The 115,343-nt window shown below is 60.1% G+C and carries 93 protein-coding genes and 14 pseudogenes (2 of these 107 only partly in view); 45 read left to right on the top strand and 62 right to left on the bottom strand.

All coding sequences use genetic code 11. The features are described 5' to 3' along the window. The 3 genes in view from DBIPINDM_RS01490 to DBIPINDM_RS01480 are tightly spaced (at most 10 nt apart) and all read right to left on the bottom strand, a layout consistent with a single transcriptional unit that may run on beyond the window. Positions 1-1,424, bottom strand: partial view of a lyase family protein gene (locus DBIPINDM_RS01490; protein ID WP_258581113.1) — the 5' portion only. The gene continues 1,273 nt to the left of window position 1, outside the view; 1,424 of the gene's 2,697 nt are visible here — the first part of the coding sequence; it begins with the start codon at positions 1,422-1,424; its stop codon lies beyond the left edge, outside the window. Next, the gene (locus DBIPINDM_RS01485) at positions 1,424-2,479 is read right to left on the bottom strand and encodes a cysteine synthase family protein (RefSeq protein WP_258581112.1); all 1,056 of its coding nucleotides are present in this window, start codon (positions 2,477-2,479) and stop codon (positions 1,424-1,426) included. The genes DBIPINDM_RS01490 and DBIPINDM_RS01485 overlap by 1 nt, the downstream gene beginning before the upstream one ends. Positions 2,480-2,489: 10 nt before the next feature. Next, on the bottom strand, positions 2,490-3,437 hold the full coding sequence (locus tag DBIPINDM_RS01480; protein WP_258581111.1) for a hypothetical protein: 948 nt from the start codon (positions 3,435-3,437) through the stop codon (positions 2,490-2,492). A 548-nt stretch (positions 3,438-3,985) separates the two neighbouring features. Between DBIPINDM_RS01480 and DBIPINDM_RS01475 the strand changes: the two are divergent. Next, positions 3,986-4,224 (top strand): annotated as a pseudogene (locus DBIPINDM_RS01475) (recombinase family protein); the annotation flags it as partial. Here the strand turns inward: DBIPINDM_RS01475 and DBIPINDM_RS01470 are convergent. Beyond that, a pseudogene (locus DBIPINDM_RS01470) lies at positions 4,219-4,476 on the bottom strand (DUF4158 domain-containing protein); the annotation flags it as partial. The pseudogenes DBIPINDM_RS01475 and DBIPINDM_RS01470 sit on opposite strands and share 6 nt — an antisense overlap. Before the next feature lie 95 nt (positions 4,477-4,571). Here DBIPINDM_RS01470 and DBIPINDM_RS01465 point away from each other — a divergent pair. Next, on the top strand, positions 4,572-5,555 hold the full coding sequence (locus DBIPINDM_RS01465; protein ID WP_258580676.1) for an IS5 family transposase: 984 nt from the start codon (positions 4,572-4,574) through the stop codon (positions 5,553-5,555). Here the strand turns inward: DBIPINDM_RS01465 and DBIPINDM_RS01460 are convergent. Continuing rightward, positions 5,537-5,818, bottom strand: coding sequence for a hypothetical protein (locus DBIPINDM_RS01460; protein WP_258581110.1), 282 nt, complete (start codon positions 5,816-5,818; stop codon positions 5,537-5,539). The genes DBIPINDM_RS01465 and DBIPINDM_RS01460 overlap by 19 nt on opposite strands. Before the next feature lie 1,367 nt (positions 5,819-7,185). Between DBIPINDM_RS01460 and DBIPINDM_RS01455 the strand changes: the two genes are divergently transcribed. Further along, entirely contained in the window at positions 7,186-10,578 is a 3,393-nt protein-coding gene (locus DBIPINDM_RS01455) for a TM0106 family RecB-like putative nuclease (protein ID WP_258581109.1), read from the top strand. A 338-nt stretch (positions 10,579-10,916) separates the two neighbouring features. On the opposite strand, the gene DBIPINDM_RS01450 is transcribed toward DBIPINDM_RS01455, so the two are convergent. From DBIPINDM_RS01450 to DBIPINDM_RS01440, 3 genes are read right to left on the bottom strand one after another with little or no spacing between them, the layout of a single operon-like run. Then, positions 10,917-11,126, bottom strand: coding sequence for a KTSC domain-containing protein (locus DBIPINDM_RS01450; protein WP_258581108.1), 210 nt, complete (start codon positions 11,124-11,126; stop codon positions 10,917-10,919). After that, positions 11,127-12,935, bottom strand: coding sequence for an ATP-binding protein (locus DBIPINDM_RS01445; RefSeq protein ID WP_258581107.1), 1,809 nt, complete (start codon positions 12,933-12,935; stop codon positions 11,127-11,129). It abuts the gene before it with no gap. Beyond that, positions 12,932-14,005, bottom strand: a complete 1,074-nt coding sequence (locus tag DBIPINDM_RS01440) for an SIR2 family NAD-dependent protein deacylase (RefSeq protein WP_258581106.1) — start codon at positions 14,003-14,005, stop codon at positions 12,932-12,934. The genes DBIPINDM_RS01445 and DBIPINDM_RS01440 overlap by 4 nt, the downstream gene beginning before the upstream one ends. A gap of 581 nt (positions 14,006-14,586) precedes the next feature. On the opposite strand from DBIPINDM_RS01440, the pseudogene DBIPINDM_RS43425 reads away from it, so the two are divergent. Further along, positions 14,587-14,856, top strand: a pseudogene (locus DBIPINDM_RS43425) (5'-nucleotidase); the annotation flags it as partial. Between the two features lie 81 nt (positions 14,857-14,937). Here the strand turns inward: DBIPINDM_RS43425 and DBIPINDM_RS01435 are convergent. Then, entirely contained in the window at positions 14,938-15,216 is a 279-nt protein-coding gene (locus DBIPINDM_RS01435) for a LexA family protein (RefSeq protein ID WP_258581105.1), read from the bottom strand. Positions 15,217-15,258: 42 nt separating this feature from the next. Here DBIPINDM_RS01435 and DBIPINDM_RS01430 point away from each other — a divergent pair, with 42 nt between their 5' ends. The 5 genes from DBIPINDM_RS01430 to DBIPINDM_RS01410 all read left to right on the top strand — a co-directional run bounded on the left by DBIPINDM_RS01430 (position 15,259) and on the right by DBIPINDM_RS01410 (position 19,420). Next, entirely contained in the window at positions 15,259-16,383 is a 1,125-nt protein-coding gene (locus tag DBIPINDM_RS01430) for an IS630 family transposase (RefSeq protein ID WP_258580779.1), read from the top strand. A 64-nt stretch (positions 16,384-16,447) separates the two neighbouring features. Then, positions 16,448-16,786 carry a 5'-nucleotidase gene (locus DBIPINDM_RS01425; protein WP_258581104.1) on the top strand — a complete coding sequence of 113 codons (339 nt, stop codon included), beginning with the start codon at positions 16,448-16,450 and terminating at the stop codon, positions 16,784-16,786. Next, a complete protein-coding gene (locus DBIPINDM_RS01420; protein WP_258581103.1) occupies positions 16,713-17,150 on the top strand; it encodes a 5'-nucleotidase in 438 nt (145 codons plus the stop codon). The genes DBIPINDM_RS01425 and DBIPINDM_RS01420 overlap by 74 nt, the downstream gene beginning before the upstream one ends. 564 nt (positions 17,151-17,714) lie before the next feature. Then, on the top strand, positions 17,715-18,671 hold the full coding sequence (locus DBIPINDM_RS01415; protein ID WP_258581102.1) for a nucleotidyltransferase domain-containing protein: 957 nt from the start codon (positions 17,715-17,717) through the stop codon (positions 18,669-18,671). Then, positions 18,671-19,420 (top strand): sugar phosphate isomerase/epimerase, encoded by a 750-nt coding sequence (locus tag DBIPINDM_RS01410; protein ID WP_258581101.1) that lies wholly within the window; start codon positions 18,671-18,673, stop codon positions 19,418-19,420. Before DBIPINDM_RS01415 ends, DBIPINDM_RS01410 begins: the two co-directional genes overlap by 1 nt. A gap of 129 nt (positions 19,421-19,549) precedes the next feature. Here DBIPINDM_RS01410 and DBIPINDM_RS01405 read toward each other — a convergent pair whose 3' ends face one another. From DBIPINDM_RS01405 to DBIPINDM_RS01390, 4 genes are all read right to left on the bottom strand, one after another. Beyond that, complete coding sequence (locus tag DBIPINDM_RS01405) at positions 19,550-20,626, bottom strand: ThiF family adenylyltransferase (protein WP_258581100.1); 1,077 nt, start codon at positions 20,624-20,626, stop codon at positions 19,550-19,552. 305 nt (positions 20,627-20,931) lie between these two features. Continuing rightward, positions 20,932-21,432, bottom strand: a complete 501-nt coding sequence (locus DBIPINDM_RS01400; RefSeq protein WP_258581099.1) for a hypothetical protein — start codon at positions 21,430-21,432, stop codon at positions 20,932-20,934. Next, positions 21,419-21,916, bottom strand: a complete 498-nt coding sequence (locus tag DBIPINDM_RS01395) for a hypothetical protein (protein WP_258581098.1) — start codon at positions 21,914-21,916, stop codon at positions 21,419-21,421. The genes DBIPINDM_RS01400 and DBIPINDM_RS01395 overlap by 14 nt, the downstream gene beginning before the upstream one ends. A gap of 7 nt (positions 21,917-21,923) precedes the next feature. Continuing rightward, on the bottom strand, positions 21,924-22,451 hold the full coding sequence (locus DBIPINDM_RS01390) for a hypothetical protein (protein WP_258581097.1): 528 nt from the start codon (positions 22,449-22,451) through the stop codon (positions 21,924-21,926). A 152-nt stretch (positions 22,452-22,603) separates the two neighbouring features. Between DBIPINDM_RS01390 and DBIPINDM_RS01385 the strand changes: the two genes are divergently transcribed. From DBIPINDM_RS01385 to DBIPINDM_RS01375, 3 genes are read left to right on the top strand one after another with little or no spacing between them, the layout of a single operon-like run. Continuing rightward, on the top strand, positions 22,604-22,963 hold the full coding sequence (locus DBIPINDM_RS01385; protein ID WP_258581096.1) for a helix-turn-helix domain-containing protein: 360 nt from the start codon (positions 22,604-22,606) through the stop codon (positions 22,961-22,963). Between the two features lie 13 nt (positions 22,964-22,976). Further along, the gene (locus tag DBIPINDM_RS01380) at positions 22,977-23,495 is read left to right on the top strand and encodes an ImmA/IrrE family metallo-endopeptidase (protein ID WP_258581095.1); all 519 of its coding nucleotides are present in this window, start codon (positions 22,977-22,979) and stop codon (positions 23,493-23,495) included. Between the two features lie 7 nt (positions 23,496-23,502). Beyond that, positions 23,503-24,909 carry an exonuclease domain-containing protein gene (locus tag DBIPINDM_RS01375; protein WP_258581094.1) on the top strand — a complete coding sequence of 469 codons (1,407 nt, stop codon included), beginning with the start codon at positions 23,503-23,505 and terminating at the stop codon, positions 24,907-24,909. Between the two features lie 352 nt (positions 24,910-25,261). Here the strand turns inward: DBIPINDM_RS01375 and DBIPINDM_RS01370 are convergent, their stop codons facing one another. The 5 genes from DBIPINDM_RS01370 to DBIPINDM_RS01350 form a co-directional block, all read right to left on the bottom strand. Then, a complete protein-coding gene (locus DBIPINDM_RS01370; RefSeq protein WP_258581093.1) occupies positions 25,262-27,520 on the bottom strand; it encodes a DEAD/DEAH box helicase in 2,259 nt (752 codons plus the stop codon). Further along, a complete protein-coding gene (locus tag DBIPINDM_RS01365) occupies positions 27,501-28,823 on the bottom strand; it encodes an ATP-binding protein (RefSeq protein ID WP_258581092.1) in 1,323 nt (440 codons plus the stop codon). Before DBIPINDM_RS01365 ends, DBIPINDM_RS01370 begins: the two co-directional genes overlap by 20 nt. Further along, entirely contained in the window at positions 28,820-32,623 is a 3,804-nt protein-coding gene (locus DBIPINDM_RS01360) for a TerB N-terminal domain-containing protein (protein WP_258581091.1), read from the bottom strand. Before DBIPINDM_RS01360 ends, DBIPINDM_RS01365 begins: the two co-directional genes overlap by 4 nt. A 200-nt stretch (positions 32,624-32,823) precedes the next feature. Further along, positions 32,824-33,546: an SMC-Scp complex subunit ScpB gene (scpB, locus tag DBIPINDM_RS01355; protein WP_258581090.1), complete on the bottom strand. Its 723-nt coding sequence runs from the start codon at positions 33,544-33,546 to the stop codon at positions 32,824-32,826. 5 nt (positions 33,547-33,551) lie between these two features. Further along, positions 33,552-34,574, bottom strand: coding sequence for a DUF1403 family protein (locus DBIPINDM_RS01350; RefSeq protein WP_258581240.1), 1,023 nt, complete (start codon positions 34,572-34,574; stop codon positions 33,552-33,554). Positions 34,575-34,742: 168 nt separating this feature from the next. Between DBIPINDM_RS01350 and DBIPINDM_RS01345 the strand changes: the two genes are divergently transcribed. The 3 genes from DBIPINDM_RS01345 to DBIPINDM_RS01335 are packed head-to-tail and all read left to right on the top strand — an operon-like array spanning position 34,743 to position 36,528. After that, positions 34,743-35,000, top strand: a complete 258-nt coding sequence (locus tag DBIPINDM_RS01345; protein WP_258581089.1) for a type II toxin-antitoxin system VapB family antitoxin — start codon at positions 34,743-34,745, stop codon at positions 34,998-35,000. Then, a complete protein-coding gene (locus tag DBIPINDM_RS01340) occupies positions 35,000-35,386 on the top strand; it encodes a type II toxin-antitoxin system VapC family toxin (RefSeq protein WP_258581088.1) in 387 nt (128 codons plus the stop codon). Before DBIPINDM_RS01345 ends, DBIPINDM_RS01340 begins: the two co-directional genes overlap by 1 nt. A 2-nt stretch (positions 35,387-35,388) precedes the next feature. After that, positions 35,389-36,528: a site-specific integrase gene (locus tag DBIPINDM_RS01335; RefSeq protein ID WP_258581087.1), complete on the top strand. Its 1,140-nt coding sequence runs from the start codon at positions 35,389-35,391 to the stop codon at positions 36,526-36,528. A gap of 31 nt (positions 36,529-36,559) precedes the next feature. Here DBIPINDM_RS01335 and DBIPINDM_RS01330 read toward each other — a convergent pair whose 3' ends face one another. The 7 genes and pseudogenes from DBIPINDM_RS01330 to DBIPINDM_RS01305 all read right to left on the bottom strand — a co-directional run bounded on the left by DBIPINDM_RS01330 (position 36,560) and on the right by DBIPINDM_RS01305 (position 44,383). Beyond that, complete coding sequence (locus DBIPINDM_RS01330; protein ID WP_258581086.1) at positions 36,560-36,907, bottom strand: helix-turn-helix domain-containing protein; 348 nt, start codon at positions 36,905-36,907, stop codon at positions 36,560-36,562. 271 nt (positions 36,908-37,178) lie between these two features. After that, positions 37,179-38,384, bottom strand: a complete 1,206-nt coding sequence (gene repC, locus DBIPINDM_RS01325; RefSeq protein WP_258581085.1) for a plasmid replication protein RepC — start codon at positions 38,382-38,384, stop codon at positions 37,179-37,181. A gap of 155 nt (positions 38,385-38,539) precedes the next feature. Then, positions 38,540-39,505 carry a plasmid partitioning protein RepB gene (gene repB / locus DBIPINDM_RS01320; RefSeq protein ID WP_258581084.1) on the bottom strand — a complete coding sequence of 322 codons (966 nt, stop codon included), beginning with the start codon at positions 39,503-39,505 and terminating at the stop codon, positions 38,540-38,542. Between the two features lie 74 nt (positions 39,506-39,579). Beyond that, on the bottom strand, positions 39,580-40,782 hold the full coding sequence (gene repA, locus DBIPINDM_RS01315; RefSeq protein ID WP_258581083.1) for a plasmid partitioning protein RepA: 1,203 nt from the start codon (positions 40,780-40,782) through the stop codon (positions 39,580-39,582). Positions 40,783-42,706: 1,924 nt separating this feature from the next. Next, entirely contained in the window at positions 42,707-42,910 is a 204-nt protein-coding gene (locus tag DBIPINDM_RS01310; protein WP_258581082.1) for a helix-turn-helix domain-containing protein, read from the bottom strand. Beyond that, positions 42,889-43,146: an autoinducer binding domain-containing protein gene (locus DBIPINDM_RS43535; protein ID WP_416361693.1), complete on the bottom strand. Its 258-nt coding sequence runs from the start codon at positions 43,144-43,146 to the stop codon at positions 42,889-42,891. The genes DBIPINDM_RS01310 and DBIPINDM_RS43535 overlap by 22 nt, the downstream gene beginning before the upstream one ends. A 117-nt stretch (positions 43,147-43,263) precedes the next feature. Then, a pseudogene (locus DBIPINDM_RS01305) lies at positions 43,264-44,383 on the bottom strand (tyrosine-type recombinase/integrase). A 125-nt stretch (positions 44,384-44,508) separates the two neighbouring features. Between DBIPINDM_RS01305 and DBIPINDM_RS01300 the strand changes: the two are divergent. From DBIPINDM_RS01300 to tnpB, 5 genes are all read left to right on the top strand, one after another. Then, positions 44,509-44,778: a DUF1403 family protein gene (locus DBIPINDM_RS01300; RefSeq protein WP_258581081.1), complete on the top strand. Its 270-nt coding sequence runs from the start codon at positions 44,509-44,511 to the stop codon at positions 44,776-44,778. An 85-nt stretch (positions 44,779-44,863) separates the two neighbouring features. Beyond that, positions 44,864-45,235, top strand: a complete 372-nt coding sequence (locus DBIPINDM_RS01295; RefSeq protein WP_258581080.1) for a DUF1403 family protein — start codon at positions 44,864-44,866, stop codon at positions 45,233-45,235. After that, positions 45,232-45,366, top strand: a complete 135-nt coding sequence (locus DBIPINDM_RS01290) for a DUF1403 family protein (RefSeq protein ID WP_258581079.1) — start codon at positions 45,232-45,234, stop codon at positions 45,364-45,366. Before DBIPINDM_RS01295 ends, DBIPINDM_RS01290 begins: the two co-directional genes overlap by 4 nt. A gap of 32 nt (positions 45,367-45,398) precedes the next feature. Beyond that, positions 45,399-45,863, top strand: a complete 465-nt coding sequence (tnpA, locus tag DBIPINDM_RS01285; protein ID WP_258581239.1) for an IS66-like element accessory protein TnpA — start codon at positions 45,399-45,401, stop codon at positions 45,861-45,863. After that, entirely contained in the window at positions 45,844-46,197 is a 354-nt protein-coding gene (gene tnpB, locus DBIPINDM_RS01280; RefSeq protein ID WP_258580693.1) for an IS66 family insertion sequence element accessory protein TnpB, read from the top strand. The genes tnpA and tnpB overlap by 20 nt, the downstream gene beginning before the upstream one ends. A gap of 415 nt (positions 46,198-46,612) precedes the next feature. Here tnpB and DBIPINDM_RS01275 read toward each other — a convergent pair whose 3' ends face one another. Together DBIPINDM_RS01275 and DBIPINDM_RS01270 are read right to left on the bottom strand one after the other, a co-directional pair. Continuing rightward, positions 46,613-47,821: an IS91 family transposase gene (locus DBIPINDM_RS01275; RefSeq protein WP_258580705.1), complete on the bottom strand. Its 1,209-nt coding sequence runs from the start codon at positions 47,819-47,821 to the stop codon at positions 46,613-46,615. A 10-nt stretch (positions 47,822-47,831) separates the two neighbouring features. Next, positions 47,832-48,692: a site-specific integrase gene (locus tag DBIPINDM_RS01270; protein ID WP_258580706.1), complete on the bottom strand. Its 861-nt coding sequence runs from the start codon at positions 48,690-48,692 to the stop codon at positions 47,832-47,834. Between the two features lie 138 nt (positions 48,693-48,830). On the opposite strand from DBIPINDM_RS01270, the gene tnpC reads away from it, so the two are divergent. After that, on the top strand, positions 48,831-50,369 hold the full coding sequence (gene tnpC / locus DBIPINDM_RS01265; protein WP_258581078.1) for an IS66 family transposase: 1,539 nt from the start codon (positions 48,831-48,833) through the stop codon (positions 50,367-50,369). 100 nt (positions 50,370-50,469) lie between these two features. Then, a pseudogene (locus tag DBIPINDM_RS01260) lies at positions 50,470-50,712 on the top strand (SMC-Scp complex subunit ScpB); the annotation flags it as partial. Positions 50,713-50,794: 82 nt separating this feature from the next. Here the strand turns inward: DBIPINDM_RS01260 and DBIPINDM_RS01255 are convergent. The 4 genes from DBIPINDM_RS01255 to DBIPINDM_RS01240 form a co-directional block, all read right to left on the bottom strand. After that, positions 50,795-51,280 carry a hypothetical protein gene (locus DBIPINDM_RS01255; protein WP_258581077.1) on the bottom strand — a complete coding sequence of 162 codons (486 nt, stop codon included), beginning with the start codon at positions 51,278-51,280 and terminating at the stop codon, positions 50,795-50,797. After that, positions 51,281-53,122, bottom strand: coding sequence for a type II toxin-antitoxin system HipA family toxin (locus DBIPINDM_RS01250; RefSeq protein WP_258581076.1), 1,842 nt, complete (start codon positions 53,120-53,122; stop codon positions 51,281-51,283). 461 nt (positions 53,123-53,583) lie between these two features. Then, a complete protein-coding gene (locus DBIPINDM_RS01245; protein ID WP_258581075.1) occupies positions 53,584-53,949 on the bottom strand; it encodes a response regulator in 366 nt (121 codons plus the stop codon). Positions 53,950-54,040: 91 nt separating this feature from the next. Continuing rightward, the gene (locus DBIPINDM_RS01240) at positions 54,041-54,367 is read right to left on the bottom strand and encodes an ATP-binding protein (protein WP_258581074.1); all 327 of its coding nucleotides are present in this window, start codon (positions 54,365-54,367) and stop codon (positions 54,041-54,043) included. Positions 54,368-54,374: 7 nt separating this feature from the next. Between DBIPINDM_RS01240 and DBIPINDM_RS01235 the strand changes: the two genes are divergently transcribed. Together DBIPINDM_RS01235 and DBIPINDM_RS01230 are read left to right on the top strand one after the other, a co-directional pair. Further along, positions 54,375-54,617, top strand: coding sequence for a hypothetical protein (locus tag DBIPINDM_RS01235; protein WP_258581073.1), 243 nt, complete (start codon positions 54,375-54,377; stop codon positions 54,615-54,617). A gap of 332 nt (positions 54,618-54,949) precedes the next feature. Continuing rightward, the gene (locus DBIPINDM_RS01230; RefSeq protein WP_258581072.1) at positions 54,950-56,107 is read left to right on the top strand and encodes an IS110 family transposase; all 1,158 of its coding nucleotides are present in this window, start codon (positions 54,950-54,952) and stop codon (positions 56,105-56,107) included. 571 nt (positions 56,108-56,678) lie between these two features. Here DBIPINDM_RS01230 and DBIPINDM_RS01225 read toward each other — a convergent pair. Further along, positions 56,679-57,050 carry a hypothetical protein gene (locus tag DBIPINDM_RS01225; protein ID WP_258581071.1) on the bottom strand — a complete coding sequence of 124 codons (372 nt, stop codon included), beginning with the start codon at positions 57,048-57,050 and terminating at the stop codon, positions 56,679-56,681. A 168-nt stretch (positions 57,051-57,218) separates the two neighbouring features. On the opposite strand from DBIPINDM_RS01225, the gene istA reads away from it, so the two are divergent. The 3 genes from istA to DBIPINDM_RS01210 all read left to right on the top strand — a co-directional run bounded on the left by istA (position 57,219) and on the right by DBIPINDM_RS01210 (position 60,036). Beyond that, positions 57,219-58,787 carry an IS21 family transposase gene (istA, locus tag DBIPINDM_RS01220; protein ID WP_258581217.1) on the top strand — a complete coding sequence of 523 codons (1,569 nt, stop codon included), beginning with the start codon at positions 57,219-57,221 and terminating at the stop codon, positions 58,785-58,787. After that, complete coding sequence (istB, locus tag DBIPINDM_RS01215) at positions 58,720-59,454, top strand: IS21-like element helper ATPase IstB (protein WP_258580813.1); 735 nt, start codon at positions 58,720-58,722, stop codon at positions 59,452-59,454. Before istA ends, istB begins: the two co-directional genes overlap by 68 nt. 171 nt (positions 59,455-59,625) lie before the next feature. Beyond that, on the top strand, positions 59,626-60,036 hold the full coding sequence (locus DBIPINDM_RS01210; protein WP_258581070.1) for an MHYT domain-containing protein: 411 nt from the start codon (positions 59,626-59,628) through the stop codon (positions 60,034-60,036). Between the two features lie 313 nt (positions 60,037-60,349). Here the strand turns inward: DBIPINDM_RS01210 and DBIPINDM_RS01205 are convergent, their stop codons facing one another. From DBIPINDM_RS01205 to DBIPINDM_RS01195, 3 genes and pseudogenes are all read right to left on the bottom strand, one after another. Further along, positions 60,350-61,225 carry a PDR/VanB family oxidoreductase gene (locus tag DBIPINDM_RS01205; protein WP_258581069.1) on the bottom strand — a complete coding sequence of 292 codons (876 nt, stop codon included), beginning with the start codon at positions 61,223-61,225 and terminating at the stop codon, positions 60,350-60,352. A 5-nt stretch (positions 61,226-61,230) separates the two neighbouring features. Further along, positions 61,231-61,721: pseudogene (locus DBIPINDM_RS01200) on the bottom strand (MOSC domain-containing protein). Positions 61,722-61,940: 219 nt separating this feature from the next. Beyond that, positions 61,941-63,479 carry a PLP-dependent aminotransferase family protein gene (locus DBIPINDM_RS01195; RefSeq protein ID WP_258581238.1) on the bottom strand — a complete coding sequence of 513 codons (1,539 nt, stop codon included), beginning with the start codon at positions 63,477-63,479 and terminating at the stop codon, positions 61,941-61,943. A gap of 81 nt (positions 63,480-63,560) precedes the next feature. Here DBIPINDM_RS01195 and DBIPINDM_RS01190 point away from each other — a divergent pair. The 3 pseudogenes from DBIPINDM_RS01190 to DBIPINDM_RS01180 form a co-directional block, all read left to right on the top strand. Then, positions 63,561-64,240, top strand: a pseudogene (locus tag DBIPINDM_RS01190) (PLP-dependent transferase); the annotation flags it as partial. Beyond that, a pseudogene (locus tag DBIPINDM_RS01185) lies at positions 64,231-64,710 on the top strand (FMN-binding negative transcriptional regulator); the annotation flags it as partial. The pseudogenes DBIPINDM_RS01190 and DBIPINDM_RS01185, both read left to right, overlap by 10 nt. Before the next feature lie 266 nt (positions 64,711-64,976). Beyond that, a pseudogene (locus DBIPINDM_RS01180) lies at positions 64,977-65,567 on the top strand (IS5 family transposase); the annotation flags it as partial. Between the two features lie 830 nt (positions 65,568-66,397). On the opposite strand, the gene DBIPINDM_RS01175 reads toward DBIPINDM_RS01180, so the two are convergent. Continuing rightward, complete coding sequence (locus DBIPINDM_RS01175; protein ID WP_258581068.1) at positions 66,398-66,724, bottom strand: hypothetical protein; 327 nt, start codon at positions 66,722-66,724, stop codon at positions 66,398-66,400. 1,713 nt (positions 66,725-68,437) lie between these two features. Here DBIPINDM_RS01175 and DBIPINDM_RS01170 point away from each other — a divergent pair. Continuing rightward, positions 68,438-69,814, top strand: coding sequence for an AAA family ATPase (locus tag DBIPINDM_RS01170; protein WP_258581067.1), 1,377 nt, complete (start codon positions 68,438-68,440; stop codon positions 69,812-69,814). A 471-nt stretch (positions 69,815-70,285) separates the two neighbouring features. On the opposite strand, the pseudogene DBIPINDM_RS01165 reads toward DBIPINDM_RS01170, so the two are convergent. Next, positions 70,286-70,629 (bottom strand): annotated as a pseudogene (locus tag DBIPINDM_RS01165) (integrase); the annotation flags it as partial. Between DBIPINDM_RS01165 and DBIPINDM_RS01160 the strand changes: the two are divergent. Then, positions 70,620-70,769: pseudogene (locus DBIPINDM_RS01160) on the top strand (IS256 family transposase); the annotation flags it as partial. The pseudogenes DBIPINDM_RS01165 and DBIPINDM_RS01160 overlap by 10 nt on opposite strands. Before the next feature lie 160 nt (positions 70,770-70,929). On the opposite strand, the gene fdxB (DBIPINDM_RS01155) reads toward DBIPINDM_RS01160, so the two are convergent. From fdxB (DBIPINDM_RS01155) to DBIPINDM_RS01140, 4 genes are all read right to left on the bottom strand, one after another. After that, entirely contained in the window at positions 70,930-71,247 is a 318-nt protein-coding gene (gene fdxB / locus DBIPINDM_RS01155) for a ferredoxin III, nif-specific (protein ID WP_258580975.1), read from the bottom strand. Continuing rightward, positions 71,244-71,939, bottom strand: coding sequence for a NifX-associated nitrogen fixation protein (locus tag DBIPINDM_RS01150; RefSeq protein WP_258580976.1), 696 nt, complete (start codon positions 71,937-71,939; stop codon positions 71,244-71,246). The genes fdxB (DBIPINDM_RS01155) and DBIPINDM_RS01150 overlap by 4 nt, the downstream gene beginning before the upstream one ends. A gap of 362 nt (positions 71,940-72,301) precedes the next feature. Then, complete coding sequence (locus DBIPINDM_RS01145) at positions 72,302-73,459, bottom strand: TlpA disulfide reductase family protein (protein WP_258581066.1); 1,158 nt, start codon at positions 73,457-73,459, stop codon at positions 72,302-72,304. A gap of 425 nt (positions 73,460-73,884) precedes the next feature. Next, positions 73,885-73,950, bottom strand: a complete 66-nt coding sequence (locus DBIPINDM_RS01140; protein ID WP_258581237.1) for a hypothetical protein — start codon at positions 73,948-73,950, stop codon at positions 73,885-73,887. A 1,320-nt stretch (positions 73,951-75,270) separates the two neighbouring features. Between DBIPINDM_RS01140 and DBIPINDM_RS01130 the strand changes: the two genes are divergently transcribed. From DBIPINDM_RS01130 to DBIPINDM_RS01120, 3 genes are all read left to right on the top strand, one after another. Continuing rightward, entirely contained in the window at positions 75,271-76,629 is a 1,359-nt protein-coding gene (locus DBIPINDM_RS01130) for a dicarboxylate/amino acid:cation symporter (RefSeq protein ID WP_258581065.1), read from the top strand. A gap of 253 nt (positions 76,630-76,882) precedes the next feature. Continuing rightward, on the top strand, positions 76,883-77,914 hold the full coding sequence (locus DBIPINDM_RS01125) for a LacI family DNA-binding transcriptional regulator (protein WP_258581064.1): 1,032 nt from the start codon (positions 76,883-76,885) through the stop codon (positions 77,912-77,914). A 166-nt stretch (positions 77,915-78,080) separates the two neighbouring features. Further along, positions 78,081-78,884, top strand: coding sequence for a TIM barrel protein (locus DBIPINDM_RS01120; protein ID WP_183455299.1), 804 nt, complete (start codon positions 78,081-78,083; stop codon positions 78,882-78,884). Positions 78,885-78,934: 50 nt separating this feature from the next. On the opposite strand, the gene DBIPINDM_RS01115 is transcribed toward DBIPINDM_RS01120, so the two are convergent. The 3 genes and pseudogenes from DBIPINDM_RS01115 to DBIPINDM_RS01105 all read right to left on the bottom strand — a co-directional run bounded on the left by DBIPINDM_RS01115 (position 78,935) and on the right by DBIPINDM_RS01105 (position 82,829). After that, positions 78,935-79,852, bottom strand: coding sequence for a LysR family transcriptional regulator (locus DBIPINDM_RS01115; protein WP_258581063.1), 918 nt, complete (start codon positions 79,850-79,852; stop codon positions 78,935-78,937). A gap of 527 nt (positions 79,853-80,379) precedes the next feature. Next, positions 80,380-81,297, bottom strand: coding sequence for a LysR family transcriptional regulator (locus tag DBIPINDM_RS01110; RefSeq protein WP_258581062.1), 918 nt, complete (start codon positions 81,295-81,297; stop codon positions 80,380-80,382). Between the two features lie 258 nt (positions 81,298-81,555). Beyond that, positions 81,556-82,829: pseudogene (locus tag DBIPINDM_RS01105) on the bottom strand (IS256 family transposase). Positions 82,830-83,391: 562 nt separating this feature from the next. Here DBIPINDM_RS01105 and nifA (DBIPINDM_RS01100) point away from each other — a divergent pair. Then, the gene (gene nifA / locus DBIPINDM_RS01100) at positions 83,392-85,212 is read left to right on the top strand and encodes a nif-specific transcriptional activator NifA (RefSeq protein WP_258581235.1); all 1,821 of its coding nucleotides are present in this window, start codon (positions 83,392-83,394) and stop codon (positions 85,210-85,212) included. Between the two features lie 140 nt (positions 85,213-85,352). Here the strand turns inward: nifA (DBIPINDM_RS01100) and DBIPINDM_RS01095 are convergent, their stop codons facing one another. The 17 genes from DBIPINDM_RS01095 to DBIPINDM_RS01015 all read right to left on the bottom strand — a co-directional run bounded on the left by DBIPINDM_RS01095 (position 85,353) and on the right by DBIPINDM_RS01015 (position 102,517). Continuing rightward, positions 85,353-87,257, bottom strand: coding sequence for an ABC transporter ATP-binding protein (locus DBIPINDM_RS01095; protein ID WP_258581061.1), 1,905 nt, complete (start codon positions 87,255-87,257; stop codon positions 85,353-85,355). After that, positions 87,257-89,125 (bottom strand): ABC transporter ATP-binding protein, encoded by a 1,869-nt coding sequence (locus DBIPINDM_RS01090; protein WP_258581060.1) that lies wholly within the window; start codon positions 89,123-89,125, stop codon positions 87,257-87,259. Before DBIPINDM_RS01090 ends, DBIPINDM_RS01095 begins: the two co-directional genes overlap by 1 nt. A gap of 55 nt (positions 89,126-89,180) precedes the next feature. Beyond that, positions 89,181-90,104 (bottom strand): SIR2 family NAD-dependent protein deacylase, encoded by a 924-nt coding sequence (locus DBIPINDM_RS01085; protein WP_258581234.1) that lies wholly within the window; start codon positions 90,102-90,104, stop codon positions 89,181-89,183. Positions 90,105-90,139: 35 nt separating this feature from the next. Beyond that, complete coding sequence (gene nifT / locus DBIPINDM_RS01080; protein ID WP_183455292.1) at positions 90,140-90,352, bottom strand: putative nitrogen fixation protein NifT; 213 nt, start codon at positions 90,350-90,352, stop codon at positions 90,140-90,142. Further along, positions 90,349-90,669, bottom strand: a complete 321-nt coding sequence (locus tag DBIPINDM_RS01075; protein WP_183455454.1) for a nitrogen fixation protein NifZ — start codon at positions 90,667-90,669, stop codon at positions 90,349-90,351. Before DBIPINDM_RS01075 ends, nifT begins: the two co-directional genes overlap by 4 nt. A 68-nt stretch (positions 90,670-90,737) precedes the next feature. Beyond that, positions 90,738-90,932, bottom strand: a complete 195-nt coding sequence (locus DBIPINDM_RS01070; RefSeq protein ID WP_183455291.1) for a 4Fe-4S binding protein — start codon at positions 90,930-90,932, stop codon at positions 90,738-90,740. 30 nt (positions 90,933-90,962) lie between these two features. Further along, the gene (gene nifB / locus DBIPINDM_RS01065; protein WP_258581059.1) at positions 90,963-92,444 is read right to left on the bottom strand and encodes a nitrogenase cofactor biosynthesis protein NifB; all 1,482 of its coding nucleotides are present in this window, start codon (positions 92,442-92,444) and stop codon (positions 90,963-90,965) included. A 239-nt stretch (positions 92,445-92,683) separates the two neighbouring features. Continuing rightward, positions 92,684-94,423 (bottom strand): nif-specific transcriptional activator NifA, encoded by a 1,740-nt coding sequence (gene nifA / locus DBIPINDM_RS01060; protein WP_258581058.1) that lies wholly within the window; start codon positions 94,421-94,423, stop codon positions 92,684-92,686. A gap of 166 nt (positions 94,424-94,589) precedes the next feature. Further along, positions 94,590-94,889, bottom strand: a complete 300-nt coding sequence (locus DBIPINDM_RS01055) for a ferredoxin family protein (protein WP_183455289.1) — start codon at positions 94,887-94,889, stop codon at positions 94,590-94,592. A gap of 11 nt (positions 94,890-94,900) precedes the next feature. After that, positions 94,901-96,208, bottom strand: coding sequence for an FAD-dependent oxidoreductase (locus tag DBIPINDM_RS01050; protein ID WP_258581057.1), 1,308 nt, complete (start codon positions 96,206-96,208; stop codon positions 94,901-94,903). Positions 96,209-96,218: 10 nt separating this feature from the next. Further along, the gene (locus DBIPINDM_RS01045; RefSeq protein ID WP_258581056.1) at positions 96,219-97,328 is read right to left on the bottom strand and encodes an electron transfer flavoprotein subunit alpha/FixB family protein; all 1,110 of its coding nucleotides are present in this window, start codon (positions 97,326-97,328) and stop codon (positions 96,219-96,221) included. A 16-nt stretch (positions 97,329-97,344) separates the two neighbouring features. Continuing rightward, complete coding sequence (locus tag DBIPINDM_RS01040) at positions 97,345-98,196, bottom strand: electron transfer flavoprotein subunit beta/FixA family protein (protein WP_258581055.1); 852 nt, start codon at positions 98,194-98,196, stop codon at positions 97,345-97,347. 184 nt (positions 98,197-98,380) lie between these two features. Further along, the gene (gene nifW, locus DBIPINDM_RS01035; protein ID WP_258581054.1) at positions 98,381-98,761 is read right to left on the bottom strand and encodes a nitrogenase stabilizing/protective protein NifW; all 381 of its coding nucleotides are present in this window, start codon (positions 98,759-98,761) and stop codon (positions 98,381-98,383) included. After that, the gene (locus DBIPINDM_RS01030; protein ID WP_258581053.1) at positions 98,745-98,993 is read right to left on the bottom strand and encodes a hypothetical protein; all 249 of its coding nucleotides are present in this window, start codon (positions 98,991-98,993) and stop codon (positions 98,745-98,747) included. Before DBIPINDM_RS01030 ends, nifW begins: the two co-directional genes overlap by 17 nt. Positions 98,994-98,998: 5 nt before the next feature. After that, positions 98,999-100,225: a homocitrate synthase gene (nifV, locus tag DBIPINDM_RS01025; RefSeq protein WP_258581052.1), complete on the bottom strand. Its 1,227-nt coding sequence runs from the start codon at positions 100,223-100,225 to the stop codon at positions 98,999-99,001. Then, positions 100,222-101,439: a cysteine desulfurase NifS gene (nifS, locus tag DBIPINDM_RS01020; RefSeq protein WP_258581051.1), complete on the bottom strand. Its 1,218-nt coding sequence runs from the start codon at positions 101,437-101,439 to the stop codon at positions 100,222-100,224. The genes nifV and nifS overlap by 4 nt, the downstream gene beginning before the upstream one ends. Before the next feature lie 757 nt (positions 101,440-102,196). After that, a complete protein-coding gene (locus DBIPINDM_RS01015; protein ID WP_183455281.1) occupies positions 102,197-102,517 on the bottom strand; it encodes an iron-sulfur cluster assembly accessory protein in 321 nt (106 codons plus the stop codon). A 718-nt stretch (positions 102,518-103,235) separates the two neighbouring features. Here DBIPINDM_RS01015 and DBIPINDM_RS01010 point away from each other — a divergent pair. Next, a complete protein-coding gene (locus DBIPINDM_RS01010; RefSeq protein ID WP_258581050.1) occupies positions 103,236-104,303 on the top strand; it encodes a hemin-degrading factor in 1,068 nt (355 codons plus the stop codon). Between the two features lie 1,206 nt (positions 104,304-105,509). On the opposite strand, the gene DBIPINDM_RS01005 is transcribed toward DBIPINDM_RS01010, so the two are convergent. Then, positions 105,510-106,727 (bottom strand): MFS transporter, encoded by a 1,218-nt coding sequence (locus DBIPINDM_RS01005; RefSeq protein ID WP_258581049.1) that lies wholly within the window; start codon positions 106,725-106,727, stop codon positions 105,510-105,512. A 616-nt stretch (positions 106,728-107,343) separates the two neighbouring features. Here DBIPINDM_RS01005 and DBIPINDM_RS01000 point away from each other — a divergent pair. From DBIPINDM_RS01000 to fdxB (DBIPINDM_RS00965), 8 genes and pseudogenes are all read left to right on the top strand, one after another. Further along, on the top strand, positions 107,344-107,712 hold the full coding sequence (locus DBIPINDM_RS01000; RefSeq protein ID WP_258581048.1) for a hypothetical protein: 369 nt from the start codon (positions 107,344-107,346) through the stop codon (positions 107,710-107,712). An 11-nt stretch (positions 107,713-107,723) separates the two neighbouring features. Next, positions 107,724-108,284, top strand: coding sequence for a type II toxin-antitoxin system VapC family toxin (locus DBIPINDM_RS00995; RefSeq protein WP_258581047.1), 561 nt, complete (start codon positions 107,724-107,726; stop codon positions 108,282-108,284). A gap of 913 nt (positions 108,285-109,197) precedes the next feature. Continuing rightward, positions 109,198-110,415, top strand: a complete 1,218-nt coding sequence (locus tag DBIPINDM_RS00990; protein WP_258581046.1) for a cytochrome P450 — start codon at positions 109,198-109,200, stop codon at positions 110,413-110,415. A gap of 42 nt (positions 110,416-110,457) precedes the next feature. Further along, positions 110,458-110,703 carry a ferredoxin gene (locus DBIPINDM_RS00985; RefSeq protein WP_183465736.1) on the top strand — a complete coding sequence of 82 codons (246 nt, stop codon included), beginning with the start codon at positions 110,458-110,460 and terminating at the stop codon, positions 110,701-110,703. Positions 110,704-110,866: 163 nt separating this feature from the next. Next, positions 110,867-111,472: a nuclear transport factor 2 family protein gene (locus tag DBIPINDM_RS00980; protein WP_258581045.1), complete on the top strand. Its 606-nt coding sequence runs from the start codon at positions 110,867-110,869 to the stop codon at positions 111,470-111,472. 335 nt (positions 111,473-111,807) lie between these two features. Then, a pseudogene (locus tag DBIPINDM_RS00975) lies at positions 111,808-113,410 on the top strand (SDR family oxidoreductase). 318 nt (positions 113,411-113,728) lie between these two features. Continuing rightward, entirely contained in the window at positions 113,729-114,781 is a 1,053-nt protein-coding gene (locus DBIPINDM_RS00970; protein ID WP_258581044.1) for an LLM class flavin-dependent oxidoreductase, read from the top strand. A 297-nt stretch (positions 114,782-115,078) separates the two neighbouring features. After that, positions 115,079-115,343: pseudogene (fdxB, locus tag DBIPINDM_RS00965) on the top strand (ferredoxin III, nif-specific); its annotated part runs 32 nt beyond the window's last position; the annotation flags it as partial.

Raw genomic sequence — 115,343 nt, 5'->3', positions numbered from 1 at the left:
TGGGTAAGGAGATCGGCAGCGGCAGCCTGGCTGATCAAGCCCTGGTCGGCGAGCATCACCAGATGTGCCTCATCTATGGTCGCTTGGTACTGCAGAAGGCGACCGTCACGGGAGATTTCGATCGGCGGAGCGAGCAACTTCATCGCTTCAGGATGTAGGTGCCACCTGCCCTCGCTTGACCCGGGGTCTTGCTTGTCCGATTCGGCAGCAGCCGTCTCGATATCGATCACAATGGAATCGATCACCCGTTCAGCGCCCGTGGCGGCGGCATTGAGTTCATCAGCGACGCCTATGGCGTAGGCTACCCGGTCTCTGAAGTCGCCATTGATTTGAACTTCCTCCCCCTCAGATTTCAGAAGACCTGCTTCAGGCACTGTAGGCTCTGGGTTTCCAGAAAAGCCCAAGCGTTTGAGCTTTCCGGACGTCTGAGCAAGTCGGAAGCGAATGGCTCCCGCCCTTTCGCTCGCGCGTGGAGGCGTGAACCCTTCTCCCGCGTAGAGTCCAATCACCATGTCAAGGATTGACGTCCCCAGGGCGTGGGAGAGCATGACTGGAATCATCCCTCCAGCCAGCCTGGGGTTAACCTCGATGATGACGGGGCCCGACTCCGCTATCACGAACTCCACATGAGCCGGTCCGAAATTCAGACCCAGAGCCGACACCGCGCCCGCGGCAAAAGAGGCCAATTCCCGGTGAGATGGCTCCGGTAGCGGGGCCGGAAAGTCGTGCCCTACTTCGACAAAGCAGGGAGCCGGCCCCTTGTGCTTGGCAAGAATTCCAAGGCAATGCAGCGTCCCATCGCACGCAATTATCTCTGCAGAATATTCCTTACCCTCGACATATTGCTGGATGAGGATGTCGGGACTGGGCAGATCCACTTGATCGAGCAGTGCGCCCCTTGCGCTCTCAAACGCCTTGATGGCGGCTGTGGCACTATCGCACAACCTCACGCCGCTACTGCCGCTTCCGGACACCGGCTTGACGACCACCGGTAGAGTGGCTTGGGCAAGAATTTTCTCGACGTCTCTGACGGAAGTGGCCAGTCGTGTTTCAGGGATCGCGATTGATTGCCGCTGCAACTCGGCCGCTTGCTTCCATTTGTTCCGGCACGTGGCTATAGCCTCCGGATTCGCCGCTGGTAGCCCCATCGCCATCGCGGCACTAGACGCTGCTTCCACAAAATAATCCGATGACGAGTATATTCCTGCCAGACCGCTTAATTTGGTAGCGACCCCGACGAGTTCGTCCGGACTGCGCGTTTCGGCTTCGATCACTTGCACGACCGAGTCCTTAAGAAACGGATAGCGCGCAGGATTGCGGGTAACGAGGTAGGTTTCAAAGCCTAGGAGGCTGGCCCTCTTCATCAATAATTCGCCGGTGCCAGTCGTGTTGCTTTCCACGAAAAGGAAGCTACCTCTGTTCATCAAACTTCCTCCAAAAGGCTCAGGACAGCTTCCCGGCTTTTCCGCTTCCAATGATATCGATTCCATGGCGGGAGAGCGGTCGCAGGGTGATTTTCGGTTGCCGGAGCGTCCAGCAGAACACCTTCATGTAGACATCCGTGCTGCTTCAGCCACTCGTGGTCGTAAACGGCTTCAACGTAGCGGTGGCCTTCATCGGGGCATATGACGACTACGGTTTCTCCTGGATACTGCCGGGCGCGCCAACGCCCCACGATGTAGCTCGCTCCCGAGGTCGGACCGGCGAATACGGCGTGCCGCTCGTGGAGGGTTCGCGTTGCAGCAAATGCGAGCGGAGCCGAGAGGAGATGCACCTCATCGTAGAGTACATGCTTCACGTTCTCGGGGACAAGACTGTTCCCCAGCCCCCGCAGTTTCCGTTCGCCATCCTGTTGGCCAAAGATGACGCTGTTAAAGGTGTCCACTCCAATCAGGCGCGCGCCAGCGGCTTTTTGGCGGAGGCGCTCTATCGTTCCGCAAGTAGAGCCGCCGGACCCCACAGAACCGACCAAAGTTACGTCGGCGCCCAACATCCCCGATATTTGATCAGCGAAGAGCTTATAGGCTGCGGGGTTATCCGTTGTTTCGTATTGCCGGGGCCAGAAACAGGAGTGGCCCAACTGTTTCATCCTGGCATGTAATGCATCTAGGCGGCTTCTTTGATAACCACCCTCCCTCGCCTTTTCAGTTATGATGCAGACGTCGGCTCCCAAGGAGCGCAACCTGTTTTCAAGGCCTTTGTCCATCACTGGGTCGGTGAAGATTTCAAGCTGGAATCCACGTTCCCGGCAAACTACTGCCAAACCCAGTGCGAAGGTTCCGCTCGAGGTCTCGAGGACTTTCATGCCGTGCGTCAAAGTCCCTCGAGCCAGCGCCTGGTCAATGATGTACTTGGCAGGGAGCAACTTCATGAACGCGAACTGCGCAAGATAGAGATTTGCCTCACACCTAATAATGCTGGGGAGAGCATAGGCATCGGAATATCCGGCGAATGGCGGGCGTTTGCGGATGGCGTCCATTTTGCTTACCTCACCGGCAGCCAGTCATGGTCAGATATATTTTTGGCGAGTTGTCGAGCGGCGACACATGGGCGAGCACGGACCGAAGCTTCCCGGGAAAGTCAGCCGCCATTCGATCAAGCAGGATTCCAATCATTGTGCCGCTGTGCGCGACGATGACCCCGAGAGCGTCGTTGGCCTCGGAAGCTTTCAGCATTGAGTTCAGATGCCCCTTTGGAGCCCGATCCTGATGCAGGAGCGCGCTGGCCGTAGCTATTTTGCCTATCGTGGCCGTGTCACCGCGCGGAATTGCTGAACAGGCCCGGTGGAGTAGTTCCTGATACTCTGCTCTGTGACTGGCGGAGATTTCACCTCGCCGTTGATCATAGTCGACGGTTTCGACCGTCCCTCCTTCATCGATACCAACGATTGCGAGCGGCGGCATTTGCCCAAGGAAGGAGAGAAGGCGACATGCTCGCTGCTGATATGCGACCACTCCTGGGTACATCACCCCGTCGGATGGCTCGATCTCCGCCATTAGCTTCTCGATCAATGATGTCTGGACTCTGCACTTGAAGCAGCAGGCGATTGACCGAGCAGCCGCAACAAGATCCGCCGACGAACTCGCCAGCCCTTTGCCTTCGGGGAGCTCGGATTGCAAAAGGAGGATTCCTCCTGAGGCGCCGATCGCAACCACGAGATTCTCAGCCAATCGTTTTGCTTTGACTTTATGTGACGGATAAACGGTTACGGTTCGTTTGCCTGCAATCGGCATGAAGTGAGCTCGCGCAAAGAGCGCGATGGGCATCGTGACCAAGAAGTGAGGGTCCCAGGGAACGGAGCCGACCGGCAACTGGCCTTGCAGCAACTCGCCGAATGTGCCGCAACAAAGGGCGTCGCTAGAATGAACCCTTGGCTGCTGCCCGTCCCCGGCGATAATCTGGGCCGCATCAGCATCCTCGAACGTCTGGTGATTCATGTATGGCCTCCAAACTTCATCGGCGGCCGCTTCCAGAAGTTCTCTAGTCGACATGGACGCCGCGCTTCCTGGAGGGTCGATAGGATGCGTAGAGTTTTGGATCGCCATATCACTTCCCTCGTCAAGTACATTGAAGAGTGATTGCTGCTACGGGGCGAGACTTAGAACATCGCAGCAACCAGGCCCGCATCTCAGTTCGGATACTTTCAGGTACCTAAGGCGCCAGGTGCCTGACCTCTATAGGGGTGATCCTACCGCTCTCGGCAAATTTTCGGTGCAAAGATTCTGTGAAATAACTTGAAGGATTTGTTATCCCCTGATTATAAAACGCGACCTCGAACGCGATTTTACCACAGCGTTCCGGCGACCTGTGGAAGCGACTGATTACGATAATCCCTCGGTTCACGCCGGGGGCTTTCTGTTGCACATAAATCAAGAAATCCGCAAATTCAGGCAGTATGTTTTGGGCATACCTCTGGCGAACTGCCCGTCGTGTGGTTCGATAAATAGTCATTGACAGTCTAAAACGAACCGCTGACGATCGAACCCTGCAAAACGAACCGCAAGCCCACGCCACCTTTGTCCGGGCATACTTGCGCGCCTCGACCAAGGAACCGGATGCCGGCCGCCTCGTGCCGACCTTGAGGCGTTCGCCAACCAGCACGGCCTGCGGATCGCCGCGACCTACATGGAGAACAAAAGCGGCACCCGCCTCGCCCGCCCCGAGCTGTTCCGCCTGCTGGGTGACTGCCAGCCCTGTGACATCCTGCTGATGGCGCGCGTCGATACCGAGCTGATCCGCAAGATAGTTGATCACAGCCGCAGGTGGCTGCTCGTTGTCCCACAAGAGCCGCCCCGTTTGTCGCATCGTGCAGAGTTGAACGGCGAAGCCCAGCTTGTTCTGCGGTCGCCGGCGGAGTTCGCATTCCAATCTATCTGCCGGGTCCAGTGTAAAGTGACGGATCAGACTATCCTCGTCCGTCGCTATGCCCAGCAGTATCGCCGCTTCCTTTGAACTGACAAGCCGTCTTCTACCCACTCGCCTTCTCCCTCGGCACAGCGTTGGTGCATGGATCCTTTGTCAACGGTTTGGCGATAGGCAGGCAGGATCGAAATCAGCTTGATGCGAGTGCCATGCCGTACAAACACAACGCAGATCGTCGTCATCACGTCGGAAAGATGAAATTCAGGGTGACGAATTGGCGTGACTACGAAGCAGGTCTGCGCCGGCGTGGTAGCCTGACCTTATGGGTAACGCCGGAGGCACTTGCGGGATGGCGCGCTCCGCGACGCAAGACCCGCGGCGGCCAAGCCCGGTATTCCGATCTCGCCATTGAGACAGCGCTGACGCTGGGTTGCGTCTTGGCAATGCGGCTGCGCCAGACCGAGGGATTGCTCCACTCGCTGCTGGATCTCATGGGGCTGAAAGTCCCAGTTCCAGATCATACGACGCTGAGCCGTCGGGCACAGAAGTGGGAGCCATCAGCCCGACGAAACCCGCCGCTGCCGGACGGCCCGCTGCATGTGCTTGTCGATAGCACGGGATTGAAAGTCTACGGCGCCGGGCAATGGCTGGAGCAGAAACATGGCGCCAGATCACGTCGCAACTGGCGCAAGCTGCATCTGGCAGTGGATGCCAAAAGTGGCGCGATCATTGCCCAAAGGCTGACAGATCAGGACACGGATGATCCTTCCCAGGTGGCACCGCTGCTCGATCAGATCGACGGCGAGATCGACCAGTTCACAGCCGACGGAGCCTATGGCGGCAAGCCAACCTATCGGTCTATCCTGCAGCACAGCGCAACCGCGAACATCGTCATTCCACCGCGTTCCACGGCGGTGGAAAGCGGTGATACCGGACCGCCTGGTCAAAGGGACAAGCACATTGCCGCAATCGCAAGCGACGGTCGGCTGAAATGGCAGGCAGCCACCGGCTACGGCAAGCGGGCGCTGAGCGAAACAGCCATCGGACGATACAAGGGGCTGATCGGACGGCGCCTGCGAGCACGCTCTCTTCCGGCTCAACAAACCGAGGTTGCCATCGGTTGCATCGTTCTCAACCGCATGCTGGCATGGGCACGCCCGGAGTCTATCCGGCGTCAAGTCACGCAGGCATAACCAACTACATTAAAGATCGAAATGCGTTCGATTTCATATCCGCGCACCAACGCCATGTAGAGGGCTTCAGGCAGGCCAAAGGCGGGGTGCTCCACCATGGCCGCAAATACTTCGATGACATCGCGGTTGTTGACGCCGCCCCGCGTATCGAATGCGATCAAGTCACACCAGACGCGACCAGTCGCCCAATCAAGGAACCCGATCAGCTTCGCAGTACAAATAGAGCCGTCCGCCCGCGTCAGGTGGATATCGATGGTGCACATCTCCGACGACCAATTCCATCGGGCGCATGCCTTCGATGGAGCGCCTCCCCCGGGGGCGGCTGTCCTCGTAGGCTTTGCGGTTCGCTCGAAACTGGTGGACCTTCCGATAATGAAGCTCCTCCGAAACGAGCGTCCACGGGATCGAACAGGCTTGCTCAAAACTCGCTGCATCGCTGGGGCAGAATCCCCACGACCTGAAGGTCTCTACCAAGAAGTTGCGGGCCAAGACCTTGACGTGTCCCCAAGCTGCGCCGGCCGCAAGAAGGCCTCGGATTTCCTGTTTTAGATCCTCTGCAATCTTTGTCTTGGTGAGAACGTCGAACGGTACCAGAGCATCCCACTGCCGACTGATGACAACACGTTTCTTGCCTTTGTCCGCTCGGCCGTGTCGGCCTCGGGTTGCGATCTGCTTCGAAGGGTTTTGGACCTGCGTTTGAATGGGCCTTAACCGGAGTCGCAACTCCGGTGGGAGGGAAGTCAAACTGACAAGATACTGGTTGCCCGCGTTGCCGCCCTTACCCTGAATGACGCGCACCTCTAGGGAGTGCCCTCGCCAGTTGCCACGCAGGCAGGCCTTCCAAATTGCCTGCCGAGAGATTCCTGCCAACTTGGCGAGCAGGTTGAGTGGCACGAACTCTTTCCTCGACATCGTGCGCTATTTCCTAGCGGCAGAACAGGACCACCGAGTAACAGCTGGAGTTATATCTGTCGTGACAATCACGCCTTGCATCGCCACGCAGCCTGCGAAGGCGCGCCTGAAGGCGCACTGCTGGACCTTGGTCGAAAGGGCTGCTCCGGTTTACCAATCCTGTCGTCTTGAGGTTGACCAATCCGTTGTCGACCGTCAGCGGGTTTACCAATAAGGGCGGCTATATTCTACGCAAATCCAATCACTTAATGCCGATCCAGAATTAACTGTCATTGAGGCCATTGGTAAACCCGATCTTTGGATCGGAAACCCCTACCCTCAGCCGAAAACACTCCTGTTTTCAATCGCATAGGCCACCCACAAGCGACCCGTAATTCCGGACTGGTAAACCCCGTGAAATGCCAAATAATTCCGGACGTCACACCACACTGCCATTTATGCGACTTTCGGAGCACAAATGGCGAATATGCAGCGCAAGAACGCGTAGGCCTATACCATCGGCTCGACCGATACCGTGCCGTTCGCCACTCGTAACGGAAAGCAACGTCAGAAAAGACCTCCGCCAAGCCCGCGGCATGCAAGATCCGGGAAGTTGGCGTCCGAAGTTGTGCAACGGCCTGGCGCGGCCAACAACGGCAGAGAATACCGAAACCGGGCGATGTAGGTGGCGATATCTGCCGAATTGCCGAGCTGCCACCAATCTGCGTAGACTTTGCTGATGCTGAGAATCGGCTCCGAATTACAGTTGAGCGCCTCCGACTTCGTCGGCTACTTGAACTGCGGCCACCTAACTGCGCTTGACCTTCAGGTGGCGGACGGCGCGGTTGAGAAGCCGAAGATCTGGGACCCGCTGCTCGAGATCCTGCAGCAGCGCGGCGCGGCGCACGAGACGGCCTATGTCGATCATCTGCGGGCGGCCGGCCTAACGGTCGCGGTCATTCAGGGCAAGGGCAATGATGACGGCTCAGTGGCCGCCACGATCGAGGCGATGCGCGCCGGCGCGCAGATCATCGTGCAAGCCGCTCTGCGCGCACCGCCCTTCACGGGTCGGGCCGACATCCTCCGGCGCGTCGAGACGCCAAGCGATCTCGGCGCCTGGTCCTATGAAGTCGTCGACACCAAGCTCGCCCGCGAGACCAAGGGCGGGACGGTACTGCAGCTCTGCCTCTATTCTGACCTCGTCGGACAAGTGCAGGGCCTCGTGCCAGAATACGCCTACGTTGTCGCGCCCCTGACAGGCTTCGAGCCAGAGGTCTTTCGGGTCAGCGACTATGCCGCCTACTACCGCAATGTCCGGGAACGCTTCGCCGCGTCCTTGAACGGAAACGGCGGCACCTATCCGGAGCCGGTCGCTCATTGCGATATCTGCCGCTGGCGCGGCCGATGCGACGACCAGCGCCACCAGGACGACCACCTCTCCCTTGTGGCCGGGATCACGGCCGTGCAGCGCAGCGAGCTCGCCGGCCACGACGTGGCCACCATGGCTGCGCTGGCCGAGCTCCCCCTTCCGCTGCCGTGGAAGCCGGAGCGCGGCGCCGCCTCGTCCTACAATCGCATCCGGGAGCAGGCCCGGATCCAGGTCGCCGGGCGCGCGGCCGGGCAGGTGCTCCATGAAGCGCTGCCGATAGACCCGGGCTTTGGCCTGTGCCGCCTGCCGGTGCCGGATGACGGGGACATTTTCTTCGATCTCGAAGGCGACCCCTTCGTCGGCGAAGGCGGCCTCGAATATCTCTTCGGCTATGCCTTCAAGAACGCAGGGGGCGCGCTCACCTACGTCGCCGACTGGTGTCTCACGCAGGCCGATGAAAAGGCGGCCTTTGAGCGCTTTGTCGATTTCGTGATCGAGCGGCGAGCGCACCATCCCGGCATGCACGTTTATCATTACGCGGCCTATGAGGTGGGCGCGCTCAAACGCCTGATGGGGCGCTACGCCACTCGCGAGGAAGAGATCGACACGCTGCTGCGCGGGCAGGTCCTGGTGGATCTCTACGCGGTGGTCCGCCACGCCATCCGCGCCAGCGTCGAGAGCTATTCCATCAAGAAGCTGGAGCCGCTCTACGAATTCATGCGCGCGGTGTCGCTGCCCGATGCCAACTACTCCTTGAGCAGGGTCCAGGCCCGCCTGGAGCTCGGGGATGCAGGCGGCATCAATGCGGATGATCGGGCCGTCGTGGCGGGCTACAACCAAGATGATTGTGTCTCGACGGAGCGGCTTCGGCACTGGCTCGAGGGCCTGCGGACTGGCGCGGTCGCCTCAGGCGTGGAGATTCCCCGGCCTGCTCCGCCTGGAGAGGACGCTCCCCCTGATATTACAGCCTGGCAGGCGCGGATCGATGCAGTCGTGGCCGTGCTGACCGATGGCATTCCGGTGGACTCCGCGGAGCGCAGCGCCGAGCAGCAGGCGCTCTATGTGCTGGCGAACGTGCTCGACTGGCATCGCCGGGAAGAGAAGGCGACCTGGTGGGAATATTTCCGGCTGGCGGCGCTGTCAGCAGACGAGCTGGAGGACGAGCGGGCAGGCATCGCCGGCCTCGAGTTCGTGGATATCGTGGGCGGAACCGCCAAGGCTCCTATCCACCGCTATCGATTTCCCCCGCAGGACGCGGAGTTTCGCGGCGGCGAGGATTTGCGCAGCGTCGGCGGCGAGCGGTTCGGCAAAGTCGAGGCCGTCAACCTGGAACATCGCTTCATCGATATCAAGAAGCGGGGCGACACCGCCGGCTTTCACCCTGAAGCGATCTTCGCCCATACCTACATCGACACGGCCGTCCTGGCCGAGTCCCTGGTGCAAATCGGCGAGTACGCGGCCGGCCATGGCATCGGCGATTCCGGTACCTACAAGGCGGCGCGCGATTTGCTGCTGCGCCGGCCGCCCGATGCCGGTGGCGCGGCGCTTCGCCAGCCGGGCGAGAGCCCGGTCGATGCGGCCTGCCGCCTCGTCCCCGCCTTGCAGGGCGTGCTCGCCATCCAGGGACCGCCTGGCGCGGGCAAGACCCATACTGGCGCGTACTCGATCCTTGCGCTCGTCAGGGCCGACCTTCGCGTCGGGGTGACCGCCAACAGCCACAAGGTCATTCGCAACCTGCTCGCGAAGGCCGCCGAGGAAGCAGCGAAGGAAGACTTCGACCTGCAGTGCCTGCACAAGGTCACGGATGCGGAAGACAATGTCCCGCACCTCACCTTCACCACCAAGAACCCCGAGGCCATCGGCGCCTTTGCAAGCGGCTACCACGTCGTCGGCGGCACGGGGTTCCTGTGGGCCCGGCCCGATGCGGCTGGCCTCGTCGACGTGCTGTTCGTGGATGAGGCCGCGCAGATGTCGCTCGCCAACGTGCTTGCCATATCGCCGGCCGCAGCCAGCCTTGTCCTGCTTGGCGATCCGCAGCAGCTTGAGCAGCCGATGCAGGGCTCGCACCCCGAGGGTACTGAGGTCTCGGCCCTCGACCACCTTCTCGGCGGGCGGCAGACCATCGCAGAGGACGAGGGCCTGTTCCTCGACCAGACCTGGCGCCTCCACCCCGACATCTGCCGTTTCACCTCCGAACTGTTTTACGAAAGCCGCCTCCTTCCCCGTCCCGGTCTCGAGAACCAGACCATCCTGATGGACGGCCCGCTTGGCGGGAGCGGCCTTCGCTATATCGCGGTGCAGCACAGCGGCAACCAGAATTCCAGCCCTGAGGAGGCCGACCGTATCCGCAATATTGTGCTGGGGATACTTGCGTCAGGTGCAGGTTGGCGCGACCGCGAGGGCAATGAGGCGACGCTTACCCTGAACGACATTCTGATTATCGCGCCCTACAACGCGCAGGTCTTCGAAATCCAGGCGCGCCTCCCCGGCGCGAGGGTAGGAACGGTAGACAAGTTCCAGGGGCAGGAGGCGCCCATGGTGATATATTCCGTCACGACGTCCAGCCATGCCGACGCCCCGCGTGGAATGGAGTTCCTCTACAGCGCGAACCGCCTCAATGTGGCCACTTCCCGCGCAAAGGCACTGTGCATTCTCGTGGCCAATCCGGACGTGTTCGAGCCGGAATGTCGGACGCCACGCCAGATGCAGCTAGCCAACGGCTTCTGCCGCTATCTGGAGATGGCCGTTACGGTCGATCCGTAGGTCCTCGCAGCTCCGCGGCAATGTCCGGCCTGTTTCACCGAGAAAGGCGGACAGCTGAGCCGCTCGTGTCCCAGTATCCCACCCACCGAAACAACGTCTGGCCAGATAGAAACTGTCGGTGCGTCTGAAAGGGATGAAGCGGAGCGCGACCCTGAACCGTCCCAGAATCCATGGTCACCGGGCTGGGTCTCGCAGCGTGCTGCGCCTGCGTGCGCTGGGCGATGCTTGGTGCGGATACTCGGCGAGCGACGGCGACATCACCGCCGGGTGCGATCGAGCAACCGACAGTCGTAGCTGATCTCGATAGAAAGCGTAGCCCGATAACAAGGGCTGCTCAATTACATTTTGGCTTCGGGGTATTGTCCCTTGATTTCTGCATTGAAGAAACGACCAAGAGACTCCGCCGTCATCAGGCGCTCGTTCATGAAAGGGGGGACGTTGTAATATTGGTACACGCCGCCGTGTCGGAACTGGACTTCGAGTGTTTCGAGATCTGGATCGTAGCCAACCTCGGCCAAATTCCCCGACGTTACCGATTGCCGTTCCATTTAATTTTCTCCCTCATCGTCGACGACATTTGGCAGCGGTGCCCACCTCGGATCTTGCGCTCGCCAGCATGCAACGAGATCGTCATAGTTCTCCTCGCCCCGCAGTTTCTTCCAACTCTCGGCTACGAGAGGATCCTCACTGTCAGGTCTGCGATGCATGGGTGGCAGCGTCACGCGGCACCGAACTGGCAATCGTGCGGCTTCACCCGTGATGATTGCCTCCCCCGTTCGAAGAACGGACAGGCTGTCCGCGATCCCGCTAAGATTGTCCGGAAGCGCAGCCTGTACTTTGCTGCGGTCAGTCGAATTGGTAAGCCTGAGGGCGACGAAGGTGCCGCACTGTGAGAGTATGGTATCGTCGATTTCGGAGGGCCGTTGACTAACGATCATCGCGCCAATTCCAAATTTTCGTCCCTCTTTGGCAATACGCTGCACCATCTCGCGTGCGGGGTTGTTCGTCTCTCGGCCCAGATAGCGATGCGCCTCCTCCATGACGATGAGCTGCGGGCGTTTGCGGCCGCCCTCCGCACGGTGTCGCCCCCAAAAAAGTGCCTCGTAAATGATTGAGAGGATGGCACCGATGAGTTCAAGGAGGACAGAGCTGGGGATGCCCGACAAGTCGAGCACGGTGATCGCCTTCTCGTGTCCGATCCAACTTTCCACAAGTTCGGGAAGGTCGTTTTCAGTGTGTCCGTTTAACCCCGGCTCCCATTGTCCTGGCTTAAGCAGAAATTCGAATTGCCTGTCCAACAGTCGTGAACGCATGCGGTCGAGCTGCTTCCGAATTCCAAGGACACCAATGTTGTTGAGGTAGGGTGCAGTGTTCGTTGTCGTGTGCGGCTGGTATAAGGGAAGTCGAAGCGATGCCGCATCGCCAGGAGTCACCAGCGCCGGCTGTGTCTTTGTCTGATCAAGCCACGTCTTCACTTCGGGATCGATCAGTTCATGCCAGAGCTGCCGGAGGCTGTAAGGAATGGGGCTGTCGACGGTCATCGAATTAAGATCGACGCCGGCGAGGCCATCCGTTTGTGCAATTGCGCTTTTCGCAGCGAAGATTTTGTCGAGGATCGCGGTTGTCGAGCGGTCATCCAGTTTCCCGCATAGGAAGTCGATCATGTCTGCCGGACGCAAAGCCCAGAACGGAATCACAAGGGGCTTTTCGCCCTCTGCAGGCGCTATGCGAAATACCTCAGCATTGTCTCCAAGGGCTCGCGCATACTCACCGTGAATATCTAGCAGGAGAATCCGTGCGCTTGGAAAGCCCTCACCGCCCGGCATCGAGATTGACCGCAAGAGGCTTGCGACGGTGGTGGATTTTCCGGACCCTGTCGATCCCAGCACCGCACTGTGTCGTGTCACCAACTTGTCGAGGTCTAAACGGACAGGGATGCTCTCAGCGTTGGCTAACCGGCCGACTACGACTTGTCCAGCAAACTCAGCGCCATAGATTTTGGAAAGATCTTCCTCCGTGACAAGGTGAACCTCATCATTCACGTTAGGGTACTGGCTGATGCCGCGTTCGAACGATGCCTCTACGATCTCGCCGACCAGTTGCACGGTGAGCCAGCGCTCACCCCGATCATGCGCGTCGGCAAGAACGGGCGGGGTCGCACTCACGCCAACCTCGGAAATGATCGCATAGAGGTCGTGATAGCCCTGAGGGATGCGGACGAAACTGCCGACCTGACCCACCCGATAGCTTCGTCCGCCGATAATCGCGATGCCGGATGCAACGCCTTCGAATTGACGTACGCTGACTGTAGCTCCCGCGACCGAGCCAACGTGACCGAGGAGTGTGGAGATACTCATGCTGCTGGTGGCACGTGGACAGGTGGCGTTGTGGGAGACGTTGAGAAAGCTTGTATGGATTTTGACGCCGCGAAAAAGCGAGCGAATGGCTCAATGCCACCGAGCGTGAAGTTGCCGTCGGTGTCGAGATAGGTTGAGCGTATCGGCCCCCAGTCCTTGCTTGGGAGTTCCGATGGGGCCTTCCAAGGGCCTCGCATCCCGTTCACTTTTGCCTGATCTCGTGCGTATACACTGAAATTTGGCAACCGCCGCGCGAGGTCACATGCCGAATGCTCTTCTCCGAGATACTTATATTGAAATGCGAAGATGCTTGCGGATGGATTGGCGGCCAACGCCTCATCCAAACGCGCTGCGATATGCGCATCAGCGAAAGAAAAGCCAATCGAGATCAGAAGCGTGTCTGGAGTCAGCAGGAAAGCGCGAAGCCGGTCAAGCAGTGCGGCATACGGCGCCTTCTGCGTCTGGTCGTACTTCAGATGCTCGGGGAAAACGAGATGGCTGGCTGAACTTTGGCCGGTTCGAATGACCTCGCCTTTGTCGCTTGCTCTCCAACCCAGTGATCCATGCAGTTTCCACAACCGGGTCCAGCGCGTCGGCAAGTCGCTACGTGACACCGAAACGGGGTCGAAGAACGGCTCGCGGCCACCCGTGAAACCATCGAAATATGGTGCTCGGACCGATTCGAACGCTTCCTCGAACAGGAGATCGTAGTTGGTTGTAAAAATTTCGATCGGATAATCTCTACTCGTCCCTGTGATCCAATTCACCAGATTAGCATACGCAGATCCGGGCATGGGCAGGCGCACATCGACGATCTTGCCGATCTCGGCGCAGATGGCTTCGCCAAAGGTCGCGAATCCGGGGCCATCAAGGCCGTGAACCTTTGTGGCCCCAATGACTTTGCTCAACGACCTGATGCGCGACAAAATCGTCTCGATATCGTGCTGCGAGAGCTCGGCCTTCAGGCCATCAATCTGCGCCTTGTAGATAGGTTCGAGAATGCCCAGCACCTTGTCAGTGAGCCCTGCCACGGCAGGGATCAGTGGGTACGAGCCGTCCGCCTTTGCCATCCCGGCTGAAGCTCCTGCGCCAACGAGCAAACCAATGCGCTTGCGTCCTTGGGCTATAATCGTTCGAAGCGCGGCCATATACTGGTCGGGATTGTGCACGCTAACTGACAAATTATTCCTCGATCCATGATGGCGGAATTGTTCCAGACTCAGTCCATTATATCCTGACGGACCGCGGGTCATCCCTCCATGGCGGACTTATTTTTACAGTAATTTGTCTCACAGATGACGCAGTGCATATTGCGGTGACTCGATCCAGCATCGCTATTGTTCCGACACGTCACCAATTTTATTGTTTGGCACCTATGGTCATATGCAATCGAAGTCGATAGTCGACGATGAGTTAGCAGCCATAGGCCATAGCGAAACGCACGAACTTTCCGCAAGATTTCTGTAGCTAGGCAGCAAACGGCCCCAAAGAGGGGGTTCGAGAAAGCGTTCGATCTGGAGCCGCTGGTGTTTGTCGCCCGTCGCGTGGTCGAATCCTAAGACGGCACAGTCGGGTTCGATCAGAATTCCAACGGCCAAACTTCGATGCCGTCACGGTCAAATAGCGTAGGTTGTCTGGAAACGTAGGTGACATGAATGAACCCTCTCGAGTTCGCTCCAGATCGCTCAAATATGAATGGGGGCACCGCCAAGGCGAGCCCAGTACTGGTGGAAGGAGTATGGAAACTGGGCAAGTCTCACCTATGACCGAGGACGGCAAGAGTGGCGATCCAGGTGCTGCGCTAAGGGCTAACCCGCTTCGCATCGGAATCTCTACGCGCGCCCTTTTTGACCTGGAGGAGGAGCATCGCGTATTCGAGGAGCATGGCGTCAAGGCTTATGCGGCTATGCAACTCCAACGGGAGGACGTGATCCTCGGCAGGGGTGCGGGCTTTGAAGTAGTCGAGCGGCTACTAGTGTACCGTCGCAGTGATTGTGACGGGTTAGTCTACGCCGAGAATGGGCAGGTCCTGTGGCGGGACGAGCAACTGGATGCTGCGAGCGACACCGGGCTGCTTGTCGATCAAGCCGAGTTGGTTGAGGGTCTTGAGCATCTGATGGACTGACGGTGCGGTGACCCTGAAGTAGCGCTGGAAGTCCGCCTCCGCCGGAGCGCGGCGATTGATCTGCGAATAGGCCCAGATGAAGGCGAGGTACTGGCCTTGTTTGGCGGTGAACCGTACTGTCGGCGCCGGCGTCTTTCGGTCAAGCAATTGATTCATTGTAGATTCACCTAGGCTCTTCCACCAAGAAGGGCTTTGGGAATGAACATACGATATCGGGTCGAACTCAGCCAATCCGAACGAGACGAGCTGCGTGCTTTGGTGAGCGGGGGTAAACTGCCGGTGCGGCGGCTCAAGCGGATGCAGATCCTGCTGGCCGCCGACGCCGGGGTCGCCGACGAGGCCATCGCCATCTCGGTGCAGACCAGCGACTCGACCATCTACCGCACCAAGAAGCGCTTTGTGGAGATCAGCCTGGAGGCCGCCCTCAGTGAAGGGCCGCGTCCGGGGGCGGCTCGCAAACTAAGCGGCAAGCAGGAGGTGCAACTGGTGGCGCTGGCCTGTTCTGATCCGCCGCAGGGATGCGCCCGGTGGACTTTGAAGCTTCTGGCCAACGCCCTGGTCGAAGTGATGGAACACCCGAGCGTCTCACGCGACACCGTCCGCCGGCGGTTGAACGACAACGATCTGAAGCCCTGGCAACAGAAGATGTGGTGCATCGCCAATATCGATGGGGAGTACATCGCCCGCATGGAGGATCTCCTCGATCTCTATGCCGAGCCGCATGATCCCAAGCGACCGGTGGTCTGCTTCGATGAAAGTCCGATCCAGCTCATCGGCGAGGTGCGCGTGCCCATCGTGCCGAAACCCGGAAAGCGATACCGCTACGACTCCGAGTACAAGCGTAACGGCACGGCCAACCTCTTTGTCATGGTCGACGCCAACCGGTCGTGGCGCAGGGTCAAGGTCACCGACCGGCGCGCAAACGAGGACTTCGCCGTCTGCATGCGCGACCTGGTCGACGTGGACTATCCCGGCGCCGACAAGGTCCGCGTCGTGATGGATAACCTATCAACCCACACGGCCTCCGCTGTCTATCAGACCTTTCCAGCAGTCGAGGCGCGTCGGATCTTGCGACGCCTGGAGTTCCACTACACACCCAGGCACGCCAGTTGGCTCAACATCGTCGAGATCGAAATCGGCGTTATGCGCCGCCAATGTCTTGATCGCCGCATCGCTAGCCGCGACCTCCTTGAAACAGAGATCCGGACCTGGGAACGCCGCCGCACCGAAAGTGGCGCCCGCATCCGCTGGATGTTCTCCACACAGCAGGCCCGAGCGAAGATGGCAAAATCCTATCCCACGCCATCTCTCAAAGAGTCATAATCACCGCGACGCGACACTAGCGCTGAACGATCCTGACGCAGTTCCGTACGTTGAAGTGATCCTCTTGTCGCAGAACTCGCCCGACCTCTCCCTCAGGGCCTTCAAATCGATCGATCATTACGAGCTTGTCGTCAAGACGGGCAGTTTTACCAGCGGGCGATCGCTTGCGCCCTTTGTCCCGGCTTGGGGCATCGACCTATTTCTCTCAAATGCGGACGCGGACGTAAAAGGAGCGGTGGACGGCGGAGCAGCAGCTGCACGGCTCGGCTTGGCGCCCAAGGACCGTGCCGAAACGCCTCAGGGCGAGGTCCGGGTCGCGTTCGACGGCGATGCTGTCGTGTTTGGCCCCGAGTCTGACGCCAATCTACAAGGAACAGGGGCTGGACGCCTTCCTAGCTCATGAGACCGCGAATGCGAGCAATCCAATGGCCCGCGGCCCGTTTGGCAATTTTCTTCATAAGCTATCCGCATTGCGCCGGGTTTTTCTTAGTGAGGGCAATGTGAGTAAGGTCCGCATCGCACTTGTCACAGCTCGGAACGCCCCCGCCCACGAACGCGTCATTCGCACGCTGAGAGCATGGGGGACCCCAGCTGACGAGGCACACTTCGTTGGCAGCCGCGACAAGGCACCCATCCTGAAGGCACTCGGTGCTCATATTTTCTTTGACGACCAAGAGAAGCACGTCCTCAGCGCGGCGGCAGTGGTCCCTTCCGGCCATGTTCCCGGACCACATGATCCCGCTACGCCGGTAATCCCGGCCGGTTGACCCTATGGGAACGAGATCGCGTCGCGAGTTGGTGAGCGAACGACTCCGACAGCAGGCGATCTGGGCTTGTGTCGGGCGGAATGGCGGTTTTCGCCTCATGGTCCGTCGTTTCGGTCACCGCTGCCGATGGCCAAAAGCCGACATTGCGGCGAACACTCGCAGCCTCTCGATTGCGCATAGGTCGCCGACACGGGATAAACTCTCTGCCGCCTGACTGCGCGAAGCAGCTCCCCGTCGCGCGATCCTCTGGCGATTGTCTCGTAGAGCCGCTCCGCTCATACGTTCCCAAAAAAGGACCATGATTCTCGTTTCTCGCCAATGTTCTCAACTTGGGCCTAGGCCTTCTCGCGCGGTACGCGATGCTCCTACCGATCTAACCCAAAATCGCCGGGGACATACGAGAGACAAAGTTGCTGGGAAGAGTTACAGGTGAGCGAATGCCGATTCAAAACGAGCAACCCGCATATGCCTATCACCGCGCTAGATCGACTCAGGGGAAACGACGCCTCCCGGTGGAGTCATATCGCCGCCGCCGAACGCCGTAGCGGAGAGCGCTTGGAGGTCTTGGCCCGTATCGCAAACGACCTGCTACCTACCGACGAAGGCAGCTTCGTTGTGTTCGGCTCTCTAGCGCGCGGTGAATATACCGCAGGTAGCGATCTCGACTGGACTGTCCTGATCGACGGGCGCGCCGACTCCTTGCATTTGCAGATCATACACAAGCTTAAGACCGAACTCGAAAAAGCTGGCTTCAAGGTTCCGGGACCAACTGAGGTGTTCGGCGGTCTAATCTTCAGCCATGACCTGGTCCACGCCGTCGGCGGAGACGAAGATACTAACAAGAACATGACCCGGCGTTTACTATTGCTGTTGGAGTCGGCCCCCGTCCATGCTGCGGGAAGCGTCGAGACCCATGCCCGCATCGTGCAGGCTATCCTTAATCGCTACGTCCAGGAGGACGCTAGCTTCATTGGTAGCAACAAGCGTGCTGACAGGATTCCGCGTTTCCTCTTGAACGACGTGGTGCGTTTCTGGCGCACTATGGCAGTCGATTACGCGAACAAGTACCGGGCCCGAGGCGGTCAAAAGTGGGCGCTGCGAAATATAAAGCTACGGATGTCGAGGAAGTTGCTCTTCGTCTCCGGCTTCTTCATGTGCCTATCTTGGGCACTTGAGGACCACGCCCAAAAAAGCGACGATTTCGAGATCCAAGATCTCGTAGATCATCTACTGGCTTGGACCCAACGCTCTCCATTGGTCTCTCTGGCCGGCGTGGTAGAGCGATATGCGCCGGAATTGGCGTCCGACATCTTCGATAGTTACGATTCCTTTCTTGCTGTTCTCGACGATGAGGCCCGTCGGACGAGGCTTGAGAATTTGTCTCCGGACGAAGCGTACGAAGATGAGGTATTCTTGGAAGCGAGGGGCGTGGCGACGAAGTTCGATGACGCACTGACCAAGTTGTTGTTCGAAGCGGACGCCGGCGTTGCCAAGCTGGTAAAAAAGTATGGGGTGTTCTGATGCCGACGATCGGCTTCTCCACGGGAGCAATCGCCCGTGACGATTTCGCGACGGCACTTGATCTGCTGGCACCCACGCGCGCCTCCGCCGTAGAACTCTCCGCGTTGCGAACCGCAGAACTGCAGCCGTTGTTGGCCGCGTTGCCGGGGTTGTTACCCGGGTTGAATAAACGATATCGCTACGTGAGTTTCCACGCTCCCACCAATTTCGACGACGAACGTCCGATGGTTCAGCAACTGAAGACTATCGCGGATATGGGACTGAATGTAGTTGTCCATCCCGATACGATCGGCGACATCCCTATATGGCGGGCGCTAGGGTCGCGTCTCTGTCTGGAAAACATGGATTCTCGCAAACCAGTCGGCCGCACAGCAGAAGAACTACAGCCATTCTTCGACATGCTCCCAGATGCTAAATTGTGCCTGGACATTGCTCACGCCCGCCAAGTCGACTCCTCCATGACCGAAGCGGTGCGTATTCTGCGACGGTTCGGCGGCCGGCTTGCTCAATTCCATGTCAGTGAAATCAACAGCAAAGGTACACATTTTGCGATGTCCTTCGCCGCCAAGCGCGCGTACGAACCCTTCGCAATGGTCTTGTCCCGTACTCCAGTTATCATTGAGTCCATGGTGACGCGGGATGCGATCGTGCGCGAGATAGCCGAGACGGAGAAGCTACTGACCAACCATCGGTATGCCGCCGCCCACACGGCCGATGGCCGGATCAGCCCAATTCAGCCCGCCGAGTGAGCAAATATTGGCGGGCGCGTTGGGATAAACCTGATCGTACGAAACGTGGTGCCGATTTACTTCCGAAATGGCCGCTCTGCGGACCCTCGACACTGGCATCAAGCGAATCACGGTTAAGGCGGGACGTGCTCAATATTTCTGCGCGGGCGCATAGGCCACCGCCGCCAAATCATCCTTCGTATATTTCGACCAGGTCACCGCAAGTCCGCCCGAAAGCTCGCCCAGCCGGACCTTCAGGTTTTGCAAGCATTCGCCCTCATTGAGTACTCGCAGGGTGTCGGCCATAACCAGTGTCGCGGCCAACATACCCACGAAAGGCACAGCGACTGACTTCCCAGCATATCCGATAATGCCACAACGGTCGCGCTTCAGGCGTCGATAGGCAGGGTTTTCTTCAACCGCTTTCAAGATCGCTTCTTCAGCATCTGCTTTCTCGGCGGCCGAAAGCACCGGCCAGATTTCGCCCGCCGCGCGCGCATTCGGCCATGTCCGGAAGCTAATCGAATCGAAGTTAGTCGCGGTGCCGCCGAGCCCGCTATCAACGACACGCCCAAAACTGGCGCCGACGATAAGCTGGCGCGCCTCATTGTTGTCGAAGCCACTGAGCGCAAGTGCTGGTTCGCCATCGAGCCTGCGCGTGTGCTCGTTGAAGCGCCGTTCGACAAGGCGGCTCTTGATGCCGAACCGCTCCAGCCAGTTCGAGCACACCCGAGTCTTAAGCTCGCCGATGTCGCGGCTCCGGAACAGCACACCGGTTTCGGTATTGGCCTTTTCTACCTTGTCGAAGTCCAGCAGATACAGAAGTACATCGGTAGGATCGGCGAAGGGAAGAGTCGCGAGCGCCCACAGATAAGCGTTGCCGAGGTGCCCCAAACCTAGCAACCACGCCTGCTTTGGCAGCGCGGTCACGACTGGCCCGACGGCTTCGGGATTTGCGTGGTCGAGGTCGGGGCGCCACAGCGAAAGACCCACGACGCGTCTTCCAGCCAAAAGGTCGATGCCCGCGAAACCTAGGAAGGTCTCCGAGATGGCTAGGGCGGCAGCGAGAATCGGCGCAAGCGAGCAATGTTCGCGTTCCGCATAGCGACTCAGAACGTGCTGCGGACCCGTTACAGCCGCCCAACCGTCGAACGTCACGCGTGTGGCCGCTCCGTCGTGGGCAGCATTGCCGAAAAGAACAAGCCGACCACCGTCGGTCGGCGTCATGTTGCGCTTTCCAACCTCCGTAGCTAGGGCGAACCCAAGCGTGGCTCTCCCTGGCGCTCCAACCAGGGCCGGCGCGCTCAGGACGGAGTCCGGCGCGTCCACGCGGACAGCGCCCGGAAAGCACCGGGTTGCCAGACGTACCGCGGTCAAGGCAGCCAGTTGAAGCGACCTCGACGCGGCGACATCGTCGCCCAGCTTCATTGTCACCGTGAATCCTCGCCGCCGTGCGAGCACCTTCCCGGGATCATCGCCGTTACGATCTACGAGCAGCTTAGAGATTCGCGAAATGCTTGCCATGTGCGCCCCTACCAAAAGATCAGGCGCAAGCGATCTGATTGACCGCCTCGGTCATGCCGCCGCCACCTGTAGCTGCCCAAATATTCATGTATCCCGACGCCACGCTTTGACCACGGTGCCATGCGCGCGAAGTATGGGAAGATCAGGGCCGTATGGCCGACTTCCGGAATCATGGGATTGCGCTGATCCGTCACACTCTGGCCTGTATTCGCATTGCCGTGGGTGTGGGAGTCGGCGAGCACTTCAAGGCCGCTCTCCCGGCAAATCTTCCAGAGCGCCGCAAGACCGTCGCCGTGGAACATGATGATCCCATTCTGATAAGCGTGCGGGTCCAGTTGGTCGTAGAAAACGACGCGCCCCACGGTTCCCAACTGGCCAGTCCACCGGCCCAGCAGAAACGCGCCGCTCTCACGGCGCCCTTTGCCGCGGAAGCGTAGCCCGAGGACGAGCCACGCCCAGATCCACACGCTGACCCGGATGTGTTTTTCGATCTGTTCACTGGCCGGCATAGTCGTCCCCCGTCAGCAGCAGTTGAAACTCATCGAGGTAGTCGGTGATCGTTTTTCGCTCTGTCCAGGCAAGATGCGCCATCGTGCTGGTCCAATCGGTGTGCGAACTCAAGGTGAAGCGGTCATATGGATGGTAAAAGGCCTTGGACAAACCGGGCTGCCAGTCCGTCCGAAAGACCTTCGCAAAGCGCGATCCCGGTTTTCCCTTTGGGTATTTCGAGGCACCCAGCATGGTCTTTCCGACCGGGTCCCAGAAGGACCCGGTGGGAGAAACCGAGCGATATCCGTCGACATCGATCATGATGTAATAGCGATCCGGCGCACCCGGCCGTTCGGCCGCCTGCAGCCAGAAGCACATATGCGGCCACGACATGCCCTCGGGCAGCACGTCAGCTTCCCCAACGCCCCAACGACCTGCTAGGACGCCGGTGCGAAACCCGGCGTCCTCAAGGTCCATGAGAAATAGCTTCTGATCCGGCGTCATCTCAATCTCACCCCTGAGGCGTTACTTCTTTGATGAGGTCGAACGCCACAGCGCAAACCGGCGCGCTGGTCAGTTCGCCGATATGGGTGTCGCCGCGCGGCTGAGTCGTCGTCCCGGTAATCTGGAGGACGTACTCGGCAGCTGAGGCGGGATCGAGCTTGAACGCCTTACGCACCCATTTCGTCAACGTCGCCACCGTCGTCGACGGCGCGACCTTGCGGTGTTTGGTCTTGGCGCCATAGTGCACCTCGATCTTCACGCGCTTGCAGCGAGTGACGTGGACGTGACGGCGTTTCCCGAGTTCGAGATCCGCCACGGACTTCTTGCGGTCGACGGGCTCGGCCTTGTCCTCGCCGTCCTCGGACTCGAAGTCCTCCAAGACGTCCTCGCTCTCGCCGACGAAAACGAGGCCGTCGGCAAAGTCCTTATCGCCAAGCCCCAGGCGGTCCAGCACATCGGTCAGCTTGTCTGTGTCCTCGACCGAGGCCACGACGGGATTGCGCCCGTTCGCATGTACGAAAATCTCAGATGCCATTTTGGTCTCCTGAAGTCAGCCGCGGATCACGTCGACATCGCCAGAACTACGGCCGATACCATAATTCGTCAATAGCAAACATTTTTAATGTCCGTTTTACAAACCTTGTTTGCGACATTGACAATCTCGCCGCCCGAGAGGTAGAACAAGACATGAACCATGACTGGGTCTATCCAGAAATCGGCGGATTGATTCGCCAGCGGCGCAAACAACTGAAGCTCACGCAGGAACAGCTTGCGCCGCAGGTCGGACTTTCCAGAACGTCGCTTGCCAACATCGAGGGCGGCAAGCAGAAGGTGCTGGTCCATCAGCTTTTCGCTTTCGCATCCGCGCTTGGCATCGAACCGGCAGACCTGCTGCCGAGACCTGCCCGTCATGTCGCCGCCGCCGACGAGGTCAAATTCTCGACGAAGCTTCCGGCGCATCAGCGCGCTCAACTCGCGCAATTGCTAATGGACGAACCAACAACTGCAAAAGGGGGAGAGACCGTTGCCAAGCAGGCTAAGCGCTGACCAACCAGAGAAGATGGCCGCATCCGTACTGCAGCGTTTCAAGTTAGGAGAAACTGCGCCCATACCCGTCGACAGAATTGCCAAGGGCCTCGGCGCCGTCGTGCGCTACTCTGCGCTCGATAATGAGCTGTCGGGCATGATCTTCATTAAGGACGGCACGCCGATCATCGGCGTCAATGCCCTGCATCATATCAACCGTCAGCGCTTCACCATCGCTCACGAATGCGGCCACTTGGAGCTGCATCGCGACCTGCTTTCCAACGAGGTGCACGTGGACAAGGATTTTTCCGTGCCGGTGCTGCTCAACCGCGACAACCAATCATCGCTCGGTACAGAGCCCATTGAAGTTCAAGCGAACCGCTTCGCGGCGGCGCTGCTTGTTCCTCTGCCACTTCTCCAGAAGATTCTTCATGGTCGGCTGGCGTCTGCCGATATCGATGACGAAAGCCCGCTGGATGAGCTGGCACGAAAATTCCGCGTCAGTAAATCGATGATGGAGTACCGACTGAAGAGTGTATCCGCAACGAAGTGAGGGCGGCATGGCATTCGTGTTCTACGACACCGAGACGACCGGCACGAACTGGCCTTACGATCAGATTCTACAGTTTGCTGCCGTCAGGACCGATGCCGATCTGCAGCCGCTTCAGGAAGCCCAATTCCAGAGTCGCATGCTGCCCCACGTCGTACCCAGCCCGGAGGCCATGAAGGTAAACGGGCTGACGCCGGCGCAACTGGTCAACCCGGCGCTGCCTTCGCACTACGAGATGGTCCGCGCCATCCAGGCGACCATGCGCACATGGGGCCCATCGATGTTCATGGGCTTCAACAATATAGGCTTCGACGAGAATTTCCTGCGCGCGGCATTCTATAAAACGCTGCATCGACCATATCTCACCGTCATGGACGGAAATTCCCGCTCCGACATCCTCAAGGTTGCACGCGCCGCTCACCTGATTTCGCCTGGGGCCTTGCGCGTCACCTACAGCGATTACGACACGCCATTGTTCAACCTAGGTGAGCTTGCACGCGCCAATGGCTTCAATCACCCAAATGCCCATGATGCCAGGGCCGACATCGACGCGACCCTTCACCTCGCACGCATCCTGATGAACGAGGCGCCTGACGTCTGGAACAACTTCATGCGTTTCGCTCAGAAATCAACCGTCCTACAATATGTCCTCGATGAGCCCATCTTCGGCATGGCTGAGTTCTACAAGGGCAGGGCATATAGTTGGCTTGTCACGCGGATTGGCGTTTCGACTACCGACAAAAATGTTCACTACGCCTACGATCTTCAGTTCGATCCTGACTACTTGGCCGCCCTCGACGATGATGAACTGACTGACCGACTGGCCAACATGCCCCGTCCGATCAAGAAGCTAAAAGTCAACGGGTGCCCCGTGATCTTCGGGGTCGAGGATGCCCCATCTGGAACCGAAGCGCGTTTTCTGGACGACGCAGAACTTGAACGCCGCGTACGACGATTGCGGGATGATCCGGTGCTCACGGGCCGGCTGGTCGCCGCGCGCGAAGCGTCGCTGCCGGTCTACCCGCCTTCGGCCCATGTCGAGCAGCAGATTTTTGATACATTCACCGGCGACAACGACCTCGCAGTGCTCGAACAGTTTCACGCGGCGCCGTGGGGCCAGCGGCAGGCCATTCTTTCGAGCATCCGGGATGGGCGCCTGCGCGTTTTAGGCGAAGAACTGGTCTATCTGGAAAGTCCCGGCGTGCTCACCAACGACCAACGCGCCCATCACGCGGAGAAGCATCGGCGGCGTGTTCTCGGGTTGGACGGGATGGAGCCTTGGCTGACGATCCCAGCAGCAGTAGAGTTAGCCGAGTCCATGCTTGCCCTGGCAAGCACAGCCGATCAGGCGCATCTACAGATGCATAGGGCACATCTTGTAACTTGGCACGATCGCCTAGCTTCTGTACCAGCGTGATGCTCTGCCTGAACTATTGATCCTCTGAAGATCGCCGTCTGGTGCCCGGCTCTGACATAAGCGGGCGAGGTCCGTCGTCCGCTTTGGGCCAATCCAAGCCCCATGTACATCGAATTGAACGTCCGGAATTCGCGCACTTGTGCAGATGCTGCCAGGCTGCTTTCCGGCCAAACAAGACGCCCATTGTCTGGAGCCCAGCGTCGCCAGTTGGCTCCCAGCCGTAAATCTGCGAGGTGTCGTTTACGGGCCAGCAGCTTCCGTCAGCGCGCCCTCGAATCGGGGTACAGGATTTCGACCACACGGGTTAGTTTCTCCTCCTGTGCTCCGGCAAATGATCGATGCTGAGCGCAGGTTATGCAACTTCATACTTCGTATGATTTCCCAGTGCGTTGGTGGCGATCGGGGGCAAGTCCTTGGCGCTGATTCTCTCCACCATTGTGACCAATGTCATCAAGTGATCGCTCAGGAACGTGTCGAACTTTGCCAATGCCGGTTGCGCCAGTCGAGCAGCAAGTTCTTCTCCGTCTGGCGCCGGCGAACCAGCTATGTCCTGCAGAGTCTCTATGGCTTTCTCGGCCTGGCATTCCTGAAGCTCAATGGCATGACCGAAATGCGATGCTTTGAACTCGCGGGACAGCAGCGCAAGGGTTAGGGTCTGCAGTTTCCTGGTTCCGACCCAAGGGAAAATCAGGACCCCTTCCCCGTGCGCTACGATTGAACGGCGATCCAGCTGCAGGTCCAGGAAAGAACCGCGCGCCTCATCCAGCAGGCGGTTGGCGGCAGGATCGAGATAGGGGTAGGCCTCATCGGATGCGAGAACCGCGCGCATCGTTGCCACCACGTGATCGTGGATGGCCGCCCCCTTGCCACTAAAGTGCGGTGGCTTTCCAGCCCGTGTCGACTTGACCATGATGATACGGGCGCGATCGTCGATTTCGATGACTCGCCAACGGCGCCCGGCAAAAATGATGGTTTCGCCACGTGCCACCGGAGAGCTCAGCGGATAGGTGCCGAGCGTGCGTGCATCGTGAATGATCCGATACTCCCGTTCAGTGGCGAAGACGGCGTAGAATTCGTGCGATTCCGTGATCTTTTCCCCGGTCTCGGCGACCATGAGCAAGCCTTCCGGGGACTGCTCTATCAACTGGTTTTCAGGTGTGGCCATGCACCGAAGCAATTCGGCGAACAGCGTCCTGTCAACAGCTCGGAAGGGGCCGCGCTCGCACAACAGCTTCCAGGCGACCGTCGGACTTACGCCGCCGGTCTGCACGATCAGCGCCATCACTTGATGGAGCAGCGTTGAGAGATGCAGCCCAGCTGGCATTGGCGGCTCACACCATCCCGCTCGCAGGCACTCGACCATCGCGATCGACTGAACCAGATCCAGACGAAGCCGGTCGATTGGGTGTCGTCCCTTGCCAATGGGAGCCTCGATGACGAACATACGCAGCGTTGCGGGCTTTCCGGCCCTGCGGCCGGATCGGCCGAGGCGCTGGCGAAGTGACGCGACCGAAAAACCCGGCCCGATCTGCGCGATTGTCTCAACCTCGCCAATGTCGATTCCGAGTTCCAGGGTGGTGGTCGCGACCGCCGTGGTCGGCCGCGGATCGTCCCGAAGCCGCGCTTCGACCTCCTCGCGCATCGCCCTAGCGAGATTGCCATGATGCGGGAAGAACTCATTTGGAAAGCTCGCTTCGTCGCACATCGAACGCAGCATGTCAGCATAGACCTCGACATTGGCGCGAGATCCGGCAAACAGCAGATTGCTCTGGCCGCGCAGCAGACGAAACAAGTCGGACGCCAGCGCTGCGGGGACAGTCGATTGTTCGAATGGTTCGGTCGGCTTTCCCACCGGATCGCTATCGTCTGTGGTAACCGTGAGATCGCCAGGAGCGGTGCCGTCCAGTAGATAACCCCGGATCTGCAAACGGACCCCGTTTCCCTCGTCCCTGCCTTCCACAATCGTGACACTGGCGCCCTTGCCGGGCCGCAGTGCCTCGGCAGCGAGGCTCATGTCGCCAAGTGTTGCTGAAAGCCCAATTCGATCGATGCTGTCTCGCGCGGTCGCCACCTCGATTCTGTTGAGGATCGACTGCAGCTGCATGCCACGCTCTGTACCGATGAAGGCATGCAACTCATCGATGACCACCGCATCGAGGCGCGAAAACATCTGCGCAACCTCCCCGCCCCTACGGACGAGCAACGCCTCAAGTGATTCCGGAGTGATCAGCACGACACCGGACGGTCGTTTTCGTGCTCGCGTTTTGGCGTCCGCCGACACGTCGCCATGCCACTTGTGCAGGAGCACGCCGCTGCCTTCGCACAGGCTTTCCAGCCGCCGGTGCTGATCGTTGATCAACGCCTTCAACGGGCTCACATAGAGGATGGCGAAGCCATCGGCGCTGCCTGCGTGCTCGGCATACCGGGTCAACAACGGCAGGAAGGCGGCTTCGGTCTTGCCGGCGGCAGTGCGTGCGGAGATTACGACATCGCCGCCCGCGAGGATGACCGGGATAGCTTTTTCCTGGACATCCCGTAGCGACGGCCATTTCCGCTGCCATATCCAGCGCCTGACCGGCTCGGAAAGCGTGTCAAATGCGGAGGGTTGCAAGCTCGTCGTCCGCTCCCCCTTCGACGTCGTCGATGGGCAGGTCGCCTGCACCGCCTCGATCTTCCGCGACGTCCACTGCGCCGAGCATGTCTTTCCAATCTGTGCCGGGGTTTTGCTGGAGGATCGCGAGCAGATCGACGAAGGCTTTCACCGTGTTGCGCGGGGTCCGAAAATAGGCCTCGCCGATCCGGTTGGCGCAATGGTCCATGAAGGCGTGGAGTGCGGCGTCTGGCACGAGCCATTTCTCCTGATCGCCGGCGGCGAAGACGTCGCGTAGCCGCTCCAGGAGATGGTAGAGTTCCTCCGGCGTCAAGTTCGGCAGATTGACCACCGGTCCGGAATAGTCGGCCAGGCCATTGCCGGCAAAACTGTTCCCTGCAAGGCGGGATTGCAAGGCCTCGTAGGAGTAAAGGCCGCGCCGCGTGTCGAGCAGAAATTCTGGTGTGCCGCCCAGAATGAAGCCGATGCCCTGCGTCGTGCCCTGCAGGACATCGTTGAAGACGCGCAGGATCTGCTCGTAGTTCTGTTTGCGGGCCTGGGCACTCTGCAGCTTGTAGAGATTGACGAGTTCGTCGAGGCAGACCAACAGGCCGCCGAAGCCAGCCAGTCTTGTGAAGCGAGCGAGCAATCTCAGGCCATCGTAGAAGGACGCGTCGTCGATGATGGTACGCACGCCCAGATCGCCTCGCGCCTCTGTCTTGGTCGTATATTCGCCGCGCAACCAACGCAGCGCGGCGTCCTGCAAATTGCTGTTTCCTTCCTCGTAACCCCGCGCATAGGCAACGATGACAGTTGCGAAATCATAGCCACCGACCATCTCGCGAAGATCGACAAGGCCTTCCTTGATGGCGTTTTCAATAGTCGTCCCGCTTGAGGACGCGCGTTCCGACGCCTTTTGTATGTAGCTTTCCAGGATATTTCTAAGCGCCCCTCCGTCTGGAGAGGTACGGGTCGCAAGACTGGTGGCGAGCTCGGCATAGAGCGTACGCGCCTGCCCGCCGGTGGCGTGGATGCGGCGATCCGGAGAAAGGTCGGCCTGGCAGACGGCAAGCTTGCGCTGAAGTGCAATTTGCCTGATGAGAAACAGGAAAAAGGTCTTGCCGGCACCATAGGCGCCGATGACGAGACGGATACTCGACCCGCCGTTGCTGATCCGCTCGATGTCCTGGATCAGCGCTTCGATCTCGCGCTGGCGCCCCACCTGAATATGCTGGAGACCGATGCGCGGCACGACACCGGCGCGCAAGGCGCTAATAATGGTGTCTCGATCTCTCGGTTTGATCGGCGGGGGTTTTGTCGTCATGCTGACATTCCTTCGACGGATACGGTAAGCGACGGAGGTTGGGGAGTAGCTTCGGAAAACAGGCTGGGGTTGACGATGACAGGGTCCTCGCCATCCAGGACGAGTTCGTCAAAGCGGTCGAGCGACCAATCGTTTAGTGCTTGCTTCGCCGCGCCCGGCATCAGGTCGGCATTGCGCACCAAACGCTCAAAATCCGAAGCCGTCCAGGTTTCCTGCTCGATCAGTTGCGACAGAAGCCACGCATAGCGTCGCTCCAGTCCATCGAAGCGCGCATCCCCATTGGACGTCTCGATTTCTTCGATCGCGGGCTGAAGCTCGATCGGCGGCTCTGCTTCGTCCACGAAGATATCGGCAAGGACGCTGAAGGTGCTGCGGGTTTCGCGTCGGATCGCTTCGAGACGCGAGATGTCGACGCGCGTCGCAGGCGCGCCAGCGGACGCCGGCGACACCGGAATGCCGGGCGGTTGAATCCCGGCGGGGATAACCAGGGGAAGATCGTCATTTCCGTCGCGCGGCCTGTTCTGCGGCGCGACACTGCCATGCAGTCGCGAATACAGCGAGTTTTCGTCCAGACCCATCTGCCGGAACAGCTTCTCGAGCTGCGACACTTCTCGCGCGTGAAGGGTTCCGTCTGCGGCTGCTACAGCCACCAATTCATCGGCGAGATCTTCGCGGCGGTCCGCTGGCACGTCCCCTATGCGTTTGGTCCAGTCCACAACGCGGCCGGCATCGGCCGCGCAGACCTTGAGCTCGGCTTTGAGGCGGACACGTTCGTCCCTAGACAGACCGGGCGCCTTGTCTATCTTCTCGAAAAGCCTGCGTTCCTCCAGGGGGTGGAGGAGACCGTCGGCGAACGCAATCACCATGCCGAGCATGATTGACAGTTGCATGGGGCGGTAGTGCTGGCCCAGTTCGGGATCGGCTTCAGCTTCGCGCTCCAGGGCAAAGACCATTGCCAGTGCGTCTGGCTTTGCGGACTTCAGAGAAAAGCAAGGGTCGGCGGTGTTGCCATAGCCGAGGGCGGCCAGAATTCCCGACAGTTCCTTCTGCTTGGCCCGCGTGGCAATTTTGCCAGGCTCCATCCCGGCCAGTTGGGCGAGTTGCTGAATGGATACCAGGGCACCATTGCTCACCAGTTCCCGGAGCCGGCTCAACGGCTGACCAGGAAGCTCTTCCGCATTCTTCACGCGCAAACCCAAAGGCAGCTGAGCCACGGCGGCAAGGGTAGGCCTCAGTCCTACCGAACGGCCGAGCATGCGGCTGTAGTCGTCCAGCCGATCGGTGCAGTCATCAAAGATGCGGCGTGCGGCGCCTATCGGTTCGCTGCGATTGGTGATGTCCGGCAGGTCGCCGCCAAAGGGGCGAAGTTCAAGATCGAACGTCCCGCTGCACGCACGGTAGTTGACCCTCAGTTTTCGCACTCCGGCTGCCGCAACGCGCACGCCATTGGGATATTTCTTCTCCACCGCTTCTGCGAACAGTTCTCGCAATACAGTCTGTGCCCGTCGCGCCGGCGTTCGCACCCGCGTCTCAGGATCGGCGATGACGTAAGCCAGCAAAAGATCTGGCTCTATCGCGTCTCCGCTGCGCACCCGCATCCCGAGGGCAACCTTCAGCATTATCGGGATGTCGTAGCTATTTTCCTCGACCTCCAGATGAAGCTTTTCCGGCAACTGAGCCGATTTGAGCTGGTAAGCCGAAAGCAGCTCACCGGCATAGCGCTTGAACGAACCATTCCCTCCGTACACCTGCAACAGCCTACGAACCTCGGCAACGACACCATCGGCGTCGGCTGGGCTTTCCTCCAACATGAGGCGTCGTTCGAGACCGTAGAAATTGAGGAACACGTATCCGATATAGGCGTCGGGATCGGAGCGCGATCCAGCAAGCCAGTCCAGATAGGATTTTCGCGCCCCGGGCGAAATGCGGGAGTAAGACGGCCAGTAGCCCATCGTTTGACCCAGCGGATCGCCGCGAGCGGCCACGGTCAACCTCGGATCGATCAGACAGTTCTCCGCGTCGACTGAACTTCCCTGTCTCGGCAGATGCTCACCTACATAAATCATGCCCCCGCGAATGTTATGGCTTCCGACCGTCGTTTCGGAATTAGCCGGAATCCATTGCGCCTGGCTCGCGGCGGGGCTCGCTCGCACTGGGGGTAGCCGGTCGAACCAGCGCGGCTGGTCCGACACGGCCGTGTTAGGAACAAGAATAGGGCCGCGCTGCGGAATGAAATCCGAAACCTGAGCATTATGCGATGCGAGCGATCCTTCGATTGTTGGCGCTGCGGGGGCGACCTTGGTGTCCTCAATGCTTTGCCAACCCGCTGCTGCGGGAGCGGCTGAAGGATTAGGCGCTGGTTCGGGCGGTCTAAAGGCTCCGCGTTGTCTGATGAAGTCGTGGACAGCTTTATTATGTGCCGCAACAGAAGTCGCAATATCTGATGGTAAGGTTTGTTTCTGTTCGACCGGTTGTTTTCTAACTGCAATATTGGCTGGAACGATCACATCGTTCCGAACCAAGAGGTGCCTGTTGCTTCTGGCCGATTGGTCGAGACTGCTATCAAGTTGGCTGCCCTTGCTTTCGGAACCCGACGGCTGCGTCTGATCCGTTGCGGCCGTAGGTAGAATGAGAACAGGATCGCGGCTTCGAATGGATTCCGCTATCTGAGCAATATGCGATGCGAGCGATCCGTCGCTTGTTGTCGTTACCGGGGTGACCTTGGTAGCCTCTAAGCTTTCCCAACTCGGTTTTGCAGGAGGTGCCGGCAGCCTGGCTGAAGGATTGGCCCCCGATTTTGGCCGTCTGATTGCTCCTCTCTGACGGATGAAATCGTGGACAGCGGCGTTGTGTGCTGCGATTGAAGCCGCAATGTTCGGCGACAGGATCGGCGTTTGTTCGACTGGCTGCCTTCTATCAGCAATGCTGGCTGGCACCACGCGATCGTTCGGAATACGCAGGCGGTGCCTGCTACTTCTGATCGACCGGTCGAGACCGTGATCAGGTTCGCTGCTCTTACTTCCGGACCGTGCTGGAACCGGGTCCGCGCCCGGTTTTCTTCGCCGTCTCCGCAAGAAGAAGAACGCGGTTGCGACCGCTAGCAGGCCCAAATAGATCAAACGCGGTGTGGGGGTGGTTGGCGCCTCGCCGACCTTATTGGGCTCGGGCTCCAAACGATCGGATTTGGCTGACGCCCCCTCAGTGTGCGCCGCCAAAGGCGGCGCCTGGTGGACATCGCCATCAGCTTGCCGGGCTTCACCGTGACCTGTCTGTGGAGTTGTCTTCGTTGGAACACCAGGCTTCTTTAAGAGCGACGGGGGCGAGTGCGTGGCTATGGGCGTCAACGGGCCACGCGTCACCTGGGGTTGCGGAAAAAGTGCGGCTGACGTCGCTTCGTCCAAAGTACCGGTCTGAGGAAGATTGTTCGCTTTCTGGAAAGCCTTGAGCGCACTGATGGACCGACGTCCCCAAATTCCATCCGCGGTCCCGAGATCGTACCCATGGTCGGCAAGCGCTTGTTGAATCTGCCGAGCGGAATGTTGAGATTCCTGTGAAGTTGCGGGGTCTGTGACGCTCAATGCTGTCGCCAAGGCGACCATCACAGTCCAAGAAAATGGCAACCTCATCCCTTTTGCCCCGCCGTCCCAGTTTAAGCATAGCTGGGATGAGTTCTTTTGAGAACTCGCGCTAACACATTTCCTCTGAATGAGGGGACGTTCAACAGCAGAAACTGCCGATCTCCTTTGATTGCACTCTTCCCCCTCGAACTCGTCCTCGTTCAGCACGGACAGGATCTCCATTCACAATAGCCGATCTGCGATGACAACGATGGGCCCTAAGGGAGGCCCAAACGAGGCCGGCCTGAATTTCGACCCATGTCCGAAATATGCCGCAAATTTCGGACAATGCGCCACCTGTCGGGCTGCCCACTGCTTATCCCCGATCAATCTCTTGATCAGGTACAAGCAGACGTAGCGGTCGTTCCGTCGTCTGTGTCCAGCTATTCGTCGGTCTCGACTTCAACGGCCTCCTGGAGGCCGGCAAAGTCCGGCATGATATCGCCCGCCAACAGCTTCTCCTTCGACAGCAGTCCGGCATCCTCGAGCGCTTCGAAATCCGGGAGGTCGCGCAGCGTGTCGAGCCCGAACTCCAGCAGGAATTCTTTTGTCGTAACGTAGGTGTAGGGCGCGCCCGGTGTTGGGCTGCGCGGGCCCGAAGCGATCAGCTTCGCGCCGCGAAGATGGCCGATCAGGTCGCGCGAAATCTCCTTGCCGAAGAACGACGACAGTTCTCCGCGGGTGATCGGTTGGAAGTAGCCGATGCACATCAGCACCAGCACGTCCGACTGCGTCAGCTCTGCCGCGCGCTCGTTACCGCCGACCGCGGCGCGGATGGCATCGGCATAGGCCGGCCGAGTCAGGTGCTTCCAGCCACCGGCAACGGCGACCACGTCGTAAGGGCGGCCACGCAGCTCCTCGCGAATGTCATCGATCAAAAGGTCAACGCTGCAGCTTTTCCCGACGATCCGCGCCAGTGTCTCGCGGCCGACCGGCTCGCTGGCGGCAAAAATCGTCGCCTCGACCCGATGCATCCATTCGCGCCAGCGCGCCTCCGGCGGCAGGTGATCCAGCTCCCGGTCAAACAGCTGGTCAGCTGATCGCCGTTCGCCTGATCGACGGTCATCTGACCGGCTCCCTCCTCGTCTGCGCGCTGCCTCCGCCATCGTCGTCAGAGTCCGTAGATGCGGAAGGTTGGCCGGCCGGACAGCTCGCGCACGGCGCCGAGCTCAACCAGCCGGTCGAACAGGCGGCGCAATCCGCGATCGCTCATGCCAGCGATCTTTTCGGATGCGACGATCGCGTCGTCGGACAAGAGCTTTTCGACAACAGCGTCCGCCGCCTTGGCCCTGAGTTTCGGGGCAACGGCAAGCAGTTTTGCCGCGCGACGCTCGAGCTCGGCGGAAAGATCAATGGCGCGCAGCGCAGCCCGCGCCTGCGCGGCAAGCAGACTTTTGGCACGCTCAGGATCTGTATCAATGCCTGTCGCTACAGAGCTGGCTGCCGATCGACGCGGGCGAGCGCTTGTGCCCAAGGCTGCCTCGGCGCCCAGCAGCGGCACCGCGTGTACCCAACCCAGCCGCTGCGCAAGCAGGGCGTCGGCGAGCCAGGCTCCAAGAGTGCGCCCAAAGCCGTGGCGTTCGGCGGTCGCTATGGCGCCGGTCATCATTCCCACCGTCGCGTCACTGGCGGCGAGTTGGCGAAGATCGTCCGTCAGGTTGCTGACCACCTCGTCGTCGCCGGCGTAGCCGAACTCCTCCAGCACCGCGACAAGGCTCTTCTCCTTCAGCAGGTTTTCCGCCGGCCGGGCTGCCAGCCGGCGCCAGCCGAGCAGCAAAAGCCCGGCGGGACCGACGGACAAAAAATCGCCCGGTCGCGTGAGCAGCACGGCGTCGCGCAGCGCGCCTTCATCCTCGACACGGCCGGCCTGCTTCGCCGTTGCCGCGGCGGCCGAAAGCGCCAGGCGCTGCCGCCAGGCGCCGGCCCACCGCTCTTGCCGGCGGACTATAGCATCGAGCGTGCCGATGGCGGCGCCGGCGACGAGCGCCACGTCCTCAACATCTTTTCCCGCAAGGCGTTGCGCATCCGGGATGGCCCGGCGCAGCCAGGCCGGCACCGTTGCCATCGGCGCGGTCGAAGGGGCGCCGGCAAGCGTGGCGTGGTGGCGAGGAGAGGGTTTGGGACGCAGAATCATCGAAAGCACGATGAATCATGGCGGCGCTTTTGGCAACAGAAATGGACAAAAAGCGCTGTGCCTGTCGCACAATAAAAACGAACGATAATGTTGCATTATCGTTCATTATTGACATCTCTGCCGACCACAGGTAGAAACTGACGCAAAGGTAGACTTTTGGAGCCTGTCGTGTCCCTCAATATCAAAAATCCGGCAACCGTCGCGCTGGCCGACGAGCTCGCGCGCCGCCAGGGTATCAGCAAGACGGCGGCTATTCATCAGGCCTTGAGCGAGCGCCTGCATCGCATGGGTTTCGGTGACACTGCGCAGGAGCGCCTGCTCGCGGAGCTGCGCTCAATCCGGGAGAGACTGGCGCGGTTGCCTGAACGGGATAATCGCACTGACGAGGAGATCATCGGCTACGACGAACACGGAATTCCCAACTGATGGTGATCGACACTTCAGCCATTGTGGCGATCCTGCGTAGCGAACCCGAGGCAGCAAGGCTTGAACAAGCCCTTGTCTCCGATCCAATCCGTCTGGTTCCGGCGACTTGTGTGCTCGAAGCACGCATGGTGCTGGTCAGCAGGCGCGGCGAACACGCATTGGCGGAGATCGATCTCTGGCTTCACAAGATCGGGGCCAACATCATTCCCGTTGATTCCGAATTGGTTGATCTGGCCACCCAAGCTTGGCTCTCCTACGGCAAGGGCCGTCATCCTGCCGCCTTGAACTTTGCCGATTGCTTCTCCTACGCTTTGGCAAAGCGTGCCGATGAGCCGCTGCTTTTCATCGGCAAGGACTTCTCCCAGACGGATATCGAGGCGGCATAAGGATGGCTGACGAAGGTCAAGTTTCAGCAGCTACTTCCGAAGAGAGCGATCTTCCCGACATCATCGATGTGGTCATGGAGATGGGACGCGCACCGGAGGAACCGTCAACCGAAGCCCCCTCCCCACCCCTTCCGGCCGTCGCCAATCCCCGCCTGCCGGCACATCTCGACGCGCTCGCCGAGCGCGCTCGCGATTACGTCGAGGCGGCAAGCTCAGCCAACACCCGGCGCGCCTACGCCGCCGACTGGAAGCATTTTTGCGCCTGGGCGCGCCGCCAGCATCTCGATGTGTTGCCGCCCGATCCGCAGCTCGTCGGCCTTTCCATTACGGCCTGCGCGTCCGGTAAGGTAACGGGCGATAAGAAGCCGAACGCCGTTTCGACAATCGAGCGACGTCTCTCTTCGCTGACCTGGAATTTTTCTCAGCGTGGCCAGCCGCTGGACAGAAAGGACCGGCATATCGCCACCGTGCTGGCCGGCATTCGCAACAGCCACGCCTCCCCGCCCCGGCAGAAAGAAGCCATTCTGCCGGAAGACCTGATCGCCATGCTCGAGACCCTTGACCGCGGCGCGCTGCGCGGCCTGCGCGACCGCGCCATGCTGCTTCTGGGCTTCGCCGGCGGGCTGCGGCGCTCGGAAATCGTCGGCCTGGACTTTTCGCGCGATCAGACCGAGGAGTCTTCGGGTTGGGTCGAGATTTTGGACAAAGGAATTTTGGTCAACATACGCGGCAAAACTGGCTGGCGCGAGGTGGAGATCGGCCGCGGTTCCGCGGATGCCACATGTCCGGTAGTCGCTCTGCAGACCTGGCTGAAACTGGCGCGGATTGGCCATGGCCCTTTGTTTCGGCGCGTCACCGGTCAAGGCAAGGCCGTTGGCGCCGAGCGCCTCAACCCCCAGGAGGTCGCGCGGCTGGTCAAGCGCGCTGCACTGGCTGCCGGTGTTCGCGGCGACCTGGCCGAAGGGGAGCGTGGGGCAAAATTCTCGGGGCATTCGCTGCGCGCCGGCCTTGCCTCCTCGGCCGAGGTCGATGAGCGCTATGTGCAGAAACAACTCGGCCATGCCTCCGCCGAAATGACCCGCCGCTATCAGCGCCGGCGCGACCGTTTTCGTGTTAATCTCACCAAGGCATCAGGACTGTAAACGGCGATAAAACCCCTCCCCTGCCCAATTTTCAGTGAGGCGCCGCGGCGGTTTGAATTTCCTCGGCAGACTTGTCGATTGACAGAGCCCGCAAGACGGCTTCGGGCTCTTTCTCCATGATCCGACGCAAGGTTCGAGCAGCACCACTGGGTTGCCGCTTTCCTTGCTCCCATTTTTTGTAGCCGGAAGGACTTGTACCGTGCACAGTCGCCATTTCATCCTGAGTGAGGTCAAGCTGCTTGCGGATTGCCTTCGCATCAACTGTGCCGACATCAACAGCGCTCACGCGAACGCCGGGAACATTCTTGCCCTGCGCATGAGCCAATGCTTCAGACATGGCCTGGATCAGATCCGCACCGAATTTCGTCATCTCGCTCATGTCCTGCTCCTGTTTGCAGCCTTGATCGCCTTTGCAAATGCTGCAACCGCCTTAGCCTCTTCCGGCTTCAAATCCGTCTTTTCGTTCTTGCCGTCGGCCAAAAGGGCATAAATCGGGGCATCGTCACTGTACCAATAGCAGATCCCCCGCGCTCCGCCCCGCTATGTACAGAAGCAGTTCGGCCACATGTCGACAAATTGGTATTCTATCGACATGATTAAACGACGTGTCGATGCCCACGACATATGCACAATCGTGGATGACCCCCATACTATCCGGTCATCCTTGCTATCGAGCCATTGGCCTTCAGCGCCGCCATGAGCATCGGTCCGACAGAAAACTGCCCTCCCCTCGCCTTTTCGGTCAGCACCCGCAGATAGCCGCCTGCCGAGTTGATATGTTGCGCTCTTTGCAGGATGCAGGCGATCACGATCGCGGCAACTTCCTGGCCCATCACATGGCAGGCCTCCTCATACGCTGAGGGCGAAACGCCAAGGTACCCCCGCACCTGGGCAGCGGTCATCATCAAGTCGCGCCAATTTCCGATCCCGTTGACGGCATAGTCCGCAATTTCGGGGCACGCTCTCAGCACAAGTCCTATCGGGTAGCCTTTCGGTTTCTCGGCCGAAACAGATGTTGGCTCGACCGCCGCCCTGCTTTTTTCGAAAGCCGGTTCAAATACAAAAGTGGAGTCTGTGTTTGAATCAGATTGCTGCCGCTCATTTTGGGACTCATTGCCGCTAGGATTCCTGGACTTTGTGAAGCTTTCCAGCATCCTGTCCACTTCATCGTGCAATGCGGTCAGCTCCGCAACGAAGCCCTCCAGGTCAGATAGGCCGGCTCGGCGGGGAATGGCCCCCACGATGGTTCGGAAACGCCTCCAGATGGCTCCCCAGTCGCCAGGAACGGCCTCCTCGATCGCAGCCTCGACAAGCTTATGGATGTCACGGCGATGGAGCGTGACCCGCTCACGCATCAATTTCAGCGCCCTAGAGTCGGCGCGGACCTGCTCGGCCGCCAGCTGAAACTCCGCGGCCCGTGTCAAAAGGGGCGCCAACGAGAACCCGAACGCTTCCACGACAGCCCCGCCCTGCCCCTTGCGAGCGAACCTTTTGCCATTGGGGCTATCGCGGCGGATGATCAGACCGCAATTGACCAACTCCGCCAAGTTCCTGCGCAATGTGGAATCGGCCATGCCGTGTGCGCGCAACGACAGCTGAGCGTTCGACGGAAAGACCATCAGGCCGTTTTCCTCGCTGATCTGGTCGTCTGGGTAGAACGTCAACAGGCCGCTCAGCACCGCCAGCGCGCGGTCTCCCACGCCGAGAGCCGACTTTCCCTCACAGAGCCAACGATAGACCTGCCACTTCTCGACGAGAGATCCTTTCGGGATCTCCCGCGATGCCGTATTCGCTTGCACCAGGGCAAGCGTCATCGGCCGCCGCCCGAAGGGCGTCGTCGCGTACCCACTCTTCATTTCCCTCACCTTTCAATCAGGCAAAAGAACTCTGCTCGCCGAAACGGCGCCACGACTCTTGACAGTGATTCGGGGAAGTGCGATTCTCAGCTTGCTAGAGACATGAGAAGGGCTTCCGCGACGGTGACGTTCGGGGGCCTTTTTCTTTTGCGGTTTTAGTCTCCTGCTTTCTTCGCAATTTCCGATTCCCGAAAAGCCTCGAAAAGCTCGTCGAGCTTGCCGGCAATGAATGCGCCGAAGGGTGATGCTTCCTTGGATTTCAAGGCAAGCGTAAACACTTTTCCAGTGTCGGTGATGTTGGCCCGGACCGATTTGTCCCGGGGGATCCACGACTTTTGCTGAGACTTTGATGGCGCCGGCGGGCGTTTCACCGGGCCACTCAGATAGTCGAAGAGATGGGCGAAACGGCCATCACTCCCCGGTTGGGCAAAATCCGCGCTTTCCACATACTCTGTCGCCCTGGCTGCAGCCCCAGGATGCTCCAACAGTTTGGCAAGTTGCCACCAGCGATCCCGGCCAACGCCCTTGGCGGCGCCGACTGCCAGAATGACCTGCTCAGGAATGCTGCTGGTAACGGAGCGCATCTTCGAGAAGGTCGTATCATCGAGTGCAAGAGCCGACTTCACCGTATCCGGCGAATGGCCCCGCTTGAGAATGCGCTCCGCGAAAAGCGTCCGCTCGATGAAGGACAAATCAGACCTGGCAGCATTCTCTTGACCCTGGGCGATGACATGGTCCTCATCGCCCATCTTCTTGACGACAGCACGGACAGGCCTGCCCAGTTGGCGGGCGACCCTGACGCGCCTGTGGCCAAAGACGGTCTGAAACCGACCGGAAATCTCCGGATGAGGTCTGACCAGTACAGGGGAATCCTGTCCTCGGTCACGAATCGCCACCAGCAACTCCTGAAAGGCCTCATCGTCACCGGCCATGCGGTCAGAGACGAATGACGTGTCGACCAATGCCGGATCGAGATCGACGACAGAACTCTTCGAGAGCTCCTCGAACGACTGTATAATCGACCGTGATGCGCCGCGAACGGCATACCCCGATACATCCTGGTTATTCGCGACTCCAGTCGCTGGGCCCATAACACTGCCGAATATGTCCTTGCGCGCCATTCAATCGCTCCCATTCTCGGTTAGTCGACTGATTTCACGAGCAAACTTGTCATTTTTTACTGCCGTAAAAGCCGTCATGACCGTCCCCATGCGCGATGGACTAATGTCGCGATCTCCGAGTTCACCGCGTCCAGCGATTCGAGCGCCCGGTCGTAGGTTGAACGGGTAAAAGACGATTTCTCCACCTCGTAGAGCGTCTGTTTCGTCAGGCCCGCGTCCGAAATCGCCGTCGACTTGAGCATCGGATTTTCGAGGATCTGGCCAGCAAGCATCGATTGCATGAAGCCGACCATCTGCGCCTGCGGAATGTCTGTCGGTTCGTAGCGCGTGATCAGATAGCGAAACCAATCCAGCTGTATCGATGCGCCGGCCGCTTTGATGGTCTTCAAGATGCCGCCGAGCATCAGCAGAAACTGGCTCATCGACATCAAGTCGAGCATCTGCGGGTGAACGGTGATGAGAACGGATGTCGCCGCCGACATCGCCGTCAAGGTGAGATAGCCAAGCTGCGGCGGGCAATCGACGACGACGACGTCATAACGGCTGTCTACTTCTGACAGCGCCTTTGCGATCCTGGTGAAAAACTGGCGGCCGGCATTGGACGATTTGTCCTGCATGGCGAGCGGCGTGTCGTACTCATACTCCTGCAGCTCAAGATTGGCCGGAATGATATCCAGGCCAGGGAAATTCGTCGGCACGATCACCTCGGAGATCGGCTTGCGCTCATCATCGTAGCGGATCGCCTCATACAGAGAGAGGTTGCGATCGAGTTCCGGCTGAAAGCCATGGAGCGCGGAGAGCGAGGCTTGCGGGTCGAGATCGATTGCAAGGACACGGTGACCGGTCAGCGCCAGGTGCTGGGCGAGGTGGGCGGCGGTCGTTGTCTTGCCGCTTCCGCCCTTGAAGTTGACGACAGCAACCACCTGGAGCTTGTCGCCGGGCTTGCGGTGGGGGACGTACTTTTTCACCTCGGTCCGGCCGTGGCGGTCAAGGAAATGGCGCAGCTCAAGCATTTGCTCGGCCGTGTAAGATCGCCGGCCGGAGGGGACTTGATCGGGCAGCGGCCCTTTGCCCTCAAGATGAAGGCGCTTCAAATTGTTTTGCGACACACCAAGATAGTGGGCCACCTCAGCCATCGAAAAAGAGCGTAGCGTCTTCGTCGCGTTAGGTGGGAACTTCTCCATGCGTAGCTGGTTGAGGCGTCGCGATATCTCGGCACCCTGCTCGAGAATTTTGTCATCGAACTCAAAGCGTGGTAGCCGCATGGCGATGTTCATTCTCGTCGGAACCTGAATTGGCGCTTTTTGCGATGAAACTATTCAACAACCGCCATTAAGCTCCGATTCGGCCAACCCCCGCAAGAAGTTTTAGGTTAAGAGAATGTTAACGATGCGGGTCGGCCCCTTTGCTGCCGGTTGACGCTGGTATAACATAATCCGTACCCATTAGCCGAAACTAGGAGGTTTCCGCTCTCCCATCTAAATGTATGTTTTCTCTGCCATAAGGATCAGTTTTTACGGCAGTAAATCACGGTCGTCAGCAGCCAAAGATTGCAGATGCCGGCTGCGCAGGGCAGTGCGTTTGGTTCCCGCCGGCGAGACCGGGGAGGGACAATCTGGCCATGTGAGACAGAGGCAAGGGCCGCCCGTCGAAGGGGAGGCAGGTGAGCAATGGTCGAAGGTCCAAGCTCAATTGGGCCGATTGGCTCCAAGCAAGTCGCGGGGCGGCGTGGATGGAGCAACTGTCGGCCCCCATTATCTTGTTCGAGAAATCAAGCAGCCGTGTCGATAGCGGATGTCGGTGGCGTCGTGCGGGTGCATGAGTGTCTCGCATTCGTATGCTTGATAATCCCTTCCTCGGCGCCCAAAGGATAGAGGGCGTATAAACCGCAATCCAGCGCGCGTCACCAACGTTGGACAACCTTCGCGCGGGGGATGGAGGAAATTCGCCCCCGTCGTGGCGGTGAACGGGACAGCCGCAGGAGCGTTCTCTAATTGCGGGCCCGGGGTCAACCGTTCTCTAGCCTTGCCGATGTCCGGAACGTGCACAGCGTCTGGATCGAGGTGCAGCGCGACCAGGTCGGCAGGGTGACCTTCACGCAGCTCCTCGGCGGCCAGCTTACGGTGCTGAAGTGTCCACAGAACCTAAATAGCCGCTCACGCCCTTCATTCGCGGATCGTTCTAGCAACACGTCGATCGCCAGATAAAATTCCTACTGGCCCTTGGACGAATGACCTGCCTCCTGCCGGTTTCAGCGTTCTCTTCGTGGTCGAACAGTGCTCGCCACAGCATGGCATCGGACGCTGCGGCTCCCAATGTCAGCAACGCAGTCCGCTCCGATGGAAGGGCTGCATAGCTCCTGGCGGGTTTGCCGCTGCTCGTCCCGGCAAGGGACAAGATTACCGTCGAGCGACGGATTTCTTCGGGTTCACCTCCATCTTCATGCGACTGCCTCCGCTTCAGCGGCCGACCATCGGAAGGATACGGAAAGCAAAGGCCTAGCCACTTTCCTCCATCTCGATTCTGGACTCGCCTGCCAGCCTGACGCATTCTTCGGAGGGGCGTTGGGGCGGGTAGTTTAAGCAAGCGACGAAGGCTTGGCGTTCAATAGCTGGGACTAAAAGGGGGGCAGGTGGCGCAGATCGTGGCGGTCGCATGTATAAATCACCTTCAGACTGCTCGCGTGTCGATGTTCACCTTATTTGATCAAGGATCGCCTATGCGAGAATTGCCAAAGAATATCGATGCCGACCTTGTAATCGAGATTAGTCAATTGCTCGATGATCATCTCCTTTGGTTCCGGTTCCGGTCTATCAACTCACCGTGCGGTTCGCCAGCGGGTCAAGACTGGTTTGCCCGATCGGTCCATTGAAGAGTTGATCGTCGAGATGGCTACGACACGCTTGCTGGCAATGGCTTTTGATCTGCCAGGCGAGGGAAATGTTGTGGCCCTCCCGGTGAGACGATAAGACGGAGGCTATGCCTACCCAGGGCGCCTCAGAGAGAGAGAGAGCTGGTCCAGTGCTTTTCGGCGACAATCAATCAAGATTGGCAATCCTTGGTCGCGCCAGCTGGTAGCCTTGACCATTTTGTCTCCAAATGACGAATGTTTCCATGATTCGGTGGCATAGGCACCCATCACCAGAACGTCTGTCTTCTAGCTCACACTTCCCGAGAAGCCACCGCGGTCTGCAATCGAGCTTAGATCCAATTGTGCTTTATCGCGATGTCGAGGGCCTGGTAGGTAGTCATGACGTTGAGCTTCCGACGGATGTTCGGCAGTTGGAACTCGACCGCCCGTCTTCTGACATTGCCAAGTGCTGCGATATCGCCGTTGGTCTTGCCCTGCAGGAGCCATGCGAGGCATTCCAGCTGATAGCTCGTCAGTGGGAGGGGGCTGCGCATATCAACCCGTCGTCGCTGCGGCTCTGTAGGTAGCCATCGATGAAGGCACCAAGTGTCAGAACGGAATACCCGTCCGCTACCATCGCGGGGTCGGGTTTCCGCTCACGGGACGGGAAGGTAAAGAGGGCACGCCTTCCGGACCCGTCGAAGATCGGGATCGACATCTCCGAACGGATGCCAAACTTTCGGGCTTCGCCACAGAACGTTGGGTGAGACCTTCTTGCTGGAACGGGCAAACCTTGCTCCGACCAGGCGTAGGCTCCGCGTCTCGGGGAGATTAGCGAGGCCGCTGTCGCCCTTAACTCCCGATGTCAACTGAAACGCTAAGTAGAAATCTCGCCCTAGGGGGCCGTTCAAAGCCCGGAAGCCTTGGTGAGGTTGGTGCGGAACCGCTCACGCCGGCGCTGATATTTGCGGGTCATCTCGGCCGAGGCGTGGCCGAGTTACTTCCGCACGTAGCGCTTCTCGATCTCAGCCGAAGAGGCGAGACCTGCTCGCAGCGAGTGTCCGGCGAACAACAGCGCGCTCCGCTTCCGGAAGATCGGCGCGGACGCCACCGGCGAGCGCCGTTTGCTTGACCAGGCGGGCGATTGCTTGTTGGACAACCGCTCGACGTCGACGGTCTCGTTGTCCTTGAAGATGCGGCGGAAAAGCGGGCCTCGCGCAATGCGGCCCAGCCTGATCCAGGTCTCCAGCGCCACCACGGGGCAAGACAAATCGCTGGAGCCGCTGCCCACCTCGACCTCGCGCCAGCCGGTCTTCCCACGCAGCGTCACCAGCACGCCCTTGTCCGGAAAAATCTCGATCCAGCCGGCGCCGTCACTCTTGTCGTCTCGCACGACGTCGAGGCCGACGATTTCGGAGCGGCGCAGGCCGCCGGCGAAGCCCAGGAGCAAAATAGCGCGGTCGCGCAGGCCGCGCAAATTATGGCCGAGCGTCGCGATCATCGCCAGGAGATCGTCGCCGAGCACGGCTTCTTTCTGCCGCGGTGGCTTTGCGTGTTTTCTGCGAATGCCGGCAAGCACCATGGCGATATGCCGATCGGATCGATCGAGCGCAAAACCGCGCTGGGTAAAGTTCCAGGCGTGGCCGGACAGGCGGCGTTCAATTGTGGCGACCGAAAGGGGTAGCAAGCCCCGGTGGGCCTCACCGGCGGCGCTGCCTGAGGCACAGGCGCTGATATAGAGGCCGATTGTTTGTACCTCTGGGGGCAGGGGCTCGAAACCGTTGCGCCGGCACCAGGCTGAAAAATGCCGCCAATCCTTAGTAGGCGGTTTTGGTGTTTTCGGAGCGGGCGGCCCTGGCGTAGCCTGTTGCCGTCTCGACGAGCGCTTCGAGATTCGCCGGCGCCCACGGGGTGGTGGGTGGGGCCCCCATTTCCAGCACCAGATCGACGATATCGGGAAGATCGCCATCCGGATGGTCGGCGGGCGAGAGGTCGATTTTGGCGGGTTTCGATGGGGAATCTTCCATGATTTGGCACGCTAGCGCCATACGTCCGATAACAACATTATCGTTCGTAACAGTTGCACGACAGGCGCGGCGGTTTCTGCTAAAGTACGCTGCCAAAAGCGCCGCGCCGATTCATGCTCTCGGCGATGATTCTCCGCCCGAAATTGATCCGCCATCACCCGCTTGTCACCGCGAGCTCGGGCCCGGTTGCGCCGGTCGCTCCGGTGCCGGCCTGGCTGCGCGCCGCGGCGGCCGCTCCGCAATCGCTTGAAGATGCCGCTTTTGCCGCCGCCGCGGCGGCGGAAGCGGCAAAACGCGCCGGCCGCATGGAAGACGCAGCGGCGTTGCGCGACGCACTGCTGCTCACCCGCCCCGGCGATAATTTCGGGCCCGCCGGCCGCATGCTGCTGATCTAGCGCAGGCTGGCCTCGCGTCCGGTCGCGACTTTGGTTGGCGAAGCGGCGCTGGGCGAGATAGGCGCGGATCTGGGGAGTTTCCTCGATGAGGACACGGCAGGGCGTCTCGGCGATGAAATCAAAGGGCTTGCTGGCGCACACGCGAACGCGGTCGGCGTGGCCGCCGATGTCATCGCGACGCTCGAGCGCCTACCCGCCACCGCCGACAGCCAGCGATCGGTTGTCGCCAGCGGACCAACGGCAAGCGCAGCCGGCATCGCGCCAAGCCATTTTTGGCGCCTATGCGCGGGCGGCGCTGCAGGCGGTGGATCTTGCCGCCGAGCTCGGCCGCCGCGCCGATCATCTGCTGGCTGTTGCGCCAAAATTGCAGGCAAAAGGTGCGGACGCGGTGATCGAGACGCTTCTCGGCGATGACGCCGTCGTCGCCTCGCGCGGTGATACAACAAGACCGGCATGAGCGATCGCGGGTTACGCCGGCTGTTCGACCGGCTGCTCGAGTTTGGCGCCGTGCGCGAACTGTCGGGCCGCCCGACCTTCGTAAGCGCGAATTTCTCCGCACCTTTTTCCATTGAGCGTGTTTTGGCATGAAGTGTCCACTTAACGGAGGTGGACACCAAGTGATTGAGGACGATGAACAGAAACTGCTGGTGAGGCGGATTTTGCGCAACGGCCGCCGGCGGTACGACCCGGCGTCGAAAGAGCGGCTAGTTGCGGCCTGCCTTGAGCCTGGCGTGTCGGTATCGCGACTTGCGCTTGAATATGGGATCAATGCCAACCTTCTTCGGAAATGGATAAAGACGACCAAAGACGCCGGTGCTTTGCCGCCACCTGCACCGTCTGCGTTCATTCCAGTTCAAGTCACCGCTGCGGACCACAGCCTGCCTATGCAGAGCAATTCGGTGGACAGGCCTGCTGCGCGTGGTGAAGAGCGGCTGTCGAAGTCGGAAAGCATGGGCTCATTGCCACTCCCAGCCAAGGTGAGCGCGTCTTTGCCGAACGGCGTGAAGCTGGTGCTGGAATGCGGTGATGTAGACGCGTTGACGGCGATCATTGGAGCTCTGGGCCATGTTCAGACTGGGCGCTGATCTCAACGTCTACCTGCACCGCGAGCCGATCGATTTTAGGGCCGGCATCAACAGCCTTGCGGTCCTGGTTCAGGAGGTGATGGAGCTTGACCCATTTGCGCCTGCGGTCTTTGCATTTTGCAATCGCCGCCGCGACCGGATGAAACTCTTGTTCTTCGACCGGTCCGGCTTCGTGCTGGTTCTGAAGCGGCTGACCGAAGACAGGTTCCGATGGCCACGCCGGGAGACGGCGGTGGTTACGCTGACGACCGAGCAGCTCCATTGGATTCTCGACGGCATCGACATCGATGCAATGGTGCGCCATCCGGTGCGGCAATATCAGGTTGCGGGCTGACGGCTCCCGAATTGTGCGGTTGACGCGTCGGTGCGGTTCAGATTCAAAACTACGATGAATCTGGAGGGTTCTGTGTGGTCGCGGGCGCGATTGGGCGGGCACGCATGGGTCGCGACTACATTGAAGCCTGATTGAACTGAACCGCGGGATGGCGGGCGGGGCTATGGGGATTTAGGGGTCGACAGTGTGTCCGAGGCGCCGGAGCGGGCTCGCCGATCGCTCTGGGGCAGTCGCCCGTCGTCGCGATGCAGGACCATCTGCGACGCGAGAGACGGCGCCATTGGGTCGTTGACGCTGAGGTGCAGCGTTGCTGGCGATAGCCAGGCTGCGACTTTGACTAGCGGCGCGCAAAGGCCCGGCGGCGACTGTAGCAGACGCCGGGATGGACGGTGCGAGCGTGTCGGTGCGCGGCGTGTCATGAGGTGTCTGGCCAGGTCTGGGCCTTGCGCGGGATCGGGCCGAGCGAGGCCATGGCGCCGCCGCAGCCCGGACAGATGTCCAGGGAGCGCCCTGTGAGACAGCGGTAACGCTGGCGATAGTCGGCGGTCGGGTCCGGCGTCGGCGGCGTGGGCGCCGCCAGAAGAAGACGGCACTGGGCGAGCTTGGCGACGCGGTGGCCGTTGGCGAAGAGGCCGTAGTGGCGGATGCGATGGAATCCGTCTGGAAGAGCGTGCAGCAGGAAGCGCCGGATGAACTCGTCGGCGCTTAAGGTCATGAGCTTGTGCTTGGACTTGTCGTGGTGGCGATAGTCCTTCCAGCGGAAGCTGACCTTTCCCTGGTCCAGGCTCACGAGGCGGCTGTTGGCGATGGCGACGCGATGGGTGTAGCGGCCCAGATAGGCGAGGACCTGTTCGGGACCGCCGAACGGGGGCTTGGCGTAGACGACCCATTCGATCCGCTTCAGTCCAGCCAGTTGGGCGCAGAAAGTGGCAGGGTCGGCCAGGCTGGCGAGATCGCTGAAGAAGCGAAGCTGGCCGGCGTCGAAGGCGTCCTGCAGGTGCTCCAGGAATAGCCGCCTGAACAGGCGCGACAGAACCCGCACGGGCAGGAAAAATCCCGGCCGGCAGGCGATCCATCGCCGGTCCCCGGCCGTCGCCGGGGCAGGCTCGAGCGACAGGCCGCCGCCCGGCACGACGCAGTGGACATGCGGATGATGGTGGAGATTTTGACCCCAAGTATGAAGCACGGCGACCACGCCGATCTCGGCGCCCAGATGCCTGGGATCGGCCGCCGCCGCCCTCAAGGCTTCGGATGCGGCCTTGAACAGGATCGCATAGACCGCCGCCTTGTTCTGGAAGGCGATCTCAGCGATCTGGGCCGGGACGGTGAAGACCACGTGGAAGTATGGGACCGGCAGCAGCTCAGCCTGCCGCTCGGCCAGCCACTGGGCGCGGGCTAGGCCCTGGCACTTAGGGCAGTGGCGGTTGCGGCAGGAGTTATAGGCTTGCCGCACGAGGCCGCAGTCGGTGCAGTGTTCGGCGTGACCACCCAGGGCCGCGGTCCGGCACGCCTCCACCGCGGCCATGACCCGGCGCTCGACACGCCCGAGATGGCCGGCATGGTCGCGGCGATAATCATCCCCGTGACGGTGGAATACATCCGCCACTTCCAGATCCGGGCGCATGGCGCGCGGCTCAGCCGGGCGGCGTGATCTCCATGTGGAGTTGGTCAAAAGGACTGGCGGTCCGGCCGATCACTGCCGTTGAGACCTGGGCGTACAGTGTCGTCGTCGCCAGGCTGCGATGGCCCAGCAGCACCTGAATGATCCTTATGTCCGTGCCGGCTTCCAAAAGGTGGGTGGCGAAGCTGTGACGAAGGGTGTGCACCGTCACCCGCTTCTCAACGCCCAGGAACTCGCAGGCTGCTCGACAGGCGATCCCCAAGGTCTGCGGGTGGATCGGGCCGCGGCCATCGCGCCGGGGAAACAGCCATCGCCCCGGCTTGGTCAACCGCCAATAGACGCGCAAAATCTCCAGCAGCTGCGGCGACAGCATCACATAGCGGTCCTTGCCGCCCTTGCCCTGCTCGATGCGAATGACCATCCGGCTGCTATCGATGTCGCTCACCCGCAGACACGCCGCCTCCGCGGCGCGTAAGCCCGCCGCATAGGTGGTCATCAGAGCGACCCGGTTCCTCGTCCCCTTCACGGCCTGCAGAAAGCCGACCACCTCATCGGCGCTCAGCACGACCGGCAACTTGCGCGGCGTCCGGGCGTAAGCGATCCGCTCAGGCAGATCAGATCGACCCAGCGTCACGCCGTAGAAGAAACGCAAGGCGCAAACGGTCTGGTTCAACGCGCCCCACGAGACCCTTCGGCCCACCAAGTGGGCCTGATAGGCGCGCACCTCTTCGTATCCCAATTGATCGGGTGATCGTCCAAAAAATCGACTGAACTTCGCCACGTGATGCACGTAGGATCGCTGGGTCTCCGGTGACAAATTGCGGATCGTCAGATCTTCAATCATCCGCTGACGCAGAGGGCTTATCTGGGCCATCTGGGGTTCTCCTGTCTGGAAGGTTGGCTCGACACCAAATCTTCTCAGACAGGGGCCTCCTCAGGCCAGACCCGCGCGTCAGCTACCGCGGCAGCGGTTTAGTTCAATCGACCTGGCGAACCGACTGTTGAGGAGTTGATGGCGCGCATTGCTGTGCTGCAGGCGGAGAACCGTCAGCTCGCAGAACGCGTGGTTAAGCTCGAGGAAGAGTTGGCGCTGGCGCGCTCACATCGTTTTGCGCCCAAGAGCGAAAAGCACGTTGATCGCCTTTTCAATGAAGCCGAACAGGTTGCCGATGAAGACGACGCCGGCAGCGAAGATGGCAATGTGGTCGACCTGCCGGACACCGGCTTTCCGTCCACCGAAAAAAAGCCGGAGGGAAAGAAGCGTGGCCGCAAGGCCCTGCCGGAACACCTGCCGCGCGAGCGCGTCGAGTATGACCTTCCCGAAGATCAGAAGGCCTGTCCTTGCTGTCGTCACCGGATGCACCACATGGGCGAGGCCATTACCGAGCAGCTTCATATCGAGGTGAAGGCGAAGGTCCTGCAGAATGTGCGCTTCAAGTATGCCTGCCGCCATTGCGACCGTACCGGCATCAATACGCCGGTCGTGATCGCGCCGATGCCCGCGCAGCCCTTGCCGGGCAGCATCGCCACGGCCTCGACACTGGCATTTGCTCTTGTTCACAAGTACGTCGACGGCACGCCGCTCTACCGCTTGAGCCAGGCATTCGAGCGAGCCGGCGTGCCCGTCAGCCGCGGCGCTCTGGGGCATTGGGTGATCGGATCGAGCGAGAAGCATCTCTCCCGCATCTATGACGCACTGAAGCTGCGGCTCAGGTCTCAAGCACTCATCCATGGCGACGAGACCACCGTCCAGGTCCTGAAGGAAAAGGACAGGGAGGCCACCAGCACATCATTTATGTGGGCATACCGGAGCGGCGAAGAGAGTAACGAGCCGATCGTGCTGCTCGATTATCAACCGGGTCGCGGCCAGATTTATCCGCAGGCCTTCCTCGGCGATTACCGCGGCATACTGATGAGCGATGGCTATACCGCATGGCGCACGCTGGCAGGGGCCACCCATGTGGGATGCATGGCCCATTCCAGACGTCGCTTCGTCGATGCCCTCAAGGCAAGAAAGAAGGGGGGCGGTCCGCCGGAGCAGGCGCTCAAGTTCTTCGAGCAGCTCTACCGGGTTGAAGGCCAAGTTCGGAACGAAAAGCCGGACAAGGGCGAAACACAAGCCGATTGCATTCGCCGCTTTCGCCAGCAACACAGCGTTCCCATCCTCAATGCTCTCAAGGCATGGCTCGACGACATCGCGCCGAAGGTCTTGCCCGATAGCAAGATCGGCGACGCCGTGTCCTACACTCTGAACCAGTGGGAGTACCTGACGCGATACACAGAAGACGGCAGGATGCCGATCGACAACAACCTCCTCGAACGCGATATCAGAATCTTTGCCACCGGCAGAAAATCCTGGCTGTTCAGCGATACCGTGGATGGAGCCAGGGCCAGCGCCGTCATATACAGCCTGATGCTGACCTGCCGCGCCTGTGGCGTCGAGCCCTTGGCCTACTTGCGCTACGTCCTCAGCGAATTGCCGCAGCGCGCCACAGACGCCGACATCACCGACCTGCTGCCCTTCAACTTCGCCAAAACCGCCGCTGCATGATCCGATGCAGCCGTCTGACAGCGACCCCGTCAAACGGGCCGCGTCAACGCGCATGGAAATGAGCGCTTACCGACCTTCCGCATCTACGGATTGTGATCGAATGGTGGAACCGACACGACGCACACGAGAAAAAAGAGATGTCCAGCGAATGCTGGTCGTCCGCGAGTTGGATCATCTGCTGGCGGAGGTTCGCTGGCGCGAGTGGATGCATCGCGTCGAGGCGACCATTTTTGCCGCCAGCGAACCCGTTTCGCGTGAGGCTCTTGCGCGCATCGTCAGCAAGAGCTGCAATCTCGATCTGATCATCGATGACATCCGCGAGGAACTGCGTGGCCGCCCCTATGTCGGACTACGCATCCCTTGGGTTCCTTGCGCAAAGCGATTTCGGACGCGATCAGTAGGACGGGTCGCGCCGCTGCCAGCCATCAGATCGCCTGCTCCGCCGCTCGCAATTCGGGCGTAACATCCATGACGCCGGGTATGTCACAGACAGTCGCGCAGCATGAACCTCCAGCCTTTGACGCTATCGACGTACGTCGCGGTTCGACGACTTCGTACGGAATGATGGCTGCCCTGGTGACACGGAACTTGCCATCGAGCAGGACAGCCGCGAGCCGGTCAAAAGGTCTGTCGGGGAGTCGGCGGATAAATCCGAGCTGACGGGAACCGCCCAGTGTTTCAAGCTTGCGGCACTTTATCTGATAGCGCACCCCCTCGGTATCGATGGCGTCAGCATCGGCGGAAGAATTGCTGTTGAGGGTCCACCCGAAGGCTCTGGAGAATAGGAGCTCTCCGTAGTCGCCGGTTGGATTGTTGGCACTGCGCACGATCTTACGACGCCGCAGCTCTGCCAACAAATCGCCGTGCAGTTCAAGGAGGGCAGAGACCGGCGCGTCGGTGAGATCGATCATCTACGCAAACCCTTCGATACGTTCGCGGACAATCGCGCGCATTTGCTCCGCCATCTTCGCGCCTTGAGACCCGTCTGATAGAGGCGATGGCAATTCTAGGTGATCGAGTGCGTGCGAAAGAGCGGCGACAAGATCGTCAATTGCGTTGTCTGCTTCGGCAGCCTTGAGGCCTGCAGTGCTGGCGAACGTCTTGAAGTCGGCGCGGCGCAGACGATCGTCCTTGCCGTTCAGTTTGAGCGCCATCCGGTCTCTTTCGAGACGTGGAAACACGCGGGTCGTGACAGCATCGTAGAGCGGTGCCATGCGAACCGAGCTGAATTGCGCGCTGCCCGGCTCTGCGATCTTGAGGAGCGCCATGTTCTTAAGATGCATGTCGCCATCGGCGATCAGCCAGGCGAACAGGGATCGCTTCAGCACAAGCAGAACATCCTCTTCCGGGGCGGTTGATAGAGGTCTCAGAGCCCGCGCGATGCGCTCCATCGTGCCGTCGTATTTTGCTTCGGTGGGCACACCCAGCACGGAACAGAAATCCTCAAGCGCAAGAAGATGCTTGTCATCAAGGCTCGTCCTGATGTCGAACCGCTCAACCACGAGCGCGGGCGGCATCCCGTCAGGCATGGGAACGAGTGCGGTCGGGGCCGTTGTGAAACCGGATCGGCGGCCCAACGCGAGCGACTGCCATTCAATAACCGGCAGAGCCTCAAATCCGCTCGTGCCAGCAGGTTTGAGGATATGGGTGAAGGGTTTGCCGGTGCTGGGCGACAAGGTGCCATCCGCATCGAGGAACATTGGCGCTTTGATCTGGACACCCGACAAGCGGGGTGTATCGGTGCGCTCGAATATCTGTGCGAGATTGCGTTCGAAGCTTTGCTCCAGGTCGCCGCGGCCCGGCCCGGCATACTGGCCAGTGAATAGAGAGTTCTTAGTGAAGCCACTGAGCCGGGTCAGCAGTATGTCAGGCGGCAGGGCGGCGAGATCGTTCGCGCGCTCAACGATCGTGATGTTCGACATGTAGCGCTTGCCCGAGCGCAGCATCGCGCGCTCGTCGCGGTCGTTCAAGACTGACTCAAGCCAGCCTTCGGGCAGCAGCGACAAAATGAAGGGCGGGAGTTTACCCGGCGTGGTCTGGCGAACGAGCGGCGGGCCGTCCTGATCGTCGGGATTCCAGCGCCATTCAAAACCGTCATGAGTGAGGTTGCCCAGGGGCGCGCCGTGCCATGCGACAATCAAATCAAGTGCGGCCTCGTTGCGCGCTGCTTCCGCTGGCGCGGGACGCCGGAGCAGGAAGCGCTCGGCATGCTCACCTTCGCGATACCACTTATTTTCGCGGGCAAGTGACCATATGGCATCGGCCGCACCCTGGGCGCTGCCGTACTCTTCGATGAGGCGGTTCGCGATTGTCTCGCGCATCGTTTCGTCGATGGATGCCGCGTGCTCGCTGCGCAGACGGAAGGCTTCGAGGAAGCGTTGGCGCATTGAGGAAACGTCGATCCGGAATTCTCCCATGCCGTCATCAACAATCGCCGCGGCCACAGATGGATGATCGGGAGCCGCGTTCTGGATGATTTCGAGCAAGCGGATGGGCGTGCGCTGTATCCGCCGCCCGCTTAGGAACAGGCGGCCGTCGCGGGTTGGCCCGAGAAGGACAGCGCTCGCCGCTGACAGGTAGGCGTTGGGGTAGAGATATTTTGCGATGCGGACGGCATGCTTGAGTGCCGTCGCCTCGATATCCTCCCCGGCATTGACGTAGATGCCGCGCATCAGCTGGACGAGTTTGCCCGTCTCAGCCTGGTAGTGGCTGCGGGTTTTGTCGATGTTCTCTCCAACTAGGTGCAGGGGCATTTTCTAACTTTCGCGTATCTCACATACGGGAAAGTAACACGGCAGGCTTGAAACGGCAATGATTTCTAACTTTAGCGTATTTCAAATACGGGAAGGTTAGGAATCTGAGGCCCATGCCTCCAAGGCCGAGCTGACCGAACTAAGGGCGTGGCGACAACAAGCCGTGCGGCGGCTCATCGGCAAGGTCAGCGGCCCAGCGCCATACCTCGCTTCAGATTCCACACGTCTGGCGAGCGGGTAACATTCTTGGTGAGGCAGCCGGTAACAAAATTACGTGAGGCAACACGACAACCATCTCGACACGAGGAAGATGCGACGGCAGTGCACCCGGTTGGCCCGACGCTTGACAGTCTTTGCCAGACGTTCCGTGGGAGCAGCCTGCTCGTTCTCCTTCTCGCCGGCCGCCTCGATCCGCTCGGCTGCTTGCCCTTGCCAGGGGCCGTACTGTTCGCTAGCGCAACTTACATTTCTTCCTTGTCAAGGAACGCGGCAAGGACCTCCAGACTCAGTGGCTTCTCGGTGACTTTGGCGCCAAGGGCTTCGGCCGCCGCGACCACCTCGTCGGTCAGATTGCCGCTCATCAACATGACCGGAGTATTGATTTGCGACGAGCGGAGGATGCTCATTAGCTGCAAGCCGGTCATCCTGGGCATATGCTGATCTAGGATAATATGGTCAAAATTCTCCAGCTCAGCGTTGAGGAGGTCCGCGCCTGAAGAGAAGCCTTCCGCAGACCGCCCGAGCGCATCGAGAAGAAAGTTGAGCGCCTTCCGAGCGTCCTCGTCATCGTCCACAACGGCAATCATGTTCCGATTGATATTACTCATGCAGATACCTTTGCAGCGGTTCGAAATGGCGCATTATGCGCCAAGCAGCCCACAAGAATAGATTAGCTCTCCAGCTCGTCCTTGATGCTAATCAAGCGGGCGCGGCTTTTTGCAGCGTTGCTGTCCCGCCTCCTGCGTTGTGCTCGGCCCACAACTGCCCCCTCGACTCGACCATTCGCCGACAGATCGACAGACCAATCTCCATGCCGGTGGATTTGGTGGTCACGAAGGGTGGGAACAGGCGGTCGCGTCCCTCCGGCGCGAAACCGGCGCCGGTGTCGGCTACCGCCACTGCAACCATGTCATGTGCAATGGGGAGGTTGAAAGCCGCAGCACGTCTTCCGGCGCCCTCCTTGGCTTTTATTGCATTAGGATCGAGGTCCAGCAGGTGCTGTTGAACCTTATCCGCTGAGGTCATCGACGCATTGCTGGCGAAGCTTCTCGAGATAGCGGGCAAGCGCTCCGTCCTGGACGTCGAGGTAGCCGTCGACCCGTTGGATGATCTTGTCTCTGAGGCCTCGCTCAAGCTGGGTGCGCAACTGCCGCAGTTGCTTGTCAACGTGGCCGAGCTCAAGCCATGCCTGATCGTCGTCGAGCTCGTGATAGCCACCGATCGCTTTGCGGATGACCTGGCGGCTTTGACGATCCACGAGTTCGCCGGTGCGTAGCGCTTTCTGCGAGACCTTGAGGGCCTGGAGCGTTGGGCGTCTCGCAATGGAGCGGTACTTCGAAAGCGGGACGCACGAACGCCATGTCGCCCGCAGGAAGCTGACCCGTGGGCGGGTCTTGGGGTGAGCTAATGCAAAAAGCCGGTTGATACCGCCCGATCAGGAGAACCCAATTGGGCCGTGCACCTTCGAGTGCGAGCTTTCGATCGGGACCTCAGCCGCGCGAATGGCATTATGGCCAGCAGCATATGTGAAGCGCCGCACCTACAGATCCCATGATTTGCGGCGCAGGCAGATTAGACTGCGCCATTTCAAACTCTGGAGGCCTGATCATGTCGCAATCATTCAACGGCGCAGAAGTTGTCCAATACGATCGTACGCTCGTGCTGGCTATCGAACTAAGCAACAAAAACTGGGTTTTGGCCGCCCAGGTGCCCGGCCTGCCGCAGACCAAGGCGAAGCGTGCCATTGAGCCAGATAAGCTTGCTCTTCAGTCCGCAATCCATGGCTATCATGCTCGTGCTGCTGCTGCCGGCCACCCGGTAGATCGGGTGGTTGCGACCTACGAAGCTGGATGGTCCGGGTTCTGGCTTGCCAGATGGCTGATTGCCAAAGGCGTGGAGGTCCATGTCATCCAGCCTTCCAGCGTGCCCGTCGATCGTCGCATGCGTCGCGCAAAGTCGGACGGGATCGACGCCGAGTTACTCCTGCGTACGCTGTTGGCGTGGCTTCGCGGCGAACCGCGCGTCTGCTCCATGGTACCGATCCCTGACGAAGCCGATGAGGATGCACGGCGCTCTGTCCGCGAACGAACAGAGCTCGTGTCCGAACGTGTCAGCCTTGCCAACCGGATCGGTGCTGTCCTCGCGACGCTCGGCGTCGAGGATTACAACCCGCTCCTGAAAAACCGCCGGCGGCGTCTGGCCGACCTTCGTACCGGTCTGGGTGACCCAATGCCACCTCACGCCCTCGCCAAGATCGAACGGTTACTGAGCCGGCTGGAGCTCGTTCTTGATCAGATCGCCACGCTGGAACACGACCGCGATGCGGTAGCGGAGGTGCCCGCTTCGGATGATGCCAGTCGGATGATCCAGCAGCTGTGCAGTCTGCGCGGTATAGGGGTGCAGAGTGCCACAATATTGGTCCGCGAGGCCTTCGTCCGTCGCTTCGCTAATGCCAAAGCGCTCGGATCTTATGCAGGTCTTACTGCGACGCCTTACAACAGTGGTGGGGTGGAACGCGAGCAAGGGATCGGAAAGGCCGGGAACCGGCGGCTTCGAACGGTGATGGTGGAGCTGGCCTGGCTCTGGCAACGCTACCAGCCTGGTGCTGCCCAGGTCGCCTGGTTCCGGGAACGCACCGGCTCTACTGGCCGCCGCGTCCGCAAGGTCATAGTGGTCGCCCTCGGTCGCAAGTTGCTGATCGCTCTGTGGCGCTTTGCCTTCGATGGTGTCGTACCGGAGGGAGCGACCATGAAGCCCGCCGTATAATAATTATCGAGATCGGGCAGCTCTGCGACGGCAAAGCAGCCCGGTGACCGAGGGAACCACGCCGTTGTCCGGCGTGGTGCTTCAGTGCCGTCTTCACAGAGTGGTGCCGTTCCTTTGGAGCTCTCCCGTCCCGAATGCGGGACAGTGGTTGGGATATCATCCCGCCGGATGTGAGGTCGGATACATGGCCGCACCAACCAGCAACTGCAGAGCGCTCAAATAGAACCCTTGCTAACAGAGAGCCGTCCATACACGGCCCCAATCAAGACCTTCAACGCCGAGATTCTGATCGCCGTCCCTCGGCGCGAGGCTGACGTCTGGATCGGAGAGCAAAGACGTTTTCAGTCCTATGTTTGGTGCTTCGATAGTCGCATAAAAAGGCAGTCTCGAATACGGGTCTGCTGCCACGGGTTCGAACCGATGGGGCGCCAATCGTCGCCTTTGGCGTCGTCAAAATGACTCGCCATTCGATGAACGTCCGCTCGTCGGTCGTCCCTCTGCCTGCCGACCGCAGCCAACGCGCTGGAACCTGCGTCTGCAGCGCTTTATCGGGCACTGAGCAATGAGTCCCTCAGGCTCCAGCGCGCTTGTATGGCGAAGCATTAGCCTGCCCGATGGTAAGCATGCCTGGGTCACCATTCGTCAGGGCGACCACGACGGCGATCAGGACCGCTTTGACGTCGTTCGCCTTGCCTCCCGATCTGCCTTCCTGGTTGGCTTTGCCTGATGGCCATGATCCTTGGGCCGGTTGGCAGGTGCGCTGCTGAAGCAGCTTGAACCGATTTGATTGATTCTGACGATGACCGTGGCCCGTCAACACCACGCGCATCGCGAATTTAACTCTTCGCACCTGCACAAAAATGTGCCAAACGCGGCACCCATGGTTGGTAACGTTGGGGAAGGAGTCCTTGTTGAGTGCGGTTGCTAACACCAGGCCGATCACACCGCCGGATATTCGTTCGCGGAAGGGCGGAACGCCGCTCGTCTGCCTGATTGTGATTTTTCATGGAATGAGGACCCTGTTTGAGGGGTGATTTTCGTCCAAACGGGCCCCCTTAACGATGGGGCCATCAAGATGCCTCCGGTTTGATCGGAGGCATTTGTGTTTTGGATGTTGGTTGTGGAGACGATTGCAAAGATACGCCGGCTGTCGCTGGTGCAGGGAAAGTCGATCAAGGCGATCTGTCGGGAGCTGAAGATCTCCCGGAAGGTGGTGCGCAAGGTTTTGCGTTCCGAGGAGACAGAGTTCCGCTACGAGCGCAAGCATCAGCCTTATCCCCGGATGGGCGCCTGGCGTGACGAGTTGGATCGGCTGCTGTCGGCGAATGCGGCCAAGTCTCAGCGGGAGCGGCTGACACTGATCCGCATCTTTGAGGAGCTTCGCGGCCTCGGCTATGACGGCAGCTACAGTTCGGTGTGGCGGCATGCTCAGAGTTGGGAGGCAGATCGCGGCAGCGCCGCGGCCGAAGCCTACATTCCGTTGAGCTTTGCGCCGGGCGAGGCCTACCAGTTCGACTGGAGCCACGAGATCGTTCTGCTCGACGGCGTGACGGTAACGGTGAAGGTGGCGCACATGCGGCTTTGCCACAGCCGTATGTTCTTCGTGCGGGCCTATCCGCGCGAAACGCAGGAGATGGTGTTCGATGCCCATGACCGGGCGTTCAGCTTCTTCCGCGGCGCCTGCACGCGCGGCATCTACGACAACATGAAGACGGCGGTGGACGCGATCTTCATCGGCAGGGATCGCCGCTACAACCGCCGCTTTGCGCAGATGTGCGGGCATTACCTTGTCGAGCCGGAGGCCTGCACGCCGGCGGCCGGCTGGGAGAAGGGGCAAGTCGAGAACCAGGTCGGGCTGGTGCGCGAGCGCTTCTTCACACCGAGGCTGCGCTTCAAGACGCTGGAGGATCTCAACGGCTGGCTGGCCGACAAATGCGTTGCCTATGCCAAGGCGCATCGGCATCCCGAACGGGGCGAGCGCACGGTCTGGGACGTATTCGAAGAAGAGCGCGCTAGCTTCATTCCCTATGCCGGTCGCTTCGACGGCTTCCATTGCATTCCCGCGTCGGTGTCGAAGACCTGCACGGTGCGCTTCGACAACAACAAATACTCGGTGCTGTCGAGTGCCGTCGGCCGGCCGGTCGAGATCCATGCTTATGCCGACCGGATCATTATCCGCCAGGACGGCGTGGTCGTGGGCGAGCATGCCCGCTGCTTCGGCCGCAACGAGGTCATCTACGATCCCTGGCACTACGTGCCGGTCCTGGCCCGCAAGCCGGGCGGATTGCGCAACGGCGCGCCGTTCCTTGGCTGGGTCCTGCCGTCGGCAATGGAGAAGGTGCGCCGCAAGCTCAAGGCGGTTGATGACGGCGACCGGCAGATGGTGTCGATCCTCACCTGCGTGCTGACCGACGGATTGAGCGCCGTCGAGGCCGCCTGCCAGGAAGCCATCGAACACGGCGTCTCGTCGGCGGCGGTGATCCTCAACATCCTGGCCCGCAGCCGCGATCCGGCGCCGGGCACGATCCTTTCCATTCCCCAGGCGCTGAAGCTGGCTCACGAGCCGATCGCCGACTGCGCCCGCTATGACAGCCTCAGGAGGACGAACAGCCATGGAACGCACCGAAGTACTGGAACTGATGGGGGCGCTGAAACTCTTCGGGATGCGCGCGGCCTATGACGAGATCATGGGCGTCGCCATTAAGCGGCAGCACGAACCGCCGAAGATCGTCGGCGATCTGTTGCAGGCCGAGATATCGGAGAAGCAGGCCCGCTCCATCAAGTACCAGCTCACCGTCGCCAAGCTTCCGCTGGCCAAGGATATCGAGGACTTCGATTTTGCCGGCACGCCGGTCAACGAACCTCTGATCCGCGATCTCGCCGGCGGTGCTTTCGTTGCCGATCAGCGCAACGTCGTCCTGGTCGGCGGGACAGGCACCGGCAAGTCGCATCTGGCCATCGCCATTGCCCGTTCTCTCATCCGCAACGGAGCACGCGGGCGCTTCTTCAACGTCGTCGACCTCGTCAACAGGCTCGAGACCGAGACCCGTGCCGGCCGGCAGGGCCGCATTGCCGATCACCTTACCCGGCTCGACTTCGTCGTCTTCGATGAACTCGGCTATCTTCCCTTCGCCCAGGCCGGCGGGCAGTTGCTCTTCCATCTGGTCTCGAAGCTTTACGAACGCACCAGCGTCATCATCACCACCAATCTCGCCTTCGGGGAATGGCCGAGCGTCTTCGGCGACGCCAAGATGACAACCGCGCTGCTCGACCGCCTCACCCATCACTGTGAGATCGCCGAGACTGGCAACGAATCCTGGCGCTTCAAGAGCCGCTCTCAAAGCTGAAGTCCGAAAGCCAATCAGTCGCGCCCGATCAGGCTGTGCAACCCTGACCAGCTTCGCCTGATCGGGCGCTTACCGGCGTGCCTCTCAACACCGAAAGCCGGGGTCCCTTTTGCGCGAAAAAACAGGGTCCCGATTCCGTGGTCATTGACAGTCGGGCGCAGTGAAAGCGAAATGCGACGGATCTGGCTAGCCGTCGCCGCGGTCGCCACCGGCTTCGGCATCTGGGCGACGCATTTCATAGCCATGTTGGCCTTCCAGCCCGCCGTACCGAGCGGCTACAACATCGCTTGGACGATCATGTCGTTGCTGGCCGCGATCGCTTTGACCGGGACGGGTCTCACGATCAGTACCTCGCCACGCGTTCCACATGGACGCTGGATCGGCGGTGCGATCGTGGGAGGCGGCATCGCGGTGATGCACTACACTGGCATGGCCGCATTCGAGATCGCGGGCCGCGTCGTCTGGGATGTGCCGCTCGTCGCCGCCTCAATCATTCTTGGTGGGCTGTTCGGCGCGGCCGCATTGCCGGTTGCCCTTCACGCCAACACGGTCAAGTGGAAGGCGCTCGGCGCCTCGTGCTGACGGTAGCGATTTGCAGCCACCATTTCACGGCGATGGGCGCGGCCGCAATCATGCCAGACCCGCGCATTGTCATTTCCGCAAGGGCGTTGCCCGCGGACTGGATGGCCGCTGGCGTAGCCCTCGTTTCGATCGTCATCATCCTTTTGGCGATCATCGGCCTCGCCCTCGATGTGCGCGATCTCCGTCGCGCCGGCGAAGCAGCGCGTATGCAGGAGCTGGCCGACGCGGCCGTCGAGGGGCTGATCGTGTGCAACGAAACCGAGATCGTGGCAGCCAATCGCAGTTTCGCCGCGCTTGCCTGCGTCGACGGCTCTCAGACAGCATCCCGATGGATCGGCTGCCCTTCCAGAATTCCGCATTCGCAGGTCCCGCAAACCCCGTTCTCGCACGACGCCATGATCACCACGCCAGCGGCGCGCAGCGCTGCGAGAGCGGAGGTATCGGCCGCGACAGGAACCACTGTCCCGTCGCGAAGGGTGATCGTGAAAGGTTCCGGTGGCGCATCGTCGTGTTCCGGCGGCAGAAAAGCCTCGAAATGCACGGTTCCTTCCGGCCAGTGCGCGGTTGCCCGATCCGCGGCCGCCATAAAGCCCGGTGGACCGCAATAATAGAGCTGTGCATCGGAAGAGGGGGTCGTAAGCAAGGATTCAAGATCCTGCCTGGTCTCCGGTTCGTCGTCGAAATGCAGCCACACGGTGTTGCGGTCGAGCTCCCGCTCGATGACCGACAACAGAGGCGCGAGTGCTCGGCTGCGGGTGAAGTAGTGCAGCTCGTACGGCTTGCCCTGCCGCTCCAGGGCGCGCGCCATTGCCAGGATCGGGGTGATCCCGATGCCTCCTGCCAGCAGCACGGTTGGCCCTTCGCGTTGGGCAAGCGGAAAATGATTGCGAGGAGCAGAAACCGGGAGCATGCATCCGACGGCCACTGCCTCGTGGATCCACGCCGAGCCGCCGTGACCAACGTCTTCACGCTTCACCGCGATTGTGTAGCGGCTCAGATCTGTCGGATCGCCGCAGAGCGAATACTGGCGCACTTTCCCATCGGGCAGATGAACATCGACGTGAGGGCCCGGTTCGAAGGGCGGCAGCAGAGGTTTGCGCGTATGCTTCAGGTCGATGACCAGGACGTCGCCTGGCTCCTTGCGGGCGGCGGTCACGGTCAGCTTCGTGATGATGCGGGGCGAGGCCATATCGATTACCCGTCAATCGGAAGTATCGGATCACCGGGGCGGATCACGCCACCAACCTCGATCGCGCAGTTCAGGCCAGAGCGGTTCAGAAGCCCCTCGTAGAGACCGGGAATGCCGAGCAGTTGCTCGATATACTTGCAGGGAAAATTCATCCGCGCCGCCCGCAGGACGGTTTCCCCGATCCGAAAGCGCGTGCCGACCAGGTGCCCCAAGGGTACGCCGCGCGTGGTCAGGTTCCGCCGATGATCTTCGGGCGCGAGCTGGCCTTGAAACCCGGAATCCTGGGTTCTCCCTGTGCCATGGCTTCCAGGACTTCGACCTCGATCAGTGTCACTTCGCGCACATCGGGTTTCGGAGAATAGGTCCCCGTTCCAAGGTAGTACCGATCCCCGACAATGCCGCGCCCGGCAACGAGTTGTGCCTCCGTCAACTCTTCCGTCTCGTAGGACGCCGCAGGTGCAACGTGGATGTGAAGCAGCGTTCCCTGCCAAGTCATGCATTGTCCTCCGAAACCATGGCCACAGCCTGGTGAGAGCCTTGATTAGGATCTCCACGGGCTCTCTGTTGCATCTCTGCCTCCGGCCCTTCGGCGAGGGAGTCACGCTGGATTGGGGCTGTTGCCCGAAAGCTTTGCCCGGAAACTGGTCTGATCAACAGTGCCAGTTTTTTGATATTTTCCCAGTCCAGTACCTCTACGTCTCTACGTGGCTCAGGGTCACAAGAGCGGCCTATCATCGCCCGGCGCCAAGCCACCGTCGCAGCCATCGGTCTCGGAGAATTCTCCTTTCACCTGTTCGACAGCCTTCAGCAGAATTCGAACACCCTTCTCGATCTGCTGTATGCTCAAGGCGGAGTAGCCCATGACCAGCCCGACCTGGTCAGCACGGCCTTCGCCCGTTTCGCAATCGTATAGGGGGGAAATGGAGTGTATGCCCACACCTGAGCGTCGCGCTTTTTCAATCAGCGGTGCTTCCAATGATCGCGACAGTTCCTTGAACCAGACGACAACGTGCAGCCCGGCATCGGCGCCCTCGATGGCGATCCGACCTCCGAATCGGTGTCGCAGGGCATTCAACAGGGTCTCCCTGCGCTCACCATTCGGCCGGCGCACGCGGCGCACATGGCTTTCATAGGCGCCGCTCTCGATGAGCATGGCTAAAGCCTCCTGCTCGGCCACCGGAGAGTGCCTGTCCAGGAGTTGTTTGGCCGTCGCGAAGACGTCCGGCAATTCCGGGGGGACCACGAGATAGCCAATGCGCAGCATCGGCGAGAGCGTCTTGGAAATCGTGCCGAGATAAATCACAGAACCGCGGTCTTCCAGCTTGTGCAGTGGGGGCACCGGATTGATGTCGTAGCGGTACTCGCTGTCGTAATCATCCTCGATCACATAGGCGTCGTTGCGCCGCGCCCATTCCAGGAGCTGATGCCGGCGCGCGATCGGCATGACGCGGCCCAGTGGGAACTGGTGCGAGGGCGTGACATAGGCCAGCCGAGCCGCGACTCCTTTGAGTAACTCCGTCTTCATCCCATCCTCGTCAACAGCGACCGAGACAGGCGAGGCGCCTGTGCTGGCAAAGACCTGACGAGCCATCCTGTAGCACGGGTCTTCGATTACGAAGCGGTCCACGGGATCGAGCATCAGGCGAGCGCACAGATCGAGACCCTGCTGCGAGCCGCTGACGATGATGATCTGCTCGAGGTCGCAGCTCAACGTTCGGGCGCGCCAGAGATAGCTCTGCAGCGCCTGGCGCAGCCGGCGCGATCCGCGAGGATCGTCATAGGCCAGCCGCACGGGACGTTGCGCCATCGCCGCGTTCATGGCGCGCTTCCAGATCAGCGCCGGGAAATCGGACGGCGCCAGATCACCATAGCGGAAATCAATCTTCAGCGCGTTCGGCAAGTAATCCGGCCAGGGCGGACTGGCGCGCAGGCGCCCGCCATAGGCGGACAGTCTAACCGGGCCGGCTCGTTTCGAGCGCGCGCTGCTTGGGCTGTGTTCGAGCAGAGATGATGCAACGCGGGGTCGTGCGCCTTGGCGAACTTCGATGAAGCCTTCCACAGCCAGCTGCTCGTAAGCGACAGTGACCGTGGTTCGCGAAACGCCGAGCTCATTCGCCAAACTCCGAGAGGACGGCAAGTGACTGCCGGTTTCATAAACACCGCCAAGAATCTGGTCCCGAAGCGCCATGTAAATCTGGCGCGCACCCAACGCGTGCTCACGGCCCGCAGAGCCGGGATCATGAGACTGGACCATTTCAATGATCGCCAACTGGACATTTCATATAAACCAGTTTGAGCGCATTCTGCCGAAAATCCAAGAGGACACCACAGACTCATGACCCGAACGACCGATCAAACTAAAATGTATGCTCCGGACCAGTCGCAGAGCGACGCTGACCTCGGTTTCGCTACCCGCGCAATCCATTTTGGCTACGATCTGGTCGGATTTTCGAACGCAGTCCAGCCTCCGGTCTTCCTGACCTCCACATACGGCTTCGAGAGCGTTGCGGCCAATGAGGCTGCAGCCGCGCTCGACAGGCGGTCCCGCGTTTTGGGATCAAGGTCGTCGCGGTCGATCTGTCCGAGCCAAGCAACCTCGATGGCGCGATCACTGACCGGACCCGGCTTGTTTTCTTCGAGACCCCGGTCAACCCGCTGAGCCGCATCCTCGACATCGCGGAAATCGCCGAACGCGCACACGCGCGCGGCGTGAAGGTGGCCGTGGACAGTACCTTCGCCTCGCCCGCGCTCCAGCGGCCGCTGGAACACGGGGCCGATATCGTCATCCACTCACTGACGAAGTATATCAACGGGCACGGCGATGCCCTCGGCGGGGCGATCTTGGGTGACGCGAAAACACTCCACACGCTCCACGAAACCGGTCTGCGCTATATCACTGGTGCCGCACTATCACCACTCTCGGCGTTCCTGATCCTGCGCGGGCTCAAGACGCTCGCGCTTCGCATGGAGCGCCACAGCGCGACGGCTCTTTCGACCGCGCAAGCGCTCGAGGCGCCCGCAACAACCCTGTCTGGCAGGACGTGTCGACCGGCGATGAGGTGCTCGTCGTGTTCCGCGCGGCCGACGCCTATATCTCGCCGCAATGGTACCCGAGCAAGCAGGAGTTCCACCGGCAGGTGCCGACCTGGAACTACCTCGTTGCCCATGCATACGGACGGATCACCGTCCGTGACGACGAGAGCTATGTCCGTCACAATGTCGCCAGGCTGACCCGCCGGCACGAGGCGGCGCATCCTGTCCCGTGGAAGATGGGTGACGCGCCCAGGGACTTTATCGACACAATGGTCAAGGCGATCGTCGGGCTGGAGATCGAAATTACCCGTCTAGTGGGCAAAGCCAAGCTCAGCCAGAACATAGAACCGCGCGACATTCGCAATGCCGGCGAAGTGCTGAACGCCAAAGGCGACCGGCGCCTAGGCGAAGCGATGCTTGCGGCCGCCGCCTCGAAGTCCGAACAGGGCTGAGGAAGTTGCCCGTCACATCGTGGCGGCAGAAACTGTGACCGGTCGTCTTGGCCCATCTTTCGTGAACGAAGCCTACGACTGGTGGGCCTTGGAGGATCACGGCACGCTGAAAAAATAGGTTTGTTAGCCATTAGATGCTCAGCGCTCAAGGTCCTCTAGTTTTGCCGGTGGAAGCCCAGAAATAGCTTGGCGGACCAAGCGTCCTCGATTTTGTATCAAGCCTATTAAAACCGAGTTTTTCGCTCTATTGGCGCAGTTTGTTGCAGACGGTCTATAGCTGGTTCCGCGAGTTGGCACGGCGCTTCCTGTTTCAGACGATCCACGACGTGGAACTGATGCTCGACCGCGAGCGGCAGGGTCGCGAACCTTCACCCAGCGCTGGTGTGATTGATAGTCAGTCGATCAAGGCGCCCCATGCAAAAGCACGAGGCTACGACGCGGGTAAGAAGATCGTCGGGCGCAAGCGCCATATTGCGGTCGATACGGACGGACGGCTCCTGATGGTCAACCTGACCACCGCTGACATCTCCGACAGCGCGGGTGCGCAGGCGATACTCGACGGCATCCGCAAACGCTGGCCGTGGGTCAAGCATCTCTTCGCCGACGGGGCCTATGACCGGCTCAAGCTGATGGATAAGGCCTGCTATCTCGACTTCATCGTCGAGATCATCCGCCGCTCCGACGACCAGAAAGGCTTCAAGGTTCTACCGCGTCGCTGGGTCGTCGAACGGACGTTCGGATGGATGATCCGGTGGCGACGCCTCGTGCGCGATTACGAGCAGCGCATCGATGTCTCGCAGGCCATGATCCTCGTCGCCATGGGCGGCATCATGCTACGCAGAAACGCCCAACCGTGATTTTCCAAACCGACTCTGAGATCTCTTGTCGTTCGAGCAGGAGAAGCTGACAAGATACTGTTGAGATACGTGTCGAACTTACACGAAGCAAGCAACTTCATGCGAGTGTAGGTGGCACTTGCTGCACCTAAGGGATAAGATATAAACATTGATGTTTTTCGTCCTTACATAATGGCAGGAGTAATCATTTCGATAACCGTCTTTTTCTTCGCACTTTGGCAGTTTTCTTTTTCACAAAGTACGCGGGTAAGATCAAATTTGCTGACAGCATGCTCAGAACAATAATTGGCTTCTGCATCTGCATCGTCACCAGCCTTTTGGGATTACCGCGGTAGGCCAGTCCCTGCGCGAGCGCCTCGGCTGGCGTTATTCGACGTTCCGCCGACCCCTCGATATCGCGGCGAAGAAGATCGCCGCGCGGCTCAATGAAGAAGGCGTGAATGCGTGAATGCTTGGTAAAGTGCTCCTCTGGACCCCCTATTTCGCTTCTCCCATTAAAGTTCCACAGCTTAGAATGAGCTGCTGTTCTGAACGCGAGTAAGTCTGAACACGTATGCCGGCAGGAAACTGAGCTCGCTGCCGGGCCGGGTACGCCTTGGGAGGTGGCGTAAGTCAGCGGCTCTCGTGGCGGTGGGACCACTCAGTCGCGCGTTTGCTGAACAGCGCGCATGTAGCGTGCCAAGCCAAAAAGCATTCAACCTGTCAAAATCTCCTGACGCAACCTTCCCAAAGCACTTCAATCACGTAAAACAAACCCCGCCGAAATTCGACGGGGTTTGTCAGCGGTCTGAGGTCAGCCTCGAGGCTGACCTTTCCATTTGCGTTGCGGGTCAGACTTTAAGAGCGTCCTCCTCGCAAAGATTGATATCCCGGATGACCTTTTTGCGGCCATCTTCGTACTCAATCAGCACATCGAAGCGGCACAAGCCGCCCGGCCGCTCCACCATGATCTCGGAGCCTGGATCCAAGTAGGACGAACCCAGAAGATCCGGACCCCAGCGCTTGGCGCGGATGGGCTTTATGTGGAGCTCTTCTACGGCAACGTCACTGTGATTTTCGACATCGATCCAACATTCGTAAATCTCTGACAGCGCAAAGGATGGAAGGGAAGAGGCAATGATAGCCGCCATTGCCAATACGCGAAGTCTGTTTTTCATGTTACTTCTCTGTGTATTATTGCTTCATCTTCAGCAGGGCGGACAGGCGACCCTGTCGTCGTCGACGATGAGAACCTGGTCCGCCATGCTCGTTTGTCTGCTCCGACTCGAAGCTGTGCAGGCCCGACATGTAGCTTTCCTTCTTCTGTTCGATTCATCGCGGCTGCCCGCGACATGAATGCCGGTCGGCAGCTCTCGCCGCCTCGAACCGAAGGGCTTCAAGACTCGTGCCAACTTGGCCGAGTTGGGCCGAAGTTCTCATTTTATAAGGTCTCCTGATTGGTTGTTCCGATAACACCTTTTTTGCCAGCCCTAGCTGACAGCAGCCTGAAAGCTACCGGCGATTTTGCGCGACGGTGATCCTGCGTGGTGTCGCGAACACGCGTGAGAAACGTGACGAAGGGAACCTTTGTTTGAACGGTCATTCAGCTTGCTCCTCTAGAAAAACTGGCGCACTGGACTGAGCTCGCGGGAGTACCGCGCTGGGGCCCCGTACCAGGCGCGAGATGATGCCACGCGGCTCCCGATCCATGGGAACGGTCCGGCTCCAGATGTTCCTCACCCGAACGGTATCGATGTGAGGGATGAGGGGACTTTCGAGCGGCTCGATCCGTCCTACCGCGACTGCGGCGCCGGAACCGGCATGGATCACCCACTGCTCATGCCCGGGGTGAAACTCTTGGCAGCCGGAAATGGCCAGTAGCGGGATAAGCGTATGAGTCGCAAATGTGAGTCTCCACGCCACAGACCGGCGTGGCTGAACTGGTTCAGCGTATTGGGTGGACTTGCCTGTTTCCGGCCGACGTGGGCTCTGGCGAAACTTTGAGGAGCCGCTTGGCCGCTGACATGCTGATGCGGACCGGTACACGGCAAATGCGCGCGCATCATCTGGCGTGTCGGCATCGGACCCCCATCTGCAAAGCGACCTCCGAGGACGGATCTCCGAACCGGACGATGTCCCGGTCTTCAGCGAGGACGACCACCGTCGCCTTTGTCGATCGTTTAGGGCTTCGCGTGTCAACCATGGTCCGGTAGTCGCTTTCTTCCTGGTTTGATGGGCTCTAAGCACGAGGAGCAAGCGGCATGCCATTTCCAATGAAATGCTTCTGCACAAACGCTTTGGCTTCGACGACGTGTTCGCCAAGGTAGGGTGCGCGCTATGGCCGCCAGGTCATCGCATTGAAACAAAAGTCCTGTGTAGCGATGAATTTTACGCTTCCGCACCGGCTGGCAAAAGACGGACCAGACAGCGCAAGCCCATGCAATACCGCACACGGGGGGCATTGCAGCGATTGCACAGTGTCTACCCTAGCGTGTTTTTGTGTACGCAGAGCCGCGACTAGCGCGAACGCACGCCCGTGGCAGCACCCCAATGGCCAGCCGCTCTTCAGCAAGCGCCTTCGATGAGCATCGAATTGGGCTGGGGTGCGACGTTTACATGCTTGGGGTTCCAATTTGGTCTCGCCGAGCGTGCGTATCGAGACCTTCTTGTGTCCGGAACTGGACTAGAATGTCGCAAGGCCGACCGAAAGGTCGCCAAGAAGCGCCGCTGGCTAGCGGGAAGCGGTGGAACGCCAACGGAGCGCCAACCGGGCACGCAAATTGCTTCGATAATCTTGCCGGTGGGAGCAATTCGGGGGAGCTCGGCGGCGCCGTAACGACAAATGATGCAGTCGCATCGTTCTTCCCTCAACCGCAAAAAAGGATTCTGCTGTGACCGATATCGATCGCTATGCCTGGCAGGCACTAAATCGGCATTTCAAAACCGATGATTTGACGGGTCTCGCTAGCTCGCGCCGAAAGTTTGCTGCCCATATGCTGCCTGACCTTCAAACGGTCATTGAAGAGCAGATTACGACTTTATCTCCCAAGCTCATCGGCGTCCACCAGTGGGACGAGTTCGAAGCCATGAAGCTGTCGGACATGGTGATTCGCGACGGTGACGCCGTTGCGCTGACACCCTTGCAATATCAGGACATCGATATCGGCGAAGATGTGCCCTACGCGTCTCTGCACAATGGCCTCTGGTTGTTCCTTATCGGCCAAGAGCCTGTCGCGATCCTCCTATCGCAGTTTTTTGACCACTGGGGCGGCCGAACGGTTCAAGTGGAAATCGCCTATTTGCCTGGCGAGCAGGCATGCGCCTTCTCGCGCGGATTTCTGAGCAAAATCCAGGCGGCAGGCGAAAGCTCGCGATACTACCGCAACAAGGTTCTCTCGTTCGAATTCGATGCACGAAACTCCGGGATGCCGGGAACGATTCGGGTTCATCGCCTTCCCGCCGTACCCCGGAACGACGTGGTGCTTTCGGAGGCAACTATGGCGCGTCTTGATGCCAACGTCTTCGACTTTGATCGACACCGAGAGGGGTTGAAGCGCCTCGGCCAACACGCGCAAAAGGGTATTCTGCTTTATGGTCCCCCTGGTACAGGCAAGACGCACGTCATCCGTTATGTTTCTGCCAACCTGCCCGGACGCACTACCGTTCTGGTTACGGCTGAGCAGACAACGGATATTGCCTGCTACATCGCGTTGGCCCGCACCCTTCAGCCGAGCATCGTCGTACTTGAAGACGTGGATCTGGTGGGTCGGTCGCGAGAAAACATTTACAGCCCAAAAGCCGAATGCTTGCTCAACCGTCTGTTGAACGAGATCGATGGCCTTGAACCAAATGCAGATATCCTCTTCCTCCTGACGACGAACCGTCCGGAGGACATTGAGGACGCGCTCGCCTCGCGCCCAGGCCGCGTGGACGAAGCAATTGAGATCCCGCTTCCCGACGCCGGTTGCCGCGAGCGGCTGATCGCGCTGTATGGTCGTGCGCTCGTCTTCGAAGACGGGGCGCTGGCGGATGCCGTCGCACGCTCGGAGAACAGCAGCGCGGCCTATGTCAAGGAGATGGTCCGTCGTTTGGCTCAACGGAGCCTGGCACGGGATGGCAGTGATGTCGTCTCGCGCGAGGATGTGGAGATGGTCTTCGGCGACACCCGAACATTGTCGAGCCGTCTCAATAGCCGCCTTCTCGGCCTCAGTGAGAAAACCTCAAGAGGGCAAAGAGCCGAAGAAGATGAGAGTGGGTGCTGCGGCTAATGTTCTGCGGCCAGAGTTCGCCTTGTGCTGGTTTTTCAATGCTGAGCTCTTGCACGGCGCCGAAGGTGCCGCATACGTGCGGCCCCTTTCGGGCGTCCTGCCCCCCGCCAGGCCACCTTAGCGATGCGCCCCTCGAGCACGACGCGCTTCCATCTCGGCCCAGTCCATTTCGACTCAGGTGGACCGCCCCGGTGATCCGACGGTCTCAATTCCGGCCGGGTGTGCTTGTCACTGGTCACACCGAGGCGCAAGGGCTTGCGCGCGCCGGCTCTGCAGGTCCAGAAGGCACTGAAACCCGATCCTTTGGGACTTCTTTTCTGTTTCGGCGGATCTTGAAGGTGATCTGGCACGGTGGCTAGAGGGGCATGCCGGTTCACCAAAGGGCTGAAGCTGGCCGCGATCACTGAGGCGCCGGTTCTGATCTCCACCGATCGCCGTGCATCAAGGCGGTTAACTCTCTTATGACCGTGGTCAATAGTGATGGATGTACTTGTTCGCCCCATGTCCTTTGTCACAGGGTAAATAGCACTCGTCGACTTTGGCCGGGGAGGCGAGCGCCGAATGGCCGGCAGAGCTTTCCGCGTTTGCCTTCCGGCAAGTCGCCGCGTACTCTAGCCGCGAGCGCAGTCCGCTTGACTAGGCGGGCGACCTCCTGATCGTTGAGCCGATCGGTGCCGACCGCCTTGCCCTGGCCGGTGACGCGTCGGAAGACGGAACGTGCGCGATACGGGCGAGCTTGAGCCAGTTCCACGGCTATAACCGGGCAGGTGGCATCGGACGATGCCAAGCCCGATTTCGACCTCCCGCCAGCCTGATGGTCTTCAAGCTCGTCATGGCCGCCGCAACATCCTGGCGAAGATTGAAGGGACAAAATCAGTTGCCCAAACAGCTGGCAGGTGCCAGGTTCCAGGACAGCATCGAGGTCATCGAAATGAAGCCGCAAAGCGCCGCTTGATCAACCCAGTCACCCAAATTCCGTCATAGCTCTGACAACTGCTAGACGGATGGAATGCGAGGCGAAGTAGACAGCCACAGCGTTGCCGCACAGGACCAGCACAAACACGCCACAAAAGATTCTAAAGGGCAACGCCGTTCTCCTGGTTTGTCCCATCAAGTCATGCTGCGACCTGGTCGGCCGCAACATGGGTCTGGCAGTTCTTCGGGCAGACGCGGGCGCAGGCTCCGCAGCCAATGCATCGGCCGGCATTATCGACAACCATGATCATGCGATTGAGCTCGCCATCGAAGTCGTCGTCTTCGCCGTCGCAGACGCCGAGGATTTCACCCGCGTCATCGACGCCGTGAAGGTGCATGACCTCGCGCGAGCAGACCTTGAAACAGCGGCCGCAGCCGATACAAGTCCTGCCATCTATAGCGGTCAGATATTCCGGCAGCCATATGGAGCCGTCGCGGGTGGTGAATGTGCTCCTCATCGTAAATTCTTCATTGCAGCGAGCTCTCTCTTGGCATCATCCAACTCGGCAAAAACGGCGTACGCTTTCTCGGCAACCTCCTCTATCTCAGTCCATTGGACCGGGAGATCCTCTGCAAGGTCGCGCAATTTCATCTTCGCAACTGCCGCACGCAGCTGAAGCTTTCGGACTTTCTTCCCCATCTCATCTAGGTTTGACATAAATCCTTCCTCGAAATCAGTTTCTTCACGGCCGCGCCACGGCGGGAAGCCAATAGCTGCAGTCGCATCGTCGACCAGTTTCGTACCGGCCTCCGCGAGTTTCCGGAACGTCTCGAAGCCAAACCGGTGGACGTCTCGACAGAACGACCAACCGCCCGGCCGTGGAAACCAGGCGCCCGAAGCCCCCATCGGTTTCATCTCCTTCATTGGCGATGTGATCAGGCCGGAGCGCTCCTCGATGGCAAGACTGACGGCGGTGTAAAACATGTCCAGCCTCCACAGCACGTCCGGATCAGGATCGCCGATGATGGGGATGGCACGGCGCTGTTCCTTCGTGATGATGAAGCCGGCCAGCAGCTCGGTGTCAGCCTTGCCTCGCCATGAGCCGTCAAAGTCTTGAGCACGGATCAGCCGCACGAGGCATTTGACAAACGGGGTGGCAAGGGCCGCCTCGTGCTCGTTTACAGCAGGGCTAACCGCGGCATCAGACATTTCACCTTCTCCTCAATTTCAGTCCTCGTCCTCGAAGGAGGATTTCTGTTTTCGGGGACCCCTGCTTCGGGCACACTTGCGCAGCCGACGTCCGGCTCCGGGCGGCCGATTCCACGCAATTTATGTCCCGCTGGCCGATCTTGAAGAGGTCCTCGACTGCGGGGTCTTCCACCGCGGCCAGAATCGCGTCGAGTATCCCGTCTCCCGCGATGCAGCCGGAGGGCATCGCAAGTTTTGAACTCCAACCTGCGGCAAGCGATGCGCCCTGTGCTGCAATGGACATACTTACCGCGGGCCCGCCGCAGAAACTGGACGAATTGGCCAGGGTTCAATTCCAATTGTCATCCCTTTGCGATCTTTGCTCATGAGGCGACTGCGGTTTGATTGTCAGGAGCCTTGTTTTGCGGAACCACACAAAGATCCGCGTAACAGGCGTTTTCACCCGTGTAGTTGGCCAGGGCTTGGAGCAATGGGCTAAGGTAGTACTGTTTGATGTGGTCCGGCATTGTCTCCGGATCACCCAGAGATTTCAATGCCACCTCGATCAAATCGATCGCGCGATCCTTGTCGCCGCTCTCGTAATAATACTGAGCGACCGGGAGGTACCAACGGAATTTAAGGGGGCCGTCGCCTTGTGGAGGATTGAGTGTCAGGATCTGTTCCGAGAGCTTGTCGCCCATCGCAAAGCGCTCAGCACGGGGGAGATGGGAGTTGTCCATTTCCGGATCGAAGAGTTGGTTCAGGGCCATGACCATCCAAGACACGGCCACGAATTTTTTGTCGATCGCGTCCTCGACTAATTGGCGCATGGCTGGCAAGCCGGCCCGCATGTCGCGCCGCTTGTGAAGCAGTAGATTCGCATGAGTTTCCCGGAACCCGCTATCATCTGGCATTAAGGCGAGGCCTTCTTCGATGGCCGTGAGTGCCGCCATCCAATCCTCGGCCTCCATCGCCGGCCGAAGTTTGGCGTATATCGGCATGGTCAGCGATAGTTCGCGCGCTGTGCGTTGGTCACTAGCGACTCGCCGTGTATCGGCGGCTTTCGCTTCATCGCTGCTGCGCCAGCTGCCGTTAAGAACCTTCGGCAAAACGTCCTCGAGGTCCGCCGGGTGGCCGATAAAGGCGATGTGGCCGTCCCGGTCGACCACGAACGAGGCCGGAATCCCGACAGACAAGCTGGGTTCCATCCAAAGCTTGTTCATTTCGCCTGTGTAGTCGAACGCGATCCGATAGTTCAGATTCGGGAACCTCTCGGTCAGCCAAGCATCCAAGCTGGTCCGCGCCTCCTCCGCGGTCGGGCCCTGTTCGCTAGCTGCGACTCCGACGACCTCAAATCCGCTGTCTCGATATTTCTCCTGCAGCTGCATCAGATGAGGCATCGCCGCCACACAGGGTCCGCACCCAGTCGCCCAAAATTCTAGGAGGTACACCTTGCCGGGCTGGAAGTTCGTGAGGGGCTCGCCACGCAGCCAGTCGTCCACTTTGATGGGAGGAGCCGGGGACTCCATACGCAACACCATGTTGTTCTCCAAAGCTATTGCCAAAGATTGCGCGCTTTATGCGCGAGCTTGTTTCCCCGGTAGAGACGGGGCAGAAGGTTCAAGGAAAGGAGAGCATCGCTCGTCTTGTTCGTCTGCATGCAGTCAGCCTTCACTCAGTGTTGCCGCATCTCAATTCGCAAAGGCCGTGCCAGCACGCTCAGCGCGCAATAAGCCCATGATTGCGCTTTGAAAAACCTCCAAATGTCCAAGATGTCCGGTTGTATTGAACCCGACATGTTTTCTGCCGCTGTCAGGTTTTGGACACGCATCACGCGCTTCGCGCCGCCGGAAAAAGCGTGGCCTCGGACGACGCAACATATATTCGGATTGAGGGACGAGCAGATGGACATCATGACTGCGCGGGCCACGCCATGCTCCTATCATCGTCCGCTGCGATGGAATTCCTAGCTGGCGGCATAGGAGTTCTTCACGACGAAGCCGGTCCAGCTGCGGCTCGCGAATACCACCATCGTAAGATTGACGATGATGGTCGTGGCGACAGGCCAGGATGAATGCCGGCATGTGCCGGCCGGTGAACTCTTCGGGATTCCTGCTTTGTGAGAGCTGGCTCGGCAAAATTGAACAGGGGGTTAAGTGGAATTTCTGCCTGAGCTGAGCCAGAGTGGCTCACGAACAGGAGCTGAAATGCCGAAACTGTGCATGGCTGCTGAGTGAAGACACGACTTTGCTCGATGAGCAGACCGAGCAATTCTTGGGCCATCTCTATGACTGCGCGCCGGAACTCTTGAAGGCGGGTGACTTGGCTCGACGTTTCGCTGCACTGATACGCGGCGACGATGATGCCGGCCTCGAGCAATAGATCGAGGACGCCACGGACAGCGAACTGGCTTCCCTTGCAGCAGGCATCGGCCGTGACATTGCGGCTGTTCGGGCCGCAATCACCCAGCCCTGGAGCACCAGTCCCGTCGAGGGACAGATCAACCGTCTCAAGACCATCAAGCGCCAGATGTATGGGCGCTCCGGGTATCCGCTGCTGAGAAACAGGCTGCTGGCAGCCGCCTAACGACCGTAGAAACAGACGGGGGAACCAAGGGAACGACGCACCTGCACCAAATATGCGGAAGAACCCAGAATTGTCGCGCCACAGGTTGGGAACGTCGCCCGGCTTTGAAGCGCGGCGCTACTGTCGAAGTTCATCTTGGCTGACGCCGGCGTAATGCCGATCTTGTCGGACCTGACGTAGACCGTATGGAGAACCGCTGGAGTGCCATCAAATGGAGCCGTACGGGGAGAGCCTCCATTTGAGATCGGCGGCGGTGGCGTGGGAATGTTTGGTAGGCGTGTCTGAGCCCTCCTGACTCGACGAGTTTCTTCGTCTGGCGGGCTGAGCGGGCCCCACCATCGCGCCGATCATCTGACGCCCGTAGCAGGGGGCGGAACAAACACCCAACCAACCTGACTTATGCTGTGAGGGTTGCAACTTGAGGTCAAGTGAGAGCGACACCCCACTCGGTTTATGGCCTGCGACTGGAATCAATGAGGGCGGAAACGTCCGTCTTCTGCCGCAGGGAGCTATGAAGAGCACGTCGGGAAACAAGTGGCTCGGCGATCTTCGACGCAATGCTCCGCTCAGGTGCCGCAAACCAGACGGAAAATGCGGGGTCATCCAACTGCTGGCAAAACCGCAAGCCTGAGGGGCGTCTGGCGAAGGTTTTCATTTGGCACGGCACTTGCGACCGAGATGGCAGCAGCGTTGGACCGGGGCGCCGCGTGGGAGAAGCCTGGGAAGGGAGGAAGCGCCCGCCCCGACCCGGTCAGGGAGAGAGACAGTGTTAGCTCCAGAGATCCGCAGCGCGAACGCAGGCCCTCATAAACCCCATTTTGCGCGGCTTTACGTGCAGGTGCTTGCCGCAATCGCGCTTGGCGTCGCACTTGGCTATTTCTATCCGGAGATCGGCGAAAGCGTGAAGCCGCTCGGAGATGCATTCATCAAGCTCGTCAAGATGGTCATCGCGCCTGTCATCTTCCTGACAATTGCGACCGGCATCGCCGGCATGAACGATCTTCAGAAGTTGGGCCGGGTCGCCGGGAAGGCGATGTTCTATTTCCTAACCTTCTCGACGCTGGCACTGATCGTCGGCCTCATAGTTGCTAATGTCGTTCAGCCCGGCGCCGGCCTCAACATCGATCCGGCGTCGCTCGATGCCCAGGCGGTGAGCACCTATGCCGCAAAGGCGCACCAGCAGTCGGTGATCGGCTTCCTGATGAACATCATCCCGTCAACGGTCGTCGGTGCCTTCGCGGAGGGCGACATCCTGCAGGTCCTGTTCTTCTCGGTTCTGTTCGGCATCGCTCTGGCAAAGGGCGGAGACACGGGGAAGCCTGTGCTTTCTCTGCTCCAGGCGCTCATCGCGCCGGTGTTCAAGCTGGTCGGCATTCTGATGAAGGCCGCACCGATCGGGGCTTTCGGCGCGATGGCCTTCACCATCGGCAAATATGGAATCGGTTCGATGGTCAACCTCGCCCTGCTGGTCGCGACGTTCTATCTCACCGCGTTCCTATTCGTGTTCGGGGTGCTCGGCGCGGTCTGCCGTTACAACGGCTTCTCCATCTTTTCTCTCATTCGCTACATCAAGGAAGAGCTGCTGCTTGTTCTGGCAACGTCCTCTTCGGAGGCCGCGCTCCCCTCGCTCATGGAGAAGATTGAGCGGGCTGGCGCCAAACGTTCTGTCGTGGGTCTCGTCATCCCGGCAGGATATTCATTCAATTTGGACGGCACCAATATTTATATGACGCTGGCCGCCCTCTTCATAGCACAAGCGACGAACACGGATCTGTCGATCGTCGATCAGGTGCTCCTGCTGCTCGTTGCGATGCTTTCCTCAAAGGGTTCTGCAGGCGTAACAGGTGCGGGCTTCATCACGCTTGCCGCTACGCTCGCCGTAGTACCCAGTGTCCCCGTCGCTGGCCTCGCTCTTATCCTTGGCGTCGACCGCTTCATGTCGGAGTGCCGTGCGCTGACGAACTTGGTCGGCAACGCGGTGGCAGCGCTCGTCATCGCCCGCTGGGAGGGCGAATTGGATAAAGCGCAGTTGGAAGCCGCCTTCTCCGGTCATCAGCTTGCGGAGACATTAAACCGGCCGATCGATCGTGCGCCCATCGCGCCTGCTAAGTGGCCGGGCCCGTGACTAGATCTAACGATCGCCTCGCTGGCCTGAAAAAGCGCTTGGGGCTAAGTGCCATCAGGAGCGTTAAAAGCGGTGAGTGCATATTATAAGTGGCGTAAGCAAACCGAATCGTATGCTGATACGCGCTCGCAGTGCTGTCCATCGATAATGATGTCGACCACGGGCATGCCGAGCCCTTCACTTGCAGTCTGGGATCACCGCCCAGGCTGCTCGATCATAGAGCCACACCGCTCATAACCATTCAGATTTGATAATGGCCAAACGTCCCACAATTGTCGATCTTGCCCGCGAAGCCGGGGTCAGTGTTGCAACGGTCGATCGGGTTCTGAACGCCCGCCTTCCTGTGCGCGAGGAGACTGCGCGGCGCGTCCACGAAGCAGCCCACGCGATCGGCTATCATGCTGCCGGTCTCATCACGCACCGCTTCAAGCGGCACCTGCCGCGCTACCGGCTGGGCTTCATCTTGAGAAAACCGGCCCAGCATTTCTACCAAGAGTTCGCGCGCGAGGTCGAGGCCTCGGTAAGTTTGTCCCAATCCTTCCACGGCATTCCGCTCATCGAATTTGCTCCGTCACATTTGCCCGGGGATCTGATCCCGCTCCTTAAGAGCCTTGGGAACCGCTGCGACGCGATCGCCATGGTGGCGCCGGACCACCCGAAGATCACGGCAGCGGTCGAGGAGCTCAAGGCGAAAGGCATCCCGGTGTTCTCGCTGCTTTCTGACTTCGCCTGCGGGGTGCGCGAGGGTTACATCGGTCTTAATAATCGCAAAGTCGGGCGGACGGCCGCTTGGATGTTTTCCAAGGCCGCCAAACGGCCTGGGAAGGTGGCCGTGTTTGTTGGCAGCCACCGTTTCCAGGGGCATGAGCTCCGGGAGGTCGCCTTTCGTTCCTATTTCCGTGAGAACGCACCTACCTTCGAAGTGCTCGATACGCTCGTGAACCTGGAAGAGCGGCAGATCACTTACGAAGCCATGCTGGATCTCATTCAGCGGGAACCTGAGCTCGTGGGCTTCTATATGGCCGGCGGGGGCATGGAGGGCGCTATCTCCGCGCTGCGCGAAGAGGGCAAAGGTGTGGATCTTGTCGCGATCGTGAATGAAATCACGCCCGAGACGCGGGCAGCGCTCGCAGATGAAATCGTCACCATGGCCGTCGCCACTCCACTGCGTCGGCTTTGCCAGGAGCTGATGTTACTCATAGACCGAGGCATCAAGACCGGCACCGCGGAAATGCCGGGCCAGACATTTCTGCCGTTCGACATCTATGTCCCGGAAAACATCTGACATTGATGCGATTCTATCACGGAGCCAAAATTCCTTTCATAAATGGAAGGAACGCTCGATTGACTGGCTTGCTTCAATCAGGCTTGTGCATCGGCCTGCGCTGGGGGGCGCGGCATAAGCCAGACAGGCAAACTGGCGGCCGCACTTCTGAAAGGAAAGCCAAGCCATGCGCCAGGTATCTCCCCGCTTTGCGGTCAACCACATGGCAGCGCCCCCTCTTGACGTCAGTGCATTTTTCGCGCTTGCGCGTGACCAGGGCCTAACCGATGTTCAAATCCGTGACCTTCATTTCAGCAATCCTGTTGCATGCGCCATTCCTGCTGCGGACGTCCGGTCTGCCGCCACCGAAGCTGGCGTAACCATAATCTCGGTCAACGCCTTGCAGCGCTTCAACGACTGGACTCCCACGCGTCAGTCGGCGGCGATCAAGCTCGCCGACTATGCGGCGGCGTGCGGGGCCAAGACGGTCGTGCTGGAACCGGTCAACGACGGCTCGTGGGCGTGCAATGGCGAGCGCCATGACAGTCTGCGCGTCGCTCTAAACGCGCTCAAGCCGATCCTCCAGCCGCGCGGTCTGATAGGTCTCATCGAGCCGCTGGGCTTTCGCACCTGCTCGCTTCGATCAAAGAAGCAAGCGGCCGAGGCCATTGCCGCGGTTGACGGCCAGTCAGTGTTCCGCCTCGTGCACGACACGTTCCACCACACCCTGGCCGGGGAGACGTTCTTGTTCTCCGAGCTTACCGGCCTGGTGCACATTTCAGGTGTGAATGACCCGACGTTCTGGATTTACCCGGATCGCTTCCTTGGAGGTTCCGACAATGGCAGCCAGATCCAGGCGCTGCTTGATGGCGGCTATGAGGGACCCTTCTCGTTCGAGCTGATCGAGGTGGTCCGCACGCTGGACGATCTTGCAGGCGCACTTGCTGCCAGCATTGACTTCATTCAGCGCCGGCTATTGACGCCAGATTAAGGAGTGGCAGGGGTACCAAATGTAAGTTCGCCTGGAAGCCTCCCGTGGTTTCACAGCGGAGGAGCCATCCGAGATGCCTCCTGCATCATGATCTCCCGCATCCAGATGCTTGCCGGATCGCTGTTGTGGAGTGACGGCCAACAGAGGGTCTCGGTGAATGCGGGAAGCGGCAGCGGAAGTTCGACGATCTGCAGGGGGAACGATTTTTCGAAATGCCTGACCAGCCGGGAGGGGATGGTCGCGATACGGGCCGTGCCGGACAGCATCGGCGGGACCATGCTGAAGCCCTGCACGGCGACCTCGACACGTCTCTTGAGGCCATGTTCAAGCAAGAACCATTCCTCGATGGAGGGCTTCATTAGACGCCCGAACCTGACCGAGACGTGCCTCATCGACATGTATCTCTCGAACGTAAGCTGCCGTGGCAACTGCTTGTTGGTGCGACAGCCTACGCACACGAGTCTCTCCTCAAACAGTGCCACGCTTGAGTGCGCGCTCGACGTGAACAAATCCGGAAGAATTAGAAAATCGACGTCACCGCGCTGGAGAAGCTCATCGGGGCCGTCGTCGACAGGCAGCAATTCGAAGCTGACGCCGGGGGCTTCGCGCGCAACACGCTCAACGACTTTCTCAAAAAACACGAGCGTGGCGAAATCGGAAAGAATGATCCTGAAACGGCGGTCGGATTGAGCTGGGTGAAACGTATCCGAGGAAATAATCGAGCACTGGATCTGCAGGAGAGCGTCGCGAACCGCGGGGGCAAGTGCTGCCGCACGCGGGGTCAGAAAACGTTCGCGGCCGCTCGTCGTAAACAGTTCATCGCCGAAATAATCGCGCAGCCGGGCGACGGCCGCACTCATGGCCGGCTGGCTGAGGTTGATGCGGCGGGCCGCCGCCGAGAGATTGCGCTCCCCCAGCAGCGCGTCGAGCACAACGAGGAGATTTAGGTCAAGCCCTTTGAAACGCATGTCTTTAGCTATCCATAGCGTGGATGCCGTTGATCGAAACAAACCATTTTATCACTTTTCCGAAATCTCGCATGGACAAAACACCTGACGCACCGATCACCCGCTGCTCTATCGCGTGACCTGTGCCTTATGACCAGCTCGAAAGAGAAAAATTTTCTATTTACTGCGAAGTGGGGTGGGGTTGTGCGGGGAGAATGGCTTGCAACTGGCTAAGCATGTCGAATCCGCCCTTTTCCAAAAAGCCTGCGCAGCGCGAGCGCGGAGGTTCACGCAATTGGCAGCGACTCACGTCCCTCATCATCGGAGCCTCCGCCGTAGCCCGGCCGGAACTCACTGCGGCTTCTATGATTGCTGGGCTCGGTCCGTCGGACAAGCTTGAGGCGAATTTTCGCGACGCGACGGTCTTCAGGAAAGGGGCGCTCCGACCCGCGGATCAGAGTCCGTCGTCTCTTCACTCCTGACAACGACGTGAGAGTGGGTGGCGTGACGCTGAGTAAATCCAGGAGCGCCTGGAGCCTCCCTTGGTTTCACAGCGGAGCAGCCATCCGAGATGCCTCCTGCATCATGATCTCCCGCATCCAGATGCTTGCCGGATCGCTCCTGTGGTGAGCCGGCCATTGGACGGCTTCGGTGAACGCGGGAAGCGGCAGCGGAAGTTCGACGATCCGCAAGGGGAACGTTTTTTTGAAATGCCTGACCAGCCGCAAGGGCATGGTCGCGATACGGGCCGTGCCGGACACCATCGGCGGGATCATGCTGAAGCCATGCACGACGACCTCGACACGTCTTTTAATACCATGCTCAAGCAAAAACCATTCCTCAAAAGCCGGCTTCAGCATACGCCCGAACCTGACCGAGACGTGCCTCATCGACATGTATCTCTCGAATGTAAGCTGCCGTGGCAACTGCTTGTTGGTGGGACAGCCTACGCATACGAGTGTCTCATCGAACAGCGCCACGCTTGGATGGGGGCTCGACATGAAGAAATCCGGAAGAATTAGAAAGTCCACGTCACCGCGCTGGAGAAGCTCGTCGGGGTTGTCGTCGAGAGGTAGCAATTCGAAGCTGACGGCGGGGGCTTCGCGTGCAACACGCTCCACGACTTTTTCTAAAAACACGAGCGTGGCGAAATCGGAAATAATGATCCTGAAGCGGCGATCGGATTGAGCTGGGTTAAACGGATCCGAGGAGATAATCGAGCAATGGATGTGCAGGAGAGCGTCGCGGACGGCGGGGGCAAGAGCTGTCGCACGCGGGGTCAGAAAACGTTCGCGGCCGCTTGTCGTAAACAGTTCATCGCCGAAATAATCGCGCAGCCGGGCGACGGCCGCACTCATGGCCGGCTGGCTGAGGTTGATGCGGCGGGCCGCCGCCGTGAGGCCGCGCTCCGCCAGCAGCGCGTCGAGCACAACGAGGAGATTTAGGTCAAGCCCTTTGAAACGCATGTCTTCCGTTATCCACATGGCGGATATATTTCGGCGAAACAATCGCAGTTTTGCAGCACGTCGCAAGCGCAACTTTCAAAAGCGCCCTAAACAAAACTTGATGTCTGCGTCGGCTGCGAGCACATTTATCTGACGTATGCCTTCCGGTTTAGGCCGAATAGCCGGGTCGCACGTCGGTTCCTGCTAAGCCCCTCGCTGATCTGGGGGATGTCCCGAAGCTTGTTGAACTTCGGCTGAGCGACGTTGCGCGATCTCATGTTAGGCAGCCCTCGATGCCGGACCAACGGGCTTTGCGGCGAGGCGCTGCTGATGGGCGATCAGCGCAGCGCCCAGGACCGGCAACTGCTTGTGAGCCTTGAGCTTGCGGAAGCCCTTGGTGGCCTCGATCATGCCGGCTGCGACCCATCTGAGGGCCATCTTGCTATTGCGCCAGCGCTTCACGTTGCGCGTGACGCGGCGGATCGTGCCCATCATGTTCTCGGCAATGTTGGTGCAGGCGAGCGAGCGGCGAAGCTGCATGGGCAGCTTCAGCCGGACGACGGTGAGTATCTCGACCAGTCCTTCCAGGATGCTGGCCGCGACGCCTGGCCGATCCTGGTCGAGCCGACGCGCGAGGTTTCGGATGAGCTTCGGCCTTGCCGGCGTCGTCGAGCTCCCAGGCTTGGCGCAGCACCCGGCGCGTCGAGGCGTGAAGCTGCTTGGGCAGCCTATCCATGATGTTGCGCGCCGTGTGAATCTGGCAGCGCTGGATCAGGCTGTCCTTGCCGAAAGTCGCGCGGATCGCCTTGGACAGCGCCTTGGCGCCGTCGACGATGAACAACCGCGCTACCGCCGGATCGAGCCCACGTTCTACGAGATTGTCCAGAAGCGCCTGAACGGTGGCGGCGTTCTCGGTCGCGCCCTCGACCAGCGCGAGAGGATGCTTGCCGCCTTTGCCGTCAATGCCGATCGCGGCGACGAGCACGAGATCGTTCGCTCACATGCAGCCCGTCGATCTGGATGACCAGGAGGTCGAGATCAGACAGATCCGCGCTCATGAAGGCGTCGAGCTTCTCCGTCGACAGGGCCACGAAGCGTCGCGACGCAGCCGATTTCGACACGCCGCTGCCATGACCCGCCGGCACATCGCCTTCCGGAAGTCGCACCGCCCGTCCGAACCGCCGCGTCGAGACGTTGATCAGCATCAGGTTCATCGCCCAGAGGCCGAGCCAGTCCTCCGACATCGCGCGATCCCAGCTCGGCAGTGCCATCTCCCGCCCATCGACGGTCCGGATCCGCGGACGCTCGACCGCGACCTTGCCGCCGTGAAACCCGATCCGGCCGCGCGTCGAGCCCCAGCGGTGCGCCTCGCGCTCTTCAACCCGGCCGTGGCGCGGGCCGCAGGCTGCTTCGACGTCCGCCTCCATCATCGCGCCCAGCGCCTCCATTCCGGCCGCAAGGCAGAGCCTCTCGAAGCTCTCCTGAACGTCGGCGAACGCTTCTTCCAAAGCTCCGCTCGCCGCAGCCGTCGGCAATGTGATATTCCTTTTCATGGCGTTGCTCTCCTCAGTGGAATCGACACCCCGAGCCTACAGGCTCGAGGCGACCAACGCCGCCCCTTCAGAATTTCAACAATGACCGGGACATCCCCCTGATCTGCGCAAGCTATATCGCGTCAGCTCGATGTGTGCTTAGGCGCCTACTCAAGGAAACACGAAAAGTTACGAGGTCTTTCCATGCGCAGGGAGTGCGGTGGACGTTGTGCTTATCGTCAGCCTGCGCCTTCTACGAAGCCATTCGAAGCGGCCGTAGTGGGCCCGCGCGAGGCCGCAGGTCCGTAGCCTTGGCAGCGACGAGCACGGCCGTTACATCCACCTGCCACCTGCCCGAAAATTACATGATGGGATTCTCTCATGGGCGTCGAGTTCGCTTTCACAAATGAAAGAAAGCTCGGTTGACTAGCCTCCCTCCTTCCCGTCTGTAGACCAAAGTATGGTTGCGCTCGGGAGGAGCCTGAAACGCGCCACGCCACTTAACGAGAGCGCCTACGCGCCGACGGCGTCACAGGCGCACATGCCGCGAGCATTGATTTCGTGGCCCGAGATCGAGGATGACATGCTAGACTTGGAAAATAATCGGGAATCCGAACCGACTGCTGAGCAGACGCCGTCATGCTCCATATCGGTGGGCGCGAAAACGGACGAATCAAAATCCGCGACGATCAACGCGGTCCCCATTGTGCCGTCGCAGGAGAGCACGCTTGCCGGGATCTTCGAAATATCGAAAGCACTCACCGCCCCCTCCCGGCTCGAAGTCACTTTGGCCAAGGTCGTCGATCTTCTGCGATCGTTTGTGCCGATGCGGCACGGCATCATCTCTCTCTTCGACGGTGATGGCGAACTGGACATTACCGTAGGCGCCGGCTGGAGCGAGAGCTGCGATGAGCGCAGCCGGATGTACCTGCCGCGGAAGGCAATCGACCAGATTGTGACGACGGACACGCCCCTCTACGCCGAGAACATAGCGGTGCATTCTGCCTTCAGTGCCGCCGACACGGACGTGCTCGGGGTCTCCGACAACATGCCAGTGTCCTTCATCGGCGTTCCCATTCGCGTCGATGCGAATATCGTGGGCACGCTGACCATCGACCGCATACTGGACAACAGGTCAAGATCTTGGCTCGATTACAACCTCCGTCTGCTACCCGCGATCGCCAACCTGGTTGGACAGGCAGTGAAGTTGCATCGCTCATTCGCCTGCGACCGCGAGCAACCGATGGCGGAGAAGGAGCGGCTGCAAAGGCAATTCCGCGAGCTCAAGCATCCTGCGCGAGAGCGTAAGAAGGTTCACGTCAAGGGGATGATTGGCGACAGTCCGGCGCTACACGGTATGCTCGAGAAGGTCGCCGGGGTGGCCAAGGCGAAGATTACGGTTCTGTTGCGAGGCGAATCCGGTACCGGGAAGGAGCTGGCCGCCAAGGCTATCCACGAGTTGTCGCCGCGCGCCAAGCGGCCCTTCATCAAGTTCAATTGCGCGGCGCTGACCGAGACAGTCCTGGAATCCGAATTGTTCGGTCATGAGAAGGGTGCATTCACAAGCGCGTTCAACTCGCGCAAGGGGCGCTTTGAGCTCGCCGACAAGGGGACGTTGTTCCTGGACGAGATCGGCGAGATCTCGCCCTCGTTCCAAGCAAAGCTCTTGCGCGTGCTGCAGGAGCAGGAGTTTGAGCGCGTCGGCGGCAACCAGACCATTAAAGTCGATGTTCGCATCATTGCCGCCACGAACAAGAACTTGGAAGAGGCAGTTGCCAGCAATGAGTTTCGTGAGGACCTCTATTACCGCATCAGTGTCGTTGACTTGCTGGTGCCGGCGCTACGCGAAAGGCGCAGTGATATTTCGCTCCTCGCAGCCGAGTTTCTCAAGAATTTCAACGGTGAGAACGGCAGTATGCTGACCTTCGATCCCAGTGCGATTGAAGTGCTGATAAACTGTGATTTTCCCGGCAACATTCGCGAGCTCCAAAACTGCGTGAAACGGACAGCGGTGCTGGCCGCGGGACCATCAATCGGGAGAGACGACTTTGCATGCTACCAGGGCCAATGCTTCGCTGCGGCGCTGCATAAGGCCAAATCTGGCAAACTCGCGCTGCAACCCCGGCCGATCGTGCCGGTGCCAGTGGTTCCGGCCATACCGCCGGCTGCTGCCGGGAGTTCTGCCGCCGTCGCAGTCCCGCCTGAGACCGCAGGGGAGCCGCCGCTGGGCCCTGCCGGCGCAGTGCACTTAAATGGTGCGAGAACGACCGATGCCGAACGTGTCATCGCAGCGATGGAAAGATGTGGCTGGGTCCAGGCGAAGGCGGCACGCCTGCTTGGACTGACGCCGCGCCAGATTGGTTACGTGCTGAGGAAATACGGCATCGAGATCAAGCGTCTGTGAAAGGACGACTAAGCCAATAACCAAGACAATTCATGCGCTGGTGTTTCAGTGGGGCCATGCGCCAAATGGAAGAGGCAGGCGCCAACGAGACCAAGAAATTCGCTTGGAGATCAATTGGTGTCGCAGCGCAGAAGTTTGCATTAGGTCGAAGAGGAGGCTTGTACCCCCGTATCGGATTTCTTTTCGGGAATGTCGTCGAAGGATGAGTAGTTGAGATTGTATAGCTTGGAATAGAGCCCACCCAGGGCCGTTAGTTGGTCGTGGTTTCCGGTCTCAAAGACTTGGCCGTTCTGAAGCACGATGATGCGATCGGCACTCCGGATCGTGGCGAGCCGGTGGGCGATGATGAGGCCAGTGCGGCCTTTAAGCAATTTTGAAAGAGCCTTCTGGATCAGCATTTCCGTGTAGCTGTCGATATTGGCGGTGGCCTCGTCAAGAACGAGAATCTTGGCGTCGGCAACGAGAGCACGCGCGAAACTGACAAGCTGGCGCTGGCCGAGAGAAAGGTTGCCGCCGCGTTCGCCGAGCTGGGTATCGTATCCGTCTGCAAGGCTCATAATGAAGTCATGGGCGCCGACTGCCTTGGCGGCCTCGATCACGTTGTGCCACGTGGCATCCGTCTTGTGGTAGCGAATGTTTTCGAAGACCGTCCCGGTGAACAGGAACGGCTCCTGCAGCACCATGGCGACCTCTCGGCCGAGCGATTCCTGGGTGAGATCTCGCACATCGTATCCGCCGACCAGCACTTGGCCCTGCTGAACATCATAGAAGCGGTGGACGAGGGCCATCGCGCTCGATTTACCAGAACCGGTCGGCCCGACCAAAGCGACCGTCTCGCTGGGCATGACCCTGAAGGAAACGTTTTTCAGCACCGGATGGCCGGGATTGTAGCCGAACGTGACGTTCCTGAACTCGACCGAGCCATCCATTTCCGGCGAAAGCACTCTGGCATTCGGTTTGTCCTGAACATCGATCCTAACGTCCAGCACATCGGTCAGCCGCTTGCCGGAGGCCATGGCGCGCTGCATGACCGAATACTGGAGGGTAAGGGAGCGAATTGGGTCAAAGAAGCGCTGGATATAGAATAGGTAGGCGACCAAAACGCCCAAGTCGATGCGACCATTCATGATCATGGAGCCGCCGGCCACGATGACGATAGCCATGGCGAGCCCGGTGAGGCCATCGACGATCGGCACCATCACCTGTGCATACTTGGCAGCGGTCAGGTGAGCACTGAGGTCGGCATGCGCCTTGTCGTCATAAAGCATGAAATTTATCTGCTGGCGGTCCATGCACTGGACGGTGCGCACGCCATGAATGGCTTCCGCCAGCGCGCCATTGACGACCGAATTGGTTTCGTGTGCCGCCATGAAGGCTTCGCGGGCACGCGGCAGCCAGACGATGCGGATGATCAACAGGGCCGGCAAGACCGAGAGTGTCAGGAAGCCGAGGCGGAAGTCGAGGCACAGCATCACGAAAACGATGCCGAAGAGAAGAGCAATGTCTCCTACGGAATAGACTGAGGTCTCGACGAATTCGTGGATCGAGCTAACGTCGCCTTGAAGGCGGGACATCAGGCGTCCCACCTCGGTCTTGTCCATGAAGGAGAGCGAAACTTTCTGCAGATGGGCAAACATTGCGCGGCGGATATCGAAGAGGACGTTGTCAGCCATTTTTCCGACTACGGTTTCCTGCGCGTAGGCGGCGCCGAAATTAACCAGAATAGCGAGCGCAAACGCGCCGGCGGCCCTGAGCAGGGCGGAGCGATCAACGCCTGCCGGAGTTATGGCGTGATCGATCGCGCGGCGGATGATCAGGGGGATGAGAAGCTGCGTGCCGACGAAGATCAGCAATGCGGCACTCGAGATGACTACCCTAGCACGGTAGGGACGAACGAAAGTCCAGATGCGTCGAACGATGCTCTTGTCGAAAGCCCTGCCGAACATCTCCTCCTTGATGCGGTGGGAGCCGACCACCGCGTGCGGGGGGCGTCCGCCGCCGTCATTAGGTTCGATTTCAAGTTCGGCGGCGTGCCCCTTGGTCATCAGGGCGCGCCTCTGTGCGTGATCGCACTGTCATCTTCCGGGCGCAACTGGAGATCATAAAGGGCCTTATAGCGTCCTCGCTTAGCCAACAGCTCTTGATGGGTGCCGCGTTCCACGATCTCGCCATTGTCAATAAACAGGATCCGGTCGGCGTGCCTGAGCGAACTCAGCCGGTGGGCAATGATGATCGTCACCCTATCCTTGGCGAATCGCCGTATCGCCGCGCGGATGCGCTGCTCAGTGGCGGCGTCGATCGCGGCCGTTGAGTCGTCGAAAATGACGATTGATGGGCGCAGCATCATTGTGCGAGCTATCGTGAGACGCTGGCGCTGGCCGCCCGAGAGGGTGGCGCCGCGTTCGCCAACGACCGTCTTGTAGCCTGCGGGGAGGCTGAGGATGTAATCGTGCAACTGGGCGGATTCGCTGGCGCGCTCGATTCGCTGTTCTTTCGCCCAGGGATCGCCATAAGCGATGTTGTTCTCGATCGTGGTAGTGAACAGGAATGCATCCTGCTGTACGACTGCGACTTCCTTGCGAAGTGTGGCAAGGGTGACCGCGCGGATGTCCTGCCCGTCAAGCGTGATGGTGCCCCCGGTGACGTCATAAAAGCGGGCGATCAGGTGAGCGATTGTCGATTTGCCCGAACCCGGCGGACCGACGATAGCGATCGTTTCGCCTCTACGGGCGCTAAAGCTGATATTCTTCAGAATGGGGCGGTTTCCGGTGCCGGGATATACAAACGAGACATTATTGAAGCTCAGAGTGCCTTCACTGATCTCGAGCGGTTTGGCGCCGGAAGCATCCCTGATCGTGATGTCCTGGTCGAGCAGGCCGAAGAGGCGCGAGCCGCAAGTGTAAGCGCGGGCGAAGCCATTGACCATTAGGCCGATCTGCCGGACGGGCATTTGCAGAATGGTCATAAACGCAAGGAACGTGGCGAGCGTTCCGACGCTGATTTGGCCCGCGATGAGCTTGTTGCAACCGATCCAGAGGACCAACCCCATGGCCAAAAAGAATGACAGCGTCATCGCCGACGTGTTGGGCACGTAGACGTCAACCTGCTCGTGGGCGAGGGCGAGCGCATTCTTCGAGGCGCGGTCGAACTTCACCATCTCATAGGCCTGTGCCGAAAACGCGCGGACAACGCGGATGCCTGCGAGATTCTCCTCCATCACGCGGCCTAGAACCGAAAGCCGCTCCTGCAGGTCGAGCCAGGTGGCGCGTAGCTTTAGCTGTGTGACCGACGAGCGCCAGGCTACGAAAGGGACGAAACTCAGCGCGATAACCCCGAGCACCGGGTCGGTTGATATCATCGTGTAGGCGCCGATGCCCATCAGCATGGTGAGCAGAAGCATACGAACCAGGGCGGTGGAAAAATACATCCGCACGCCGTCGAGATCGAGCATGCCGAGGGTGATTAGATCGCCTGAATGAACCCGGTCGTGAAAAGAAAAGCTGAGACGTTGGATCTTGTCGTAGCAAGCAAGTCGCAGTTCGTACGCGACGTGATGCCCGACGGCCTCCGCAAAATAGTTCTGCGCCATCGTGAACAGGCCGCGTAGCGTACTCGCGGCGAGCAGCAGGAGAGCCGAAGTCCAGAGCGCTTGTTCTGCGGGGATCGCCGCAACACCGCCCCCAATCGCTATCTGAGTGTGGTCGACAGCCTGGCCGAGAAGCTGGGGAATGAGCAGCTGGAGGATTGCCGCTACGATCGTCGATCCGAAAGCGAAGGCGACCTGCCACCGGTTCCGCAAATTCATGCGGGTAATGCGCAGCAGCGTGCTGAAGCCACGGCCCCACCCGGCCGCTTGCTCATGCTTGGACGAATACAGAGGCTTCGTCGCGCCGCCAATTGCATCAGTACCCACGTGTATGTTCCAGACTGAATTCCGACGCTTCCTGAGGCAAGCGAGAGACCCACAACTAACGACGCCCGTTAACGAAAATCTTGCCACCATCTACAGCAGTGCCCGATCCGACGAGGCGAGCAGCGGCTTCACCTAAGGGCATATCGATGACCGTAATTGCGCTTGCCGCAAGGAAACGGCGTTCGTTCTTGGTCAGTATTGCCGCATCCATCACCGCATAGTGTGGCCCTTTGGAGCGCTTCATGATCTGTCGGGCGAAGGTGCGCAGCATCTGATCGTTGAAACGGCAACCGACGAAGAAAAGGCCTCGATAGGTGCGCCGTTCCTTCACCACATCAGGAATCGGCGTCTGGAGATCGATCTCGGTGAGCACTTCGACATAATCGGAATCCGCGACCAGAAAGTTTGCGGCCGGCCTAATGCTGCCGTGAGGCGTATAGAGAACCGTCTTTGCGGCTGATCCGGGTTCGAGTTCGCTCCCAGACAAGTCGTAGGCTTTCGTCCAAATGTCACCGAATTCGTTCGCCCGCGTGACGCCTTGTATCTCAACGACGTCCGTTCGGCCGGCCTCTGCGAGGGTCGTGCGCATGGCACTGTCGTACCAGCTATCGATGATTAGGGAGAGCGGCAGTCTCGCGAGCCAGGTGTGGAGAACACTCGGCGCCGCCGGCGCTGCGAATATCTCCGCCATCCATGCCTGAAGCGTCCGGCGATGCCGGCGCTGTTCGATGAACTGCGCGACGGACCACATATTGGTGCGAATCTTTGAAGGGGCTGGCGCCCGGCTATTTAGCGCCGCGGCGACGGCTTCCGGCGTGCACGGCACCGACGGTTCAGCGGAACTGAGGCGGAGAAGGCCCGGACCGAGATATGGGATCATCTCATCGGCCCCGAGCGCGTTGCGCGCAAGGTCAAGCAGCTTTTCGGCAAAACTGCCCTGGATGACGACGAGGTGGCCCAAGTTCAGGATCGTGTTCATGCTCATTGCTCTCGCACCCTCTTCCACCCGCAACATCAGTCCTCGTCGGAGATCTTTCTTGCCTCGACGGTGATCGGCAAACGCGTATCGGGCGGAAGGTCGGGTAGGACGAACTGCCAGCCGTTCCTGAGTGTTATGGCCCCGCCCCACAAATGTTCGTTCTCCAGCTTGATGATGGCCTCTTCGCAATCCTTCTTTGGGAGATACGCCGACAAGCCAGCACCGGTCCTGCGGATCATGACTTTCATCGAGCCGTTCCTTCACGGGCACTGCTTTCGGCACTGCAAGGAGCCTCCGCTTTGTCGAGGCTCATCAGTTCACGCGCTCGCATGCCGACCACCGTGCCGCGATCGATCCATTCGACCGCGTAGATGAAGAACTGCTGGAGAAAGGTGCCAATGTCGCGCACATAACCTTCGTCGCCCTTCCGCACGAGGTTTTCGCCGATCTCCCTGCCAGGATAGGTGCCGTCATTCTTTATGTGTCGTGTGGCACGCACCCGCTCACCCGGCGTAAATCGCGGAGGCTTGCGGATTTCGATGTCCTGTTCGCGTCCGAGCCACATGCGATTCATTCCTTTCGAGTTAGAGCCTCCTTCTGAGGCGACGCGGTCGCGGCGAAGCCGAAACGGAGTCAAGCAGGGACGCAGGTCTTCGGCACCGGACATACCGATACGCATTGCTGCGTGTCGGCGGCCTCCTTGCATTCGGTGCATTTGTTCGGATCGATCACATAGGCCTCGCCCTTGAATTTGATCGCTACAGAGGGACATTCGAACTCGCAGGCGCCGCATTGGGTGCATTGGGACGCGATGATCTTGAAAGCCATTTTAACTCCTGGTGGATTGGAATGAGACGGCTAGGCCGTTGCAGCCAGTGGTCCGATCGCAAACGCGGTGGCGTAAACTGCGCTAATTGCGGTTTCGATGTAGTCATGACCATAAGCGTCCGTTGCTCGGATTCCCGCTTCCGCGAGCTGATCCTTCGGGCAATTTCCGATCTTGGCGCAGAGCACGATGTCTATGCCATCCAGCGCAGCGATGACGCCGTCGAGGGTGGCCTTTTCGCCCCAGCCGCCGACGCAATACTGCTCGACCTTGCGATGCCCAACAAAGCTGATCCCTTTCGGCGAGGCTTCAAAAAGTTGGAATTCCCTTGCATGACCGAAGTGTTCATTGACACGGCCGCCCCCCTTAGTCGCCACCGCGACGAGAAGGGACTTGCCGGAGCCTGCTGCCTTGACCATTCCGATCGCCGCGCTCCTGGCCGCCACATGATCACGGCGCTCGTGCGCGACCACCTGTCGATAGGCCTCGCGCTTGCTGGAGTCGTAGGTGTCCTTGCCGGCAATCCGGTCGAGCGTGAATTCCTGGCCACGATCCCCGCCGAGCAGGCCGACGGCATCGGCCCGGCACTGCCGGCAGTGGCGCATCAACTTGGCGCCCCCGTCGAGACGATCCTGAAGCGCCTTCAACTCTGTTGCATTTGGACCGCGCTGCCCAGTCAGGCCGTAGTGCGTACCGTGCGCCGGGTCGGAAATCAGCGGCATGACGTTATGCAGGAACGCGCCACGCTCCTTGACCAATTTGTTCACGTCGATCAGATGCTCGTCGTTGACGCCGGGAATCATCACCGAATTGATTTTCGTGAGGATGCCGCGCGCGGTGAGCATCTCCAGGCCCAACATCTGCCGCTCGTGCAGGATTCGGGCGGCCTCGATGCCGGCGTAGCGGCGATGATCGTAAAAGATCCAAGGATAGATCTTTGCGCCGACTTCCGGGTCGACCATGTTGATGGTGATAGTCACGTGATCGACGTTCATGTCGGCGAGCTCGGCGACATGGTCAGGCAGCGCGAGCCCATTGGTTGAGACGCAAAGCTTGATGTCGGGGACCTCTCTGGCGACGCTTTCGAAGGTTGTCCTTGTCTTTTTCCAGTCGTAACAGGCATCGCCCGGTCCGGCGATCCCGAGTACGGAAAGCTGCGGCACCTCGTTGGCGACCGCGATCACCTTGCGCAGCGCCTGGTCGGGTGTCAGTTTTTCCGAAACGACCCCAGGCCGACTTTCGTTGGCGCAGTCATATTTGCGATTGCAGTAGTTGCACTGGACATTGCAGGCCGGTGCGACCGCGACGTGCATGCGCGCGAAAAAGTGATGCGCTTCTTCCGAAAAGCACGGGTGATCCTTGATCTTGTCCCAGACAGCCGGATCCATGTCCTCCGGCTTTCCCGCCACGCCGCAGGTTGACGATGCGCAGCCACCGGACCTCGGGGTCGCCAGCAACTCATCGAAGACTGTCGTGCTGGTCAGGCCCTGAAGCGAAATTGTCGGTGCGGACATCAAACGGCTCCGTTGCTGGTAACGTCGCAGTTCAAGGCGCAAGAGTTATGCCGGCTCAAAGAGCGGTTCTAGTTCCCGATTGGCTCTGCGTGTCGCATTCTGTCGGTTTGCTCCGGCACAATTTTGTCCGGCTTGTGACAGCGCACCAGCCAATCGGGTCGAGGAGGCACCGCGTCCTGGGCACGCACAGCGTGAGGACGACACTCCGAACTGACGTTTGAAGTCGCCAGCACGCCTGGCTAGAATTTCTTCACCTCGATACCATACCGGCGCAGAGCGTAGCCGACCTGCCGCGGCGTGAGGCCCAGGACACGAGCCGCCTTGGCCTGAACCCAACCGGCCTTCTGCATCGCGTCGGTCAGCCGCTCGCGTTCCGTCAGGTGCCGGCCCTTTGCGGGGCAAGCGGGATCATTGGGATCGCAGGCCTTCACGGGCGAGAACCCTTCCGGGGCCTCGATGCGCCGGATCGGCATCTTCGAGAGCTCGTCCGTGGCATTGCCGCCATGCGAAGGGCCGGCTCCTTTCCAGAGAAGCGAAGAAAGGCATTGGTTGTTCTGGCAAGCGAAATCCGATGGAGTGATCGTCGTCGAACGCGCAAGTGTCGCTGTCCTTTGAACGCAGTTTTCCAACTCGCGGACATTGCCAGGGAAATAGCATTGCGAGATCAGGTCAAGCGCCAGCGGCGCGAAGGCGAGCTCGCGATGGTTTTCCTTGTTGAACCGCTCGAGGAACGCGTTCGCAAGGCGTGGAATATCGCCGGCGCGCTCTCTGAGCGGGGGTAGGATGATTGGCACGACATTGATGCGGTAATAAAGGTCGGCCCTGAACTGCCCATTTAAGACAGCCGTCTCAAGATCCTTGTTGGTGGCGCATATGAGCCGGACATCGACCTGAAGCGTTCTCGTGCCGCCGACTCGCTCTAGTTCGCCTTCCTGCAGGACGCGCAACAGCTTGGCTTGAAAAGCAGGCGAAATCTCGCCGATTTCATCAAGTAGCAGCGTTCCGCCATTTGCCAGTTCGAAGCGGCCGGCGCGCTGCGAGATAGCCCCGGTGAAGGAGCCCTTTTCGTGCCCAAACAACTCTGATTCCAGAACGCTTTCAGACAGTGCTGCGCAGTTTAATTTGACGAAAGCCTTCTTCCCCCGGGCTGAAAGCTTGTGGATGGCTTGGGCAAAGAATTCCTTGCCAGTGCCGCTTTCGCCCCGCAGAAGCACTGTGGAATTGGTTCTCGCCACGACCGAGACGGTTTCGAGTACCCGCTTGAGCGCGAGACTTTCCCCGATGATCCCGTCGATTTTGATTTGCCGATGCCGCGCTGCGTCGGCCCTGTTCTCGTCGAACGACTTCTCCGGTCGCCCTTGCTCCTCAATGTATCGCTGACCATCCATACTCAGCATACGATGGAGACGAATGGTGCGGCCGACAAGGTTGGCCACCATGGTCAGGAACCGTACGTCCTCGTCGCCGGTAGAGATGCTCTCGCCCTCACCGACGCGGTCGATCGACAATGTTCCAAGGATCTCGTGCTCAGCTACTAGCGGGATTCCGATGAAGGCAATTGGGATCGTGCCGCCACTCGAAGACGGCTGAACCTCAGCCTGAAATAGTTCGGACTTGCCAACGTCCTGTATTATGAGCGGCGCCTCCGTAGCGACGATCCGGTCTATCGCGGCTTGCGGTATGACGCGGCCAATTTCTGATTGAGATGGGTGGGAACTGCCGACGATTGCGGTAATCCCCGGCGCTGCTTCGGCGTCCAGGACGACGATGGCTCCATGGCGCAATTGCACAAATGAAGAAAGGGTATTCACGACATTGGCGATGGTAATCTCAAGCCGGGTGGGGGCAGTCAGGACCTGCGATATTTCGTAGAATCCCCTGGGGGAGATGTCCGGTTCGTGGATGGAGTTGATCCGTGGTTCAGGCAGGGTGTTCGAAGGTCCTTCTTCTTCGGGCCTATCGCTCGGCATGAGAGCCATGGAAACACCTCAGGGGTCTTCCAGAGTGCTCCTTCCATGCGCCATTTTGGATTCTGAAATTCGAAAGCACAGAATTCATGAGCTCCTCTCAAACTGCGAGATCGGTCTAAAAATGCTTTGGCGTTTGCTTGCATTTCAGGTGCAGCCGAAACGGTGCGATCGCCGATCACCCGAATTTGAAGAGGACACCGAAGCCGCCGCGCGGGTAGTTCCACTCGATCTCGCCATTGCTCTCGCACAATATCCGGCAAGTGCCGCACTCCATGCAGCCGTCGGCGGTGATCTCCACTTGACCCTTGTCGTTCAACTCATAGCATTTCGCCGGGCAGATGTGGGTAAGCGCGCGCAAGTTCGCGCTCGGGCTCTCGTGCGGTCGCACTTTGATATGCGGCCGGCCAGGATCGACCAGATAGCGGTTCTGGTAAAGCTTGTCCTCGACGCGTAAATTCGTCACTGCGATCGTCATCCTGTCTTCCCTCAGCGCCAGGCCAATGCCAGGCGGACCGCGTCGCTGACCAGCCCCCAGCGAGAACGCACGTTGATAAAGGCGCGCGTGGTGGCCTTTTCCTTTTCAATCTTCGGTGTGCCGTCGACACGCATCAAGTTCTGCGCGGCCAGGGATATCAAGCGCGGATAGGTCGTGAAGAAGTTGCTGGAATTCGTGTGGATCAAGGCCGGCATGTCTTTGTATTTCCGAAGGTCTTTGACCACGAAGGAGTTGTCCAGCATGGTCTTGTAGATGGTGAGGTTTCGTCTGGTCATCGGATTGTTGCGGCGCTTGACCCCGACGATTGCCTCAGCCGCGATCCGGCCGGAGGTCATGGCGAGGTTCGAACCTTCGCGGTGAATCGCGTTGTTTAATTGGGCGGCATCACCGACCACGACCCAGCCGTCGCCAAAGAGCTGCGGAACCGCCTTGTGGCCGCCTTCGGGAATGAGATGCGCGGCATATTCCTTCACCTCAGAGCCGGCGATCAGCGGCCGGATCGATGGGTGGTTTTTGAACGCATCGAGAAGGACGTAAGGGCTCTCCATCGTCGCGGCGAAATCGGAGACGAGGCAGCCTATGCCCAATGAGATTGACTCCTTGTTGGTGTAGAGGAAGCCGAGCCCAGCCATGCTGCGGGAGATCGTCCCCACCGCCTCGATGACGCAGCCTTCATCGCCCTTGACGCCGAACCGCTGCTCAATGACCTCTTCGGGCAGGAAATGCATTTCCTTTACGGCGAGCGCCACGGTTTCTGGTTTCGGCATCTTGCGCAGGCCGGCGCGCGTGCCAAGCAGTCCCGAGACACCTTCTGCGAGAACGACCACGTCCGCGAAGATCGGCCCGCCGGCCCGGTCCGTGCGGACGCCGACCACCTTGTCCTGGGCATCACGGACGAGTTCCGTTACGGTCGTCTCGCACAGAACCGTCGCCCCGGCCTCGCGCACCTTGCGCGAAAACCATTTGTCGAACTGGGCGCGTATGATCGTGTAGCGGTTGGGCTTTGCCTCGTTGAAGTCATCCGACCGATAGTGAATCCCGGTGTGGGAGGTCTCGTCCATCACCCAAAGCCGCTGTTCAACCAGATGCCGCTCAAGAGGCGCATCATCCCGGAAATCGGGGATGATCTTCTCCAGCATGTTCGCGTACATGATGGCGCCCTGAACGTTCTTGGAGCCCGGATATTCACCGCGCTCCAATTGCAGCACGTTCAGGCCGTTGCTTGCCATGATGTAAGCAGCTGCGTTCCCGGACATGCCGGCCCCGACGACGATGGCGTCGAATTTCTCCTCGATCATATCCGTTTCCTTAGCTTGCAAGCTTGTCGCGACTGTGCGGCGACAGCCGCCGGGTAAAGGCTTCCGTAAGTGCGGGCAGGAAGCGGATGGCATCGGTCACGATCCCGAGGTGGGCAAAATCGAAAATCGGCGCGGTCGGGTCGGTGTTGATGGCCACGATGAGATCGGCGCCCTCAACTCCAACCCGGTGCTGAATGGCGCCGGAAATCCCCGCCGCAATGTAAAGCTTCGGCCGGATGGTCTTGCCAGTCTGGCCGATCTGTCGATCAGCCGGCATCCAGCCTTTCTGGACCAGCGGGCGCGAACAGCCATGTTCGGCGCCAATTGCTCGAGCGAGATTCTTCACAAGCTGCAGGTTCTCCGCCGCGCCGAGGCCAAGGCCTCCCGCAACCACGACGTCGGCATAGGCGAGATTTGCCTTTGCCGACTGGCTATCAGGCAGGAAGCCGAGGACTTTGGTCACGATCTCGTCCTCGGCCAGAGATACCTTGTGCTGGATGATACGCCCGACGGGCTTATCCGTGCGCTGCGGCATGGGCATGACCCTCGCTCGCACTGTCGCCATCTGCGGCCGGTAGTTGAGCGTGTAGATCGTGCATAACAAGGAACCGCCGAAAGTCGGACGGGTAGCCGCGAGCGAACCGTCGGTATCCACGTCAAGTTCGGTGCAGTCGGCCGTGAGCCCGGTCTGCAAGGTGGTCGCCACGGACCCGGCAAGATCCCTGCCGAGCGTGGTCGCTCCGAGAAGAAGGATCTCGGGTTTGTGGGTATCGACCAGATCCGTCATCGCCTTGGTAAACGGCTCATTTCGATAATCGGCGAGCAGCGGTACCTCGGCGATGTAGACAAGGTCGGCGCCATAAGCGAACGCCTCGGCAACGGCATACCAGGTGGCTTCTCCTGGCGGTCCGAGCACGACGCCCGCAAGCTGGACGCCAAGCTTGTCGGCCAGCTTGCGGCCTTCGCCGAGCAGTTCGAAAGACACGGGATGGACTTGGCCACGTTCGAGTTCGATGAAGACCCAGACGTGCCGGTAGTCCTTGAAACGGTCAGGCAGTTCTTTCTTTATGCCGGCACGGCCGGCGGCAGGGCGAGCGGGTTCTCGATTCGCTGTCGACATTGTCTACTCCTGGCCGTCACGCGCCGTTGTTGAAGGCGAGTTCATGTTCCAGCGGCGGCTGACGGGTGAAGATTGCGGCGATGAGTTCGTCAGCGGCATCGCGCAAGGTCTTCTCCGCGGTCTCGATATGCTCCGCTTTTTCCGCCCGCGCAGTCGGGGCAAAAACGCGCTTGACGACCGTCGGCGAGCCACGCAGCCCACATCTGGTAAGGTCCTCAATGCCAGCGGCGACCGCAGTCCACTTGACGATCTGACTGCGCGCGGCGCACAGCGCGTCCTCGAACGAGCCCCGCCGGATCTCGTTTGTGCCTTCCAGCACGGTGATGAGGCAAGGCAGCCTGCTCTTCAGCATCTGCGTGCCGCCTTCGCAGCGGCGCTCGACCTCGATCTCGCGGGCAGCAAGGTCAATGGAGCCGATTTTCGCGACGTAGGTGAGTTGTTGGAGGTCGAGGCGCTTGGCTATGCCAGGCCCGACCTGGGCGGTGTCGCCATCGATCGTCTGCTTGCCGGTAAACACGATGTCGGGCGGGCCAAACGTTTCGCCAATCTTCGCTATTGCTTGGGAAAGAGCGAAGGAGGTCGCCAGCGTGTCCGAGCCGGCAAAATAACGGTCGGTCAAGAGCACCGCCCGATCGGCTCCGTAACCGAGCGCCTTGCGTAGCGAGTCTTCTGCCATGGGCGGACCCATGCTGAGCACGGTGACCTCGCCACCATAAGCGTCGCGCAGTCTGAGTGCTTCTTCCAGGGCAAACAAGTCATAAGGGTTGATGATGGTCGGAACACCCTGGCGCATGATCGTGTTCGTCACCGGATGGACCCGGATTTGTGCCGAGTCCGGCACCTGCTTGATGCAGATTACGATGTGCATTGGCGGTTTCTCTAGGCTCCTATCGGGATACGGGCTTGGCAGTTCATCTTCTCCCCAGCATCATTCGTGCCAATTGTTTTGCATGCCCATATTCCTGGAAGTTCGGTTGGTTGCGCTGAGGGCGCCGTCGTGATGACCGGATTTGTCGGCTTCTCGACAATGACGCGTCGCAATCGTGTCGCGCTCATTCCTTTTCGAACCGCTTCAATGCGGCGTCGAACGGGACGAAGGTGCGGCCCGGCATGGCAGGTTTGTTCGGATCGTGGTCCTTAAGCACCTTAAAGACACGGTGCGTGAGCGGCGAGGAAGCAGCGAAGTCCTCGTAGGCCCGTTCCAGCTTGGTGCGCACCCGCGCGGCGATCACCTGGTCAGGCAGACCGGAGAAATCTTCTTCGGCAAGGTATTCCCCCACGCGCTTCATAATATGGAGCCGTGAGACGTTGAGCACCTTCGGGTCATAGGAAGCGCCAAGGACCGCGAAGAACTCCTCCGCAGCCGAAAGGCCCTTCAGTCGCGCGAGAATGTCCGTCACGTCGACGGTATGGCCATCAGCAGAACAAGTCATTGCACTCTCCCTTGGGTCGGAAACCGTGGTGTCTGGTGCGTTCGTCGCACCGGCTAATCTGCAGTCGCGAATGGGATGCCATCATCGGGCAGATGACGTCGAGATCGAAGCGGCCATTCAGGAACGCGGCAACGCCGACCAGCGTCACGCGAGGCGGGACGTTCTCCATCAGCGCATAGACGCCGACCCGGCGGTCGCGCGCCTTCACATCGGCGATGACCTTATGGACCATCAGGGCTAGCCGAGCGGCTTTACGCCGCCCCGCGCGGCTACCAATCCGGAGGAAATGGTCGAGGATGAATGACATCGCCACCTACTCGATTCCAAGTCTCGGCCGGCTGCCTCGCTGCGCAGTGTGTCGTAGAGCTCGACCAGTTGAGTTGCGGTGACAGTCGATTTGGTCTCGGTCGCCTTGCGGCGGACGCGGGCAACCATCGCGGCTGCCAGATCCGGGTCGAGATCGCGGCCACTATCGCCCAGCACATAGGCGATCGCGGTCGCACCGGAATGCTTGCCAATGACGATTCGCCGGCAGCGGCCCACGAGAGCCGGATCGAGCCCCTGATAGGTACGCGGGTCCTTCAGCAGCCCCGCGACGTGAATGCCGGACTCGTGGCTGAAAACATCGGCGCCGACGATCGGCTTCATGGCCGCGGTCTGCCGGCAGGCGGCCCAAGCCACCTGGGCGGCGAGGTCCGGCAATGCGGTCAGCTCGATGCCTGTATCCGCGCCGTCGAGAACGGCCATCGCGGTGGCCACCTCTTCCAGCGCGGCATTGCCCGCCCGCTCTCCGAGCCCCAGGACGGTGACGGAGGCATGACGGGCGCCGGCGCGGATTGCTGCCAGCGTGTTGGCGACCGCAAGGCCGAGATCGTTGTGTGCATGGAATTCGAGGTCGATGGGAGACAGCGCCGCGAGCTGAGCGACAATCTCGAAGGTCGAAAAAGGGTCGAGAACGCCGACCGTATCGGCCAGCCTGACGCGGCTTGCGCCGGCGCGCGCGGCCGTCTCAATGACGCGGGCCAGATGATCCCGATCGGCTCGCGAGGCATCCTCGCAGCCGACGGCAACGAAAAAGCCGTGGGCGGCTGCGCGCCCGACCATCTGCGCGATGATCTGGAGCGCTGCCCCCTGATCGAGGCCGAGTTTGGCCGCCAATTGGATGTCCGATGCAGGCAGCGACAGATTGACGGCGGTGACGCCGCTCTCGATCGCCGCCTCGAGATCCCGCGACGTCATCCGGCACCAGGCCGTGAGCCGCACCGGGAGACTCCTGGCGACCGCGGCGCGAATTGTTTCGATCTCGTCGCCGCCCATGCTCGGCGTGCCGATCTCGATCTCTGGGATGCCGGCTGCCGCGAGAGACTCGGCGAGCTCCAGCTTTTCCGCAATGGTGAAGGAGACGCCGGGTGCCTGCTCGCCATCGCGCATGGTGGTATCGTTGAGGAAGACATCACGGTTCATGAAAGGAAGTCTATTCTGCTGCCGCTCTGGCCTAGACCCGATTGATGATCTTCATTACCTCGCCTCGCCGGCCCAGGACTGGGTGAGCCACGCACCTTCTCCACGATCGGCGGCAAGACCTCGAGCACTCGGTCGATGTCCGCTTCGCCGTTGTCGCGCGCGAGGGAGAAGCGGACTGAGCCGTGCGGCGTTTTCATGGCCCTCAGAACGTGGCTCGATTCCAATGAGCCGGAGGTGCACGCGGAGCCGGAGGAACACGCAATTCCGGCGCGGCTGAGGAGAAGTGGGATTCTATCGCCTTCGACATGTGCAAAGCCAATGTTTGCGGTGTTTGGCAACCGCTCCAGCGGATCGCCATTGACGAAGGTGTTCGGGACGCGCTGGAGTATCCCGTCTTCAAGGCGGTCGCGCAGCGACTTTACCCGTGTGGTCGCGTCGTCCACGAATTTCAAGGCGAGTTGGGCCGCCATGCCCAGCCCGGCTATGCCAGGCGTATTCTCGGTGCCCCCACGCCGATCGTGCTCTTGGTGCCCGCCTTTGATCATCGAGCGGAAGGGCACGCCACGTTTTACAAAAAGCGCTCCAATCCCTTTCGGGCCATGCAGCTTGTGGCCGGACAGCGACAGCATGTCGATTGCGGTCGATTTCAGGTCCATGGGAACTTTGCCGACCGCCTGCACAGCATCAGTATGGAAGAGGGCGCCGGCTTCCTTGGCCAACTCAGCAAGCTCGCCAACAGGGAAGATCGTGCCGGTCTCGTTGTTTGCCCACATGATCGAGACGATTGCCACGCGTGGGCTCAGGGCGGCCCTGTAGGCGTCGAGGTCGAGCCGGCCCTGGCGATCCACCGGGATCCTGTGCACCGTGACGGCCCGCGTCTTCTCAAGATGCGTGCAGAGTGTCAGCACCGCAGGATGCTCGACCGCGGAAATCAGGATCTCTGTCCGGCTGGGCAACACCTCCAGCGCCGAAAGAATCGCTGCATTGTCGCTTTCCGTCCCGCCCGATGTGAAGATGATCTCATGGTCGAGCTCGGCGCCGATCAGCGCTTGCAGCTGCAGGCGCGCCTTATTCACCGCCGCAAAGGCCGAGGCGCCGAAATCATGCGTCGACGAAGGGTTGCCGAATCGATCCCTAAAGAACGGCAACATCGTTTGAACGACCTCAGGATCGACCCGTGTCGTGGCGTTGTTGTCGAGATAGACAGGTCTCATGCTGTGATCCCTCAGTTGACCAGAACGAAGCGACGCGGGAGATCGGTCGCATGGAGCTCTGGCGCAGGCCCTTGGTGGGTGTGGTGGAGACTGGCGGCCGGTGCAGGCGTCCGAAAGTCTGACGTCGACATGGTCGCCGTCGATATCGTCAAGTTCGCCTCCCCGGCGAGGGCCTCCGGTTAACTCCCGACAGCGTCTACTATCAGTCGAGTTTGCCGCAGCGCCGTCACTGGGCGGCCGGCAACTTCGGGCCCTCCAGGAGCTGAACTGTTTCGGGCGGGGACGTTCCGCGCATCCCACCTGAAGCGATCGCCGGTCCCGAGACGGGCTTCGACCTTGCCTCCTTATTGAGGGCGCGGGCGTCTGTTTTGGCGGGCGTCTAGACCTGCTCTGCCGCAATAGACCCCGCCGCGGGCATTTCTCCCTGGACCAGTACAAGCACTTCCACGATGGCTGCGAGGCATCCCGGGGCAGCCTTTGTGTAGCAACTGATCTGCTCCATGGCGGTTTGCCGATGGTGAGTTCGATAGCCGCCGACAATGAGGCGACCGCGGCGCGGCCGCTGAAGGTCTGGCGCTCGGCGGCAGTGATCCTTGACGTCCCCCGGTCGATGCCGTTGACAGATTCAAACATGTCGCCGTAGCGGATGGTCCCGAGCTTACCTCCTGAATTGGCTGTTTCCAGAACGTCGGCATGCGTCCGGTTGAAGTGTTCCTTGGCCTTCCCGCTAAAGTTCCACATGCGGCTTCTCGGGCGATCAGCCGAAGGACTTGCCGCAAGCGCACTTCTCCCGCGCGTTTGGATTATCGAAGACGAAGCCGGAGGACTCCAACCCCGTGACAAAGTCGACGGTCATGCCTGCTACATGGGGTTGAGACCCTACGTCCACGAATACCTTGACCCCATCTGCCTCAATGATCGCATCGCCCTCGCGCAAGACGCTCTCGGGGCCCATCGAGTATTTGAAGCCGGCGCAGCCGCCGGTCTGGACCATGATACGAAAGCCTTCCGCCGGCTCGCTGGCGCGGGAAAGGACGGTCTTGACGGCAGCAACTGCGGTGTGGGTGAGCGTAATCATGGCTCGAATTTCTCCTCAATCCGTCACGCATTTGCGGACGACAGTGCACGTGCCATGCCAAAGTAAAACGTTTTTAAAACAAAAGCTTGGCCCTTCAGCCCTGTGTCGGATGTGCGACATTGTCGGAAGTGCGCACGTCGCTCGTCACGTGAATTGCGCCGTAGCAATCCCGTCCTCGTTCCTGGAAGACGGCTGGGCGACACAACTGATGGTTTGTCTAACCCGCGACACAGTGGTCTCGGCGTGGGTCGTGCCACTCCTGCCTAAACCCTTGACCCGTATGCGAACGTCTTTCCGAGGTCGCTTCTGCGCAATTGGCACGACTTTTGAAGCCCCGCTTTGGAAGGCGGCACAACTGCCGACCGACACTGATTCGCGGGTGGCCTCGCGATCAGTGGAACAATGTAAGGGAAGCAAGATGTCAGGTTTTGACCAGATCCGCTTTCTGAAGGAAAGCAGCCCCGCCCGTCCACCCCCAAACGCGGGATCGGTCGGTTGGCGTCGACCTCTACAATCGCTCGCTACCGGCCAGTCGCCGGCGACCGCTTGATGGGAGACCGACATCTGACTGTCAGTCTCGTTGCGCCGTCGTACAGCAGCCAGCGCCTTTCGAGCCGGTGATCCTGGCCGAGCAAAAGATCGGCATCGAGCACACGGGCGGGCTCGATTGGAACAGGACAGCTGATCCTCAACAATTATGTGGAAGCAGGGGTAAGACATGGAGCAGCGCGAGAAACCCTCTCCGGACCAAATCCGGCGGGCACAGGAAGACAGTCCGAAAATCCGCGAGCATGATCTCGCCGCCAAATTGAGCATTTCGGAAGCGGAGCTGGTCGCGGCGCATTGCGGTTCCGGCGCGGCGCGCATCGAGCCGCGCGTCAATGATCTGCTGATAGGCCTCGAAGCCGTGGGCGAGGTAAGGGCGGTGACCCGAAATCAAAGTGCCGTGCACGAGAAGATTGGCTTGTACAACAAGGTCGTAACCGGCAACCACCATGCCATGGTTCTCGGCGACGACATCAACCTGCGCATCTTCCCGAAGGGTTGGGCGCATGGCTTTGCCGTTGAAAAGCGCGACGACGGCAACATCCGCCGCAGCCTGCAATTCTTCGACGCCGCCGGCGCAGCAGTGCATCAGGTGGATGTCAGGCCGGCCTCCAACCTCTACGCCTATCAAAAGCTGGTGGCGGAGCTCGCATCCTCGAACCAGGAGCCGATCTTGTGGGTTAAGGCAAACGGAGCCGACTCTGACGCAGAGGTTCCGGACCAAGCCGCCATGGTCACGGAGCTGCGCGAGCACTGGAGCCGGCTGACCGACGTGCATCAGTTCTTCGACATGCTGAAGACGCTGAAGCTCAGTCGCTGCCGGGCGCTGCGCATGGTTGGCCAGGATTACGCCTGGCAACTCGACAATGCCGCCGTTGGCGCCATGTTCCAATGCGCGAGCGAAGACGAGATGCCGATCATGTGCTTCGTCGGCAATCGTGGCTGCATCCAGATCCATTCCGGCCCGATCAAGTCGGTCAAGCCCATCGGGCCGCGGATCAATGTGCTGGACGAAACCTTCCGCCTGCATCTCTCAACCCACCACATCCGCGAGGTTTGGGCCGTGCGCAAGCCGACCAGGGACGGTCACCTCACCTCACTCGAAGCCTATGGCGCCGACGGCAGAATGATCATCCAGTTCTTCGGCGAACGCCGCGAAGGCGAATGCGAGCGCGGCGACTGGCGGCTCCTAGCCGAGACCCTGCCGCGTATTCCAACCCCGACGGACCGCGTGAGGTAAGACCGATGCATGGTGATTTCCGTTTTCGCTCGGTGCCCGCGCCGGTAATGTGGGTTCTGCTGGCTACCGCTCTGCCTGCCGCTGCCACCGAGGGCGCAGCTGTCTTTTCGGATCCGCCGCGGATCGCCTCGATTGGAGGTTCCATCGCCGAGATTGCCTATGCCGTTGGAGAGTATGGTCATCATAGCTCCCGTTTCGACGACCCGAACGCCGCGCTGAAGCTATGGCTCAGCTGCCCCGCGCAGGGGGGGGTCTGTCGCTCCAGGGTCCAACATTCTGGCCTTGCTCGACGGAGGGCAAGTGATGGACGAGAAATCGATTGGTCCCATTATCACTATGCCAGAGCACGGCCTCCACAAAGGCATACTCGAAAGATTCGCGTCGCCGGCAAGGCGCGGTCGACGCCAGGGCCAGGAAGTCCTTTGCCGACAGGGCATAGGCCGAAAAGCAGACGGCCTCGATCAAAGGACGCGGAAAGACCGCGAACGCTTGGTCTATGCAGCCGCACGCAAGGTATTCATTGCGCCATTCCTTGCTTGTGACCTGTACAACCTCTGGAGGCGCAACATCTAGCTACGCAAAATCCAGTGTTTTCAGCATTGATGGTAGTGCTGGATGTACAGCAGGTCGGCATGCCTTGGGCGGCCGGGCCGGGGTTGGCGGGACCAGATGAGCTGGAGGCGGTCCTCTCCTTCGACCTGGATGGCAGCCGGGAAGCTCGAGTCGTTGATGTCGCGACGCCGCGCCAAAAAAGGCCCGGCATTAAGCATCGGCACCAATCCTGCTCATCGCGTAAACTGCAATTTGTCGCCGGGAGGAGCCATGGGTAGACAAGCTGTTCATCTGTGAGATCAAGCCGTCCGAAACTGGCAACCAGAATAACGCGATCCGGGGAGACGTCGCTCCTCAAGCGTGTCGCCGCCATTGCGAGAGACAGGAAACGAGTCGACGCTTCTAGAACCGCGCCTAGTCACCATCAGCTGCCAAGCGCGACCGGCGCTCGCCCGGGCTGCGTAACCCTGACCAACTCCGCCCGGGCGAACGCTGACCGCTCCCCGTAGGCGCGGAGGTGGGCCGGTGAGGGCGCTGGCGCTTGTCCATGCCCGATATGAAGCGGACGTTGAAGTGACAGTAGCCGCGATCCAGGCGGCTGATGCGTTTGCATCTCTCAGCGCGCTGAGCTGAAGGCATTGCCTGTCGGGCCGTCTAGGTTGCGCGCTTCGGGCCAAGCAGGAAAACTGTGAGGGCGGCGAGGAACGTGGCAACCGCGCTGTAGGCAAAGACACTGTGAACGCCGGCATATTTCACCAGTAGTCCGCCGAAAATCGCGCCCGCCGCGATGGCCACTTGGAACGTTGCGGCCGTCAGCACACCGGCGCTTTCGGCCTGCCCGGGAACGGCGCGCAGCACCATCCACGTCTGTAATCCCACCGGCACCGCACCGAAGGCAAAGCTCCATACGACAATCGCAATCGCCGAGGCCCAGGCCGATGCTCCCAGCATCAGCAACGAGATAGCGGCTATCGCCATGAGCAGGGATGGCAGGGCCGCGACTGCCTTGAGGCTGTGTTGGGCCAGGAATGCGCCAGCTAAATTGCCGAAGATGCCGCCTATGCCAGAAGCGAGCAATACCAGCGGGATTGTCTTGCTATCGAGCGCGGGAATCCTCTCAAGGACGGCGCGGATGTAGGTGAAGCTGGCAAAGTGCCCAGAAGCGACCAGGACTATGACTAAAAGGGCGACCTTGATGGTCGGCTTTTTGGCCACATCCAGCAGACTTCGGAATCCAGCCATTTCAACCGGAGGCAGCGTCGGCATCGTTACGAGTTGCACCAGCAGTGTAACGGCATTAACGACCGCGGTGATCATGAAGGGCTCTCGCCATCCCCAGATGTCGCTGACATAGGCGCCGATTGGAGGCGCGCATACGACAGCGACCGAAACGCCGGTGAGGATGATTGACATGGCGCGCGGCAGAAGGTGATTTGGAACGAGCCGCATCGCCACCGATGCCGAAATCGACCAGAAGCCTCCGAGCGCAATGCCGAACACGACGCGCGCCGCCAGGAAAACCGGCAGCGACCACGCGACTTCCGCCAGAAGGTTGGACAGGATCTGCAGCAGCATCATCGCCCACAGTACGATCCTGCGGTCCAGGCGCTTTGTGATGATGGCCATCGTCGGCGCCGAGATCGCCGCAGCAATCGCGGTCGCTGTCATCGTCTGTCCAGCCGCACCCTCGGTGATACCGAGATCGCGCGCGAGCGGCGTCAGCACGCTGGCCGGCAGAAACTCTGCCGTCACCAGCCCGAAGGTGCCCAAGGCAAGCGAAATGACCGCACCCCATGCGGGACGCGACCGTTCATCTGGCTTTTTTGGGTCGTGCGGAACAGCCTCCAGGAAGCCTGTCGCGGATTCGGTCATCGATAAGCTCGCCAGTTTGGATGCTGCAAAATGGATTGGCTGCGTTGACGCATTAAAGCCAGAAGCGCCGCTGTTCCCGGCGTTTCACGCAAGATGTTCATCGCTGCCGGACATGTTGTGATAGTGCCGCGTGCAATATCGGTGCCGGCTTCTCTGAGCTGGGGACGAGGGTGTCATTGTCGGAAGGCACCCCATCGGGCGATTCTATGGCGACCATCACCTTCGATCTCGGGCCGGCCATGCGCAAAGCAGCTAGCGAGGACGGAAGTCTGAAGGAAACGATGTCCCGCGGCGGGAACGGGGGCACGCTCTCCTCAGCGCTCATACAGAGCTTCGCGTCTCGGCCATGGTTCTGCTTGTAGCTTTCTTCGTGCCATGATGGGCTTTAACGATGAGAGCAAGCGCCATACCGCTTTACTTGGAGGCACCCGATCGATTTTTTGCAGCGACCCTTTTTGGCTTTAGCAGGAGCCCTTCGCCGAGACCGAGCCGCCGCACATTTGCCGGAACGAATGACTGCTCAGCAATCTGAGCGAGCTTCCGAGTGACAAAGCAGCTCCCACCTGTTATGTTCGACAAAACACACGCCTTGGCTAACAGCATCGGAGATGGCGATATGACGAAGACGCTGGGAATGCGGTCGTTATCGACTGCTCCGCAACAGCGCCTCGTTGCGAAAAAGAAGCGCAAGCGGAGTCTGATCCGTAAGGACGCCAACAAGGACATGCCGGGCGAGCAGAAGTTTGTCGTTCGGCAGACGCTTCGTGCTGCCATTCGCAAAGGCCTGCTCGGCTCTAAAGACGAGCGGATCACAGCACGTTTGAGCCATGCCCTCATTGAGCAGGCTAAGCGCCAGACGGGCATTAAGGGTGACACCGAGCTGCTTGAATTCGCTCTTGCGAATGTCGCGCTCGAGGACAATTTCCCCGCGACCATGGACAAGCTCGCGGGAACCATCGATCCAGACATCAAGCTCGGCTTCTGATTGAGGTTTGAGTGTCAGAATTTGATGTTGAAGCAGCCCTTCGCTCGCTTCGTGGCTTTCCAACCAAAACACTTGCTCGCCGACCTGATGATCAGCTGCCCTTCGTGAACGAGGGCGAGCTCGGCGGGCAAGCGCTATTGCTCGACACCTGTGTGTACATCGACAGGCTCCAAGGCAAAGCGCCTGCGTTGGTGAAGCAGATTATGGATGGTCGGCACAACAACCATTCAGGCATCTGCATCCAGGAGTTGGCCCACACGCTTGGTGTCCTGAAGCCCGACGATCCCCGCACCGGGGGCGTGCATAAGGCTGTGTCCGAGGTAATCCGATCCATGCCCGGACACCGGATCCTAACGCCCGATGCCGACGTCCTCGGCCGCGCTGCTGTTCTGAATGGCGTGCTCTGTCGCCTGCAGGGCTACCAGGATGACCAGAAGCTGCGCTGCCTGCATGACTGCACTCTGTATCTGCAGGCATCGAAATCGGGGCTTGTCCTGTTGACTCGGAACATCGCCGACTACGACTTCTGCCGACAACTCATTCCTGGGGGCAAAGTGCTTTTCTACAGGTAGCGCCACTCTCAATGGATTGAGGAGGAAGGTTTATTCTTTGACACCGACATGCCTATCAAAACAATCTGCACGTCGGGAAGCACGTCTTAGACAGTACCAAAATCGGTCGGTGGCGACGGTTCAGAAATGCCGCAGCCGTTCCGCACGGCTGCGTCAAGCCTCCGTCCGCCACCCTCGGAGACGTTGAAAATAGCCACTCGCTATCAACGGGTTGAATAATGATCGGTGGCTTTCGCTACCTCTTGCCGCACATTCGCTTGGTCAGCCGGACCGAGCAATGGTGCTGTATGGTTAGGGTAAATCTGCACTTCCGCACCGGCTCGGGAAAGAGGTAAGCCGTTCCGGACGGGCCGGCCGATGCATTGTCGCACACTGGTTGGCACTGTGTGTCGACCGCGTAAGGAGCGCTGTCTCTAGATCCAGCGCGTTCTTGCGTGCGCAGTCACGGGTCTACGAATACACGCTGTGGCAGCATCCACGACGCGCACTGTTGCTATTCCCGCTCTGTCGAGGGGGGCTTTGACATCCTCCAGCTCTCAGCAAGCGCGCCACTCGGGAAGTGGTGAGGACCAAATTCGGCTCGGGTCGCGGCGTTCGCATGCTTGAGGGTCCTTTCATTTGCTCCTTCGTGTGTCCGAAGCTGAACAAGAATGTCGCAATCCGACCAAAAGGCCGCCAAGACCGGGCCACCGGTTCGGACCAACTGGTGCAACGCAAACGGTGCGCTAATCGGCACGCAACTTGCCCCGACAAGTTTAGTCAGGGGACGTCAGCACTGCTTGATGGAGTTCAGCGGTGACGGCCAATCTTTACGGCGCCTGAGCCAGGACGTGCCGAACGCTGGTAATCGACGTGTGACCAGCCGTGGGATCCCGATCGAGCGCCAGAACGCCTGACATTGAGGAGAAGCCAAATGGCGATTAACTGGGTTCCAGATCACATCCCGCCCGAAATGGTGAGGGACTTCAGCCTGTTTACGTCGCCAGGCATGCTGCCGGCGCCCAACGGGGACCCGCACGCAGCGGTCGCTTGCGTCCATGCCGGGCCGCCGATCTTCTATTCTCCCTACAACACGCGCGATGGCCGCGGCACCTGGGTCATCACTCGCGCCAGCGACCAGCGCCGGGTGCTGCAGGACGCTGAAACCTTTTCGAGCCATCGCAGCATCTTCGCATCCGCGCTGGGCGAAAACTGGCCGATGATCCCGCTCGAACTTGACCCACCGGCCCATGGCGTTTTTCGCTCACTGCTCAATCCGCTGCTTTCGCCAAAGCGGGCCATGGTATTGGAGCCGGCTATCCGCGAGCGAGCGGTCGCGCTGATCGATAGGATTGCCGCAGCGGGCACAAGCTGCGACGTCATGAAGGAGTTCGCCTTTCCTTTCACGGTCAACATCTTCCTTCGCTTTCTAGGGTTGCCGGATCACCGGCTCGATACATTTGTCGGCTGGGCGAAAGATCTCATCCACGGCGACCATCTGAAACGACCGGCCGCTGCCCAGACAATTGTTGCCTTTATCGACGAGCTTGCGACCAAGCGCCGCAAGGACCCGGTCGACGATTTTATGACCTTCATCGTGCAGGCACAGGTCGAGGGCCGCCAGCTAAGCGACGTGGAAGTCCGTGGCATCGGCGTGCTTGTGTTCGTCGCGGGGCTCGATACGGTGGCAGCTGCTATAGGCTTTGACTTGGCGTATCTCGCCCGCAACCTCAAAGATCAGGAACTGCTGCGGAGCGAACCGGACCGGATCGCGCTCGCAGCTGAAGAATTGCTGCGCGCCTATCCGACCGTTCAGATGATCCGAGTGGCAACCAAGGACATCGACTTCGAAGGCGCGCCGATCCGTAAGGGGGATTACGTTTCCTGCGCCACGATGATTGCCAATCGTGACCCGGCAGAATTCGAATGCCCCAACACGATCGATCTGGCGCGAGAGAACAACCGCCACGCCGCCTTTGGCTATGGTCCCCACCGCTGTCTTGGCTCACACCTTGCCCGGCGAGAGATTGTCATTGGCCTGGAGGAGTGGCTGGCGCGCATTCCGGCCTTCCGGATCAAGAAAGGTACGGCACCCATCACCTCTGGCGGCCATGTATTCGGGATCAAAAATCTGATCCTGCACTGGTCCTGATGAAGCCAGCCCCGAGCGGGCACGGAAATTGAAGGTAGCGGTATGCGCATCATCGTCCATAAACCCAAATGCCAGGGTCACGCGCGATGCTCGGCGCAAGCGCCCGATATCTTCAAGCTCGATGAGGAGGGCTACATCCTGCCTGGTGACATTGAGGTTGCGGAGGGGAAGCACCTACTTGCGTCACGAGGCACTCGATCTTGCCCCGAACGTGCACTGGAACTCGACGCTACACCCGCTGCGCGGGCTGAATCGGATGTCATTCAACCGAGAGGCCGGCGGGTTTGATTTTCGACCATGTGGCCGCACACTGGAAAGAACGGCATGCGGCGCGCCGCCGTCCTGGGCCAACGGTGCAGGGGCATCTCCGGAAACGAGGTGCTCCCATGGTGTGAAAAAACTTGGGCGGCTTAGCGAACCTCTTCCGATCACAGGATTTGCGACCAAGACGATGGACCAGGGAAAAATTACCGAACTACTCGACCGTGAAGCGATCCGCGACTGCCTCTATCGGTACTGCCGCGGGATAGACCGCGCGGACGAGGCGGCGTTGCGCAGCGCGTACTGGCTCGATGCGCATGACAATCACGGCGCCTATTGCGGCTCGGCAGAGGGCTTCATCCGGTTTGCGCTCGGGGTCTTCCAGACCGGGCCTCGCAACATCCATCAGATCACGAACATCCTGATCGAATTCATCACCCCGACAGAAGCCGCGGTCGAGAGCTATTTCACCGCGCTGCAACGCGGACCGGACAAATACGGAGAAGTACGCCAGACGCTCCTCTGCGGCCGCTACTGCGATCTGTTTCAGAAAAGGGAAGGGGAGTGGCGGATTGCCGAACGGACGGTGGTCTACGATTGGCTCGAGGAGCAGATCCCAGCAGCGATCCCTGAGGCAGAACGGTTCGGGTCGCGGCAGCCTATCGGCGCACCTCATCCGGATGACCCAGTCTACGCGCTTGAGAAGCATCGCATCCTCCTCGCCATCAGGCCTGCAGAGGTTCCGAACGGAGACAAAAGCTATGATGATTTTGCAATGGCACAGCGATCCCGGTGAGAGCCTGCCCGGTAAAGACGTAGCCGAGAGGATTGTCTTTCTGCCCCGTAGCGGCGTGACCGCAACAGCGGTCTGCTCTGTCGCTGATAAATTTGCTGACGCAAGAACGGGACTCTGTTGCGCGGCAGTCTCCGACCCCCAAGCTCAGACCGGAGGACCGGTTCGCAGAGGCAAGTGGCTTACCTGGATCCAGATCGCCTCTCATCAAAGGGTCCGTCGCCAGCTTCGCCGGCCAACTGGCCATCACCACGACGTGCTGCTTTGCCGCAACGGATCATTTGGCCGCCGAATATTGATGGGGTGACATCGCTGAGGCTCGGCGCGGAGAAGTTCTTATGAAGCGGGCAGGACGCATCGTCATCATTACAGGCGCCGCGGGCGGGATCGGCCGGGCCCTGGTCGATATCCTTGCCGGGGGTGGAGACACTGTTGTTGCGGTGGACCTTCCGGGCAGCGGCGTGGTTGAACTGGCCCGTGGCCTCGGCGACCCGCATCTTAGCCTCGAATGCGACGTCTCGCGAGACGTGGAAGTCCTCGCCCTTTATGGCCGGGTCGAAGCGCAGTTCGCTCAAATCGACGTTCTCATCAACAACGCGGCCATCGGACCGACCATGACTGCGACTGTCGACACGGCAGCCGATGCCTTCCGGCGCGGCTTGGCAGTAAACCTGATTGGGCCGTTTGTCATGGCCCGCGAAGCGGCGAGGCGGATGAAGCGGGACGGCGTCATCGTTAACGTCGCTTCGCTGGGGGGGATGGTCGGCAGTCCCAGGCGCAATGCCTACGCAGCCTCGAAAGCGGGCCTGATCTCGTTGACGAAGTCGTTTGCATGCGAATGGGCTTCGCGCGGCATACGCGTGACGGCGGTTGCGCCAGGCTATGTGCGCACGCCGATGGTCGCAGAACTGGAACGCGCGGGTAAAATGGACCTTGCGGCGGTACGCCGCCGCGTGCCGATGGGGCGCATGGCGCGGCCCGACGAGATCGCCCGGGCCGTGCGTTTTCTGACCAGCGTTGAGGCGCGCTACATCACCGGATCGGTGCTGGTGGTCGACGGCGGCTGGACGTCATTCAACCAGCCGGGGGACGCGCACCCGGCGGTGGAAGGGACGCCCAGAGCCGAGCTCTCTTCTGAGAGCGAACGAACCGATGCGCGAATCGTGCTCGTCACGGGTGGCGCGAACGGCATAGGCGCCGCCATAGTTCGCTGTTTTGCAGCGACCGGCGATACCGTCGTGATTGCTGATAAAGATCGCGCTGCTGCTACTGTACTCGCTGGATCGCTCGGCGGAAAGAACCTGGCGAAATTCGTGGATGTGGCCATCGAGAGCGAGGTGGTGGCGCTGTTCGAGGAGATGAGGGGATGCTTCGGGCGCATCGACATCCTCGTCAACGGTGCTGCTATTGCCGACACCTTTGTGGCGGGCTTCGAACAAATGCCGGCAGAAATCGACCAGGTCCTGGATGTCAATCTCACCGGCGCCTTCACTTGCGCGCGTGAGGCGGCCAAAGCGATGCGCCCCGGCGGCGTGATCCTCGATCTCGGATCGATCAACAGCTTTCTGCCCTTTTGCGCCGCGCCATGCCTACGGCGCCTCGAAAGCGGGGATGGACATGCTGACCCGATGCATGGCGGCCGAACTCGGGCCGGTCGGCATTCGGACAGCCACCGTCGCTCCCGGTTACATCCGCACGTCTGCACTTGCTCAGTTGGTGAAGGCCGGCTGCATCGACTCAACAGCGATCGCACGACGAATTCCGATGGGCATGATGGGACGGCCGAAAGACGTCGCAGACGCGGCGTTTTTCCTCGCTTCGTCTGACGCCTCATACATCAACGGCTCGATCCTCTATGTGGACGGCGGCTGGACCTCGTTCGGCGATGCGGGAAACGCCAGCGAATTCTATGACGAATATTTTGCGGAGGACGCGGGTTGATTATCGCCATTCGCCATTCGCCAGGCGACGGCTGCGGCTCGTCGAAGCCGATACGACATCCAAGGCTTCAAGCTCCGCCCGCGCCGCGCCCGCAGCGCTGTCTACGATCGAAGATGTTCGGCGGCGACGAACACGTCCGCATCGCGGTCGAAGCAGTTCCAACCGCTCGCGGGCGCGCGTGCAACCGCAGAATGCGAGCGGTTTGCCGCAAGACTATGCCGCCGCCAACCATCGGATCCACACCGTGGCCAAAGCCATCTGTGCGCATGCCGATCGCATCCCCTGTTCTACCAATTCCCTCTGGAGACATGAAAGACCATGGAATTCGCAACCTTCATCCTGGCCGCCCAGCGCGGCTATCATCAATCTTCCGACAGCGTCATCCGCAACTCAATCGAACAAGCCGTTCTTTCGGAGCAGGCTGGCTTCAACACCGCCTGGTTCGCCGAGCACCACTTCAACAATTACAGCCTTGTTCCGTCGCCCTTGATGATGGTGGCGCACTGCGCCGGCCTGACAAGCACCATTCGCCTCGGCACTGCCGTGTGCGTGTTGCCGCTCTATCACCCGCAGCGACTGCTTTCCGAGATCGGCTTCGCCGACGTCGTGGCGAACGGCCGTCTCGAGCTCGGAGTCGGCGTGGGATACCAGCAATTCGAGTTCGAACGCTTTGGCGTCAACATCGATGAGGCGCCGGCCATCTTTTCGGAATATCTGGACATCCTTCTGAAGGGCCTCAACCAAAATATTTTCGAGCACGATGGCCGGTATGAGAAGATACCCCCGACGGCGATTTCGGTGCCCACCGTCCAGAAGCCGACCCCGCCGATCTGGATCGCCGGCGGTCCCCCGCGCATGAGCCGGGCCTATCGCGAGGGACACAATTTCTTTGTCACAGCATTCCACAACGGCTTAGAGACTTTGAGCACGCTGCGCGAATCGATCGAGGAGGCGGCGGCTTCCGAAGGTAAGAATGTCACGGACGCCAAGATATCGCTGCTGCGTTGCTGCTATGCCAGCGACGACCAGGCAGAGATAAACAGCTATCTCGACAATGCCCGCTTCCAGCGCCGGCTGTCTGAAGCACTGCATCAGCGCCGCCAGCAGAGCCTGGACGGCTATTTGCTGCAGGAAACGCCGACGCAGCAGGATCTGTCATTGGAGACTATGCGCGAGAACCTGCCGATCGGCAGCGTGAATCGCGTGATTGATCGCCTACTGGAAGAGATGGATATCCTGAAACCGGACCAGATCGCAATTCAGACCCAATTGGGGGATTTCGACCAAAAGACAATGCTGCGCCAGATCGAGCTCTGGGGAGACAAGATCATCCCGGCGGTCAACAAGTCCCTCCCTCAGGCGAGGGTTTGAAATCCGCAACGGCTTGAGCTTCCACCTCATCTGCTTGTCGTCTCGAAAGGGCAGAAACGCGCGCACAAGGTAGGACGGAATCTCCAGGTCGCTTGTCGTGATGGGGTTTGGGGTAACCTATGTCGAAGATCAGTCAAACCAGTGCCTTGCCAGGCTATCCATCGCTGTGGCTCCGGTCTGCGGCCCGGAAGCGGTGTCACTACGCCGCTCGCATAGTGAGGATGCAGCTTCCGCATGCCCGCGGTACCCCGGGCGCTCAGCAGCTGCAAGAAAGCTCCATGCATTGGGGAACTCCCGATGAGCGCTTTCGTCACCCGCGACGCCTCCAGATGGGTGCCGCGATATCTGACCACTCTCGACGGCACGACCTGCATCGGCTTCGGCCGCTGCTTCAAGGTCTGCTCGCGCGGGCGGTGCACCTCCATAGCGTCGATCAGCGAGTGAACCCTCCGTGCCGGCGAGGGCGAACACCTCGACGCCGAGCTCAACCGCATGATCATGCTCGTCGACCAGGCCGGCCGCTGCATTGGCTGCGGAGCCCGCGTTTACCCAAAGAACTGCC

The sequence above is a fragment of the Mesorhizobium sp. AR02 genome (assembly GCF_024746835.1).
Lineage (GTDB): Bacteria > Pseudomonadota > Alphaproteobacteria > Rhizobiales > Rhizobiaceae > Mesorhizobium.
The sequence above is the reverse complement of the archived record's forward strand: the minus strand, read 5'-3'. Positions and strand labels throughout refer to the sequence as shown.

Coding starts and splice junctions, on each gene's coding strand:
- DBIPINDM_RS01290 (WP_258581079.1), top strand. CDS start 45,232: ATGAGCGATCGCGGGTTACGCCGGCTGTTCGACCGGCTGCTCGAGTTT.
- DBIPINDM_RS01385 (WP_258581096.1), top strand. CDS start 22,604: ATGAACCATGACTGGGTCTATCCAGAAATCGGCGGATTGATTCGCCAG.
- DBIPINDM_RS01340 (WP_258581088.1), top strand. CDS start 35,000: ATGGTGATCGACACTTCAGCCATTGTGGCGATCCTGCGTAGCGAACCC.
- DBIPINDM_RS01465 (WP_258580676.1), top strand. CDS start 4,572: ATGCCGTACAAACACAACGCAGATCGTCGTCATCACGTCGGAAAGATG.
- DBIPINDM_RS01050 (WP_258581057.1), bottom strand. CDS start 96,208: ATGATCGAGGAGAAATTCGACGCCATCGTCGTCGGGGCCGGCATGTCC.
- repB (WP_258581084.1), bottom strand. CDS start 39,505: ATGGCGCGCAAGGACATATTCGGCAGTGTTATGGGCCCAGCGACTGGA.
- DBIPINDM_RS01405 (WP_258581100.1), bottom strand. CDS start 20,626: ATGACGCCGACCGACGGTGGTCGGCTTGTTCTTTTCGGCAATGCTGCC.
- DBIPINDM_RS01040 (WP_258581055.1), bottom strand. CDS start 98,196: ATGCACATCGTAATCTGCATCAAGCAGGTGCCGGACTCGGCACAAATC.
- DBIPINDM_RS01075 (WP_183455454.1), bottom strand. CDS start 90,669: ATGTGGCTCGGACGCGAACAGGACATCGAAATCCGCAAGCCTCCGCGA.
- fdxB (WP_258580975.1), bottom strand. CDS start 71,247: ATGAGGAGCACATTCACCACCCGCGACGGCTCCATATGGCTGCCGGAA.
- DBIPINDM_RS01030 (WP_258581053.1), bottom strand. CDS start 98,993: ATGGTCCATAAGGTCATCGCCGATGTGAAGGCGCGCGACCGCCGGGTC.
- DBIPINDM_RS01145 (WP_258581066.1), bottom strand. CDS start 73,459: ATGGTGTTGCGTATGGAGTCCCCGGCTCCTCCCATCAAAGTGGACGAC.
- DBIPINDM_RS01205 (WP_258581069.1), bottom strand. CDS start 61,225: ATGGCCTCGCCCCGCATCATCACGAAGCTGACCGTGACCGCCGCCCGC.
- DBIPINDM_RS01095 (WP_258581061.1), bottom strand. CDS start 87,257: ATGACCAAGGGGCACGCCGCCGAACTTGAAATCGAACCTAATGACGGC.
- DBIPINDM_RS01360 (WP_258581091.1), bottom strand. CDS start 32,623: ATGGAGATCCTGTCCGTGCTGAACGAGGACGAGTTCGAGGGGGAAGAG.
- DBIPINDM_RS00970 (WP_258581044.1), top strand. CDS start 113,729: ATGGAATTCGCAACCTTCATCCTGGCCGCCCAGCGCGGCTATCATCAA.
- DBIPINDM_RS01110 (WP_258581062.1), bottom strand. CDS start 81,297: ATGCGTTTCAAAGGGCTTGACCTAAATCTCCTCGTTGTGCTCGACGCG.
- DBIPINDM_RS01275 (WP_258580705.1), bottom strand. CDS start 47,821: ATGCGCCCGGATCTGGAAGTGGCGGATGTATTCCACCGTCACGGGGAT.
- repC (WP_258581085.1), bottom strand. CDS start 38,384: ATGAAGAGTGGGTACGCGACGACGCCCTTCGGGCGGCGGCCGATGACG.
- DBIPINDM_RS01420 (WP_258581103.1), top strand. CDS start 16,713: ATGCTGTCGTGTTTGGCCCCGAGTCTGACGCCAATCTACAAGGAACAG.
- nifW (WP_258581054.1), bottom strand. CDS start 98,761: ATGACTTGTTCTGCTGATGGCCATACCGTCGACGTGACGGACATTCTC.
- DBIPINDM_RS01375 (WP_258581094.1), top strand. CDS start 23,503: ATGGCATTCGTGTTCTACGACACCGAGACGACCGGCACGAACTGGCCT.
- DBIPINDM_RS01015 (WP_183455281.1), bottom strand. CDS start 102,517: ATGATTACGCTCACCCACACCGCAGTTGCTGCCGTCAAGACCGTCCTT.
- repA (WP_258581083.1), bottom strand. CDS start 40,782: ATGAACATCGCCATGCGGCTACCACGCTTTGAGTTCGATGACAAAATT.
- DBIPINDM_RS00980 (WP_258581045.1), top strand. CDS start 110,867: ATGGACCAGGGAAAAATTACCGAACTACTCGACCGTGAAGCGATCCGC.
- DBIPINDM_RS01450 (WP_258581108.1), bottom strand. CDS start 11,126: ATGGAACGGCAATCGGTAACGTCGGGGAATTTGGCCGAGGTTGGCTAC.
- DBIPINDM_RS01300 (WP_258581081.1), top strand. CDS start 44,509: ATGATTCTCCGCCCGAAATTGATCCGCCATCACCCGCTTGTCACCGCG.
- DBIPINDM_RS00990 (WP_258581046.1), top strand. CDS start 109,198: ATGGCGATTAACTGGGTTCCAGATCACATCCCGCCCGAAATGGTGAGG.
- DBIPINDM_RS01210 (WP_258581070.1), top strand. CDS start 59,626: ATGCGACGGATCTGGCTAGCCGTCGCCGCGGTCGCCACCGGCTTCGGC.
- DBIPINDM_RS01005 (WP_258581049.1), bottom strand. CDS start 106,727: ATGACCGAATCCGCGACAGGCTTCCTGGAGGCTGTTCCGCACGACCCA.
- DBIPINDM_RS01150 (WP_258580976.1), bottom strand. CDS start 71,939: ATGTCTGATGCCGCGGTTAGCCCTGCTGTAAACGAGCACGAGGCGGCC.
- DBIPINDM_RS01380 (WP_258581095.1), top strand. CDS start 22,977: ATGGCCGCATCCGTACTGCAGCGTTTCAAGTTAGGAGAAACTGCGCCC.
- DBIPINDM_RS01010 (WP_258581050.1), top strand. CDS start 103,236: ATGGAGCAGCGCGAGAAACCCTCTCCGGACCAAATCCGGCGGGCACAG.
- DBIPINDM_RS01085 (WP_258581234.1), bottom strand. CDS start 90,104: ATGAACACGATCCTGAACTTGGGCCACCTCGTCGTCATCCAGGGCAGT.
- nifA (WP_258581058.1), bottom strand. CDS start 94,423: ATGGCTCTCATGCCGAGCGATAGGCCCGAAGAAGAAGGACCTTCGAAC.
- DBIPINDM_RS01335 (WP_258581087.1), top strand. CDS start 35,389: ATGGCTGACGAAGGTCAAGTTTCAGCAGCTACTTCCGAAGAGAGCGAT.
- DBIPINDM_RS01445 (WP_258581107.1), bottom strand. CDS start 12,935: ATGAGTATCTCCACACTCCTCGGTCACGTTGGCTCGGTCGCGGGAGCT.
- nifS (WP_258581051.1), bottom strand. CDS start 101,439: ATGAGACCTGTCTATCTCGACAACAACGCCACGACACGGGTCGATCCT.
- tnpC (WP_258581078.1), top strand. CDS start 48,831: ATGGCGCGCATTGCTGTGCTGCAGGCGGAGAACCGTCAGCTCGCAGAA.
- istA (WP_258581217.1), top strand. CDS start 57,219: ATGTTGGTTGTGGAGACGATTGCAAAGATACGCCGGCTGTCGCTGGTG.
- DBIPINDM_RS01440 (WP_258581106.1), bottom strand. CDS start 14,005: ATGGCAAAGGCGGACGGCTCGTACCCACTGATCCCTGCCGTGGCAGGG.
- DBIPINDM_RS00985 (WP_183465736.1), top strand. CDS start 110,458: ATGCGCATCATCGTCCATAAACCCAAATGCCAGGGTCACGCGCGATGC.
- DBIPINDM_RS01115 (WP_258581063.1), bottom strand. CDS start 79,852: ATGCGTTTCAAAGGGCTTGACCTAAATCTCCTCGTTGTGCTCGACGCG.
- DBIPINDM_RS01000 (WP_258581048.1), top strand. CDS start 107,344: ATGACGAAGACGCTGGGAATGCGGTCGTTATCGACTGCTCCGCAACAG.
- DBIPINDM_RS01045 (WP_258581056.1), bottom strand. CDS start 97,328: ATGTCGACAGCGAATCGAGAACCCGCTCGCCCTGCCGCCGGCCGTGCC.
- DBIPINDM_RS01350 (WP_258581240.1), bottom strand. CDS start 34,574: ATGATTCTGCGTCCCAAACCCTCTCCTCGCCACCACGCCACGCTTGCC.
- DBIPINDM_RS01055 (WP_183455289.1), bottom strand. CDS start 94,889: ATGACGATCGCAGTGACGAATTTACGCGTCGAGGACAAGCTTTACCAG.
- DBIPINDM_RS01455 (WP_258581109.1), top strand. CDS start 7,186: ATGCTGAGAATCGGCTCCGAATTACAGTTGAGCGCCTCCGACTTCGTC.
- DBIPINDM_RS01175 (WP_258581068.1), bottom strand. CDS start 66,724: ATGAAAAACAGACTTCGCGTATTGGCAATGGCGGCTATCATTGCCTCT.
- DBIPINDM_RS01270 (WP_258580706.1), bottom strand. CDS start 48,692: ATGGCCCAGATAAGCCCTCTGCGTCAGCGGATGATTGAAGATCTGACG.
- DBIPINDM_RS01395 (WP_258581098.1), bottom strand. CDS start 21,916: ATGACGCCGGATCAGAAGCTATTTCTCATGGACCTTGAGGACGCCGGG.
- DBIPINDM_RS01460 (WP_258581110.1), bottom strand. CDS start 5,818: ATGTGCACCATCGATATCCACCTGACGCGGGCGGACGGCTCTATTTGT.
- DBIPINDM_RS01230 (WP_258581072.1), top strand. CDS start 54,950: ATGTCGCAATCATTCAACGGCGCAGAAGTTGTCCAATACGATCGTACG.
- nifA (WP_258581235.1), top strand. CDS start 83,392: ATGCTAGACTTGGAAAATAATCGGGAATCCGAACCGACTGCTGAGCAG.
- DBIPINDM_RS01330 (WP_258581086.1), bottom strand. CDS start 36,907: ATGAGCGAGATGACGAAATTCGGTGCGGATCTGATCCAGGCCATGTCT.
- DBIPINDM_RS01365 (WP_258581092.1), bottom strand. CDS start 28,823: ATGACGACAAAACCCCCGCCGATCAAACCGAGAGATCGAGACACCATT.
- DBIPINDM_RS01400 (WP_258581099.1), bottom strand. CDS start 21,432: ATGCCGGCCAGTGAACAGATCGAAAAACACATCCGGGTCAGCGTGTGG.
- nifT (WP_183455292.1), bottom strand. CDS start 90,352: ATGAAAGTCATGATCCGCAGGACCGGTGCTGGCTTGTCGGCGTATCTC.
- nifB (WP_258581059.1), bottom strand. CDS start 92,444: ATGTCCGCACCGACAATTTCGCTTCAGGGCCTGACCAGCACGACAGTC.
- tnpB (WP_258580693.1), top strand. CDS start 45,844: ATGTTCAGACTGGGCGCTGATCTCAACGTCTACCTGCACCGCGAGCCG.
- DBIPINDM_RS01390 (WP_258581097.1), bottom strand. CDS start 22,451: ATGGCATCTGAGATTTTCGTACATGCGAACGGGCGCAATCCCGTCGTG.
- DBIPINDM_RS01070 (WP_183455291.1), bottom strand. CDS start 90,932: ATGGCTTTCAAGATCATCGCGTCCCAATGCACCCAATGCGGCGCCTGC.
- DBIPINDM_RS01430 (WP_258580779.1), top strand. CDS start 15,259: ATGAACATACGATATCGGGTCGAACTCAGCCAATCCGAACGAGACGAG.
- DBIPINDM_RS01125 (WP_258581064.1), top strand. CDS start 76,883: ATGGCCAAACGTCCCACAATTGTCGATCTTGCCCGCGAAGCCGGGGTC.
- istB (WP_258580813.1), top strand. CDS start 58,720: ATGGAACGCACCGAAGTACTGGAACTGATGGGGGCGCTGAAACTCTTC.
- DBIPINDM_RS01435 (WP_258581105.1), bottom strand. CDS start 15,216: ATGAATCAATTGCTTGACCGAAAGACGCCGGCGCCGACAGTACGGTTC.
- DBIPINDM_RS01195 (WP_258581238.1), bottom strand. CDS start 63,479: ATGGTCCAGTCTCATGATCCCGGCTCTGCGGGCCGTGAGCACGCGTTG.
- DBIPINDM_RS01295 (WP_258581080.1), top strand. CDS start 44,864: ATGAGGACACGGCAGGGCGTCTCGGCGATGAAATCAAAGGGCTTGCTG.
- DBIPINDM_RS01485 (WP_258581112.1), bottom strand. CDS start 2,479: ATGGACGCCATCCGCAAACGCCCGCCATTCGCCGGATATTCCGATGCC.
- DBIPINDM_RS01250 (WP_258581076.1), bottom strand. CDS start 53,122: ATGCCCCTGCACCTAGTTGGAGAGAACATCGACAAAACCCGCAGCCAC.
- nifV (WP_258581052.1), bottom strand. CDS start 100,225: ATGAACCGTGATGTCTTCCTCAACGATACCACCATGCGCGATGGCGAG.
- DBIPINDM_RS01255 (WP_258581077.1), bottom strand. CDS start 51,280: ATGATCGATCTCACCGACGCGCCGGTCTCTGCCCTCCTTGAACTGCAC.
- scpB (WP_258581090.1), bottom strand. CDS start 33,546: ATGGCGGAGGCAGCGCGCAGACGAGGAGGGAGCCGGTCAGATGACCGT.
- DBIPINDM_RS01410 (WP_258581101.1), top strand. CDS start 18,671: ATGCCGACGATCGGCTTCTCCACGGGAGCAATCGCCCGTGACGATTTC.
- DBIPINDM_RS01120 (WP_183455299.1), top strand. CDS start 78,081: ATGCGCCAGGTATCTCCCCGCTTTGCGGTCAACCACATGGCAGCGCCC.
- DBIPINDM_RS01245 (WP_258581075.1), bottom strand. CDS start 53,949: ATGAGTAATATCAATCGGAACATGATTGCCGTTGTGGACGATGACGAG.
- DBIPINDM_RS01240 (WP_258581074.1), bottom strand. CDS start 54,367: ATGACCTCAGCGGATAAGGTTCAACAGCACCTGCTGGACCTCGATCCT.
- DBIPINDM_RS01310 (WP_258581082.1), bottom strand. CDS start 42,910: ATGCGCAGCCCCCTCCCACTGACGAGCTATCAGCTGGAATGCCTCGCA.
- DBIPINDM_RS01480 (WP_258581111.1), bottom strand. CDS start 3,437: ATGAATCACCAGACGTTCGAGGATGCTGATGCGGCCCAGATTATCGCC.